The sequence below is a fragment of the Natranaeroarchaeum sulfidigenes genome, assembly GCF_017094485.1.
GTDB lineage: Archaea > Halobacteriota > Halobacteria > Halobacteriales > Natronoarchaeaceae > Natranaeroarchaeum > Natranaeroarchaeum sulfidigenes.
Genome location: NZ_CP064786.1, coordinates 1,393,227 through 1,508,569, shown reverse-complemented (window position 1 = coordinate 1,508,569; position 115,343 = coordinate 1,393,227). Strand labels below are relative to the sequence as shown.

Below are 115,343 nucleotides of genomic sequence, written 5' to 3'. Positions count from 1 at the left end.
AGCAAGACGATGGTGCTGTCGTCCACCCGTGGAATTCTCGTGAAGACGCCACTTTCTGCATCCTCGACGATGTCGTGATCTATCGCCGTTTCGCGTGCCGACTCGATGAAGTCGAACGTGTCGTTTTTGACATCTTCTCCCTGATTCGACGACTGAATCTTGTCTCGAATTTCGTCCCAGGGAACTTCAGTGATGATTCCGACATCGAGGAAGGTCTGGAGGATGTCGTCGAGATGAGCGTCGATGACGTGCCGTTCGTAGCCGGTCCTCGATTCGAGCCGGTCGATAATCTTCCCACGAGTCAGGCCATCAAACTTGAGTCGGTTCTTTGAGAACGACTGTCCGGAAGATCCGGCGTATAGATTGTAGAGTGCATGCCCAACAAGAAGTTCTTCGAGGTCGTCGGTGTCGTAGACGGATTCCGCTGTCACGAGTGCGCTGTCCAACAGATGACTGCAATTAGATAGCATCGCGTGGGCCTCGATATCATCGAGGAGTGACTGAAGGAAATTGAACGCCGTCCCGTCCTCGTTCATGTCGTTCTGAATGAGTGGGTCCCAGTATTCGTCACGGAGTCGGTCGGAAACGGATCTAAAGAGTTCAAAGTTGTCGGCCTGCCCTCCGTTTCGGACGAGTTCATCGACATACAACGTCTCGGCCATCAATCCATACTCCGTATCAATAATGCGATCACCGACGGACTCAGCAGTACTCCGAGAATCGGAGAAAACGAGAGTCTTCTTCGAGGGAGAGACACGGCATAACTCCGTCAGCATATACGACAACAACGACGAAGTGGGAACACCGATGTCAGTGAGTTGTGGTGACTGCCCGCATCCAGGGCATTTTCCTCCGTTGACTGACTCCGTCGAGGCATAAGCACCAACTGGAACGTACGACGACTCATCTTCCATTATTTCGCTGTCTGATTCGATTTCCACGTGTGGTTGGTGACATCTCCGACAGAACTGGAGTTCCGCCAAGTCAGCTTCACAGTGGTCACAGCGGCTATCTCGGGTAACCTCCTCGCAATCTCGGCACCAGAAGACCTTGTGAGGGGGTTTCAAAAAGTAGTGATACTTCTCAGTAACGACACCGGCTAACCGACCGAATGCCATGACTGTCTGCAAAACACCCTCAGGGTCGTCGACTCCTTCTGCAGCCATTTGCTCGACGAGTTCATCGTAGTGCTTGAACCCGACGACCCCTGTCGTGTCTTCCCCGAACCATTCCGCGAGACGCGCGACCTCCGGTACTGCTTCGATAACGAAATCGAACCATTTCGAGTGCATCCCACCGGTTTCAAGAACGCTCTCGACGATCCGTCGCTGTCCGCGGTCGCTAGTTACCACCGACTCGCGGTCGGTGAACGATGTCTCGACTCCGGGGTGTTTGGTATCCGTCAGAACTCTCTCAACAGTGTCGTCGATCGGGCTAGTGAGCCATTGACCGACCCTGTCGTTGATACGGATGTGATCCGTTCCCGTCACGAGACCAACCGATTTGAGTGTCTCCAGTGCGTTCCCCGCATTGAACTCCTCCTTGAGTGTCCGCTCGTCTACAGAGAGTACGTGGATGAGTGCCACGGCAGTGATGAGGTCGTCCGCCTCGCACGGTTCGAGCCGATCGAACGTTGGTGTTCCTTTGACTAGAAACTCTCGCGGTGTGAACTCGATTGTATTGATCCGATTTTCATCGTCTGTTCCCGTCAAGTCGGCGGCTAGTTCGGTTGGATTGTCGACCGTCGCGGAAACCATCGTGATTTGCGGATCTCGTTCGGCGAAATGTCCCTTTAGACGCTCGGACAATAGAGAAACCGCAGCTCCCTGAATACCACTCCAGATGTGAGCCTCGTCGAAGACGATGTGTTCGACTGGGGCTTCTCCGGGTTGTTCCCCGAGTATCGAGCGAGTTTCCTGGTTGTCGCTCACAAACATGTAATCGAGTGCTTCGGGACCTGTGAGGAGAATATCGACACCACGACGGATGCTCTCACGGGTCACGCGGAGCCACGGATACTGATTGTCATCGGTCCCTACACTGACGTCACCAAGGACTTTGAGCTTCTCCCCCTCGTTTCGGGGACACTCTAGCCCTCGTACGTACGACCCGACCTCGATTTCGTGATCACGAGTTCCCACTCGGCTAGGGGTATCCGAGTCCCAAATCCCAATCGTGATCCGTTCGTCGGGATCGCGTCGACGGTTGATCTGATCGAGGTACGAGATGAACCGATTGAGCTGGTCGACACCCAGCGTCTTCATCGGATAGAGAACGATTGATTTCAGCCCATCTTCATCGCTCGACAGACAGTGATCGAGGATGGGAAGGAAAAATGCCTCTGTCTTCCCAGAAGCGGTCGGCACCGCGAGAATGTTGTCGTCAGTGTTCGACTCGATTGCTGAAATCGTTTCAGCTTGGTGTTCGTAGAGTGAGCCGCCGGGGTCACCACCGAACAGTTCGGCGGTAATAGCCTGAATTATATGATCGTGATAGTCGAGTTCGCTTAAAAAGTCCGCTGCAGAGTCTTCATGGAACGCTGGAGCGTCCACAAATTCGACGTACGGGCCCTTCCGTTCGACGATCTCGTCACTGACAAACGACTGAGGATTCTGAACTCCCGCAACATCTGTCAGTTTTGTCATTTGTCGATTCCACCAAGTAACCTCCGCTGCCCTATCGACAGCCTGCTGCACTCGTTTCCTTGGTGTATCCATAGTAATTGACTATAGCCGTGGGCTTAGTAACCATCTTGTATTAATCATTTCTCTGTGCACGTGTGCCATGTTCTCCTTATGGTTGACGGATTCCAATTCTGATATCACGATAGGCTCACCACTGGTTTGACGTTCTACAAGCCACGTCTGAGTACATAAATGTGAAACTAGGGGTTTTGAGAATTAACCCAGGACGACTATTTTTGTAGATGACCGCTTGTCTTACTTCCAGCTTTTGTCTGCACCTATCAAGAGCCGGTAGTAAGTTTAATGCACCTGTGATCGCAACTGGTGTGTATGTCGTCACTATTGGTACAGGCCTGTTCTAAATCGAAAAATGAGCCGGGGGAGGCAATCCCTGCACTCGAACTCTACTCGGGATATTTCTTCAATATTATCAAAAAATCTATGAGAGAAGAGTTATTCGACGAGGAGATGGACATCTGTATACTATCCGCAGAACACGGACTTATCGAATCTGACACCAAGATTGAATGGTACGATAACCGAATGAATGCGGAAAGAGCCGTTGAGTTGGCCCCGAGAGTTCAAACTCAACTTCGTGAGACTGTCTCTGAAACGTATGACGAAGTCATAATCAACGTCGGTGGTACGTATCGACTGGCCCTTGAAGGTATATCCGACGCCGTAGATGCAAAAGTGTACTACATCGAGGGAGAAGGTATTGGTCACAAAGGACACATCCTCAAACGTGTCGTTCGAGGCGAACGAGAACCGCTAACCGAGGCACCCATTTGAGCATCCAAGCAATAATGTCGAGAACAATCACCGAGAACACTTTCAACTTCGAGGTCAATGCGACAGCAGGCGATGCTCGAACTGGGACACTTCACGTCAACGGAACCAGGCTCAAAACCCCAAACCTGTTCCCAGTCATGAATTTCTATGCCGGCGGAACAGAAAACAGCGTCTATGGTGGCGGCGTTCACCGGACAATGAAGGAGTTTATGATTGGCGCGGAAAGAGTGAGCGTCGACCCACTCACGAATTACTTCGATGCGACTATGATGTCTGTCTCTTCACTTACGGACTACAACCTCACTCGAAAAAGGTTTGAAGCCTACTTAGATACGCCAATCAAGGAAAGAGAACTCTTCGAACCGTTTGAGGGAACCGTCTTCGCTGACTCTGGCGGGTTCAAGTTCCTGAACAATGCTGAGATTGACGGAAGCGACTTTGAGGAAGATATGGATCAAAGAACGGTCTACCAGATCCAGAAACAACTCGGGAGCGATATCATTGTCAACCTCGATCATCCTATTGCCCCTGATGACTCCCACCAAGAACGTGTCAAGAAAGCTGAGCGGACAGCCGAGAATATTCACACTTTCCTCTCGCTGACGCGTGATTTCGATGGTGCTCAATATCTCACTCTTCACGGGTACAACTACTCAATGATGAACGAGTACCTGGATGTAATTACGGATAGCGTTCCGCAAGGCGTGCTTCACGAGGGGTTCGATGGAATTGCCCTCGGGAGCCTCGTGCCAAAAAAAGACGATCGTGGTGCCCTGATTCAGGCAGTCACGGACTGTCGAGAAGTGATGGCCGAGTGGGGAATGGAAGACTGGCCGCTCCACGTTTTGGGTATTTCAAGTAGAGCCATTCCGATTCTGGCTGCTCTCGGGGCTGATTCATTCGATTCGAGTACACACATACACAATGCAATCAACGGTAAGTACAGTCATTCGTTGATGGATCATAGTCCGATCAAAGAAGCCGACTTTTCGAAGTGCGACTGCCCGGTTTGTCAGTCGGATCACCTTGTCAATTGGATGCGAGGCAATACAGAATATAAAAAAGATATTCTTGGTCCTGTTGCGATGCACAACCTAATCGTTCAGAAACGAGAATTAGCAGACATCCGCAATCGTATTCAACAGGGTGGGGAGGACGCCCTCGTCGATTATTTCGAAGAGACATTTGGTCGAGACAGAACAATGCGGCAGTTTGCTCATCAGGTCGTCAATCAATCACTCGGAGGGTATTTTTAATGAAAAAATCACCAAAAGTCAACGAAGTCAACGAGTTTCTCGAAATTGCAAGCGACTTCGAGGATCCGCTTGAGGTCATCCGCGAATCGCTCTCGAACTCGTATGACGCAGGCGCATCGGAAGTCAAAATCAGCATTCGCAACCAGCCCGAGGGATCGGACATTATAATCGAAGACGATGGGCACGGGATGAACGAGCGGGACCTAGAATCGTTTTTCGACCTGGGTAATTCCCGAAAGACCGATTCGATTGGATACAAGGGTCACGGAACGAAAATCTTCTACAAGAGCGATCATATCGAGGTTACAACAGTCCGTGATGGAAAAAGCTACCGTGCAGTGATGGAGGAACCCTGGGAAAAACTCAATCGGAAGGAACTCCCGAAGTATGAACTGACGAAACACTCCGTTCGCAGCGGTAATTCCCAGACAAAGATCAAAATCACAAACTTCCGGTCCGGGAAAGGGTTCAACGCCGAGGAACTTACGTACAATAAGATCCATCACTACCTGAAATGGAAGACGATCGCCGGGTCACTTGCCCACAAGTTCGGTGAGTTTCAGCGGGAAATGGACATCATCGTCGAACTCGACGAAGACATCGATGATACGAGGGATAAACTCGTCACCACAAATCGGTTAGAACTCCCAGAGGAACAAGAAGAGCCCGGAGACGGAAGATTCCCAGCCGAGCGAATGTGCAAACACTATCCGGCAGAAGAAATCGATGTCGAGTACGATGGAGGAGAGACAACGGTCCAGATCGTCGGCATGGTCGGTGGGAAGAAGGCACGTAATGAACTGCCAACGTACGGAAAGCACTCTTCACAGTTCGGGGTCTGGTTAGCGAAGGACCACATCAAAGTAGAGCGACACAACGAGGCAATCTCTCACGACAACGAATATATCCACTTCTTCTTCGTTGCAAATTGCCAAGATATCGAATTATCAGCGAACAGGGAGACGATCCGGAACAAGTCTAGTTCAGTTTATCAAGCAGTCACGGAAGAGATTGAATACTACCTTTCCAAAGTGATGCAGGACCCCTGGTTCAAAGAGGAGTACCTTCAGACACGTAAAGAGGGTAAACACCGGCGTCGGATGGCCAACCAACAGTCGTCACTCAAAGAGCGACGGGAACGCATCGAAGCGGATGGGTTCAATCCAGCCAACAGCTCCGAAGTACTGCTCGGACTCGAGCGAGCGGTAAATGGAAACGCGTCGCTTACACTCTCTGTCGAAGACTTCCAGCCGGACGCTGATGTGCATGCCATCGTTAGACACGCCGGACGGCTCCGGAACGCTGCAGTCCATCCAACACTGACAGGTCTTCTCAACGAGGAAGTTCCTTTGGAGAACGTCGACCTTGCGGTATGTTGGACTCAAGGTGACCCGGCTGAACTCAAAGAGTATGAACGAAATGGATATATCGGCGGTGAACTCTCCGTACAACTCGAGAACGGAGCACTCGTCTATCGGGATGGAGAGAACCACTACACCGAAGTTATCGAGGTGAAACCGTTACTCGAATCCAAAGTCAGTGCCACTGCCGACGACTAATCGTCTAATCAAACAGTTGCTATCATACTTCGTCCATCTCACTTTCCATTTGACCGTTCAACATCCCAAGCAATTCTTGAATATTGTTGTTCCTGAAGAATTCCGTTAGCTGGAGTGCTTCCGGATCACGAGGGAGGACAACACCACGGCCGTAGGTATCGAAGGCATCCGAGATTACTTGCCGGTAGGTTTTACTGGTGACGTATCCGATAATTTCGTCAAATTGGTCACCGTACTTCTCAAGATATTGTTCAACACGGTCAGTGACGAGTTCAATCTGTTGTGTATCCTCTTTCGCAAGAACATAGTCATACTCCAGTACTGGCTGTTCACGTTCGTATTCCTCTGGTACCGGCCCGTACATACCAGAGACAGTTACCTTGTGAATCCTGTCCGCTTGGTGACCCAGCTTGTCGAATAGGACCGAATGCGTTCGAGATTTCGAATAGGGCTTTTGCTGACTACATGGGATAAGAAGGAGTACCTCTTTGTTGGCTGGTGGGTCATATGAACGAGATAGGATGTCGAAATCAGTCGGGCTATGTTTGAGCGAGATTCGACGGGTTTCGGTTGCTTCGTCGACTCCTGCACCCCACTGAGAGAGCTTTGATTGATCGCTCGTCAGAGTCGAACCTGGAAGCAGGTCGTATGCCTCCCGGGACTGAACATCTTTCCGAAGTTCTTTGTCGCGGAGTTGAGCTTCTTTGAGTCCGCGTTTGATGTCATTGTGTTCCCTAGCAAATCCGATGACGTAGTTGAGGAGTCGACCCTCACGAATCGCGTCGCGGACGCGCCCGAGTTCTTCATTGTATACCTCGAAATTATGCCGAGCTAAAAGCGCGTAGTAGTCGCTCTTTATGAACTCTCCGTTGGCCTTCCGCTCTTGCCGTTCGTCGTAGGTCAGATCCGTGTTCAGCTCCTCTACCAGTGTTTCATAATCGACACCATCCGAGCCGCAAAGGAGGCAGTTCGTAAGATCGCAGGGATAGCTACCATCCGGCTTGAGGTGGTTTTGAAGATCGTCGAGAGTGTGATTTGCCCACGTCTCTGGGTGGAGATACTTCTTATATCGCGCGGTTTGCATGTGTGTCGAACAGTCGAACGAGTCAACACCGAGAAGAGACAGTAGTCCCACTTGCTTCCCACCGACACCGAAAACGTGAAGTCCAATTTCATCTGCACGCGCTTCCGGAATCGCGTCCTTTGCTCCCTGAACGATGTCGACTAGGACGTCTATACTATCTCGCAGGGGTACAAGAGAGCCGATAGCGAATCCCTCAAACGAGCTGTCGATGTCCACCTCGTCAACACGGTCGAGAAAATTACCAACATACCAGTTAATCGTCTCGTAGTCGTGACCGTGCAGTGCGATATAGACGCTCGGTTCGTCGCCAGCTGCTTTCCGCTCTCGAAGCCTTTCCGCCGCACGACTGTTTATCTCGAAGTTTTCCTCGAGAAGGTCGGGATTGTCAATGATCCGGAGGCACTCGACGGCACTATCGATACTCCGGTTCATACGTTCGATTTTTTCCGACTCTTTGAGATTCGGTGGGATCGGATAATCGAGCGTCGCAACGATATCGGCACCAAAGTCTAGTTGGAGCCCCAAGATACTCTTTGGATCCGTGTAAAGCCCCCACTCATTCGGCACGCCGCCTTTCTCAGGTGCCTCACCGAAAGTGTCTGAATTCATCAGCTTGAAACCACCTGAGTCGATGAAGACGGGTGCGTTCAAGTCGTCAAACCGCTCGTGAAACGTCTCTTCTCTCCAAAAATCATTCAGATTGTTTGGGGATACCCCATAGTCAGTGAAACTCATCGCCTGAAACATGATTCCCTGAAGATGATCCTTATCGATGAGTTTCTCACGCATACGACGCCAGACGCCGCCGGACTTCTCCGTCGTACCCCCAATCATATTGACCACAGGGAACAGCACTGGCGTTTCTACGGGTCCATGCGTGACATCTAATTCGCCGAGACGCCCGTAACCATCATCGCCAACTGTCTTTACCCGAAACGACGCCATTGAATCACTGCCGAATACTATAGCGTACCAGATAGACCCTTCGTTATCTATACTGGCCCAATGACGGAGAGAGTATAATTAGCTAACACCCATCCCCAGGAGATTGTTGATACTGCTGAGCAGTCGCTGGGAAGAAAGGCGGCGAGCGCAAACTTGCGACAGTAGATGCCACCATATTGATGTGTCTCAAGAGGCAAGGCGACACAGTATCTTAGTGCATTTCAGCTCCGGCGAGGATTATATCGAACACTCTCTAGTAGGAGATTGTTGATACAGTCTCCTCGGGCGATTAGAACAGGAAGCGCAATCTGACTGCCTAATGGCGGACTTTATGTTCCCATACTCCAGTTCAGAATCGCAAGAAGGCTCTCCATAAATAATGTACCATATATGAGCACCGCGATTTTTATAATCTCTCATACCATTGAGAGTTCAAAGAAGCATCAAAACTATTCTTCTCCAGAAGAATTTAATTCCCACAACTTTGCGTTCCCAACCTTTTGAGAGGTGAGATCCTTACATTCCTCCAATTCAGTAAGTTTAGCGTGAGCAGTCCTATAGGCGCAACCAACTTCATCAGCAACTTCTTGGGTACCCGCTGAGCCTCCTAACGCTTTGAGAGCAGACAGAAAGTTCTCCGGAGTATATCGCTCAGTGTATTTCCCTGTCTGCTGATCTCGGTCTTTGGGCATTACTCTGTCCATTGCACCTACCTGTAGAAGGGATTTAATCTCTTTTGTCCAATGCATCCTAATGCAATGGTAAGGTATTTACCAATGCAGCCTAATGCATTGGATAGGGAGACCCGACCCAACGGGAGATCCAGTGTAAAGGATCCCCGCGTGGTGGAGCACGCGGGTGGGGCTTCCTGACAATCCGAGGTAAGCCCAATGGAACACTCAGTCACAGACCGACAAGAAAGCACGGATAGGAAGATCATTGAAGATATATATCAATTAAAGAAGATTTCGCTCGGGGAAGGGGCCGCGGCTTGCGAAGTCTGCGGCGCGAAACTCCGGGAAGGCGACGTGTGCGTTGCGTTCGCCTTCCGGCCGGCCGACCAACCGGCCTTCGAGATCGGGCACGTAAAATGCAGTGAGTGTCGACACGAACCCTCAGAATACTTCACACTCGGCGTGCGCGAGATCGTGCTTGACGGCCGGATCGGCACGTGCAGTGACCAGGCAACCCAATCCTCGTGGCCAGTACTGCTGGCGCCACGACCGCGCGCTGTGAGTCCGGCAGCGGCGACGACAGTCTACCCACTGCCAGGGGTCGCGTGGTTCCGGAGAGCGATCGCACAGAGCGACAGATACGTTGCCGCAGACTGCACACCGAACCGAAAACCATGGCAACGAGCGGTGGTGCGAGCTGACACCACGAACGAATGCGCGACCGATCGATCAGGGAAGGCGGGAAGCGACGACACAACCGGGCCACACCCACTTGATGGCCCGGGAGGTGCGCAGTAACAATGGCAGAGGACACGCAGACGTTCGACACGTCGCACCTCGATATCGATGTCGACATCCCACGAGACATCGATGAAATGTCGCTCCCGGACATCTACGTCGGGCTCGATATCGACCTGCTGGCGCCGGGCGACGGGATCGTCACGGACCGACATCACGCCTCAGCCGACCGCTACGAGGCGGACGACCCACAGAATCAGATCGCGGGCCAGATCTCGCCGTTCACCCTTTCGGGCTGGCTGCGCCATGGCTGTGAACGAGTCCTCCAGGAAGCGGGCGCGACGGCATGCCATCCGGGCAACGCAAGCGCGGACTACATGCTCAAAGACGTGTACGAACGCGATCTCGATGCGGGCTATCACGAGAAAGGCAGCTGTGTCGAAGACGACGATGCGGGCTGTGTCATTCATGACCTGTTCGGCGGGTTCAACGACCGCGCTGGCAGGGTGATCCGCCACCCGGTCCGCTTTTCGCCGATTCGACGCCAAGTGGACGTGACGAAGGGCGAAGCGGAAGCCCACTATAGACAACTGAACACCCAGGTGCGCTCGCGCAATGCCGAAGACGACGGCCAGCCGCTGCGGCAGGCAACGCGTGATGTGGTGGGGAATCTCGTCGGCACCTGGCGACTGACGCTGCGGGAGGTGAAACCTGAATATGTCGGCCTGCTCGTCGAGGCGATCGACTATCTGGATGCTCACAGCGATGAATTCGACATGCAACTTGGTGGCGCGCGCAACTTCGGCGCTGGCGTCGTTGATACCGAGATCGTAAACCCGCTGTACACGGACGCGGAACTCCGTCGTGTCTACAATCGTGCGCAGGCCGCGACGAGCGGGATGGACACCAAAGACGAGGTCTGGCGCGAGCAGTGCCGTGACGAGTTCGTCCGCGCGCTGCAAGCGCGAACGGCTGCTCGTGATGGTGACCTGCCGATGCCTGCTACACGTACCGGGGGTGAGTCGGCGTGACTGACGGGCACTCCGGGGCCAACGATGACGACACGACCGACGCTGATGAAGAGTTCGACGAGCTCGCCGAGCCTGTGGACACGATCATGCCGGTCGGGAACGGATCGAATGAAACGGCCGCCGCGGACGACGAGCAAGACGAAGGGGCCGACCCATCGACAGAGCAAGATGAATTAGATGAATTGGATGAATCGGATGAATTGAATGAATTAGATGAATTAGCCCCACCGGTCTCGGAGATCATGCCGGTCGGGAGCCGGGAGAAGGCGGCCGACGAATCGGAGCCGTCGGACACTGATGGAGGGACGGATGACTGACTCGACGGGGACTGGTCGTGCGTCGGCCGCAAGCAAGACTGAGACGGATGTGCCGCCGATGCTGGCGGTGTATCGCCACGATGTCCACAAACTGCGTGGCCGGTCGCATACGGCGGCTCGTGAGCAGTTCGCGGGCGTGCGAGTGAACGAACCGGTGCCGCTGGGGGCGGATCGAGCTGCCGCGCTGCTGAGCCGCCCGGATGAGGACCCCGAACAGACACTGGCTGCGTACGCGGCGCCGTGGCGGGTGTCGCTGCTAACTGGCGACGTGGTGTTGACGGGGTCGCTGGACGCGGATGGTCGTGGGGCGGCCATGCGAGAGTTAGTCCGGCAAGAGGATCCGGTGGCGATGCACGACGCGTGGCTGTCGTCGGCTGTGGCGGCGCTGTTCAACGAATCGCCGTATTACCCGTATACGTCGCTGAAATACCATACGCTGCTGACCGCAGCACTGCTCGATACCTACCGGGCAGGCGCCGACTTCCAGGAGCTGTTCCTGGCGGTCGAGGAGCCAACCGAGTCGGTGACGCCACACCGGACAGTGCTGTCAACACCCGATCTGCAGCTGTGCATTACGAGCGAGCCTGGGGACCGGCCGGCGGCGCGGCTTGGCAACACCCCGACACAGTGCTTTGCCGACGTGTGGAATCGCCTCCCGGAGCACCCGTTCGATGTGGATGGCGAGCGACGCTGGCGAATCCTGGATGCGCAACTGCGTCGGATCCGGTCGTGGTCCGTAGCGCTGCAGTATATCGAAGCGTACGGTGGCCGCTTCAACCCAGGCGGTGGGGGTCGTGGCGGTGGCGCTGGGGGTGGGAGGTGATGCCGGCGGGCTGGGGGTGGGCTGGGGGTTGGGTGGCTGTCGTGGTCGGGTCGTGGGACGCCGTGAGGTATCGTCGGTGGTCGTGGTGGGGCACCGGCGATGCCAGGCGGTGGCTGCTCGTGTGGCAGGTTGTGGTGGGCGTGCCATTGCGAGCGCCAGTCAGAGGAAACCGATGAGTAGTGGCCGAGGGCGATCGTCGGGATGTGTGGTGGCGTCCCGGCGGCCCTGGGCAGCCGATCGCTACGTGGTGGGGAGTGCGTGCGGGGGATCGCTGTGTCGTCGTGTTTGGCTCGATACTCTGGGGGTGCAGCGACCACTGGTAATCGGGCGTGTCCCTGGGCGAGAAACACGCGACATGTGGTGTGGTGGGTGCCAGTGGTGGGATAGCCGTGGCGGCTTTCGACGTGGTGGGCCGGGGCTGTGCAGAACGTGGAGTGGAAACAGAGGGGTAGCTGAATGACGCGTATCCAACAGCTGTTATTCGAACTGGACGGATCGTATCTTGGCCACCCGTATTTCGTGACGGGCAACGCGCTGTACAACGCAGTTGCACGACGCGTTGACGGGCGGACCCGACGGGCAGTGAACGTAAGTCACGGCGTGTTCGTCCCGGGTGAGTACGGGGAGTATCCGGGTGTGCATTCGCAGTCAGGGTATGCTGGCAAACTCGGCCAGTCGCTGCCCGCGGTCGAAACGTACGATGATCTGTTCGTGTTTCGAGATGCAGCTCACCGGTGGCTACTGGAGTCACGCCCGCGTGATGCGCACAACACGCTCGACATCGAGCGTCACGGTAACCGGCTGGCGTTCGCGCCGGCGTGTTACTTCGGGAAACCGCCGGAGCAGCGAAATTCGAAGCGGTCACTGCAGTGGTTTCTGCACTGCTATCTCCATACGGATCGCGCCAGGGACGATGTCTTGCCACTCGCGGCGGACGTGCTTGACGGGCTCCGGGTTGGCGGTGCACGCAACTACGGGTTCGGCGAGCTGTCGCTGGCTGACTCGCAGGTCATCGATCTCGATGCGCTCGATTACGGCCGGCTCATGGATACCGAGGCGGACGCGTATGTGCTTGAGCTTGTTTCCCCGTACGTCCTGTCGAGTGAGTGTCCCGATGCGGATTCCCAGTCGGTGCCGTGGTGGTGGGCAACGAGGTCGCCACCCGACGAGTCCGAATCAGGGGCGACGGCTGGGTGGTGTGCTGATGGGTTGCGCCGGCGAGAAACACGGCTCGTCGACGGTGACGAGAGATACCGCGTGGCGACGGTCGATCACGGGCAAGTGGTCGGGTATGCCGGTGATGACGTGCTGGCGACGGCGAAGAATGGCGTGACGCGTGTTGGGACGCACGCAAAATACGGCTTCGGTGAGCTCCGGGTTCGGCCGGCACGTGAGGATCGTGTGCCCGAGCGTGGCGAGATTGGTGGGGGTGATTCGTGATGGTGTTAGAGCAAGTGGCGTTTGATATCGAGACGACCGGGTTCGACGCGGATGATGAGTTGACGGTTGCGGGTTTTGCGCTCCCGTTGGGGGTTCGCGTGTTCCTCCGCACTGATGGTCGCACTGTCGATGGTGTTGAGGCCGCGGTTCAGGAGCAGGTCGAGTGTCATGTGCGCCTGTCGACGCACGCGTCTGAGCGAGCGTTATTAGAGGCCGTCGGGGAATTTTCGCGTGACCGGTTGGCTGATGATGACGTGTTGCTCGTGGCGTTTAATGGTGAGACGTGGCGATCAGGGTTTGATCTGCCGTTCCTACGGACGCGGCTCACGCACTACGACGTAACCTGGCCGTTTGGTGACGTTCCGTACGCGGATTTGCTTCCGGTCATCTCGAAGCGATTCAACACGACAGTTGGTGAGGAGGAGTGCCGTGATCTTGTCGGCGTGTATGATATGCTATGTGGTGGCGCGGATGGCGCGTTGGATCCGTTCGAGGAAAGCAGTGAAGCTGTCGCAGCGTTCGAGGCTGGGGAGTTCACCCCGCTCGTGTTGCACAACGTCGCGGATGTGCTGCGGACGCGAGCACTCGGTGGGCTCGCCGAACAGTACTGCTCGAAATCTGAGTTCAATGTAAAATCGTTGACTGCAACGACGCAGGAGTACGGGTGATCGGGACGGTGGCCGGGTGCGGTCGAAGCGGAGCGATGTGAGCGTAACGGGCGGTCAAGCGGACTGAAGCGATACTCCAGGGGTTTACGAAAGCGATCGAGTGCTGAGTGTTAACGCGGTTCGAGAACGACTATGCAAGCAACTAATTCACAATCTGACGACGACGAATCGACTTCGAATACAACTGCGGGCGAGGGAGAAAGCGACACTGAAGCTTCGGCGATGGCTAAGCCTCACGATGCTTACGAGACGGTGGATCCGGAGACACGAAAAGAGGTATTAGAAGAACATAATCACCGATGTCAGTCCTGTGGGCGGCGCGGACCTGGGAATGACGGAGTAGCGAGGCTACAAGTACATCACATTGACCGGGACCCCGACAGAATGGACGAGCATGCACTGGAGAATTTGTCGCTGTACTGTGTCCCATGCCATCGCTGGCTGCATCAACGTTCAACACCGGATGAGGCACCAGTGACGTTGACAGAGAGTGAAAGCCAGAATCTGCTGTCGAAAGATATTGAGATCCTCCGGTATCTCGCAGCACACGGGCCAGCGCGGACTGGAGACATTGCGGCAGGGCTACGGGTGGACGCGTCAGTGTCTACAGTGCGGCAACGACTGTGGAAATTAATGGGGCTCGATAAGACCAGTGAGGACCGCGACGAACAGCTCGTCGATAAGAATATCGAGACAGGGGAATGGGGCTTCCCCGAGCAGATTGAGCATTCAGCTCGCGGACACATCCCTGATAACACGCAGTTGTTGCTGCAACGCGTTGAAGATGAACAGGTCCGGGATGCGTTGGAACGAGGCTGTAAGCGACAGCACGTGCAGGAAGTCTTTGGGATTACACGACGGACGACATTCAATAAGGTCAAGCGAGCACAGGCGTTCGATTTCCCGCTAGATGTGGTTAGTAACCAATCTGGGCGGCCATCTAAAGGAACGGTGACAAAGCATGAATCAAACGCAAGTGAAAGCGAGTCAGACCACCAGCAACGACTTGGTGACGTCGACAATCGAGACCGTGATGATCGCGGGCCGACGGAACCGATGGGGGCGAGCGAAGCAACGACTGCGACCCAGTCCGTCGCTGGGGACGATCACCGTTCTGAAGATGTCAGTACCGAGTCGCACCAGCATTTACAGGATGCGATCAAGGCGTTGCAGGCGGTAGATGAAGAGTTATCGTTGTGACATCCTCCTTGCGGTGAACGACGGGAGTCTCTCGCTAGGACAAAATGGCTGGCAATCGTTGCTATTCTTTATTGGTACGGATCTTTGCTCCTCGCTGTTTGAGGTACTGTAACCCGCGAAAGTCTTCGGTCTCTCCATCTATGGTGGACTCGCCTAAATTTGCGTAGCTCAAATCCGCCCCTCGGGCATCCACCCCTCCGATTTCGGCGTGACGGAGGTCGGCGTGACGGAGGTTGGTATTAACCAGGATTGCGTTACTGAGGTCGACTTGACGGACCTCTGCTTTACTCAGGTCGGCATATCGGAGGTCGGCGTCACTGAGGTCAGCGCCAGGTTGGATGGCGTCTGGTGAGATATCATCGTTTGGAATTTGGTGATCAGTTATAGATCGTGATACTCTCCTGTAAAAATATGCATTCTTTGAATCTCTTCAGCCCTATTGAATCGACTATACAAACGCCGGCGTGTACTGCCAGAAGATCAACGCCAACACAGCGATCACACTTACAATGAGTGCATATTTTCCTATTCGTTGAATCTTAGCTTTCGTTGACATCGGCTGATCAGTGGGAGTAAACAATTGAGGCGCAACACCAGCTATTAAAATATTATATGGATATGAACCGGCTTTGTTCATTGAATAGCCGATCGACGCGACGGGAAATACAGAGTAATTAATGCGCTGTCGTTCAGTGCCTTGGTTTGGAGTTATTGTTGTTGTCTCAGTACTTATTGGTTGAGTATCAATCTCATCGGCTACCTCGTTAAGCTGCTTTGCCGCTGAAAATGAATCTATCTCGGTTCGCTCGACCGACTCATACGTTATTTCGCCCACTTCGGTCTGAACAACAGATCCTTCTGCATTACATCTGTAGCACTCTCGATAGCCTTTTCCAGAACATTTCTTGCATTCCTGTGATCCATCGCCATCACAGGCTCTACACTGAATAAGTCCGTCTTTTCCGCAGTTCGTGCAACTCACCCTTCCTCGTTGTCCACACCTGTTGCATGAAACTTCGTTCGTTCCATTACAAGTGGTACAACGGTACTGTTTCACTCCATTGCACGCGTGACACGAAACTTCACCGTGACCGTTACAGTTCGGGCAGACATCTAACTCCGAATGTTCTGGTGGGTTTCCTGAACCACGGCAATCGCTACATCGTTCCATTCCAGACCCGTTACAAGACTCACAGTTTGTTTTCCCATTGCTGCAATCCGGGCAGGATTTCTTTTTGCTACCGTTGCAGCTTGGGCAAGGGACAGTTGAGTTTCCATCGCAGACATCACAGGTCAAATCTCCCGAGCCAGAGCAATTCGGGCATTCAAACGACCCGCCCGTACAATTGTCACACGTATTCTTCCCCTCTCCATCGCAGTTTGAACACTCGATTGGTAAGTCACCTCGGCGGACTACCTCAACCACCGTTTCGGTATCGATGGGTGGGTGCGTATGTTCTGAAATCGGAATATCTGTCTCCTCTCGTTCCGCGTATTCCGATGCGGGAATCTTTCTTTCAGAGACTTGATTATCGACCTTCTGAACCATCATGTCACGTTTCACTACAATTTCGAATGTGGCATTTGTGTCTACAGGGTCCGCGACTCCATCAGCAATATCCGGTTTTGCAGCCAACTCTTTGAGATATTCTCGTTCGTCAAATTCGCCCCACTCATCAAACAAGCTCTCCACCTGTTCGCGTCCAACAGTTGCAGGTAACTGTTCAATAGTGGTAAGGTCCCAGTCACTCACCTTTGCGTCAATTTCTAACTCTGTGCCGGACGCTCTCTCCTGACCGTCTATCGATGTTTCCGTTGGCGTCTGTTCATCGTTTGATTCAGACGGTTCTGAAAGTCGGTCTTCTGGAACAGGAATATTGTCATCCATCCGAATCGTTGGTTGAGAGAACGGCCGATCACAGATCGTGTCGACAACACTAACCATTTCAGTTACTGCTTGTTCTGCGCGTTCAGTATCTACGGCGTCGACAGTTACTACAGTACCATTTTTGAACGTGATCGTCGTAGCATCATACTCACTTTCATAAACAAGAGCATCATATTGTTCTGGAGTATATTCTGTCGATGTCTGAAATTCTCGATGGACTTTGCTCAGAATACAAGGCCCTGTCACAGCATACACGACCGTACCACCAGATTTCAACGGTATATCAAGCGAACGAACTTCCTGAGAAAGTTGTTCTTGACTTATAAACTCACTCATTATAGATTGTCAATCTGACTCAATCTTATTATATCTTGCTCGTATTGCAAAACGAGTCGTGTTCCTCGTTAATTCGTATCGCTCATCCGTAGGAGACTGTTGATACAGCTCACCTCAGGAGAGCGGGAACAGCGAATGGCGGTCTAACTCCTCAACGAGCCGATTACTCCCACGTACTCCAAACCAGAACCGCAAGAAGGCTATACATCAGTAATGTGCTACACACGAGCGCATCAAATGCTAAAATCGCTAAATCATTTATAATATAATCTTCTATATCGTTAACGTAAATTGAATATGTAGCCGAGGACTGGCTGAAAGGTGAGTGTTCGTGTCAATTGCATCTTCTATTGCTTGAGCGAACTTCCTTTTATTAGGTTCTGCAATTTTTACTCATGTTGATCGGAAAAGTGTCTCGGTGGTCATCCTTGCTGCCGAATATAGTCCACTCTCTCTATAAACTCACTCTGGGCTAATTGCAACTCCACCGGGAACTTTCTACAAATTCCTTTGAGACCGTTTTGAACCGCGAATCTACTTGCAAACTCATCTGTTATTTTGTACCATGGTGGTTCGTCAATTCGTTCGCTCATCCTGATAGGGTAGGTTAACTTCTCGGCCGGTTCACAACCATCTACGATCACAATATCCTCGTGCTTCGGTTCTCCGGCCCCAATAAGGCGCTTGGTGTGCGCGTTCTCGGGGAATTCTCGAAGCCTATCATGATATCCACCATTATTCAAATCAGACAGATCATGAATATCATTCACAGTCATGTACCCATAGAGGTAGCGCTGAAGGTCAGAATCATCAGGACCACGCTTTATACCTGTATAAAATCCCAAAACATCGCCAGATTTTAACTTACTTTTGATTTGTGATCCTTTTCCACCATCACTTTTCTTATCAGCAAAAGTCAACGCCTCGAAATTCGGATCATGGTGTACAGGATATTCGGCGATGGTCTCTTGGTCCGTGATCCAATTTCCATCACCATATGGACAGATTTTCTTAACTCTATTTGTCGCAGTCCCGTCTTGATAGTCCAGCTCCCAATCACCGTAAGTGAGCGATGCTGTATCCTCTTCTGTGTCTGGAATTGGAATGTATTCAAAACGACCCTGCTGGTCTAATTGCAATTCTGGCATAACATGGTCACCATCAGCACCTACACCAACGAGAAGAACTGACATCACACCACACCCTTTAATTGAGAGAGTACGGTAGTTGTTTCTAAGTTCTTACCACGGCTGTAGGCTAGTTTATCCTGACCACCGCCATATATATCTGGGCTGTTACCAACGGTCCAGTAGAATTCTGGTTCTGACCAGCTAATCCAGTAACCAGGCGTCGATACAAATTTCAAACTTGATGGGTCATTGTCGTCGTGATACGTATGATCGTGGTCAGGATCAATCGTTTCGCTACATCCGCAGGACGAGGTACCCGAGGTTGAAACGTGGTCGTGATCTGGGAATGGTGATCCAACTTCTTCTACCTCATTATCACCGATAATAGCATGACAATCTCCGTGTTCGATGGCCCATTTATTACTTTTTTCACCCGACTGGGTCGAAATACGAGGGCGCCATATCTCTTCCCTGCGGTCCAGTAAAAATTCGCCATAATCATCCATTCCTCTAAATGCGTGTGTTACGAGCGCAACACTGGATAACCATCTTCTTTTAGTATCTGCCCATTTAGGTCTATCAGATCCCATTTTCCCTGCACACGTAAATATAAACAAAGGTTCAGTAGGTCGAAGCACACCAGCTTCTCGTTCCTCAAAATAGTCGAAAAAGTGTTCTTGGCGCATATCATGCTTACAGCAGGTGAGAGACCAAAGACCACCCCAGTAACTAGGAGAACTTCCCGTCTGTGTAAGCCCACTTTGCTCAGTGTAATCAATTGAATCGGCAGGATAAATCCGACCATGTACTGGCTCACTTTTGAAATTATCCCGGTTCTTTCCAAGCGATTTTATGAGTTTGTTTAGCTGCTTTCTAAGTTCTTGGACTTCTATAGAGTCCAGATTTGGATTATTACTCGGAATTTCGCGTCGGGACATGTGTCTAATGAGCTGTCAATGTATTATTAAAATTGTGGTGGGAGCGAATGACAGTGCTGAATCTCTATTTCACCAAATCGCTGAGTTTTACCGTTGTTGCTCCACTTTTTGTTCTTCTGATCGAGGATTGTAGTGTATCCACAGCACTTCCCCCGAGACATTCACACGACCCTCAATCCCCTTTATATACCCATCTTTCGAGAACACGTGTGAGATGTCGCCCCGGTGAATAACATGAGGGACACTCCGAATCGTTGTCGGCGTCAGCCGCTAAACACTCGTCAATTTCGCGCCTGCACGGGTCCTTCCTCGTCCGAACACGCGGGTGAATATATCGATAACAGTCGCCAAGAAGGGAGGTTGTATGAATGCGTCCTCTGGAGTTCTGATAAGTCGTTCGCGGTCGTGTTGCGTTCTACTGGGTCTCAGTGAGTTCCCGATCGAGTTCGAGTAAGTCGCCGTTCGGCCCGTGGAATTCGAATGGCGGGGTCCCGGGTGCAGGCTCCTCGTAAATCGCTTGTTCGGTGATACCGAGCCAGACGGCGATGATCGGCAGGGAAAGCGTGCTGTATGTGTGGACGATCTTCCCGAATCGTGGTGCTTGGTCCCAGTCAGACAGATCACCTCGGTTTTTGAGCCAGAGTGCGAACAGTTTGGTCAGCATTTTTTTGCTAGACCCACCGGAGTAGCGCGCTCCGTGATTGGCGTCGACGGCGTCAATCGACCACTCGTACTGAATCGCTGGGGTAGCGGTCACGGACATTGTGCGGACTACTGAGTCCAGCATCACTGTATTTATAAATAACGCTTTACTAGGTTCTATTCTGACTATTTCCCAGAAAAGAATCGTACAATCAGATGGGAAGAGTTGCCCGAACACAGCTTTGAGGCGCTGTTAAAATACGTAGTGAGATACAGGTTCAGTCGGTAGTTTGAGTAGATGCAGACTCTCTCAAAATATCAGTTACTCCGATTCGTGGGGAGACAGTTCAGTCAGAGCACAGAGTTGCCCGCTGCTATCTATGATTATAGCTTTTATTGAACTTTTCAGCTAGCAATAATGCAAGACTTTTTCTGTTTCTAATGAGACAGGTAGGCAGAGGAAATTCGCAATGGACAGACGGACGTTTTTTACAACTTCTATCGGTATGGGTATCGCTACCAGTAGCACAGTCGGCGCTATCTCTGGTTCTGTTATGGCTGAACCGAGTGGGTCGATTACGTTTGAGGACCAAACTTCCTCTGACGGGCAGACACTCGTCATCGCTGAAGTCGAAGCTGAAGAAGACGCTACTCTCGGCATTATAAATCAGCGGACTGACGAAGCCCTCTCTTGGTCTACCATCGAAGCAGGTACGTACAATGACTACGAGGTATCTGTTGCCCCGCCAATCATCGAGGAATCGGAAGTTTCTGTGAGTCTCTACCCAGAGGGGGGCGGATCCGGCTTTGCTCGTGATACAGCGATTGTAGACGTTCCTGAGGATCTTGAAGAACCCGAGGGGATTGAGCCGACGCTGATTGAGGCTGACCCAGCGGCCGGCTTCGAGTACCCGTTCTTTATTTATGCGCCAACGAGCGTCAGTACTGGCGACGACGACCCTAAACCAGTGCTGGTCGAACCGGTCAACTCCGGGCAGTCAACGGATGATATGGAAGTACATCTCGATGCGGGTAACCAGTTAGTTGAAAGTAGTCAAACCCGAGATATCGCGGACGGGTTGGGTGCGCCACTTGTTATTCCGGTGTTCCCCCGACCGCGAGAGGAGCCGGTTGATTGGACTCACTACATCCACGCCCTTGATGATACGTCGATGAGTATTGACGATGGTCCACTCGAACGTGTTGACCTCCAATTGTTGAATATGGTTGAGTGGGCACATGACTTTCTTGAAAGCGAAGGCTATCCCGTTCGGACAGACGGTATCCTGCTGAATGGTTTTTCAGCCTCTGGTAACTTCGTCGACCGATTTGCAGTCTTGCACCCTGACGAAGTGATTTCGGTTACAGCTGGTGGGTTGAACGGCATGCCGTTACTCCCACTCGATGAATTCGAGGGTCGGGAACTTCCGTACCACGTCGGAACTGCGGATGTCGAAGCCCTGACTGGTTCGGCAGTCGATCGTGAAGCACTCGATGAGATGAACCAGTTCCTCTACATGGGCAGTGAAGACGATAACGACACGATTGGGTACGGTGACGCCTGGACAGATGACTCGTTGGAGCAGTTGGCATTAGACGTGTACGGCGACCATATGATCGCCGAACGGTTCCCAACGGCTCAACACGCTTATGAGGAAGCCGGCGTATCAGCGCAGTTTCGCGTCTATTCTGATGCAGGCCACACACCTCGCCCGGCAGTTGATGACATCAAGGAGTTCCATCAGCGAAGCCTCGATGACGACGACGTGAGCATGTTCGGCGAGGATGTCGGAACCACTCTTCGAATCGATGTTTCACCAACTGATCCAGTTAGTGGCAGCGAAATAAACGTTGATGCAAGTGAGAGTACTGTTCCGGGCGATGCCGAGATTCTCTCATACCAGTGGGACTTCGGTGATGGTGAGGATGGCACTGGGGAGACAACCACCCACACGTACACCGAGGCAGGCGAGCTTTCGGTGACTCTGACGGTGACAACTGATCAAGGGACACAGCATGAGGAGACCATCGAAGTCGTTGTTGATGCCGATGACGAGACCACTGAGGACGCTGACTCTGATGAGACAGACAGTGAGGGTGGTGGCGAGACTGACTCCGGTGAGACAGACAGTGAGGGTGGTGACGAGACTGACTCCGGTGAGACAGACAGTGAGGATGATGGCGAGAGCGACCGCGATTCTGATGACGAAAGTGAAGCTACTGACGATGGCAGTCCCGGCTTCGGGGTTGGTAGCGCGCTCGCGGGTATCGGTAGCCTAGGATACATGCTAAAACGCCGCCTATCTGAGACTGAAAAAGAATCTAACTGAAGCTATCCGACGAACACTATCTACGCTTTTCGTGCTTCACAAATTCTCTGTATCTTCTGCGGGCATCCTACCAGTTGGCGAATAGACCGCAACTTGCCGCGTTGGTGCCAATAAGAGAGATCAGAATCACAGAGATCTTCCCGCGATATGGTCGTACTGTGAGTCCCCCTGAACTGCTCACGTCGGTGTGTCTTCGTCGGCCGTCCTACGTTCCGTTTGACGGGCGATGATCGCTTCCGACCGTAGAACCGCACACCATGCCCCTGCTCCAATTCACTACTCGCTCCAGAAGGCCTTGATCCGTTCGTCGAGATGGGTGTGTACAGTGGCGAGTACGTCACATCATTCGTCGGGATAGTGTGCGTCTTCTCCAGGGGTTGGTGGGTCTGGCGGCGGGTGGAAGTGTGCGCGCGTGTTATGATCAATCGGGGTACGGTCCCAACCGCACTCGCCGAACTACAGGGACTGGTAGACGCCGGAGGTGGCAGTGTCACCGATCGTGCTCCGAGCGCTCGTCAAACCTGACGCACTCAGTTCCGAGGACGCAGAAATCGCGTTCGAGGCGATCGTTACCGGGCGAGACTGGCTCGACGCGCCGATCTATCTTCCTGCAAGGAGAGAATCCCGCCCTTCAGGGCGGGAGTGAATCCGACAACTCCTACACAGACCACCGCCGATGGCAGGCCGGATATTCAACGCTAATCCACACCATTAAGTAAGTCTGTCTACATAGGCTATGTATGGCGATTGAGGTCACTCGCACCTATGTTGGTTCCATCCAGAACCACAGACAAGTCTGCGATGGCCTCGACTCGCTCGGAGACTCCGCCTCCAAAATCTGGAATGTCGCACGATGGACAGCCGACCGCATCTGGAATGAGACCGGTGAAATCCCAGACGAGGGTGTGCTGAAATCGTACATGAAGAACCAGTCATGCTGGAAAGACCTGAACGCACAATCCAGTCAGAAAGTCATCGAAGAACTTTCCGACGCTTTCCAGTCATGGTTCGACCTGCGACACAAGGATGAGGAGGCGAATCCGCCCGGCTACCGCAAACACGGCGACGAACGCCCCCGTAGCACGGTCACGTTCAAAGAAGACGGCTTCAAACACGATCCCGAGAACAACCGCGTCCGACTCAGCAAGGGGAAGAACCTCAAGGAGTATTGGTCAGACTTCCTGCTCTGCGAGTACCAGACACGACCCGACGTTGACCTCTCAAAAGTCAACAGCGTGCAGAACGTTCGGGCCGTCTGGAACGGCGACGAATGGGAACTACACTTCGTCTGCAACGTCAGCCTCGAAACGAACGACTCAGCAGGCGAAGGCGTGGCAGGTACCGACCTCGGTATCAAAAACATCGCCACAGTCGCATTCCCAGACGAATACGTACTCTACCCCGGTAACTCGCTAAAAGAAGACAAGCACTATTTCAAACGTGCTGAGTACGATACTGAGGGTGAAAACGGCCCCTCGGAGAGGTCGATGTGGGCACGTAGAAAACTCGCAGACCGCGAGACGCACTTCTACCACACGTTGACGGACACCATCATCACCGAGTGTGTCGAACGCGGTGTGGGTACACTCGCGGTGAGTTGGCCTGAAGACGTGCGAGAGTCTGATTGGGGGAAGACCGGCAACAAGAAGTTGCACTCGTGGGCGTTTGACCGTATCTACCAGTACCTCGAATACAAAGGCGAGATCCGTGGCGTTGAGGTGCTGAAAGAGAACGAGTGGAACACCTCGAAGACCTGTTCACGGTGTGGTGACGACACGAAGTCGAACCGTGTCGAACGTGGGTTGTACGTCTGCTCGTCGTGCGAGTTGGTCGGGAACGCAGATTGCAATGGGGCGGAGAATATGCGCCAGAAGATAACTCCGAGTCCTCATGGAGAGGATAGGAGTAACGGCTGTGTGGCACAGCCATCGACATACTTGTTCGACCGCGAGAGCGGGATGTTTCGCACGAGAGAGCAAGTCGTGTCGTAGACCGGCAAATATCCCACCTGCGGTACGGGAAGCCTCGCCGTTTACGGCGAGGAGGATGTCACCGGTATGTGGGCCGACTGTTGGACGATTCGTGAGAAGTGACGTTCCAAATGCGGTTTTTTGGCCGATGCAAGGGATGGTATTGTTCAGTTTCGCAAGTGAGAGAAACAGGGCCGTTGTCGGGTTTTCAGAAAGATATTACGAAGATTAAAGTATTACACGTTCCTAATCATTACGCATGAGTGATGCAGAAGACGGGACGACTGTTACCGTCACAAGCAAGGGGCAAGCGACGATCCCCAAAGAGTTTCGTGACAAACTCAACATCGACACGCCGGGCCGAGTCCGATTTGTCGAGAACGAAGCGGGAGAGATTGTGGTTCAACCAATCAAACGGCCATCCGAACTTCGAGGCGCACTCGCAACTGAAGAAACGGACCATGGGAAGTCGGCCACGGAGCGGCTTCGTGAAGAGCGACAGCGTGACAAGACGAGGACTGACGAGAAACACGGTGTTTCGGAGCAGGAGGAATGACTGTCGTCTTTGATGCCGAACCACTGCTTGCCTTTTCGTTCGACGAGCAGGGTGCAGGCGAGGTCGAACGCTGGCTTGATCAAGTGTACGACGGGGAACTCGATGGGTACGTCTCCACTATCAATCTCGCTGAATTTCGATACATCGCCGCCCGAGAAGCATCTGGAGAGCAGGCCGACGCTCATATCAACGACCTCCGAGAGATGGGCGTGTCCGAGTACAACATCGATGGTCTCTGGGAATCTGCAGCAGATTTGAAAGCCACGTACAGCCCATCTATCGGAGACGCATACGCCGTCGCTGCCGCCAAGGACCTCGACAACAACGATCAGCAGCGGAACGTAACCCTCCTTGTTGGCGCTGACGACGACTACGACGTGTTTGAGGCCACTGAGGGCTTCAATCATCTCATCGAACGCTTCCGCGACCAGTCTGCCTGAGCACGCCCGGATTATTGGCACTCGGTGCACTCCCGGGCGAGTGTGAGTAAGTCACCATCAGGGCCACGGAACTCGAATGGTGGGGTCCCGGGTGCGGGCTCCTCGTAAATCGTTTGTTCGGTGACACCGAGCCAGACAGCGATGATTGGTAGGGAAAGGGTGCTGTATGTGTGGACGATTTTGCCGAACCGGGGTGCCTGCTCCCAGTCAGAGATGTCTCCTTGATCTTTGAGCCAGAGTGCGAACAGAGAGGTCAGCATTTCCTTGCTCGAACCACCGGAGTAGCGCGCTCCATGATTGGCGTCGACAGCGTCAATCGACCACTCGTACTGGATCGTTGGGGTAGCGGTCACGGGCATTGTGCGGACTACTGACTCCAGCATCACTGTATTTAGAGGTGGCGGTTTAACAGGTTCTATTCAACACCTTTACGACGAATAGATGGGGGATCTCATACAATTGAACGGTCGTGGATGAGTGTAGGGAGAGGTAAGAAAATACGAGGTCAGGTAGCGATCTGATGCTGTTGATTGGGTGGGTTGCCTCAGTAAAAGTGTTCACTGCCGGTCTCACGGTCGAGATATGTTGGGGCGATGCCGGATGGCCCCTTGGTTAGTGCTATTCAATATGTCCAAGACTCGTAGTTTCTCGCTTCAACTGCCTTGTTCTGTCGAGTCGTTCCGATTTTGTCTAGTGATTTAGCAGCGCCAAATTTTGCAATAGTCCTTATCCTCACATGACAATCTATAAGTAAGATGCACCGTGACCTTTCGGCAGGTTCATTAGTAATGGCAGTTGGAACTTCACGAAAACTAACAAAGTGTCGTATTACTATACTCGCTCTATTCGTTGTCATGGCGATGGTGGGTGGTGCAATAATCGCCTCACCTGCAGCGGCAGAGAGTGACTCAACAGAACATGTGCTGAGCGGCACCGTGGTCGACGAAAGCGATGACCCCATTGAGGATGCAGACGTTTTTATTCAAGATGATGATACCGATGAGCTTGTTGCTGAGGTACCCACCGACGCAGATGGGGAATACGAGATCGAACTAGAAGAAGGTGATTACGTCATGGCCGCCGAAGCAGACGGATTCTTGTCCCCGAGCCCAGTTACGGTGACTCTCAACGAGGACAGGACCCAAAACTTAGAGTTGGAGACCGCAGCGACGATCGAGGGTACGGTGAAAGATGAAGACGATACCGAGATAGAGGATGTCAGTGTTTCGGCCGAACAGGACGGTTCATCCTACAGCACTTCGACCGATGAGGAAGGGATGTATTCGATTGATGTGCCCGAGGGCGACTATACAGTCACCGTTTCTGACTACAGATTTGAGGGCGGCAGTGTCGATGTATTCTTAGAGAAGGGAGAGACCAAAGAAGAAGATCTCGAAGCAACGAAGCTGAGTACTGGAACGCTCGAAGGGGAAGTCACCGATCGAGATGGTGAATCACTTGAAGAGGCATTCGTTGATATCCAGCAGGATGGGGAGCAAGTTGACTTTGTCAGGACTGATGCAGATGGACAGTACGACATTGAACTGGCTGACGGTGAGTACACCGTATTCGCAGCTAAAGACGGATTCCAGTTTGAACAGAGGACTGTCACTATTGACGGGGACGCCACAACGATAGAAGAATTCGAGTTGGAAGAATTGGTGACTCTTGATGGGGAAGTGACCGATACAGATGACAATGCTCTCGATGGGGTTGACATCAGTCTCGTCGAAGATGGCGAAACCGTAGAGGAAACTGAGACCGACACGGATGGGGAATACGAAGTCGAAGTCCCTACTGGAGAGTACACTGTTGAGATCTCTGATAGTGTTCATGAAGACCTCGACGAAGTGGTGACACTTGATGAGTCAGAGACGAAGAATTTCGAGCTCGAACCGCTGGCCACAGGTACGCTCGAAGGGGAAGTTACTGATGAAGACGGTGAGCCACTTGAGGGGGCGACTATTGATGTCCAGCATGATCAGGAGAGCGTTGATTTCACTCAGACTGATGCAGATGGACAGTACGACATTGAACTAGAGGAAGGTGAGTACACTACAACCGTATTCAAAGACGGATTCGAGGTTGAAGAGCGGACTGTCAACATCGAGGAGGACGCCACATCGATAGAAAACGTCGAGCTTGAAGAATCACTTACTCTTGAGGGAGAAGTCACCGATGAAGAAGGCGAGCCAATTGAAGATGCTCGTGTCAGTATTACTCAAGACGGTGATTTCGTTGATAGTGTCCAAACTGACGAGGAAGCCAATTATGAAGTAGAGCTTGAAGAAGGCGAGTACAACGTCCGGGCTGACGCGGATGGGTTCTTATCTGACTTTACGACGGTGAATCTCGATGAGGACAGGACCCAAGATTTTGAACTCGAAATAGCAGGCGTAGTCGAGGGAACGGTGACAGATGAAGATGGTGATGCAGTAGAAGGCGTTAGAGTCACTGCGGGACAAGACGGATTTACTGGGACTCGGACTGATGAGAATGGGGACTACTCGATTGATGTTCCAGAAGGAGAGAATACAGTTAGCATTACCGACTCTGAGTTTGAGGACGTTAGCAAGAAATTCTCAGTAGAAAAAGGAGAAACTGTAACCCAAGATCTGGAAGCGACGCCACTGAGTATTGGGACGCTTGAAGGGGCAGTCACAGACAAAGACAACGAAGATGATCCGATCGGAAATGTTGAGGTTGGTATCTTTCAGGATGGCGACTTCATTGAGTCTGTCGAGACTGACGATGATGGTACCTACGAAGTAGAACTAGGTGAGGGCGAGTACTCACTGTCCATTGATGAAGATGGGTTTGCGAGCAAAGAGAGAGACACCAGCATTGAGGAAGAGACGACGACGACAGAGGACTTCGAACTTGAACCTCTTGAGACAGGTGTGCTTGAAGGAGAGGTAACTGATGAAGAAGGTGAGCCGATTGAAGCTGCCCGTGTCAGTATTTTTCAGGATGCTGAATCTGTTGGCTCTGTTCAGACTGACGAAGAGGGTAACTACGCAGTTGAAGTTGAAGAAGGGGATTATGACGTGTCTATCTCGGCAGACGGGTTCGCAGGGGAGGAACACAGGGTTAGTATTTCGGAAGACGATACGACAACCGTAGACGCTGAGTTGGAAATAGCAGCGGAGATTGCAGGGAAAGTGACTGATGCAGACGATAACGCAGTAGAAGGTATCTTTGTTGGTATTAAACAAGACGGAGTTGTGGTGTCTATTACTGCTACGGATGAAGATGGGCACTACTCACAGGACATAGCTGAGGGTGAGTACACGGTCAGCATTACTGATGCGACGCACGACGGAGATAGTGAAGAAGTCTCGTTGGTCAGCGGCGAAACGACAACTCAAGATCTTGAAGCAACCCCGGTGAGTACGGGAACGCTTGAGGGAGAGGTCACTGACCAAGATAGAAACACAATGGGAGGTGCTCTTATTAGTATATACCAAGACGGCGTGTTCACGGAGTCTGTTGACAGTGCTGAAGATGGAACATACGACGTTGACCTCGGTGAAGGCGAGTACACTGCCGTCGTCGATGCAGAAGACGGTAACACACTTATAGCATCGATCACAGTCGAAGCTGGTGAAACAACGACAGAAGACATCGTTCTGGAAGAGACAGGAACAGTCAAAGGAACGGTTCTTGAGGATAGTAACGGTGAACTATCGGATAGCACCGTGAAAGTTGAACAGGATGGTGAAATCCTCTACTCCTTCATGACGAGAGCTGATGGGTACTACGAAGCCCCTCTTCCACCGGGAGAGTACACCTTGACAGGTAACGCAAACGGTTACGAAGAAGCGAGTCATGAAGTCACAGTCACTGAAAACGAAACAGTAACACAAGACTTCGAGTTGGAACTAGCGACAGGAACGGTTGAAGGTGAAGCCATTGATGAGGACAGAGATCCGATCGAAGACGCTCAGATTAGCATCACCCAAGACGACGAAGAGGTCGAATCCATCTCAACTGACGCAGACGGCTCCTACGAAGCAGAGTTACCACTCGGCGAATACACCGTAACAATCGATGAAGACGAATACGAAGCACAAGACCACGAAGTCACAGTTACTGAAGACGAAACAGTGACACAGGACTTCGAGTTGGAACTAGCAACAGGAACGGTTGAAGGTGAAGTCCTTGATGAAGACGAAGATGTGATTGAAGCGGTTGAGGTTAGCATCACCCAAGATGACGAAGAGGTCGAGTCCGTCTCAACTGACGAAGACGGCTCCTACGAAGCAGAACTGGTCCTTGGCCAGTACACCGTGTCCGTCGATGAAGACGGATACGAAGCACAAGACCACGAAGTCACAATCACTGAGGATGAAACCGTAACGCAGGAGTTCGAGTTGGAGCTGGCGACAGGCTCGCTTGAAGGTGAAGTCATTGGCGAGGATGGAGATCCGATCGAAGACGCTCAGATTAGCATCCTCCAAGATGACGAAGAGGTTGAGTCCGTCTCAACTGACGACGACGGATTCTACGAAACGGAGTTGGTGCTCGGCGAATACACTGTGTCAGTCGATGAAGACGAGTATGAAGCACAAGACTCTGAGGTTACACTTGTTGAGGGAGAGATCTCAATTCAGGACTTCACACTCGTTGCAGAGGAGGATGACGAAACCGATGCCGGCGGTGGCGGTGCTCCGTCCCTCGGTCCGGCTGAGTTCGAGGTGAGTATCCGTGAAGCTCCAGATAGTGTGGCTGCTGGTGAAACGGTCTCTGTAGAGGTTGCTGTGGAGAATGTCGGCGGGACAACCGGTGAGCAAACGATCACGCTTGAGCATGATGGTGACCAGATTGCTGATGACACCCTGGAACTCTCTCGTGATCAACAGCGGTTCATCACCCTCACTGGCGAAGTAGATGAGGGTGCTGATGGTGAACAAACATTTATTCTCAGCTCAGATGACGATGCTGTCGAGACATCTCTGGCCGTAGAGGCTGAGACTGAAGAAGAGACTGATGAGAGCGATGAAACGGAGGAAGCAGATGAGGACGACGCAGATGAAGCTGACACTGAGGAGACTGAAGACGACTCCGAAGAAGCGTCTGATGACTCCGCAGAAGCAGAAGAGACAGATGATGAACCAGCGGAAGATGAAATTGTAGAAGATGATGACCAGCCTGGCTTTGGCGTGACCGTCGCTGTGATTGCCCTGCTTGGGCTACTGGTCGGTACGCGATTGTCCCGGAACGAATAATCCATCGTTCACTCTTTTTTATTCTTGCTGAGTACGCTACAGTCGTGTTCAGATGGCGAATCTGATTGAGTTAGCGGAGTGAGCAGCCCCGGGAAATCTTCCCGCGATATGGTCGTACTGTGAGTCGCCTTAGACTGCTCATGTCGGTGTGTCTTCGTCGGCCCTCCTGCGTTTCGTTTGAGGGGCGATGATCGCTTCCGACTGCAGAACCGCACACCATGTCGCCGCTCTAATTCACTACTCGTTCCAGAATGCTTCGATTCGGTCGTCGAGACGAGTGAGTACGGTGGCGAGTACGGCCCGCCATTCGTCGGGATAGTCATTGTCCTCGCCTGGTGTCGGTGCGTCTGGAGGTGGATGTAAATGGTTACGAGTGTTGTGATCGTTTGGGTGGCGATCCCAGCGGCACTCCCACGATTCACCCGCCCGGTATTGCTCGGAGTAATGGATGCTGAAGTCATCGGTTTCGAACCACCGGATCCGGAGAGACGCACGCGTAATTCCGCCGGGGAAGTACCCGAGATCATAGTCGGCGACGACAGCATTCGGCGCATACGGAGGGCGTGCGTGGACATCGTCGAAGCGAGAGCTTCGAGTGAGGTGCGCAGCAATACGGTCGAGAATTTCAGCATCGATGGGGCCGGTACTGGGCGGGTCAGTTGGAGTTTCAGGCATCGATGTGACCGGTGGTGCTACCGGATGCAGGATGGTCACGTCGCGCCGCGTCGAGGAGGGCCGCTCTGCGTTCGAGCGTTTTCCACTCGGAGAGTGCTTCCCATGCGTCCTCAGTAGATATGTCTCGGCTGGCTTCTAGGAGGGAGACACCGTTGGGATCGTTTGCGTCGAACTGTTCTCTGTAGTCTTCGATCTGTTCAAGAGTGTCTGAAAGCGTCTCGACGATTTCTTGGGTGGAGTAGTCCTCGCGGATGCGGTCGATCCGTCGCCACTGGAAGTACGCGTCGTTGCGCTCGTACCGGACGGGACGGCCGTCATGGCGGTGAACCATGCCCATCTCGTCGAACCATTCTAGGTAGTCGCGGGCAGTCTCGGTATCGCAGTCAGCAAGGTCAGCGATATCTGAAACCTTGGTTGGGGTTCGAAGTCCGGTGACGACGTTGAGAACTCGTTCGCGGATTGGTCCACTTTTGAGCAGCGATTCGGGTGACTCTAGTTCATCGATGTCGGGCGGTGATTCCTCGCCAGCGTACGCGTCATCGGGAATATCAGTGATGTCCATTCGTGACGCCTCCGTACTGTGACCTACTGCATGGAACGATATATATCTACTGTGCACTGAATTATTTCTGCTTCGTCTGGGGCTGTCAAGCCCCACATGCTTACTGGGACTCGGTGCGCTCCCGGATGAGTGTGAGTAAGTCACCGTCAGTCAGACATATTCTGAGGTTCTGGAGTGCGATAACTCTCGTTTCGGGGGTGTCCTCAATTTTCTTCACGGATATCTGCGAACGAAATTGGTTGGTGTTTTGAGAACACCCTTGGTGTTAAAATGGGTGGGGTCCCCACACGGATGTATATGTGCGATCACATGGTCTGCGGGCAGGTGAGTCGGGATGCCTGAGTGTGACAACTGTGGCGCGCACCTCACCCCGGAGTATGTTCGTGTGTTCGGTGATTCGAGCGGCTCAGTCCCAATCTGTATTCATTGCGCACCGAACACTGAGGCGAGGGATGCCATAGCTGATAATGAGTGACGGCAGCTCGAAAATAAGGCTCTGTTGCGGGTGTCACAGAACGATTCACAAGATGTTGCTTGCATTCGAAATCCGGTGAATTGCCCGTTTGAAGGAACTGCAAATCGGTCACTTGTCGACGGGCAAGTCCAACTTGGGAAGCATCACCCGTTTATAATAGACAATGAATATGCCTGTGATGAAAAGATACAGTCCACCAATCAACAATGGTGACCAGTCTATAACAAATATCAAAAGCCCGGCACAGAAGCCGCCGAATACAACCCCTCCCAACAACATGACATGTAGTCCCTCCGTAGACTGGACCTGTAGATCGCTACCAGTCGTCAGTCGAATTCCGATCATTCCAACAGTGAGGGACGCCCATGTGAGGAGCGGAAGCCCGATTGCCGTGCCAACGGTTGCTGGCAACTGTTCCGATAAGCTAATCAGTATTGCCCAGCCGAAGAAACCGAACGCTGCCCACCCGATACTCCGCAGGAGTTCCTCACGGAGGATCAAGCGGACCCGTGAATGCTGTAGAAATTCCTTGAGGGAATTCGCTTTTTCTTCCGACTCTTCGTTCAGTGCTCGTTTTCCCTCTGGTGAGACAGGCCACTCTGATTCCGGATGGTCGATATAATACAGGGTCAACGAGTCGGCAAACGTTTCTGTTGCAACAATTCCGTGTTCTTCTAGGTCGTCCAAACGATTGCGGACGGTAACCTTCGAGACATCTGGTTTGATTCGCTGTTGAATCTGTTGTAGTGAATAGAATGGACGGTCGGATTGATACATCGTCTCGATGACGTGCTGTTGCGTCAGCTTCGTATTCACCCTCCTGTCTTCGGGCAGTTGCTCAGATATCCACGGAGGAAGTGACATTTATTGTTCACGACCCATCAGAGAAACATGGCTGTTTCGGCTTGTATTTCTTTGCTTTCATCGGTCGCACGTGAAGGCTGATCGTCGTCCTGTTGTCACCCGATCTACCGGTGATCTCCTCGTGAAGGTACTACGTTGTCATTGTGGTCTCAACTACCTCCTCCCCCGTGATCCAGTACCAGACAATAGTGACACCTGTCACTGCGACGTACGCAGTAATCACCGGCAGCGCGGAATACCCACCAGCTGTGACAAGATACACAGCGCCAACACCACCGATCATGATTCCAAGATAGAGACTCATCGACAGCCCAACCGGCGTCTGAACCTGCAACTCTGTCGATGTCAAAACGCGAATCCCAATCGTTCCTGCGGTCAACAATGCCCACGTGAGTACGGGGAGCCCGAAAACCGTCAGAACTGTCGCGTCTAACCATGCTGTCTCTGAAATGACGAGCGGCCATCCAACAATTCCGAGGGCAATCCACGCGATACTTCGCAACAATTCCTCTCGTATGATGCGTCGGTGTTGTGACTTCATATCCACAGGTCAACCAAAGATAGCTACTAATAAAGCAACGGTGAGAATTTTGCGTCCAGAAGAGTGGATTTTCCGGGCAGAAAAGACACTTTGCGTCCACAAAGGTGGGGTGAAACCCTTCCACTATTGGGCTCTCCTGTCTATATTGGCCGATCGGAGTCGGTCCGAGATCGAGAACGCCTGGTGGTGAATATGCGCCTTCTATTCAGCAGCTCCTGCAACAGATCTTCGAGATCTGCCAGTAGCAACGTGCGAGACATAGAGGATGGGTTCAGCATCGGGAATTCGTTTATTTCAGGTTGGAATCATCGAATCATCCATTCAGTAGGTTTGCGAACTGACCGTTGAGATGTCTGCCAATATCCCTATTTTCCCTAACGGGCTTGCAAGATGTAACGCGTGAGCCATGCCTCAGAAGCTGGCCTACTCGAAACATCGTGGCCAATACAGAAACGCACCGACCGCCGCTCAGGACTCTGTCTCGTGACGAAGTAGTTCAGCCGTAGACAACGATGGTATTCCCCCAGCGATCCCCGAGACGCTGATCATACCGCGAGTCTGCAATTAGGATGACCCCTACGAGAATGAGTACTAACGAGAACGCCCCAACAACCTTGGTTACGTTTCGTACGACTGCCGAATACGTCGAAATCGATTCACCCCCGGTAGTGACAACTTTGATTCCCAACAGCAGCTTTCCTATTGTTCTCCCCCATTTTGCCTCTAAAATGACGTGATATCCAATAAACACGGCCAAAAACAGTATGCTAGGAGGAACGGTGATGAAAATACGCACAATAAGTTCAGCTACGGCGGCAGTGAGAAAAACCAATACGATATCGACCGCCCATGCGAAGCCCCGTTCGGTTACCGATGCGTACTGCACCCGTTCACGGTAGGGCTTCGAAAGTTCCGAGAAATCACCCATGTAGATAATCAATTTCCCGGATTTGATAAGCTTTCTCAACCAATATTGTGGTGATTGTATCTATAAAACAATCTGATTGATTTCCGTCTTTGATCACCTTTTGCAACTCTTGTCCGTCAGTCGTTTGATACAGTATAAAATCAATAGTCACTGGTGACAAGTACATCTTCTATATGGAACGATTCCCGGGGGAGCAATACAGGTATGCCATCCGTTCTATGACTTCCTAATCTGTTCCCTGTGGTGGCCTGGTCTGCCCCTTCTCGCGCATGGCTTCAACGGTGTCGATGGTGTCCTCACGCATCTCGCCGAACGGTTCCGCGTTGATCTAGGCCACACTGGGGTGTGAGTGGTCGAGTGGGTTCCAGTACCCGTCAATTATCGGTTTTGGTCGATCTAGGCCTTGAATTTCTGGTAATCGTTCGCGCCGGCCTGATCTGCGATGTCTTTGAGCGTGCCCTCGCTAATCTCGTCGTGGAGCGGGACTGGGACGGTGCGCGCTTCGGCGTCGTGGTCCTCGGGCGGCTCCCAGCGGAGGATCGCATGGTCGCCGCGCGTGCGCTTCCACTCGTAGATTCCGCTGTTGACCATTACCGTCACAACGTCTCTTCGTAACAGGAGAGGTTACTCGAAAATCCCTGAGTCATCGAGAGAGTCGGAGGTGTTGTGCTCGGGGTCAATCCCCATCTCGCGGAGATCCTCGTCGCTAGGAGGGTCGCCATCTCCGTGATAGCCTTGAAGTGCTTCATCGAGGTTTTCAAGGGCCTCCTGACGGCTCTTACCCTGACTGGCGACGCCGGTTTCTTCATCCTTTGCGACCCACCAGTTGGTTTCACGGGTAAGCGTGATCGTGGTGCCCGTCGGCGGGTCATGGTTGCTGCTGGAGTCAGTGCTCATGCTTCAGCCTCCGGAGTTAGACTCCACGCGAGAGAGTTCCCGATCATCTTACTCTCCACCTTGCCGTCGGTTTCGAATTGGCGAAGTCGGTAGTCCGCGCTGGGGCGCTTAATTCCCAACTCCTCGGCAACATCCGTCGTACCTGCAGGCCCGTGTTTTCGCACGGTGTCGAGGACCTCGTCGTCACTGTGTTTCGCGGAGAAACGCCCACGCTCATCACGTTCGCTCCCACTCATACCTTGCTGTACGGATGCGTAGGATAAAACCCATCTACTCTGTAGTAGATGGTTATCCGGGTTGCGGCTCGTTTTAAGCCCAAACGATTAGCTCATGAGAAACAAACGGCAACACCATAGAATGAACGACAGAATGATTGTACTCCCATTGTAAGATTTCAATATGGGAACAGGTGGTCTGACCGTTTACCGAGAGTGTACACCAGTTGTCGATGCCAATTACCGATCCGACAATGACCGGTCCCCTGCGGAAGTTATCGTCGAGGCAGTGGCGGAGGCAGCCGAAACCGATCCGATAGAGCTCCCACCACTATACGAATTTATTGATGCCGATGCGCTTGACGCGCTGTTCGACCGACACGACGGAGCCGAAGAAACTGAAGCTCTCCTCAGTTTCAATGTTGATACCTGGAACGTGTTCATCCGGAGGGACGGTCGTATCCGCGTCTGTGACGCTACTCGGCCCACAGACCCAGAACCAGTCTTCGACTCCAGTCCGGCCTAACGCGGCATTATATTCTACCGGCTCTGTTGAAATCCTCTTATTCGGACACAAATCGAATGAAATAGCCGGTCGCTGGAGACTCATACCTACCGCTTTGATCTCCAAATCGGTTCTTGATGAGTAGTTTGGCAGGGCCAGTTTCCGTAGTGGGAGAGTCTGAAGGGCTAACTGCCAACCAAATATAATACAAAAAAGTTCTCTTATACTATTTGTATAACTTATGAATTAGTTGCAGAACATACTTAAAAACCCATCACCTATTATATTATGTGATTTCTACCATTCTCTTGGTCGGACTCGTCGCAGCCGTTTTTGTCGGATTCAATATCGGTGGGTCCTCGACAGGTATCGCATGGGGGCCTGCTGTCGGTGCAGGGTTGTTGAGAAAGACCACCGCAGCGGCCTTGATGACGTTTTTTGTCTTCTTTGGTGGCTGGACAGTCGGTCGGAATGTTATGGATACACTGAGTGGAGATATTATTACGATGGAAGGTGGGATTCCACTGGCTGCGGGCGTCGCAGTCCTGTTTTTCATTGGGTTCGGCATCCTCATCGCAAACATCTTCGGCGTTCCTGTTCCAACCTCCATGACGACTGTTGGGGCGATCGCAGGACTGGGCCTTGCGACTGAAACACTTGATTTCGCGGTGATCGGTTGGATCGTCTCGTGGTGGTTGGTAACGCCAGTTATCGCCTTCTGGATTGGAGCAGTTATCGGTCGTTATCTGTATCCCGAACTCAATAAACGGGTCGAGATCACCTCCTCTGAGGGGCCGTTGCTCGTTCTCGATCGATCCAAAACTGTCCCAAAACTATCGTTCGGGCCAAACACGACAACTGGAGAACTCGCTGGAACGGTTGTTGTTCTCGTCATCGGTTGTTACATGGCTTTCAGTGCCGGGGCGAGCAACGTTCCGAATGCGGTCGCACCGCTGGTTAGTAGCGGCGCACTGGGTGATACGAATGCGATTATTATCGCAACCATCGCAATCGGAGTCGGTGGGTTCACGATCGCTCGGCGAACAATGGAGTCCGTCGGCGGTGAACTCAGTGAGATCCCGTTGCTCGCAGCGTTGATTGTGATGACTACTGCCGCGACAATCACGACCGCGCTCTCGTGGGCTGGCATCCCAATCAGTCTCGTGATGGCAATGGTAATGACGATTGTCGGACTCGGTTGGGGGCGGGCGACTCGTCCGCTCACAGCCCGCGACGCCGTGCGAGGTGATACTGATGCGGATATTGCAATGGGTGCGTTGAAAGAAGAGCCTCGTTCAGATGTGACAAAGATCGGTGAAGAAGAACCAAATGAGGTACAGGACGCCGGTGCTCTGTTCAACCCGCGAGCGATTGCAAAGTACATTTCAATGTGGATTATCGGCCCGTCTGTCTCTACTGGTCTCGCATATGCATTCTTTACGGCCTTACCCATCGTCTAAAGATCGTGGGTTTATTCATACGTCCCACGTAGCTGCCGTATGGTTTCAGACGTACTCGTCCCGATGGACGACTCTGAGATGGCAGAGAAAGCACTCCGCTACGCTTTCGATGAGTTTCCAGAGGCGGAAATCACCGTGTTGAATGTCGTCGGAGGACCATCATGGATGATGGGTGAAGCAACGGGGCTTGCTCTTGCGGACGATATTGAGGAAGCCGCCGCCGAACGTGCCGAGGCTGTCTTTGAATGTGCCCACGAGATAGCAACCGAGCGTAATCGAAAGATCAGCACACTCGTGGGCATCGGCCACCCTGCCCGAAATATCATTGATCGTAGCGAAGACTATGATACGATCATACTCGGTGCGCACGGCGCGGATCGAAGCCGCGTGTCACGCCGGTTTCTCGTCGGAAACGTAGCCGAGACTGTGTCAAAACGTGCACCGATTCCCGTAATCATCGTTCGCTGATCACCACGCCTCAGCGACTGTGGTATCGAAATCACGGTGTTACTGCTACTTGCGGACGCACTCTATTGTGCACGAGTCAGGCAAGACTATTTTTCGGTCTCTCTCGAAGTTATTCGGGCCTGTTGAAATCCTATCCATTGGTGCTGTGGAAACCCTCCTGCCGTCTTGTGATTCACTGAGAAGCTAGTTTCGTGTCTGATCTGCGAAACTCCGTAGAAAGGTAGCTGCACCCAATGTCAAATTTGAAGGGTTTCAACAGAGCCTCTTTTTTTATTCTTGCTGAGCACGCTACCGTCGTGTTCAGATAAGCTGGTTCTGTTCAATACCATCATCAAGGCGTGCGTTTTCGGGCATGCATCACTTTGAAACGTCCCCTCTCACCGTTCCATCCTTATTTGAATACCGTCATGAAGACAGGGCAGACCCTTTTAAATCAGGACAGGTTATTCTCTCTATGTCGATTGGACCTCCGTTCAAACCAGATCCTCTCTGTGAGTGGGATAACTGGCGCGAACAAACAACTCGGCTCCAATATCCCGATAGAGATATCCGTATCATCTTCCCGAAGCAGGAGGGTGGCACCGTTCACGAGCCAAAGAGTCAACCTGCAGAGTTTGGCGATTTTGATCCGAATAATCACGACCCGGATCCTGAAGTATGGCCACTGGAGGATTTGGATCCAGGATACCCTGCAGATGTTGATGAATTGTATGTTATTCAAAATCCGTTTCCTGCTCCTCACGTCGCGTGGGTAACAGAAGAATATCTAGAAGCGCGGTACGGCTACAACCCAGTACGGCAAGAGGTTGATGTTGATGAACTGCCAGTGTGGGTCCAGCCAAATAAAACAGAAGACAACGATACTGTAGAGATTGATGCAACGAATGACGCTGAATTACCGCTGAGTCTGACAGACGATCGTCGAGAAGCACTCACTCGGTTAGCGCATTTGTGGAATGGAGAAACCGTTCGTGGCCACCATCTGTTATTGGATAAGTGTCCTGGCTGGGGAGAGATTTTTGACGACCTCAATCAAGAGGAATTACAACGTCTGGTTGTTGATCCTGATGCGGACCCGAGGCTTGCCGAGGCGTTTAATTGCTATGATTGGTTCGAGCAAGAGCAATCCATATACCTGAAGCCAAAGCGAATTCTGCGAAAGAAGGTTTGGTACGCCCCGACCCAGCGCGGACGTACCTTAATCAACGCACACACTGATCTCCCATCGCTGCGTGGAGACCCAAATGAGGGGCTTGTTCACCGAGTTACTGTGGGTCTGGCAGCACTTCGTGAGAAGTGGAACGCCAAAGAGATTGGGACATATTATAACCTCGATGTCAACGGGTACAATGTAGATCTACTCAGTCGAGATGCGAGCGGTCAGCTGTACGCTGGAGAAGTGATGACCGGTCACAATAACTGGGCGCTTCATCGACGAACCTACGAAAAGCTCAGTGATCTCCGTGCACGGGACATGATTCCGCATGTTGTATTCGATTCACGGAAAACAGCTTATAAGGTATTTAACCATTGGCATAGAAAGGGACTTGCTCAATTACCGCGAGGACCATTCGATTCCGAATTTGGAATTGAAGACGGTCGGAAACGAATTGAAGAAGCATACAAAGATGAGCAATTGAGCTGGGACGTTGCAGACTGGACAACTACTGCAGCTCTGTGGCGAAATACTCTCGGCCGGGATGGCCCTGGAATCGACCGCAATCTAGTAACATCAATGGATTGGTAGATCCCTTTTCGCACCCCCACCCATACATCCCCTAAATGGGGTACAGTATACTAGTATTACTGGTCTATTTTTGATCGGCTATACTGTAGATTTCAGACGTTAAACCCCGTTCCGGAGTTGGTTTTACCGCTGGAGAAAATTGCCCGGATTCAAAAGTGATTGACGATTTATAAATTGGTATTTTAAATGCTTTATCAATAATCACCCGCCGGAGATACAATCCCGAGTAATTGGATTTTTAAACGGTATAGCAAAAACTCGGGGACGGAGAAGGCAAAAAAGACATTATCTTGACTGGTACGATAATCATGAAGCCTTGAGGGGTCAAGACCTGTTTCTATCACCGTTGATGTCCCGGCTTTCGTGGTCAGTTGTCTATCTCAATAGCCCGTTCAGATAGTCTGTCTCGTTAGTTATCCAAAGCAGTATAACTAGTTAGTATAACTACACAGACTAACTAATTAGTCTATTTAGTTTTATAAGTGACTGGCTCTTATGATTGTGTATGCTCGCCTATACAACGTACTCTGAGTCAGGGGGGGTCGGTAAGACTACCCTGACAGCAAACCTCGCTGACGCTCACAGCCAACAAGGACGAGACGTGCTCGTCTTGGATTTAGATCCTCAGCAGGGATCGCTGTCGTACCTGCTTGATATCCCAACATCTCGTGACGATGATGTAGCTGATAATATTGCTCGACATTTAATTGATGAGCCAAAGGGTGAGTTCAGTGAACTGATCCAAGAGACCCCATATGGATTTGACGTTGTCCCATCCCATGGTATGCTGGAAAACCTGCCACAGTTATTAATGAAAGCTCAAAATCTGGCTGAAGACCTCGGTGAAGAATTTAGCCCAAACGACCGACTGCGACAAGTTTTAATTGATGCTGACATCCGACGCGAGTATGATACGATTATCATCGATCCACCAGCATCGCCCGGTCCTCATCTGTACAACGCTGTCTCTGCAACCCGATCACTACTCCTACCAGTGAAGCCGACTGGCAAAGGGATGCAGTCCATCGCAGGGATCGAAGATATTTTAACAAATCTCGAAGCCAACCTAGATCTCGATCTGGGAGTACTTGCAATCGTACCGAATGGGATCGGCAGCACATCAGATCAGGAGCAGTACCTCGAAGAGATTCAGCAACTGGGTTACGATGCCCCCGTCACTATCCGGGATCGGTCTGCACTATTCGAGGGGTCGTGGGACCAACGTTGTACTGCATTCTACTACTTTGGCCATCATCGATCCCACAAACGTGACTACGAAGCCGAAACCCTGGATAAACTACGAGACCTTGCAGCACATATCGAGGAGGTAGGAGACCAATGACAAACGGAATGAAATCAGGAGCTGGCAGCGATCCATTCTCTGATACATCCACCGATGAGGAGTCACCAGAAGAATCTGAAGCACAGACCAAAGAACGGGAGGAAACATCTGAGTCTGCCTCGACTTCGGATGCTGGTGCTAACTCGACAGCAAATAAGCAATCACAGGCCACCGGCTCAGGACAGAACCGTGATACACTGCCATACATTTTTGCGAGACACAGCGTCAAGGACAGTCGAAAAATGATTCAGTACTTTTTGCGCGAGGCTACACAAGAGACTGAGAAGGATGCCCGACATGCTATCGAGGATGAACTCGGGACTGATGTCCCCCTTACTGATGTTCGAGAAGCCTTGGTTCGTGTGGGTGCAAATCATCCCGATGAAGTCGCCGATGAACTCCGCGACTGGGGATATCGACTTCGGGAAGACTGAGTACGCAGACAAGGGGTAGCGGCTCTGTTGAAATCCTCAAATGGAGATCGGTTTCGGTCGTCGCGCAAGATGAAATGCGCGAGTCTTGTACGAGTATTCCACTGGAAAGCCAGTTATTCCGATCGGTCAATATAGGCAAATTACGTATCGTCAGGAGGAATAATAAAAACATACACGAAGGCCATACTACGTATTGTGTATGTCTGACCATGAGAGTTCGAACCTCTTCGCTCATTTACGTGCGATTCGCACTGCTATCATTGGATTAGCACTTGCAGTTATTACTACAGGACTTATCATCCAAGGCGACTCGTTGGAGTTTCCATTCCTTGTGATAACGATCTTTGTGTGCTTCTATGCATTTGTTCCTCCTCTTGTCCGTTTGTGAGAGTAGTCACTACATGCTGCATCACAGAGCAACTCGCGGATTGGACCTCTTATTGGTCAACCGTTTATAGGATGTCTTGTGCACGGAAAGCTGGCAGTTGAATCGGTGTTTGCCACGGTGAAAACGAAAGTAAAACAGTGAGTCGACCGCGTCGACCGACATACAACAAGATACCTCGAAGCCCAACACGGGGTACGAGTACCGGCTTCGTAGCGGAGCCAATGCAGTCGATCACAAAGCTTAGATTCCCAAGCTTCAGGATTGACCTGCCCGACCAACACCGGGTGGGAAGCCCACAAGTTTAGTCGTGGGACCACGTCACGTACAGCCTGTTAGTTCTCGTACTTCTCCAAAGCGTTGTTAATTGTCTCTAACGCCTCTTCTTCGGTTTCTCTCAGTGTTTCAGTTAGGACTCGAACACCTATGGCATCCTTCGAGTCCGGATCGGGATACGTTTCAGCCACGTAACCACCGTCAACTAGCCCGCTCTCTCTGATCGCACTGACGATGCGCTGTGCTTCGTTCTTCCCTCCGTTAATCTTCACATAAAACTGGTCGTCCCAGTCTTCCACGTCCTCAACAGTTTCCTCCTCCTCAGCGAGTAGCTCAAGAACGGAACGAATGTGGTCATGCTCATTTTCGCTCGACATACGTTACTATTTATTATAAATAATAAAAAGCGCTTGTATATTACTTCACAAACGGTTACTCAGATTCTATTCGCTAATACCGACGAACAGTCGAGAGAGAAAGCGACAATTGGACAGTACAGAGTGCTCACACAATAACCCTATCCGTGAGCTCAGGTGGTCACTGATGCAGTAACTGCTATGTGAGCACTGGCCTGTTTCGCGGACTTATTTATGCGAGGTATCACAAGCAGTGACATGGCCGTTGACGAGCTCCGTCGGGTATTGGCCGAGTTCGACGCTCTCTATTCGAATATCGAACAGGTAAGTGCGCCGCCGAAGACCACGCTCGAAATACTTGAGAAGCACTACGATGAGGATCACTGGAATCGACTCCTGCGATATTTCCTCGATTCGAAAGAACCGCACGGCTTCGATGAGGCTGTACTCCTGCAGTTCCTTGAGTTGGTTGAGGAGCGCTGCGATGGGTTTCATTTTGATCGGTACGCCGTCGACGAGGTCGATGTCCAGCGGGAAGTGGTGACTCCGAACGACAATCGTGCGGATATCATCATCACGTACGAACAGGAGTGGTTCATCTGGATTGAGATGAAAGTTCGGTCACGAGAGGGAACAAATCAGACGAACCGATATGTCGAAGATGACTACATTGGGGAGACGCTAAAAAGTACGTTCGACGAAGCGAATAGGTTCTACGTTTATTTAGCACCGGACAGAAGCACAGCGGATGCAGACGCGTTCGTGAATCTCGACTGGACCACACTCATTGCTGCGTTCCAGCCACTGACGCAAACAGGGGTCAGAGAGCAACCGCTTCAGAGTTATGCACAGTTCACCGATTTTCTAAACACCGTTCGAAGTGAGACCAGTATGACACAGCACGAAGCAAACCAACAGGAGAAAGTCGAATTGGCGATTGAGTATCACGATTCGATCAGCGACGTGAGGGAAGCGTTCGAATCTGTAGTGGAGAGTCATCAAGAGAATTGGCCCCAACGATTCGAACCGTATGCGCCAGCGGGGTGGGACGACAATTGGCACTATCACACCGGTGGTAAGAAACTCTCCTTCTATAAGCAAACGTGGCCCATCGCTGATGTCGAACCGGGAGAAGACGTGAGTAGTAGCCACTCGCTGCGTCCGTACTTCCAGCACGTGATCAGTTTGGACCAAATCGCCAGCAACCAGCTCAAATTCAAGACACAGTTGACGGGTGCCAACGAGGACTTACGAACGAAATTTCAGGATTACCTCTACAGTGACGGGGTCCGCACACGGCTCGAAGAGATGGCTGCAGACATTGAGCAACGCAAAGGAACTACGATTCGACTACCAGAGCGGGACGATCGCAAGTACACACGGTTCACGATCACGACATACCCGTTCGACTGGGAGGGCGGCGAGGGCTATTACCGAACGCTGGCGCAAGCGCTTACAGACCATCAAGAGGTCGGGGAGATATTTAACGAAGCATTACAGGAGATAGCGTATGAGCGAACCTAATCCTCGAAAGTCGTAGTTAAAACACACCGTCTAATTCAGGAGGTTTGAGTAACGAGATAGTTGCCGCGAATATTGTTCTTACGAGGTTGTAGTAGTAGACCCGAGTCACGGTATATGTCATGGGAACCCGCTGCGGTCACTGAATAATTGAAAAATCGTTACTGGACTTCTCCGAGGAAAGCGTTGTTTCGACATTTTCAGCTTCGTTTGACATGCACTTCCCCGAAGAATGGTATCTGGTAGTAGAGGTGCTAGAACCGTACTTCAGAGCCGTGTTGAGGTGAGGCACAAACTCTGATTTTCCCTACAAGCCAGAGTTTTATTTTAAATAGGGTCATATGCCTGTTCAGTCAAAATGAGTAGTCGGGGGAGATCAGAAGACCAAATCTTAGTAGACGAGCAGTTTAAGCCGCTCAACAGTCGGCAGCAGGATATCTACTCTGCGGTGTTGAGTCGGTTTAAGCAGTATCTGGAGACAGAGGGCAAGAATCCGAAGAAAGGGCTCGGATACAGCAAAGTCAACGAACGTATCTCCAGATTCCATCGCGTCATGAAGTGGGTCTGGAACAATGAGACAATCACGACCGAATTCACAACCGAGGACGCAGACATCGTCAACGAGGCTCTCGCTGAGGACTCGTTTCGTCGCATGGATGGAGGGCGATACGCGGAGGGGAGCAAGCGGAAGATCAACGATGTCATAGTCAACTGGTTCGAGTTCCAGGGCATCGACTGGGACCCAGAGACGAGATTCCATGACGAACCGGCAACGGAGAACGCAGATCCATTCCGAAAGTCCGAACTCCAACAGCTTTGGCAGACTTCTCTCACCTACAAGAGTGTGCCGAGCTACAACAACCTCAGCCCAGAGGACCGAGATCGCTGGAAAGCACACATCGCTCAAGAGCTCGGCAAGCCCAAAGTCGAAGTCACGCCATCCGACTGGGACACGCTCAACAAGGACTGGAAAGTCCCATCACTCGTCCGCACTACGAGAGGTGCTGGATGGAGGCCGGACTTGATTGGCCGTATGAGTGTCGAGTGGTATGACCCGGAGGCCCAGAGAATATATATTCCCGAAGGAGAAGCGCCAAAAAATGACGATTCCTGGGAGCAAGAACTCTCGCAGGAAGGTGCACACGCTCTTGATAACTGGCTTGACCAACGAGCAAATCAGGAGATGTACGATGGGCGTGACGAGATTTGGCTCACGCGCGAGGGGAATCCATACACTTCAGCATCACTGAACGATCTACTCGATAATCTCGTCGATGAGGCAGGCATCGATGAAGGTAATCGTAAAATAGTGTGGTATTCGTTCCGACACAGTATCGGAACCTACGTTTACGATAAATATAAAGACAGGCGGGTCGTCGCTGAAACCCTCAGGCAGAACAGCACTGCCGCTGCCGATCGTTACATCCACCCGCTCCCAGAACTGAAACAGGAAGTGGCGGACTTGATGTAGGTTGAGCGTTTGAGGGTGTCATGGAACACTTCATGAAGTGTTGAGTTCATAGTTTTAACAGTGAATTGCCTGCTACACTGCTCCTGCGAACTGTTCACTCCAGTCGGGTCAGTAGAAGACATTTATGCAACGACGGTTCTAGTTTTATTATGAACAGAAGGCAGTTGCTTGCTGGCGTTGGACTCTCCATCTCTATTGGCGCGTCTGGGTGTATTGGGAACCTCAACAGGGCTGCAGAAATTACTAATGTCGAATTTGAAACCGGCGTTGGCGTTGATAAGAGACCCGATGACGATCCAAGAGTACGTTTCAGTGATAATGCAGTATATGCGAGTGGTGTGTATTCAACTGGAGACATGTGCTATGATGCACATCTTGAAGAACCAGTCTATGATGTAGAGGATGATAAGCTACATATCGAACTTACTAGACAGCATGATGGAAGAGACGAATGTGAAGAAGTTGATGAAGCGGTATCGTATCGTGTGATAGTCCATTTCGAGGAGGAACTTCCAGCTATCGTCAGAGTAGCCGAAGAACCACCCGTTGGGAGTGAAATCGTGAAAGAACGAGATACTGGTCTGTTACCGTAGTAGACATTCATGAGTGATATGTACACACCCTATATTTAACGATGGTCGAGAGAGCAATACAGGGATGCCAACCGTTCTATGACACCCTGCTCATTCGGTTAGAAAAGATTACCCCATACGATCTAACGCGTCCCGTCTATCTTCAACTGGGGTCTGGTCGTACTTCATCGTCGTCTCTGGAGACTTATGTCGAAGTTGTGCCTGGGCCGCCGCAAGATCCTCTTCTCGGGTCATATAGGTGCCGACTGAATGCCGGATGGCGTACCAACTCATCTGCCGATTTGCCGTCTCAATATCAGCTATCTCGCAGAGCCTGTGCAGCAGGCCACGAAGCGACGAAACGGACCAGGGGTTCTGCTCTCGTGTTAACCAAATCGCATCCGTATCATCGTACTCGGGGTACGCCACCCTCTCTTCACACCAGTTCTGCAGTATCTCAGCGGTCCGGTCCCGGAGGCCAACTCTCCAGTTGTCCGTATTTTTCGCACTGTCCTCCTTTGGGATCCGGAGGACGCTGTTGTCTGTATCTACCCAATCCATCGTTGAGCGTTCGACTTCGGTTGGCCGCAAGCCGGTATCCAGAGAAACCCACACGAGTGACGGGATCTTCCAGCCGTTAGCACGATCCCAATCCGCAGGAGTGACCTCGGACTTTGGCTTCTCGAATCGCTGGGCGAGATGTTGTTTCCACCGATCGCGTTCGGTGGGGGTCAAATTGTTGTAGCTCGGAATCGATCCGCATTCAAGAGCGGCATCACGGATGGCGCTCCGCTCTTCTTTGGTCAAGAAGTCACGGGGGTTTGAGCTGTTATCTGCTGAAAAAGTGATCTCGGGATTCCATTTACCAAGGTTTCGCTCGTGGTGCAGCCATTTGTAAAGCATCTTGAGTGACTTCTGGCAGTTGACCTTGTGTGTGGCACTCACGTCACGGTGAGCGAGGTGGTCCATCCACGCATCAGCGTGATCATGTGCAAGGTTCACTGTGTATCCCTCTTCACGCTCCCAGACGAACCTGTAGAACCTATCAATACGATACGATCGAGGTTTGACCGTGCCTTTTGCATAGCCCTTTGCTTTCTTGGGCTCTTTCCCGTATGCCAGAAGCCACCGAAGACACTCCTCCCGTTCGGAGCGGTAATCCAAGAGTTGTCGTTGGTTCAAAAATGCCTCAGATGGCTCGGTGACAACCGGGTAATCGTCAAGGTTCATTGGCTGTCCCCTCTACGAATATCGGATCGGTGGTTCTGTAGCTCTGAGATCGCTGACCAAATTCTCGTATCGCATGACTGAGACGGGGTCAGTACCGAGTCCTGCGAGTCGAATAGGTATGGCAAAACGGATAATCGCAAGACAGCGTGGTTGTGTGTGAATCCTTCGAGCTTGCTTGGTCTGCGCGTTGAGTCGAACATGGGTATGTGGCGCAGGACAAAACCACCAGACGGCGAAAGGAAAAGGATGCTCCGACTGGGATTCGAACCCAGGTCATTGCCGTGAGAGGGCAATATGATTGGCCGGACTACACCATCGGAGCGGGTGTACTAACCGGTAGTTGGGAGATGTGTTTAATAGTTCCGTTTTCACGCCGCCGTGGGGGTATCTGCCGTGGCTTTAGCTGTAAATCGACAGAATCGTCAGATCGGCTCGAACCGGAAGCCGTCCCACTCTTGACTGTCCGGTTCGCGGATCCCTGCGCCCGGTTCACGAAGTTCGTCAGCATAGACCGGTTCGACGGTGTCTCCGATCTCGATGTCCGCGCCGTCGACGATCTGTCCGAGCGCCCGCACCGACTCGCCGTCCACGTCGAACTCGACAATTGCGAGCGTGTTCGGTTCGCGAAGGCCGGGTGGTGTCGCCGTACTGGTCGTCCACGTAATGACTTCCGCAGTCCGATCAGTCAGGTCGACGGTCTCCGTCGGCTCGGCCCCGCTCAACCCGCGCGGGTGTCCGGGGTACGAAACGGTGCCGTCCTCGTAGCGCTGTGCTGTCAGCTCTGGCTCGTTGTCGCTCATCGTCCTGCCTCCATGATCGTGGTGATGACGCAGTTGCCGAAGCCTCCGACGTTGCAGGCGAGGCCGACGTCAGCATCGACCTGTCGCGGCCCGGCGTCGCCGATGACCTGTTTGTAGATCTCGTAGCCCTGTGCGACGCCGCTCGCGCCGAGCGGGTGGCCCTTGGATTTGAGCCCACCGGAGGTGTTGACCGGTAAGTTGCCGTCCTTCTCGGTTCGGCCGTCCTCAATGGCCCTCCACGCTTCGCCCTGTTCAGCGATCCCCAGCCCCTCCATCTGAAGGAACTCCAGAATCGTGAACATGTCATGGAGTTCGGCGACATCCAGATCATCCGGCCCGATACCAGCCATCTCGTACGCGTCCGCCCCACTGTCGACGACGCCACCCATTACAGTGGGGTCCTCGCGCTCGTGGACGACGTGCGTGTCGGTCGCCCCGCCGATACCCGAGATAACCGCGTAGTTGTCGGTGTATTCCGCGGCGACGGACTCGGGACAGAGCATGAGCGCGGCGCTGCCATCGGTGATCGGGCAGAAGTCATAGAGCCGGAGCGGGTCGGCGATGATCGGCGAGTCCATCACGGTCTCCAGATCGACTTCCTTCTGGAACTGTGCGTGGGGATTATCGACGCCGTTTTTGTGATTCTTGACGGCGACTTTCGCCAGGCTCTCTCGCGGTGCGTCGTACTCGTGGAGATAGCGTCTGGCGGTCAGTCCCGCAAAGCTGGGCAGCGTGACACCGTGTTTGTACTCCGCGGGGTGGGTCAGGGAGGCGATCACATCAGTGGCTTCGGCGGTGGTGCGGTGGGTCATCTTCTCCCCACCGACGAGCAGCGTCATGTCGCTTGCTCCGCTGGCGACGGACTGCCAGGCGGCGTAGATCCCTGCACCGCCGCTAGAACTGGTCTGGTCGACCCGCTGGGTGTAGGCAGGGACGGCTCCGAGGTCGTGAGCGAGGGCGTTCGGAACGCCCGTCTGGCCCTCGAATTCACCGCTGGCCATGTTCGATACGTACAGATGTTCGACGTCGTCGGGTGTGACACCGGCGTCCGCGAGACAGGCTTCACCCGCCTCTGCGAGGAGTTCGCGGATCCAGGCGTCACGTTGCCCGAACTGTGTCATCGACGCGCCGATGACTGCAACGCGATCCATGTACGATTCCTCTCACGACGGGATAATATAAGCCGCGGGTTCCGTGCCAGCGTGCACCGTTCCGATCCGATCCAGCGACAGACCGGTGGTCTTTTGCTCGCCGCGGGCACGTTCACTCGTATGACTGACGAGGAGCGACTCACCTACTCGGACGCGGGGGTAGACATCGACGAGAGCGATGCGGCGACTGCAGCACTGCTCGACGCGGTTGGTAACGTCGTCGACAGCGAGTACGCCGGACTGCTCGACATCGGCGATCAGTATCTTGGCCTCGCCACCGATGGCGTCGGGACCAAGCTGCTCGTCGCGGAGGCACTCGAAGATTACTCGACGGTCGGTATCGACTGTATCGCGATGAACGCCAACGATCTCGTCGCGGCGGGCGTCGATCCGGTCGCGTTCGTCGACTACCTCGCCGTCGAGGAGCCAAGCGAGGAGTTCTCCGAACAGGTCGGTGACGGGCTCGCAGCGGGTGCGGAGGCCGCCGGGCTCTCACTGCTCGGCGGCGAGACGGCGGTGATGCCCGACGTGATCCGTGGGCTGGACCTTGCGGGTACCTGCGCCGGACTCGTCGACAAGGAGCAGACGTTCGACGGGGAGGCACAGCCGGGCGACGTTCTCGTCGGTTTTCCCTCCAGCGGCATCCACTCGAACGGGTTGACGCTCGCCCGGACCGCAGTGACCCGCGAGTACGAGTACACTGATCCGTTCCCACCGAACCCGGACCGGTCGATCGGCGAGGAACTGCTCGAACCGACCCGGATCTATACGTATCTGCTCGAACCGCTTCGTGAACACGACGCCCGCGCGGCGGCCCACGTGACCGGGGGCGGCTGGACGAACCTCACCCGGATGGGCGAGCACCGCTACGACATCACCGACCCGTGTCCCGCCCACGACATCTTCGAGTTCGTGCAGGAGCTGGGTAACGTCGCGGACGAGGAGATGCATCGAACGTTCAACATGGGAACCGGCTTCGTCGCCGCCGTGCCCGAGAAGCAGGCAGACGCGCTCGCCGACGCGACCGATGGGCAAGTCATCGGGACGGTCAAAGAAGGTGAGAGCGTCGAAGTTCGTGGGCTCTCGCTGTAGCGGTCTGTGGGCATCGACGACAGGAGGATCGCACGAACCGATACGTTCTTTCTGCACCCGCGCCAACACGTAGCCATGCGCGTACGCGACTGGCAGGATATCGTCGAGGACATCGTCGACAGCGGCGTCGACCCGGAGGGATGGCGTGCCGTCGCGGGCGACCGTAGCGGCGGCGTCGGCGAGGATCTGTATCTCGGCCATCCAGTCGGCGGCGTTTACCAGATCAAGACGTTCGCGAAGAACCCCTACGAGGTGCGCGGCGTCGGCACGCAGGTCGCACGGAAGATCGACGACGAGATCGGCTTGTATCTTCCCGAACAGCACGACTCCGGACGATTTGCCGTCCAGCGCCCCCCAGAAGACGAGAGTGACGCCGAGCAGAAGGCCAGCAACCTCGAAGAAGTACTGAAGGCCCACTCGGATGCCCCGACGACGCCGGGAGACCTGTTCGACGACGTGATGGAGGTTCTGGACAGTCCAGCGTTCGGCCCGATGGAGTACGACCAGTACGACCGGCCCGACGAGCTCGATGAGCTCGCGTCGACGTTCGAGGAAGCCGAGGAGCTACTCGACGCGGAACTCGACGAGCTCGTCGACGAAGGAGACGTTGATCGAGGGTTCTACTGACTCGTCACAGTTTCCGGGACTGCTTCGGGGGCTTCAAGTTCACATCGGACGTTACATAGGCTATGAGCGCCGAAACGACGGTTCGTGAGTATTACGAGGCAGTGCGGAACGGCGACCCCCTGGGTCCGTACTTTGCTGATCACCTCGCTACGGTCAAGTTCGGGATCAGTGAACAGCTCCGTGGCTCCGAGGAGATTACTGAAGCCCTGGCGGAGCAAACGCGCACGACCGAGGAGTGGCGCATCGAGTCGACCGATCTATCAGTCACCGAGCGGGGAGACTGTGCCTGGTTCGCCGATCTGGTCGATATGGCGTGGACTGACACCGGCACTGGCGAGCGATTCTCCTTCGACTCCCGCTGGTCCGGGACGATAGACGCGGGAGACGGGGACTGGAAGTTCGTGAGTATGCACGTCAGTGCGCCACGGGAGCTATAATGGTTGGACCAACCAGAGCGGAGATCGAGGAAGCCAACGACTACAGCCAGATAAAGTGGGGCTTCGTGGTCCTTATCGCGCTTTCGGGTGGCCTGACGGCTGTCTATGCCGATGCCTCGCTCACCGCAATCGCCGTAGCCACCCTCGTCGGAGCGCTCGTCGGCACGGCGTTGATGCAGTACCTCTTCTGGATGCTCAGAGGCTGACGATCTGCATACTTACAAATTAAGGCGTCGCAGCCACGCGTCCGGGTCATCGATTTCGTCGTTCGTCGGGAGGTTTTCCGGTCGGTCCCAGACGACGCTCGCGGTCTCGACATCTCGTTGCTCGGCGACCTGCTCGAAGAAAGCCTTTCCACGTTCGTACTGGCGGCGTTTCATCCCGAGGCCGAGCGTCCGGCGAACGAATCTCGCGAGCGGCCCGCGACCCTGTCGTCGGGCGTCGAGCTTTGCCCGGAGGTCGGCGTATTCGCCGTCGAAGGCGTGATCCATCAGTAACTCGGCGTATCCCTCGACGACGGTCATCGTGGTGTCGAGTTCCTCGAAGGCTTCACGATCGAGCGTGCCCCGGGAGAGCGCTTCGATTCCGTCGTCCATCGTCGCTTCGAGATGGTCGGTGAGCCACGGTGCGGCCCCGAACTCGGCGGCGTGGGTCACCTCGTGGAACGCGATCCAGCGACGGAATCGGTCGTACTCGACATCGAGTTTGTCGGCGACATCGACGATGTTCGGGCGAACGAAATAAAGCGCGTGATCGTTCGAGTCTGCGAGCAAGAGCGGATCGTACTGGCCGAGCACATTTCGGCCGAGGAAGGCGAGCATAAAGCTCATCGTCCCGGTGTTGACAACCCGTGAAACGCCCGGGATCGCAACGGTAGTGTGTGATTCGACCGGTTGCATCACGCGCCGAAACGTGTCGGCGTTCGCGTCGATCCAGTGGTGACGGTTCTGGATCTCGATCCGGTCCGGAACGTCGAAGGTCAGGTCCCCGATCGATCGGATTCGGGTTCGGGCGTCCCGGACATCAGTTGCGTATGCCTCGCGTTCGGCTGCAGAGACGTCGAGGGGGCCGGGGTCGGTGCTGGCGCGGGCCGCCTCGACAACGGCGTCCCAGTCGACTGCGCCGTCGCCGGAGGCCCCGGTCACTGCGCGGACGCTACGGAACAGGTTCACGCTTACAGATAGGGGATGGGCGGGCAAAACTGTTCGCCCCTATCCACAGCCCCCGGTTCCGTTTTATTCGTCGAACAGCTAGATTCGGTATGCGCGAACTCGTCTTCACGCTCGATTATCGCCCCGGCTGTAACGCGGTGGCGGACACACTGGCCGAGTATCCAGACGCCGAGATTCGGTCACTCTCCTTGCACGCCACCGAGTCGAGCCTCTGGCGCGTCGACCACGCGAGCGGCTCGCCTGACGCCCTCGATGCTATCGAGGATGCCTTTCTCACCGCGGATTACTACGCTGACTGTCTCGCGACCGACCACTGCGGTGCGACCCAGACGATGCACGTCCTCGAACACACAGACGACACGCTCGTGCTCTACTCCTACTGGAAGCGAACCCCGGACTGCGCGTCGGTTCCCCACACTGCCCTCGATAATCTGGGAGAGGGTGCGCTCTTCGAGACCCGCCATAGCGAGCGAGAATACACCTGGCGGATCATCCACTCGGGCCCCGCGGACGTCCGTTCGTTCATCGACAAGCTTGGACGGATCGTCGGCGACTGCGCCGACCTGGAGATCAAGCGCGTCACGGAGGCACCCTCTCCATCCGTGCGGACTGACGAGGGACTCGCGCCCGAGCAAGAGGCCGCACTAGAGGCTGCGGTCGAGCACGGCTACTACGAGACGCCCAGACAGATCAACGTCGGCGAACTCGCGGAACGCCTCGACGTTCCGCGGTCGACGCTGACCTATCGGCTCCGGCGGGCAGAGGCTCACCTGGCGAAAGAACGCGTTTCCCGGCGCTTTTCGCCCGGTAGCAGTTCCGCACTACTCTGAGGTAGGCGATACAACCCACTCCGGATTGGAATATTCTAACCAAAGAGTTGGAACATTCCAAGAAACTCGTATCCCGACCTGCTCCCTAGCCACCGGTGATGACTGATAGTCGTGCGGAGACTGAAGAGGTCGCAGACGAGTACGTCACTCTTCGCCTCTCCGTCCCCGAAATGGACTGTCCCTCCTGTGCGGGCAAAGTCGAGAACGCACTGACCGATATCGACGGCGTGCAAACGATGGATCTGCGGCCGACCTCCGGGATTGCGACCGTCACCTACACTGCGGACCGTGCGAGCGAACAGGAGATCGTGACCGCCGTCGAGAGCGCTGGCTACAAGGTCGCCGAGCGCTCGGACGGGACCGATACCGGCGGAACGGGAGTCGCTGAACCCGCGGCCGTCTGGACGAGTTCCCGGGCCATCAAAACGTGGATCGGCGCGGTCTTTCTCGTTGTCGGACTCGCGCTGACGTTCGTGCTGACTGGACTGAACACCACGCTGGTCCAGACATCGATCGGCGCGCTCACATTGGCTAACGCCACGTTGCTCGTCGCGACCGTGGCGGCCGGTGTTCCGGTCGTCCGGTCCGGCTACTACTCCGCGCGAAACCGGAGCCTCGACATCGATCTCCTGATGGGGACGGCGATCGTCGCCGCGACGGGGATCGGACTCTACATCGAGGCGGCGACGCTCGCGGTCCTGTTCAGTATCGCGGAGCTACTCGAACGCTACGCGATGGATCAGACCCGCGACGAGTTGCGCGAACTGATGGAACTGTCGCCCGAGGAAGCGACCGTTCTCCGGGAAGTAGAGGACGGCGAGCCCCAGGAGGTGACCGTCCCCGCCGAGGAAGTTCGTGTCGGCGAGCGCGTCGTCGTCCGACCGGGAGAAAAGATCCCGATCGACGGGATCGTCGTCGAGGGGACGAGCTCGGTGGACCAGTCGCCGATCACCGGCGAGAGCGTCCCGGTCGACAAATCTGGCGGCGACGAGGTCTTCGCGGGGACGCTCAACGAGGCGGGCTATCTGGAGATCGAGACGACGAGCGAGGCTGGCGAGACGACGCTCGCACGGATCATCGACCTCGTCGGCGACGCGCAGGCCAAACAGACCGAAAAAGAGCAGTTCGTCGACCGCTTCGCGAGCTACTACACGCCTGTCGTGGTCGTGCTGGCACTGCTTACTGCCTTCCTGCCACCACTGCTCATCGACGGCACGGCGACGGTCGGACTCGCGGGTGTCGAGCACACGTTCGGCGACGACTCGCTGACGTGGTTCGTCCGCGGGCTGACGCTGCTGGTGATCGCCTGCCCATGCGCGTTCGTCATCTCGACGCCGGTCAGCGTCGCCTCCGGCGTGACCAGCGCGGCCCGGAACGGCGTCCTGATCAAGGGCGGTAACCATCTCGAAGCGATGGGCGAAGTGGATGCCGTCGCCTTCGACAAGACGGGGACGCTCACCGCTGGCGAACTCACCGTAACGGATGTCCTCGCGCTCGGCGACGTGAAGGAGGACGACGTCCTCTCTAGCGCCGCTGCACTCGAAGGTCGCAGCGAGCACCCGATCGCCGAGGCCGTTCTGGAGCGTGCGAGCGCGGCGGGGATCGACCCCCGGGGGGTCACGGCCTTCGAGAGCATCACCGGCAAGGGAGTCCGCGGGGATGTCGACGGGAGGACCTACTACGCCGGAAAGCCGGGACTGTTCGAGGAACTCGGATTCGACCTCGATCAGTCGACTCGTGGGCCGGGTCGTACCGACGGCGGCGTGTCGACGGTTAGCGAGGACGTCCTGCCGGATGATGAGGAGTGGATCGCCACGGGCGCTGCCTCGCTCCCCGACCGGATCGATGCGTTACAGGCCGAGGGCAAGACGGTGATCCTCGTCGGGACCGAAAAGCGGCTCCTCGGGGCGATCGCCATCGCCGACGAGATCCGACCCGAGGCCCGACTCGCCGTGGACGCGCTCGCCCGTCTCGGCGTCGGCCCGCTGGTGATGCTCACCGGCGACAACGAGGGCACAGCCCAGGCCGTCGCCACGGATCTGGGGATCGACGAGTACCGCGCCGGGCTACTGCCCGAGGAAAAAGTCGACGCCGTCGAGGAACTGCAGGCCGAGTACGGCTCGGTTGCAATGGTCGGCGACGGGATCAACGATGCACCCGCGCTGGCGACCGCCGACGTCGGCATCGCAATGGGTGCAGCGGGCACGGACACCGCCATCGAGACTGCCGACATCGCGCTGATGGGCGACAACGTCGCAAAACTGCCCTACCTGTACGCGCTCGCCCACAGGGCCAACAGCGTGATCCGCCAGAACATCTGGTCCAGCCTCGGCGTCAAGGCCCTCCTCGCCGTCGGCGTCCCCTTCGGCTACGTCAGCGTCGCGGTGGCGGTCATCGTCGGCGACATGGGGATGAGTCTCGGCGTTACGGGGAACGCGATGCGGCTCTCGCGGGTGACGCCGGACCGATTCCTCGACGAGTAGTCATTCGGTCGTCGAAGTGAACCGGCTGATCGTACCTTCCGATTCCTCGTCCGGCTCTAATTCTTCCTCGTCGTCGCCACCGAGGAGCGTCTTCACTGCGACGCCGATGACGGCGAGGATGACCAGCGGGATCAGCACCGCAGCGATGCCGAGGCCGCTGTCGTCTACTTCCGCCGTCTCTACGTCCTCCGCTCCGTCGTCGTCGGTTCGATCGATATCGGCCGAGAACAGTCCCTCGTCGTCAGGACCGCTGGGCCCGATCTGGATGCGTCCACGCGGGTTGAACTCGAACAGCGTTATCTTTGCCATACCTGCTAGTTGGACGAGACGGAACTTAGGAATGAGGGTGTCACGACGTATCACGTCTCCTGACAGCCTTGCCGTGACGACAGGCTTGAAACATCGGGACGACAAGTTCGGCTATGGACGACTCACAGCGGGAGTTTCTTGATGAACTGCTCACGACGCCGAGTCCGACCGGCTACGAAACGGCAGGACAGCGCGTCTGGATCGATTACGTCTCCGAATTTGCCGACGACATACAGACCGACGAGTACGGTAATGCAGTCGCAACAGTGGAGGGAGGAGAACCGGAGATCGCGATCGCGGGTCACGCCGACGAGATCGGGTTTCTGGTGCGCCGGATCGACGACGATGGCTTCATCCAGATGGCCCGTCTCGGCGGCTCCGATCGGACGGTAACGCGCGGCCAGCACGTTACGATCCACGGCGAGGAGCCGGTCAGCGGCGTCGTCGGCCAGAACGCGATCCACCTGCGGGATGCGGGCAAGGAGGAGTACGACGAGATCCGCGAGCAACGGATCGATATCGGGGCCGAGGACGGCGAGGCCGCCCGCGAACTCGTGGAGGTCGGCGATCCGATCACGTTCTCCTCGACCATCGAGGAACTACAGGGGAGTCTGGTCGCCGCACGCGGGATGGACAACCGCGTCGGGACGTTCGTGGCCGCGGAGACGCTACGGGCGGCGGCCGAGGCCGGCGTTGACGCGACGATCCACGCAGTAAGCACGGTCCAGGAGGAGGTCGGACTCAAGGGGGCACAGATGGTCGGTTTCGATCTCGACCCGGACGCCGCCATTGCGGTGGATGTCACACACGCTACCGACTATCCCAACGCACCCTCCGATCGGGCGGCAGACGTCGAACTCGGTGGCGGGCCCGTCGTGTCGCGAGGAACGACAAACCACCCGGTCGTCGTCGAGGCGGTTCGTGAAGCGTCCGATGACGCCGACGTCGACGTCCAGCTAGAGGCAGCCGGGATCCGTACCGGGACGGACGCCGACGCCTTTTTCGTCCAGCGCGGCGGTATCCCCTCGCTGAACGTCGGTCTGCCCAACCGGTACATGCACACCCCGGTCGAGGTCGTCGACACCGAGGACCTGACCGCGAGCGTCGAGCTGCTCGCCGCCTTCGCCGAGCGTACCAGCGAGTACGAGGCGTTCGCTGTCGACATCTAGCCAGCGCCCCCCTCGCCGTCATGCAGTTTTGGACCCACTCTCGCCGTCGCCCAGCCTTGCGTCCGTGATATCTCGCACAAGTAATATACTGTTACGATGTAACACCTGAAACGATATCTCCGACGATTCGGATCGACGAGAGCGGGAACAGCGAGCGACTGGCTGGTGGCGATGGGAACGACGACCAGCCACAGGGTGGGCCACCGGGTCAGCAGTGATCGGCGAGCAGTCGGCGAGTTCGTCGTCGGATCCCACTGGAACCCGGTACGTTTATGCCCGTCACGCGAGGGTATGAGCGTATGAGTGGACGACCCCTCGACGTACTCGAAGCGTCTCTCGGCGAAGACGTACAGGTCCAGCTGAAGGGCGGCGAGATCTACGAAGGTCGCCTGACAGGCTACGATCAGCATATGAACCTCGTGCTCGAAGACGCCATGAAAGTCCCCGCGCCCGAGGATCCGACGGGTGATTCGGAGGCGCCAGTCGAAGACACAACCATTATACGCGGCGATAACGTCGTTTCGATCATCCCATGACTGGTGCAGGAACCCCAAGCCAGGGTAAAAAGAACAAGACCACCCACGTCAAGTGTCGACGCTGTGGTGAGAAGTCCTATCACATCAAAAAGAAGAAGTGCTCGTCGTGTGGCTTCGGTAAGTCCAAGAGCAAGCGGAGCTACGCCTGGCAGTCGAAAGCTGGCGATAACTGATACTGTTTGGTCCCGTCATTTACCGGTGATCGCCCGACCCCTTACGGGCAATCGTCGGTAACCAGTGAGAACAAACAGTCTGAGCTCCACGACAGTTCTCTTTGCTTCCAATTGACGAGCGATAGCTGTGTCTGTCGACTCCACGGTAATATGCATGTTTGTGCACATACTGGACTTTGATACGGCCAAGTAGAACACGATTGGGAGGATTTATCCCCGATGACTCGCTACACATGTCTATGTCAGACGGGCGGGTCGACAGGCGTTCCCGGAACGGGATGACCGAAAAGTGCGGCGTGGTTGGCGTCTCACTCGAAGACCGTGACGCTGCACGACCGCTATACTACTCACTGTACGCGCTCCAGCACCGCGGACAGGAATCGGCAGGGATCGTCACGCACGACGGCTTCCAGCAGCACAGCCACGTCGAGATGGGACTGGTCGGCGACGCGTTCGGCGAGGGCGACGTCGAGAGCCTGAACGGCCCGGTTGGGATCGGACACGTCCGGTACCCCACTGCCGGAAGCGTCAACTCCTGTTGTGCTCAGCCGTTCTCGGTTTCGTTCAAAAGCGGCTCACTCGGCCTCTCGCACAACGGCAACCTCGTCAACGCCGAAGAGATTCGGGACGAGCTTGCGGGACTCGGCCACGCCTTTACTTCGGACGGCGATACCGAGGTCATCGCCCACGACCTCGCCCGGAACCTGCTCGAAGAGGATCTCGTCCGGGCAGTCAAGCGTACGATGGAGCGAATCCATGGCTCGTACTCGCTGACGATCATGCACGACGACACCGTTCTCGGGGTGCGCGATCCGCAGGGCAATCGGCCGCTCTGTATCGGTGAACTCGACGACGGGTATATCCTCGCGAGCGAGAGCGCAGCCATCGACACGCTCGATGGCGAACTCGTCCGGGACGTCGAGCCCGGCGAGTTGATTGTTCTACGAAGCGACGGAACTGGCTTTGACTCCTATCAACTGTTCGATGAGGACAACACGGCACACTGCTTCTTCGAGCACGTCTACTTCGCCCGCCCCGACAGCGTCATCGACGAGGAACTTGTCTACGAGGTACGTCGTGAACTCGGCCGGGAACTCTGGGCCGAAAGCGGCGTCGAAAGCGACGTCGTGATGCCGGTTCCCGACTCGGGGCGATCCTTTGCGAGCGGCTACGCCGAAGCTGCGACCGACGACGGCTCGGACGTCGAGTTCGCCGAAGGGCTGATGAAAAACCGCTACGTCGGCCGGACGTTCATCATGCCGACACAGGACGAGCGTGAACGCGCCGTGCGTCTGAAGCTCAACCCGATCAAGAGCACGGTCGAGGGTAAATCCGTGACGATCATCGACGACAGTATCGTCCGCGGAACGACCTCGAACCAGCTCGTTCAGCTGCTGAAGGACGTCGGCGCGGAAGAGGTCCACGTCCGGATCGGCGCACCGCCGATCATCGCCCCGTGTTACATGGGAATCGACATGGCCTCGCGCGACGAGCTGATCGCGGCCGGGAAATCGACCGACGAGATCCGCGAGAAGATCAACGCCGATAGCCTCTCGTATCTCTCGATCGACGCCGTCGCGAGCGCGCTTCAGTCCTCCCGCAGCGATCTCTGTCTCGGCTGTGTCACTGGGGAGTACCCCTACGACATCGAGGGAGAGGCAACCGACCGTGAGGTGACCCGCCCAGAGATTTCGACCGAATCGACGATCGCTGACGATTAATCCGCCAGCTCGTCGAACCGGTCCTCGGCCTCTTCTCGTCGGCGCTCTGTCTCCGGTTTGTCGTAGCGCACTCGGTCAACATCATCACCGTCCATCACTAACTCCAGCACTGTCCCTTCCTCTTTTGCAGGGCCCGGTAGCTCGTCGACCGGGAGCGTCGTCTGGTCGACCAGTTCCCCGTCATCCTCCAGCAGGACGACTGCGAGATCGTCGACGATCCGATCGACGACGCCGGTCAGGATCTCGCCGTTCTCCTCGCGGAACGGAAGTCCAGCGACGGACGCGGTTCCGAACAGTGCAGCCAGTTTCTCCAGTACATCGCGCCGTTGGTGCAACGACATACACCGCTCTGGCCGCGGATTCGTATATGAACCTGTGGACGCTCAGGACAGGTTACACGTTCAAAAGAGGACGTACAGCATGAGATAGATCACGATCCCACCGGCAAAGGAGATGGTCCAGAGCGTCGCCGCGATCCGCCCGACGCGTGCGTGATTAGTCTTCGGGAGTTCGTGGATCGATCGTGTGGCCGCAAGCAGGAGAGCGTAGTAGACGAACGGAAGCGAGAGGACGGCAAGCAGGATATGGACGGCGAGGATCGGCAGGTAGACGTAGAGTTCGATGGTCTCCGGGCCGGGAAACGACGAGGGTCCGAGCAGCGCGACGCGATAGAGGTACATCACGAGGAACCCGGCGAACAGCACGAAGGAGGCGACCATCAGGCGGCGATGACGTTCGATCTCCCCACCGCGGATCGCTCGGACCCCAGCGAGAATCGTAACGATAGCAACCGCGCTGACAGCGGCGTTCAGGTGTGGGATCGCATCGAGCACCCACTGGGGCGCGGTCGGGATCGACTCCTGTGGGAACGCCTGTAGCGCCGCGCCGAACACGAGTATCAACGAAACGATGGTCAGCACGGCCGTGACAGCGGGGACGTGCTCTCTGACCTGTGCTTGCATACCCGGCGATTAGGAAAGAAGGGCCTTATATTCGTCTTTCTCAACGGGAGCGGGTGTTCAGAGGTACGCTGCATCCCATCGAGTCGGTTTCCGCGTGTTCCCACACGCCGAGCACTCGATACGCTCCATCGCATCCATCGCCGCGGCGACCCGTTCACAGTTCGTACAGTAGTACGCCCAGCGTTCGTCGCGATTCGGGTCGGCGTAGATCGTGTTGAATGGTGCAATCGACCCTCGCTCTGTCTCGTCGTCAGCCACGTAGACGATTTCGTCGTCGACGGCGAGTGTCGTCAGACCCGTCGGCTCGTCGTCCTGAAAGACGTTCTCGACGTATCGGGTTCCATCGATCTCGATGTGTCGTTCTCCGATCTTCTCGAACCCGAAGTGTCGATAAAAGGAGTTACCCTCGCTGTTGTCCGCGAGGACGAGTCCGCGTAGGTGTGAAGCCCCTGCTTCGACGAGACGCGCTCTGGTTTCTTCGATAAGTTCCCTCGAGATACCCCGTCCACGGTGGTCCGGATGGACGTGAAGCCAGAGCAGATCGCCCGGCTGCTCCGGACCGTGCAAGATCGCGTCGGTGAATCCGGTCAGCGTGTCGTCATCTTCAGCCACCAGAAGGATTCGTTCGTCATCAGCCAGCAGCGTGTCGAGGGTGTCATCGCCGTACCACGACGATACGGCGCTGTCAATGGTATCCGGGCTCATCGAGTAGGAACTCCGCATCGAGTCGGTGGCAATGTTCCTGATGGCGTCCCGGTCGGCTGAAGTTGCGTGACGAATGTCCATGGTACATGATACCAAATAACAATACTTAAATCATACTGGCGGAAACCGGGGAGTTGAGATCGACTTCTCGGCCACAGGTGGCCGTTCGTGGAATCGATGCTGTCACTCCTCGAGTCGACTTGACCACCGGATACCGGCGTATCGATAGCACAGTTCCCCTGCGAGGAACAGGCCGACGCCGACAGTGACCAGTACGAGGAGAGCAGTACTGGTAAGCGGCGTGATGACGAGAGCGACAACGAGCACCGGTACGAGTACGATTGCGACGGCGGCTGTAAAGACCACGAACAGTACAGTGTCGAAGAGGAACTCGTTCGGATCGAAGCCAGCCAGTGCTGCCGTCAGGCCGAACAGGTACTGGTGGTACCCGATGAGCAAGACGAGTCCAGTGAGGGCGTCAACGGGGCCCGTTCCTACCAGGACCACCGCGAGCAGGTAGTAACCCGCCGCAGTCGGCAGTCCGACAAGTACCAGCGCAGCCCGCTTGGCGGCGAACAGATCAGGGATCTCGAGCGGATACCGCAGGTATGAGGCCGGATCATCGTATTGTGTGATCCAGTTATACGTCGTATAGGCCGAGAGGCCGAGCAGCGGGCCGAACGTGACGCCGACGGACGGTTCGACGCCGGTAATCCGCTCGGCGAGTTCGACCAACCCCACGCAGACGGCGAAAATGATGCCACCGGAGAAGACGACTTTCCAGAGGCCGCCACTACTTCGCGCGACATCAAGCAGCGTTTTGGTCGTCAGCCCGGTGTCGTCCCGGAGGCGTCGTCGCCACGTCGTGAACGCTGGCGCGCGTGTACGGGTCGGTGTGGAATCCACGGGGTCGTACGCCAGAACGCCGACAACGGCGATACCCGCGAGCAGTACGAGCGTCCCGATGGCGGCCAGTAGTGACGGCTCGGCGTACAGCGCGTACGGCGTCGCGGCGAAGAGATCGACGTTTGAGTACCAGAGTACACCGCTGCCCACGCCGAACACGCCGACGGTCAGCCAGCCAGCGATCCCCCGCGTGGCGAGGCCGACCACCGCTAGCGTCACGACCAGACCGAGCAGGAACGTCGCGGTCGTCGAGAGCCAGAGTCGACCGAGATCGACGAGCTCGAGGCCGGTTCGACCGACTGCGACGCCGAAGGCACCCACGACCGGGACCAGAAAGAGGGTCGAGTAGTAGAGCGCGTCCTTGGCCAGGAAATGTCCGAGCAGGCGCTCTCGGGAGATCGGTAGCGTCCGTGCTGAAAAGACCAGCAGCGTCACGTCGCCGAGGACGTCGTCAATAGCGTCCCTGCCCACCAGACCGATCGTCCCCGTGTGGAGCCCGAACGCGAACACGAGTGCGTGCAGTCCAGCGATCACGGCATCGAGGCTCGTTCCCGTCTCCACGAGCGCAACGACTCCCCCCGCCGTCAGTACGGCGACGAGCAGGGGAAACGCCGCAAAGCGGCGACCGCCAAAGAGCGACGAATGCAGTCGCCACTCCTCGCGGAGCATCCAGACGAAGACGATACGGTCCGTGCGGTCTATCCCCGGCATCGTCATCGGGATGCAATCGTCGGCTGTTCGGCCGGTCCCTCACGCTCGAAGGCGTCAAGGAGCGACTCGTTGGGGTTCATCTCGGCAGGTCGACGCTCCGCAACGAGTCGGCCGTCACCCACGACGCCAACTCGATCGCAGAGCTCGCGGGCGACCTCGATACCGTGGGTCGAAAGCAGCAAGGCGTTGTCCTGTGACCGGTATCGCTCAAAAAACTCCTTGACTCGCTCCTGCATGATCGGATCGAGGTTCGCGAGCGGTTCGTCGATGAAGACGGCATCGGGGTCGTGGAGAAACGCTTGCGTGATCATCACCTTCTGTTGTTGCCCACGAGAGAGATCCGTCGCCATCGCGTCGAGTTTGTCCGCAAAGGAGAGCCGATCGGCCCACTCGTCAACGCGCTCTGTCAGCCGGTCCTCTGAGATTCCGCGTACCTGCCCGACGAAGTCGAAGTACTCGCGAGGAGTCAGAAAGCTCGGCGGCGACTCCTTCTCGGGGACGATCCCGACCTGCCGTCTGGTCTCGATCGGTTCGGTCGCTGGATCCGTCCCCAGCACCGAGAGCGACCCTTCGTCGGGCGTTAACTGCCCAGTCAGCAGGCCGATTGCGGTCGTCTTTCCGGCCCCGTTCGGGCCGAGCAGCCCGAACAGCTCGCCACGCTCGACGGCCAGGGAGAGTCCGTCAAGCGCCTGAAAGTCACCGTAGCGCTTGCCGACGTTGACCATCTCGATTGCACTCATCTCGACTACGACTCTCACTGAACAATCAATAAACTCCCGGACGCGGCAGTCCCGCCACCGCCGAATGGGAGCAGTCCGGTCGAGCCCGACCGAGCGATTGCTCGCGGATACCGAATCCGTTAACAGGCTGACTGACCAGTCAGTCAATAGAGTGAGCTCCGAGCGTCGAGTCGTCTACGCGGTGATCGCCTGCACGTTCTTCGTCGGTTTCGGCGGCGGCGTTATCTTCCCGATCCTGCCGAATCTCGGGGTAGTGCTGGGTATCTCACCGTTTCTCGTCGGTGTCATCCTGAGTGCCAACCGGTTCTCCCGGCTGTTTGCAAACGCTCCTGCTGGGGCACTCGTCGACCGGATTGGCACGCGGACGCCCTTTGTCGCGGGGCTGTTTATCGAAGGGATCGCAACGCTTGGCTATGTGGTCGCCGTCATCGCTCCAGCTCCGGAGATCTGGTTCCTGCTCGCCCGAATCCTCTGGGGCGTCGGGAGCGCGCTCGTCTTCGCGACGGCGTACACGATTACAGCAGACGTCAGCGAGTCGGAATCACGCGGGACGAGCATGGGCATCGTCCGTGCCGGGATCACCTTTGGTTTCCCCGCCGGACTGGTGCTCGGCGGGCTAGTCAGCGATCTGTACAGCGTCGAAGCAGCGTTCGTCCTTGCGTCAGCCTTTGCACTCTTTGCGGGAGTCCTCGCGTACTGGATCGTGCCCGAAACTCACAGCGAGGCGATCGAACGTCGCAAGGGCGGAGTCAAACCGTGGGAGATCGATACGTCGACGCCCGCACTGACGGTCGGACTCGTTAACTTCGGCGTCTTCTTCGCGTATATCGGTGCCCTGTTCGCCACGCTGGTCGTCTTCCTCGGCGAGCTAGAAATCGGGATCTTCGGCCTGGATGCACAGGGTACCTCGGGGCTGTTGATGGCGGTAACCGTTCTCTCCGGCTCCGTCTGTATGCTCGGCGGCGGCAAACTGAGCGATCTGTACGGCTATCGTGTCCCGATCATCCTCGTTTCGCTGGTCGTCTCCGGCGTGGGGTTCGTGTTGCTGGCGGGAGCTAGTTCTGTCTCCCAACTGATCCTCGCCTGTCTCCTGATCGGTGGTGGACAGGGCGGGACCGGGGGGCCAATGATGGCACTACTCGCGGATCTCACCCCTGACCAGCGGATGGGACGAGCGATGGGGACGAACAACGTGCTCGGTGATATCGGCGGCGGGCTCGGACCGCTCGTCACGCTCCCCCTGGGCGAGAGTATCGGATTCGCGCCGATCTACGTCGCCTGTGCGCTGATCCCGCTCGTTGCCGGAGTCGTGTTGCTGGTCGGGATCCGTGCCGAAACCGGGAGGTTGAACCCGTCGCTGGAACTACAGGCGGGCGACTGAGAAAAGGCAAGTCAGGGCCAGAGCCCACGAACGTCGTGGGCGTCGGCGATACGGGACAGTGCCACCGCATAGGCTGCATCGCGCCAGGTCGGCGCACCTGTCTCCTTTTCCGTGCGGACGGCATCCCATGCGGCAAGCATCTCGCTTTCGAGTTCCTCGTGGACGCGTTCGAGCGACCACGACTGGCGGTTGATATCCTGAAGCCACTCGAAGTAGCTCACAGTGACGCCGCCAGCATTGGCAAGGATGTCCGGTACTACTGCGACGCCTCGGTCTGTGAGGATTTCCTGTCCCCGACTCGTCGTGGGGCCGTTGGCCCCCTCGACGATCAGCTCCGCACTGATATTGCCTGCGTTGGCTTCGGTAAGTACGTTCCCGACCGCCGCAGGGATCAGGACGTCGACGTCGAGTTCGAGCAACTCGTCGTTGGTAACCGTACGTGGAGCGCCGTGGTCCAGCACCGCTTCTGGCTCCTCGTCGTGAGAGGGGACCGAGTGTGTCTCGATCCCAGCTGGGTCGTAGATACCGCCGGTGACATCGCTGATCGCGACGACGTTTGCGCCCCAGCGGTCGAGGAGGCGCGCCGCATTCGCCCCCACACTGCCGTAGCCCTGAACGGCAATATCGGTCCGTTCGATATCCCGTCCGTAGTACTCGATCGCCTCGCGAGTAATGATCGCGACACTCCGGCCAGGGGCCTTCTCACGTCCTTCGCTCCCCCCGATGACCGGTGGTTTGCCCGTGACGACGCCCGGTATCGTCTCGTCTTCTTGCATCGAGTATGCGTCCATCACCCACGCCATGGTCTGTGGGTCCGTCCCCATGTCCGGAGCAGGGATGTCCTTCGTCGGACCAATTACGGAGCGGATTTCCTGTGTGAATCGGCGCGTCAGTCGCTCCTTTTCACCAGCACTCAGCGCCTTCGAGTCGACAGCGATACCTCCTTTTGCGCCACCGAAGGGGAGGTCCATGACCGCACACTTCCAGGTCATCCACATCGCGAGACCCACGCACTCATCCCGGGTTACCTCGGGGTGATATCGGAGTCCTCCTTTGAACGGACCCTTGACGCTATCGTGCTGGGCTCGATAGCCTGTAAACACCTCAACTGAGCCGTCGTCCCGTTCGATCGGCACCGTCACCTCGTGTACTGCCGTTGGATGGCTGAGCTGTTCGACGATCGCAGGGTCGATCTCCAGTCTTGCTGCTGCCTGATTCAACTGTCGTCGGGCCGTCTCGAGTGCTGATTCCTCCGCAGGGGTGGGCTCAACAGCTGCCCGGTCAGTACGCCTCTTCGACTCGGAGGCCATCGTTACTCGATCGGCATTCCCCGGTTTCGAAGTTCACCACTACATTCCGGGCAGTTCCCTGCCGTGGTCGGATCAACGATGATATTTCCACACTCGAAGCACTCATACGTCATTTCCGTTCCGGCGTCCTGGGTGACATCTCTCATAGGTAGTCCCAGCACACGAGTCTCATGTGCTGTATACATCCATTACGCTGGGATGATGGAATAGATGCTTGTTAATATGAAAACCCAGAAATCAATCATGCTATTAATATATTAACCATCTCCGGCAAAGCGGACGACAGCCGTGCGTAGATGGGCTCCACAAACATATTCGCGAACTACACCTCCTCGAACAGTGCCGAAAATAGCTTTCGTTCGACTGTCCGGATGTGTGTAGAAAATGCCGGCGGGGAGATTCCAAGCATTTCGGCCACTTCGGCCCCGGTATGTTCCCGTGGTGACTCGAAAAATCCGCTGTAGTAAGCCGTCTGGGTCACTTCTAGCTGTCGGTCGGTCAATTCGTCGAAGACGCGCGAACGAACCGGTCCCGTTGAGGATCGATCGATGTCCTGTTTCGATCGGATCTCCACGCCGGTAAACAACTCGTGGATGAGCTGGCTAATATGGCGTGGCGTGACACTCTCGGGGACCTCGACCACCAGTGTCGTCGAGTCCGGCGTCGCCCGTGCGCTTCGGAACACGGCCCCGTGATCGGCGAGTTCGGTGGCGAGGAACGCCTCTGCAAGTCTGAGACCGAGCACACCACCTGACTCGTCCCCACTGATCTGTCGAACCTCGTCGACACCGATCAGGCTCTCTGCAACCTGTTCGACCCGATCGATCGCGGCCCCATCGACGGTCACGATCACGTAGCTTCCGTCGGCAGTCTGCTGAATCCCACCCTGATAGGACAGTTCACACTCGCTCTCTTGAGCGATTTTCGAGAGAACAAAGCCCGGATCGTCTATTTCGAACTCGATACTGGTCACCGAACGTGTGACCAGAGCGTTCTTTCGCTCGATCGCACTCGTTGCGGACGCAATTGTCTCACCGAGCTCGCGTAATACAGCACGGACCGTTCCGTCGAATGCAGCCTGCGTCTCGGCGTAGACGTTCAATACCCCGTATGAGAGATCATTGTACTCCAGTGGAATGCTGATCACCGACAGGAAATCACGTGGGAGGGCTTCCGTCCGCCAGTCTTCCTCCCGGAGGCGGCCCGCAACGTTCGGAATGTTGGTAATCTCGCGCGTGGCAGCTGTTCTTCCCGCGGGCTCGACTGCCGTTTCATCCACAGTAAACGTCACACTGTCCAGGTATCCCTGTTCTACCCCCGCCCAGGCACGCGGTTCTACGACTCCTGTTGCTGGATTCTCTTCGCCGATCCAGGCGAACGTAAACCGATCATCGGCTGTTAGTAGATCACATACCGCATGGTCTATCTCTTCGCTGGCCTCTGCCTGTACGACCGCCTGATCGATCTCACGAATCGTCTCATTGATACGGTTCAGACGGGTGAGCTGCTCGTTCTGTTGCTGTAATTCCCTGTCCTGTCTCCGGAGTTGACTCTCTCGGGTAACCCGGTCGAGCGCTGCCTCCGCCGTCGCAGCCAGTAGATCCGCCAGCTCTCGCAACACGTCGTCGAACTCACTGACGGATGACGATCCGACGACGAACACCCCATGATCTCCGAGGGGGATGTGTGCCGTACTCCGGAGTCCAGTTACCCGATCCTGAAGGCGTGCTGACTCGTGGACGTCATCGAAGAACATCGCCTCGTTCTGGACGAAACTGTGGCTAACCAGACCCTCACCGTTGGCCCGTGTAGTGGGAAGCGGTCCGTCCAGTCGCTCCATAGTGGACGACTGTGCTGCAGGGTGTAGCTCGTTTGTTTCCGCGTCGAACAGGTACACTGCGCTCGCGTCAAGATCCAGTACGCCAGCAGTGTCGTCCACAACCTGTTGTGCGATCTCCTGTTGGGTCTCCGCGTACAGGAACTCCCTCGCCGTCTCCTGTAGCGTTGCGAGCGCCTCCTCTCGTTGCTTTCGCTTCGTCACGTCTCGACAGCTGTACAGGAGCGTCCCGTCCTGAATCGACACTTCACGGACGTTGACGAGCAGCGTGTGCTCGCGGCCTGCCTTGTCGGTCGCGGTGACTTCGATGTTTTTTAATACACCTTCCTCGGCCAGCTCCTCGCGGTCGAACAGGTCCTCGCCGAGCAGAGCCTCGATTGAACCCAGCTCGCGGATCTCCGCTGCAGTGTAGCCGAAAATGAAGTTTACGTTCGGACAGACGTAGGTGTACTCCCCCTCCTCGTCCGTTATCAATACCGTATCCGTCATGTTGTTGAGCGTGACCCGGTGGAGTTCTTCGGATCGGCGAAGATCACGTTCGAGCGCAACTCGCTCAGAGATATCGACTGCCTCGACGACGATCGATCGGACCTGCCCTCGATCGTCGTGGACCGGTCTGGCCGAGAGGTCGACGACTTGCACGTCCGGATCGAACGTCCGGGTTACGACTGCGTTGCCGAACCGCCCTTCGATAGCCGTTTCGACGATCCGGCGGACGTCCGCCTGTACTCCTTGGTCGGCAGACCACGACGGGAGTCGCCAGAACTCTTCACCGAGAACCGATTCGACATCCTCATCGATCATTTCACCTCCTGTTTTGTTCGCTCGCCGTAGCGCCCCGTCCGGGTCCAGCACCCACGTCGCAGTACGAGGGTCCTGAAAGATGGCATCGAACTGTCTCGCCCGGTCTCGCTGTCGTTCTTCACGACGTGCTCTCCCGACGCTTTGTGTAATACGCTGAATAAGCGACTCGATTTCGGCGTCACCGAACGTATCGACTGGGAGGTACCCGGAGGCGTTAGCCGCGATCGCCTCGCTAGCGACGGACTCGTCGCCGAAACTCGTACAGAGTATGACAGGAATCGTGTCCGAGGCGTCTCGAACCGTTCGAAGCAGATCGATCCCGGTCGAGTCCTCCAGTTCCTTCGACGTCACGAGACAGTCTATCCTCCCGGCACGCGCGGCTTCTACTGCTGCTGACGCAGCCGACGCGCACTGGACTGTGGCACCGGTCCGTGTTTCCAGTGCCGTTTCGAACTCCCCGATCCACGATTCGGTTCCTGCAAGTAGCAGTCGGGTCGACGCCAGCGGCTCCGAGTCGGTCGCCATTGTGTTGTCGTAACCAGTGTGGCGTGTTGAACGTACCGGCGCGCCAGGGCACGGATCCGAACAGTTCTTCGTCCGAGAGAGCGTAACGTATCGGGAGGGATATGGGGCGGGACCGACAAGCACGGGTATGAACGAGGACGTTGCGTCCGCCGGCTGGTTCGCCGATGTAGATCAGATGGAGGCGGAGGCTGCCGCAGCACGGATCCGGACCGGCGAGGCAGAGACGCCGGAGGCGTGGCCAGTACTCGCAGTCGAGTCGGGAGCAGTACCGGACGAGCAAGCGTACTACGACACACTCAGAGCGGCGACGCTTCGGGCCGCCCGGGATACAGTCACCGAGCGAGAGCGGGCAGACGACCGTCAGTTGATCCACGCCGTTCGCTCGATGGATGACTGTGACCGGGTCGCCAACGAACTCGCTGAACGACTCACCGAGTGGGCTGGGAGTCTGGACGACGAGGCTGGTTCTGGCGTCGAGTATGCCCGCGAGATTGCGGGCTCTGACGACCACGAGCCACGGCTCGTCTCGCTCGCCGAACGCATCGTCGGCCTGACTGACGAGGCCGAAGAGCTACGCACGTTCATCGAGCGCCGTGCGCCGGACGTCGCACCGAACCTCGCGGCGCTCGCCGGACCCGTCCTTGCCGCACGACTGATCTCGCTTGCTGGCGATCTGGAGTCGCTGGCAAAGAAGCCAAGCGGGACCGTTCAGGTTCTCGGCGCGGAAGACGCGCTGTTTGCCCACCTCCGGGGGCACGGGACCTCGCCGAAACACGGCGTCATCTTCACGCACGAGTACGTCCGCGCGACGGAACCGGACGAACGCGGCTCCGCTGCGCGCGCCCTCGCCGGGAAGCTCTCGATCGCCGCCCGGATCGATTATTACTCCGGCGAGTACAACGCCGAGCTGGAAGCCGAACTCGATCGGCGTATCGAGCGGATCCGCACGCGGGGTGAGTCGGAATGAGTTTGCCAGAAAGCGTCACGCGCCGGGAGTTCGACGGCGAGGAGCGACTCGCTACCCGCGGCCAGCCGGTCTACGGCGAGCCGACCGACGGCGACTGGCGACTCTGGGACGCCCGCCGATCGAAACTCGGCGCGATGTTCGAACTGGAGATGGAGACGGGCCTCGAAGACGACGATCACGTTCTCTATCTGGGTGCTGCAAGTGGGACTACGGTGAGCCATGTCGCCGACTTCGCCGGGCCGACGTACGCAGTCGAGTTTGCCACGCGACCCGCCAGAGACCTGCTCGACGTCGCCGAGAGCCGCAAGCGGCTGTTCCCGCTGGTGAAAGACGCCCGGATGCCGGAGCGGTACGCCCACGTCGTCGAAAGCGAGCTCGACGCGATCGTGCAGGACGTCGCAACGAGCGGGCAGGCTCGCGTCGCGCTCGAAAATAGGCGGTTTCTCGCCCACGACGGACGGCTCGTCGCCGCATTCAAGGCACGAAGCGAGGACGTCACGGCCGATCCCAACGACGTCTTCGAGGGGGTTCTGGCGACCCTGGAGAACGGGTACGAGATTCTCGAAACCGCGCGGATGGAGCCGTTCCACGACGACCATCTGGCGGTCGTGGCGACGCCGAAGTAGATCGTTCCTAGCGGAAACAGTATCGTCTATCGAGGCGTCTCGGTTCCCCACTCGTCCAGCGCCACGGCGAGTTCCGGGACCGTTTCTGCGCGGCGCTCCAGTGACTCGCCATCGACGTGGGCCTCGACCGCTTCCCGGAGCGCGCGTGCGCCCGCCTCTGTTCCGTCGGGATGGCCGTGGATTCCCCCGCCAGCCTGTACGCAGACGTTGGTTCCGACGGCGTCGAGCAACTGATCGACGATGCCAGGGTGGAGTCCACCGGATGCGACCGGGAGAACATCGTTCAGTCCGTGGAGGTCGCTCCGGAGCCATTCGTTGATACCGACTGTATCTTCGTTTGCGAGCTTCCCGAGCCCCGCCGTCCCGGTGTGGATGTGGTCGACGCCCGCAAGCCGCGCGAACTGCGCGAGACAGCGCATCGAGACGCCGTGATGATCGAGCCGGTCGAAGGCGGCGTGCATGGCGCGGTGGGCGTGGATCGCCAGCCCAAGCTCCTCACAGGCCTCACGGACGGTCTGGACTGCGGCCCAGCCCGTCGTGATGATGTCGACCATCACGAATCGACCGCCGTGGTCGGCGACGAACTCGGCCCGCCGGACCATCTCGTCGGTTTCTGCGGTGATGTTGATCAGATATCCCTTTCGCTCGCCCGTTTCGTCTTCGAGTTCGTCGCGCGCAGCCAGGCTCCGTCTGGCGCGCTCCTCGAAGGGATTAAAGGCCTGATCGGTCAGGTTCTCGTCGTCTTTGAGCAAGTCGACACCGCCACGCCAGGCCTCCCGACCGATCTCGACGTGCCGGTCGGTCGATAGCCCGACTTTCGGCTTCGGGACGGTTGCCGTGATCGGCCGGCCGTCGGCGTCGAGTAACTCCGACCGGACCTCCGAGCCGAACTGGGGGCCACGAAACCCCTCAACGAGCGAGGCGGGCCACTCACAGTCCATCAGCCGGATCGAGTCGACCGCTTTCATCCCCAGAATGTTCCCGGCGATACACGAGAGGATCTGCGGGAGGCTCCCGGCCTCGAACAGCGCGGCCGGGTATGCGACCAGCGCACGATCGGCGTCAATATCGAAGGCGACGGCACTGAGATCGGTGACGTCCTCGCCGGCCTGCAGGGGGGCCCACGTTCCGTTTGAGCTTTCGGACGCAACGCGGCTCGCCGCCTCGTCCATACTCATTCCTGCAGCCGGATCGAGACGGAACTCGCAGATGAGGTCAGTTTCGACCGGTTCGTACGCCGAGTCAAGAAAGTCGTCGTACTCGATGCCCGTCATGCTAGATCATATCGTTCACGGGCTGGCAGTATAGCCTTTTGCACGACCGGGAAATGTGGACGGAGGCCGTTCACTCCGAGTCGAAGCTCGTCACCGTGATCCGCTCGGCTTCGACGTCTTCCATGGTCGCGCCCCAACCACCGACCGAAATAACCTCGTCACCGGTGTCGACGCTGACCGCGGCGACGCCCGCAAACTCGGCGACCGATGGGGGCGACGTTTGCTCCCGGTCGATCTGGTCGAACTCGTTGGTCGTACTGATGTCAACGAGTTCCCCCCGAACCGTCCGTGAACGTCCTGTCAACGTGTCGACGCCAACGATTTCGAGACTGATTTCTGCCCCGTTGTCGAACATCGGTTTGACGTCGCGCACGAAGTATCGAAGATTGACGTAACTGTCCGGTCGATCCTCGTCGTAAGCCGTGTATAGCGGCTCCCAGACGTCCCACAGAGATGTGAGGAAGAACCAGTGAAACACGTAGGTGTGGCTTCGATCGTCAACGAGGACACCGTACTGATTGATCGAGTCGCTGTGTGGCGCGAAACATGTCTGTTTTCTATCGACGATCACGACGAACGGCGAGGGGAGTGGACGGTGTCGGGCTTCCGTACATGCACCGGACACCGTGTTCAAGTCGACCTCGTCACGGCCAGCAGAGTGGAGCGAGAGTTTGACCAGCACGCCCCTGTCTATTGCGTCGACGAGCGCCGGACGTAGCGCCTCGAACTGTGTGGGCGTGACGGCAAGCTGAACCTGATTATCCGCGTCTCCGATATATCGCTTTGCACTGTCGATAACGGTCTCGAAGCGCGAGACAATGCTCACTTTGCTCTGGCCTACCTCCGGCTGGCTCCAGCGCTCTTCGATCTCGCTGGCGGCACTCTCGAATTTCGATGCGCGCGAGCGAAGATCGGCAAGCACTTCGTCGGGATCGTGGGCGCGGGCGTGGAGACTGTCCTGCTCGTAAGTCTCGATGAATCCTTTCGACTCCAGATCGCGGAGCACGTCGTAGATTCGTGGGTCCGGAACCTGACTAAGATCAGCGAGATCCGTTGCGGACGCTGAACCGAGTTCAAGTAGCGTCACGTACGCCTCGGCCTGATACGGCGAGAGCCCAGCGTCCTGAAGGACGGTCGTCAACTCGTCTTGTTCCATTGTTAGTACCTATTGGTTGTGAGAGAATCCGTTACTTTCGGTTTCCTGTTCCGGACTGGCTGCCTGTCCATATCGGATACCAGCCGTACTCTTCCGCCTGTCACGTTCGTCATACATATGAGTACAACATCAGTTATAAAAGAGTAGGGACTGCGGCAGATCCGTCCTCCGCCGTGTCCCTCAACGTCCGACATCGGGAGGCCGCTCCCGTCCAACGTGGATTTCGTGCGCCTCGATATCCTCGAAGGCGGCGACCAGCCCACCGATGGCAAGCCGTTCGTCGCCGGTATCGACGGTGAGTCCCGCTACCTGCTCCGACGGGTCGAATTCCACATCGATAATTTTGCCGCTTACACTGCGTTTGCGTCCGGTTTCGACGTCCCGGCCTTCGATCGTTGCATGGAACTCTCCGCCGTCGTTGTGGAGGTCCTTGACACATCGCCGGATCGAAGCGTAGCGGCGGGGAAACGACCGGCCCGCACCGTTTTCCGCGAGCGTCCTCGAAGCGGTCGTCCAGAGTACGGTCCCGAAAAAGCCCGACACGAGAAAGCCGAGCGCGGAGCGGTTGAAGATCACGCCGTAACGGTCCCGTTCGTTGTTTCGGATGGCGTCCTGTGTGGCGTAGACAGAGTACTCCCAGTCCGCAACGGCAATGATCGGTGTAGTGATACCGTTTCTGGCCCGGACGGTGGTCGCAACGTCGAGATACCCATACTCGGCCGGGTCCGGGACCTCCGCTGCTGGGGTGAGCAATAGATCGATAGTCACTCCACTTGCACACTGTCTTCTCAGTTGCTCCTCGAACCGCTCTAGAAGTTCGGGGGTCAGTGATAACGCGAGTTCGTACTCGGCCGACTCGATGGCATCCTCGACGTATTTGAGAATCGTCGATCGGGATTTGACAAGCGATACCGCCTCGGTGTCACGTGCCGGTGCTGTGTAGCGCGCGTCGAGTTCGGCGATCATCTCGTCAATGGACTCTGTGACCTCCCCGAAGGCCATAGATGGATCGACGGCCGTGATCTTCATCGGTCGAGACTCTCGGAGCTCTACCAGCCCCCGGTCGCTGAGACTCCGAACCGTATCGTACACACGTGGCTGTGGGATCTCCGTACGTTCCGCTATTTCACTTGCGGTCAGTGTTCCCTGTTCCAGCACTGCCAGATAGGCATCGATCTCGTACTCACCGAGATCGAACCGATCCCCGACACGTTCCAGTTGTCCACGCAGATCCTCGGTGCTCATACTATCCCCGCTGTCCTCTAGCGATAAATTATTTATTATGTTCCGAGTAGCACTATATTATATAATCGGGTGGCTACTGCGATCACCCATCACCCTCGGCTGCAGGAATGGTGATGACTACTGTTGTCCCCGAATTACATCGGATCTCGACTGCTCCACCCGACTGTGAAACGATCCAGTCAACGAGCCAGAGACCGAGCCCACCGCTATGGTGGAGATGCGAGATCCGTTGCTCGCCGCTGACCACTAGCCGTTCGTCCGGGGGTATCCCGTCTCCATCATCACTGATAGCCAACGAAATCGTCCCGTCGTGCTGGCTGATCGTGATGTCAACAGCCGGCTCCGATCCTGCGTGTTCTCCGGCGTTCGTCAGGACTTCGTCGACTGCGGTTGGAAAGTCGGGACCGACAGCGACGGGGGCAGACTCTGGGTGATCGAGCGTCACGCTGGCATCCGGGTACCGTTCCTGAAAGGCCGCCACCTGCCGTTCGGCGATTTCGATGAGATCGGCGGTCTTGTCGTGATCAGTGGCACCCCTCATGAGCAGTTTTTCGGTCATTCGCGCCCGGTCGCTCAGGGTTAGAAGCTGGTCACACGCCTCGGCAATCTCGGCTGTTCCACTGTCGTCGTCCGTTTCGAGTTGCTCTGCCTGACCCATCACAACGTTGAGTGTGTTCCGCAGGTTGTGGCGCAACAGGCGATTTAGTACGAGCAACATCTGTTCACGTCGGGCGAGCGTTGCGGTAAGTCGATCGACCGCGTCGCTGATCTCGACCCATTCCGGGCTCCCGGTAAGTGGTATCTTCTGGTCGTACTGCCGGCGTTCGAGTCGCTCCAGACGCATCTGAAGCCGTTCTGTCTGTCGAATATGGTTTCGATATATCCATCCCCCGAACCCACCTACTGCGGCGAGCAAGACGAGTGCCAAGACTGATTGTACGAGCGCCAGCTGATGGACCTGTTCGGTCACCGCCGACTCACGTTGGTCGACCGTGACGACCCAGCCGGTGCTGGGGACGATAGCGGAGCCACTGATCGTCGTGTCGAACCGATCCTGTCGCTCGAATAGTGTCTCTCCGCCAAACTGTACTGATACTGTCGTCTCCGCTGTGTCCTGACGGCTGACTGCCGATTCGAAGAACGTCCCGTCCAGATACAGCGCGGCGTTGAGCGTCCCAACGACCTCGTCGTCATCGTAGATAGGGACGCTCAGTACGACGATTCTGTTCCCCGTATCAGCTAGAATCGGCTCGCTGACATGCTCGTCACCTGCAAGTGCTCTGCTTACGTACTCGCGGTCGCGATAATCCTGTCCAATCACCTCATCGGGCGACTCGCCCTCGGCTGTGAGTAAATTAACCATCTCGCCGTCGGCGTCAACCACCGAGACACCGCCGATCCCGTTGAGTCCCCATACGCCCTCCATCGCTGCTCGCTGCTCCTCCGAGCCGTGTTCGAGTAGCCGTGGATCATCCGCAGCCACCCGGAGTGTTCGATGATTCTCCTGAAGTTGCCGGTCCAGCACCGATGCTGTCTGGTCTGCACTGTCGTTGACATCCGCCTGTGCATCGGCTATCGCGGCCGATCGCTGTGATTCGAAGGTTACGAACATCACTCCGCTGATGACCAGGCCGAGGAGGGCCAGACTCAACAGGAACTTCCGGCGGAGTTCCATTGGACTCTACTGGTAGTCAGGCGACACCCAACCCTATTGAGAGTTGTGGTACTGGCTAGCAAGCAACGATCGAAGTTCTCGGGACGGAGTCGGCAGTTCACGCCAGGTTCGCGAGGATCTCGTCGGCGTGACCCTTGGGATCAACTCCCTCGTAGACGGCGACGATCTCACCGTCCTCGACGACGTACGTGTTCCTGAACACGCCGTCGAAGGTGTTGCCGAACATCGACTTTTCGCCGTAGGAGTCGTACGCGCTCGCGACAGTACCGTCTTCGTCCGACAACAGCATGATCGGCAGGTTGTACTCCCCCGCGAAGTCGGCGAGATCGTCGATCGGATCGTCGCTGATTCCCACCACATCGATTCCGCGCTGTTCGAACTCCTCCCATCGGTCCCGGAACCTACACGCTTCCGTAGTACAGCCAGGGGTATCAGCTCGGGGATAGAAGTAGACGACTACCAGCCCCTCGAACTCTTCGAGCGAAACCGCCTCACCGTGCTGGTCCTGTAGTTCGAACGCTGGCGCAGTATCTCCGGTATCGAGCATACAGACAGTCAGCCAGTGAGAGACAAGCGAGTTTCGGTACGGGAAGCCAGTGATCAATCGATCCGCTGTGCAGCGTCCTGTTCGACCAGCGGTTCGGCGTTGACCGTGGGGAGCGTTACGACGTCCTCTGCATCCAGTTCGTACTCCCTGTCGTCGACGCCGAATATCTCGCCGATCTCCTCGGTGATCCGGACCGTCGTTCGGTCAGTATCGTCGGTTGCTGGCGATGCTTCTGCGCCGTTCGTTGGTGTACCTCCTTCCGGCGGTATCTCCGGTGCTCTCCCGGCGTCATCTCCTGGGGGATCCCCACCTGGGGCCGGATCCTCCTGGCGCGTGGTCCCGTCGCGCGATGCTTTCACGGGTGGGTCAGAGCCGTCGCTTGCCTCACCGCCCATGAGATCGGCGGCGTCGATATCGGTATTGTTGACGGTTTCGACGTCTTCGGGCGGAACCTCGGGGGGTCGGTCCGGCGGTGCCGGTGGAGCGTCATCAGCCGATTCGGCCCGGTCCGGTGTCGGCTCGCCGGAGGGCTGGTCCGCACCGTGATCCTGAGGCCGACCACCGGTTGCTTCAGTATCCTCGCCTTCATCCGATACCGGGTTCGTCTCCCCGGCGAGGATGTCGAGCACGTGATCTTTGTTCCTCTCGATGCGGTCGACGAGGTCGCCGAATAACTCGGACTCCTCGCTCGTCAGGCCCTCTTCGTCGGCGGGCATTCCCGCCGCGGCGAGGCTCGCGCGCTTGACGATTTTGCCCATTCGGCGTTCGTAGACCGCCTCGACGACCTCTTCGGCAGTCTCGATCTCATCAGTTAGCTGGCTGACCTCCGTCGAAGAAAAGGGGTCGTCCGCTCGCTCGGCGGCCCGTTCACGTTCGTTTTTGAGGTTGGCAATGTAGTTACCGACATCCTCGTAAAACGAGTCGCGCAGGTGCTGCAAGCTGTCTTTCTGACGCTCTTTGCTTTGTACGGAGCGCAAATCGTCGAGGTTCATTCTTTTTCCTTTTCAGCGTGACCGCGGGCCATCAGATAGACGCCCACGAACTCGGGTACTGTCTGTGCACCCTCCGTAATTGTAAAGCTATCGCCGCCAAGTCGGATCTCGCCGCGGTCGGTTCCGGTCCCCGGCAGGGCGTCGAGATCGGGCACGTCGATCCGGATCTCCTGGCCGACAAACGGGTCGGGAATGGCATCGTCGAGCGGCCTGAACGTGTCGAGCGCGTCGCGCTCGATCCGGGAGACGACAAGACCGGACCCGCCGTGCAGGCTCCCCGGTAGGCGGATCAAGCGATTCGTATCCGTGGTTACCGGCTCGTCGATCGGGGCGCTTTCCGTTTCGATCACGTCCTCGGTTAGCAGTCGTGCGACCTGATAGAAGGCTGGATGCACGTCGATGTTGCCTGCCACGATCTCATCGTAGTTGTTCCGCGCCGCGGTGAGCGCAGCGGTTGATTTCCCCTCGCCGATCCGTTCGAACTCCTGAAGCCGGTCGATCGCGTCGTCCTCGGGGAGCGCGAGCAGTTCGTCGACGAGGTCAACCAGCCGTCTGTGGACACGGCCGCTCCAGCCCCCATCGGTGATCAGCGACCGCTTGTGTGCCGGACTGGAGCGTCCGGCGGTGCCACCAACTGCCTCGTGCTCGACGAGGTTCTCGAACTCGACGTCGATCCCGCGGACGTAATCGACGATCTCGCGGCGGTCGTCCCGGTCGAGCCGTCTAATCCCCTCGTCGCGCACGTGAACGTGATAACCACGTCCACCAGAGAAGACGATGGTCATGTCTTCAAACGCGAAATCGGACTCCAGAAAATCCAGTAGCCTGAAAAGAGCCTCTTTGCAGGTCGCCAGCATGTCCTCGTAGCTATCCTCTTCCGGAGAGACGCCGGGGAGATGGTCGGCGTCGAGATCGAAGACGAGATCCGAACTCCGCCAGCCCTTCTGTTGCATCTTTCCAGCACCCGGATCGTCGTACCGCCCCGCTGAAAAGTAGACGTGACGCGGGCGCTTTCGTGCGAGGAAGTCGTCGACTGCTCCGATATCAAGCAGTGAACGGTGGCGCACCATCGTGGTGCCGGAGCCGCTTGTCCACGGGATAAATCCCCACTCGCGCAGGTTCGCGTCCGGCGGCGGCGAGACCGCTGTCCGCCGATAGTAGTCTCGGAACCGACCGCGGAGGTACGCTCGGGTGCGCTCTTCCATCGGTTACAGTCGTATGAAAGCGGGGATAGTTAAGGTACCGTTTGCGCTTTGGCGTCGTATCGGTCGTATCCGGGTTGTGTGGCGACTGGACTGTAAGCCCGACTTACTCCTGTTTGAACCCGTATAACTAATCAGGAACGCTCCGTGCGATTCCGCGATGTCCAATGGAGAAGCCGCCTCGCCGGGACCGAACAGAAGGCAACTGCTCGGGCTCCTCGGGGCTGGCAGTCTCACTGCGCTCTCCGCGGCAATAGTCGCGACGAGTAGCGCACTCGACGACGATGAACTGGAGGACGACGAAGAGGACGGGGACGACCCACCTGACGACGGGGATGAGGCGGAGGGTGAGGAATCGATGGACCTATTCTCAATCGACTGGGACACTAGGTACGGTAACGATCGTGCCGGGACGTTCACGGCTGTGAACCGCGAAGATGGGGGTCTTGAACTCGGCGGCGTCCAGTTGGACGAGGACGACGCGGGGGTCGGCTGGCTCGTCGACGGTGCCGACCCTGAAAGCGAAACAACTGCCCATACTTACGTCTCTGAACTGAATCTATCGAGACAAGATGTCGACGAAGGATACGCCGTCCACGATTCGATCGAACTCGTCCTCCCGGTCGACGACGGTAGATTGCTCGTTGGCTGGACGCACGACATCTCTCCCGATAGCAAGACAGCGTGGGTCAGACGAGTCGACGGGGACGGAGCCGAGGAATGGGACGCCGAATACACCCGACCGGAGGTTAACTCCTTTCGGGATGTCTTTCTTGACGGCGTGGCCACCGATGACGACGGTGCTGTTCTCGCTGGCGTCACACTCGGCTCCGAGTTCGTCGATACACGGCATGGCGACGGCTGGCTGGCGAAAATCGCTGCGGACGGCGAACGAGAGTGGGAGCAAACGTACAATACGGCCGATACCACGCACACGGACTGGACTGAGGACGATCGGCACGACCGGTTGACGACGATCACACGGGTTGAGGAGGGTTACCTGCTGGCTGGCACGACGACACTCGGTGAGGATTCGTCGGTGGCTCCCTCGGAACCGTGGATCCTCGCCGTCGATGAGGAAGGCGAGAAACGGTGGGAGGTGTACGACGATCGAGAGCTAGACGAGGATAGTGACCGGCAAAACCGGGTAATCGAGGATCTCGCGCTGAACGGAGCGGACGTCCTTGCGGCCGGAACTGTCGGGAGCTACGAGTACGCCCGGCCGTTCCGGACGAACGTTCTTACTGGAGACGGCTGGCTCGGGTACCTGCAGGACGGGTCGTTTGACTGGCAACAGCGAATCGAGGGGGCATCGATACGGACGGTTGATCACATCGGGGAGGGATACTACGTCCTTGGCGGTCAGCGCGACGACAGTGCGTGGCTGGGTATCATCGATTCCGACGGTGAACTTATCGACCAGAAACGACTCCACGACGCAGACGGTGTGGTGCTCGCGACGACCTATGAAGAGGACGAACTGGTGGTAGCTGGACGTCGATCCGACGGCACGATCCCTGTGGGCTTTGCGACGGGTGTGTCCATCGAAGTCCCGGATGCCTGAGGACCGTCCCGCCCGGAGAAACTTTATCACAATTGATTGTGTATCATGCAGTGTGCATGAGTCTCACTGATCGGTTTATACGGGGTGCTGTATGACTGACACACAGTTCAGCATCGACGGGTCGACTGCGATCGTCACTGGGTCCTCCAGCGGTATCGGCAAGGCTATTGCCGAGCGGTTCGCCGCGGACGGACTCGACGTCGTGATCTGTTCGCGCGAGCAGGACAACGTCGATGCCGTAGCCGAGTCGATCACAGAGAGCGATCGCCCCGGATCCGCGCTGGCGGTCGAGTGCGATGTCACCGACAGAGATGCGGTCGAGGCACTGGTCGAAACGACGGTCGAGGAGTTCGGCGGCCTCGACGTGCTGGTCAACAACGCCGGTGCCTCGTTCATGGCGAACTTCGACGGTATCAGCCCGAATGGCTGGGCGACGATCGTCGATATCAATCTCACCGGGACCTATCACTGCACGCAGGCCGCAGGCGAGTACCTGAAAGACGGCGGTGGCAGTGTCATCAACCTCTCCAGCGAGGCGGGACAGGACGGCGCTCCGTATATGAGCCATTACGCCGCCGCGAAGGCCGCGGTGATCAACCTCACGACGACGCTCGGACACGAGTGGGCGAGCGACGACGTCCGCGTCAACTGTATCGCACCCGGCTACGTGGCGACGCCCGGCGTCGAATCACAGATGGGCGTCACTGCCGACGAAATCGATCGTGACACGGTCGACCGAACGATCGGGCTGAGCGAGGAGATCGCGGATATCGCACAGTTTCTGGCGAGTCCGGCTGCATCCTACATCGTCGGCGAGACGATTCGTGCGGCTGGCGCACCCGACCTCATGAAATCACCGAACCAATGACAGACCGAGAGATCCACCTTCCAGTAGCCGCACAGAGCAGTATCGATGGCATCGCCGAGATCACCCAGCACGCCGAATCGGAGGGCTACGTCCGCGCGTGGATGCCCGAAACCTGGGGTCGTGATGGTGTCACGACGCTGACGACGCTCGCCGAGCGCACCGATCGGATCGAACTCGGAACCAGCATCGCGAACGTCTTTTCGCGCTCGCCCGCGCTGCTCGGCCAGACCGCGGCGACGCTTCAGGAGGTGTCCAACGGCCGTTTCCGTCTGGGGATCGGTCCGAGCGGCCCCGCCGTGATCGAAGGATGGCACGGCGAATCGTTCGATCGTCCCCTGCGACGTACCCGCGAATACGTCGAGATCATCGAGCGTGTCGTCGCGGGCGAAGGGCTGGAGTACGACGGTGACATCTACTCACTTTCGGGGTTCCGACTCCGATTTGATCCACCGGAGACGCCGCCACCGATCGATGTCGCTGGGATGGGCCCGAAATCCGTCGAACTCGCGGGCCGGTTCGCCGACGGATGGCACGCCACAACCTTCACACCCGATGGGCTCCGCGAGCGACTCGGCGACCTTCGAAGAGGCGCGGAACTGGGTGACAGGTCACCCGACGATATCCGGGTCTCACTCTCGCTACCCTGCTGCGTGCTCGAAGATGGGGACCGTGCTCGCGAACTGGCGGCACAGCATCTCGCGTTTTACGTGGGGGCGATGGGAACGTACTATCGCAAATCGCTTGCCAGACAGGGCTACGAAACGGAAGCAAACGAGATTGCCGCACGCTGGGCCAGCGGTGATCAGGCGGCCGCAATAGCATTGATCGAAGACGAACTGCTTGATGAACTCGCCGTTGCGGGCACGCCCGAACGGGCCCGCGAGCAGCTCCAGACGTTCACCGAAATCAAGGGACTCGACGCTGTGGCACTTGCATTCCCACGGGGAGCATCACCCGCTGATATCGACGCCACCGTCACGGCAATGGCGACAGATAACTGAACGGATCTCGACCTTGCACGAATATTTTCCACCATCTGTCTGGCTGTTTGCCACAGTACCGTGGCATGAGTAAGTTTAAATATGGATACCGACTAGCGACGTGATGAACGATTTCCGCCAACATTCAGGCGGGGACCCTGATCTTTCACCATGACCATGCGCATTGCGATCGACGAATACAAGCGAGAGCATCACGACGACGGTACCCATCCCGGCGAGCGATCGTCGGTCAATGGGCTGTTCAGCGGTGATGAGGGACGACTCGTCTACGTTGACCGGAGCGGATCGATCCGCGATTACTCCGGTGCCACATTGAACAAACACGGTATCGAACGTTCCCGTCTGGGGATCGGCTCGGACGACGGGGTACACTGGTTCGACGAGATGGAGACGACCCGGCAGACCTACGAGGGCGAGACGACCATGATCGTCACGGAACACGACGCCGGAGAGTTCTCCGTTCACCAGTACGATTACACCCTGGAGCGGGCACACCTCACCCACGTCGAAGTGCGTGGTGACATGCCAGAGCGCCCACGACTCGTCGCCGCGATGGCGTTTTCACCCGATGGTCAGTCAAGCAGTGTCGGCCATCTCATGCATGAGGGCGTCCTCGAAGTCTTCCACGACGTCGAACACGATTACGTTACTGCATCGACCGGCATCCAGAACGTCAGCAGTCAACGCCGCGAGGGGCTGGATGCACTCCTGTCGGACGATCCAGCCGGGCTGGGGATCGATTCACACACCGACGACGACCTCTCGGATACGATGGTCGTCGAGACGAAACTCGACGACGAGGGCGGACATGCACAGTCCACGCTTGTCACGCTGGTCGCCGACCACGAGGAGACCAACAGGGACGATGCGCTGGCACACGTCCGTGCGTTCGCGGACCATTACCAGACTGACCGGGCAATTCGCAAGCGTGCGAACCTGCACAACTCGATCGACGTTCCGGACATCCCATCGCGGGACTCGGTCGTCGATGATCTGCGTGCACTCTCCCTGCTCACCGCACCGACAGGTGCACGGATCAAGGGGCCGGAGTACGACCCGTATCACGTCTATTCCGGCGGGTACGGCTATACGTGGTTCCGTGACGACGCTGAGATCGCCCGACACTTGCTCTCGGTTGACGATCAGTTTGGCGTCGAACTCGAAGAGCGCCACGCCGACTCGGCCAGATTCTACGCCGAAACGCAACTCTCCGACGGGACGTGGCCACAGCGCGTGTGGGCGCACAACGGCGCGCTGGCCCCCGGCTGGGGCAACTCACGTGTCAGCCGTGACGGCACCGAGTACGCCGCCGACGGAACCGCAAGCGTGCTGGCGTATCTCGCGACCTACCTGCGACAGGGCTCTCCGGAGACTGATCTGTTTGCCCGGGTAGAGGGAACGATCCGGGCAGGGTTCGAGGGACTGACCGACCTCCTCGACAAGGACGGGCTCCCCGAGCCGTGTCTGGACATCTGGGAGGGCGAGACAGGTCGGTTCACTCACACTGCCGCGATGGAACTGCTCGCCTTTTCGGCCATCGCACGCGCACCGATCGACCAGGAGTTGACCGAAGCGGCATCGGCACGGGCCAAAGCGATCTACGAGGGCCTCGATGATCGGTTCGCAGAGGAGGGCATCTTCGAGCGAAAACCCGGAGACACGACCGCCGATGCGAGTACGCTTGCGCTCGTCGAAGCACACCGCGAGTATGCTAAGGGGGTCGACGACGTCGACGATACCCGGCTCGATCAGCTCGCCTCACACGTCGACATGACCATCGAGCGGCTCACACGGACTGACGATGCCGGGGAGCTCTTCGGCCTCTGCCGGTTCGAGGGCGACGAGTTCCGCAAGCGCGGACAGGACGGGGAGAAAGTATGGCCGCTCGCGACGGTCTGGGGGGCCGAGGCTCTCGCTGCGCTAGGCGACCTCGTCGAGGACGAGGAGTGGGAAGAGCAAATGTTCGAATGGTCCAGAGAGCTTCTCTCCGCCGTCGAAGCGGACGGACACCTGGTCGGCGATTCCGGGTATCTCCCCGAGCAGGTGTTCGACGACGGACAGGCCGACAGTGCGACGCCACTGGCATGGGCACACGCAAAACGATCGGGGACTATCGCAACCCTGCAGAACGTCGGTGGGCTCAGCACGACCTCACAGACTACTCAGCCGGTCGGTCCGGCAGTGGCATCCACGTGGACCACTGGGGAAAAGTACGGGATCGGGACGGCTGCAGACCACGGCACCGAGTCACCCTCGCGGGTCTGGTTCACGCTGACCGAGGGCGCGCTCACCGAGCCACGATTCCCGCGTGCGGACCTGATGAACTTCCGGACACTCGATTTCCTCGTCGTCGACGCCGACGAGGAGTCAAGCTATACGGCACGGACGCACAACGAGGACCGTACCGACGACTCTCTGGAAACGATCGAGCGCGAAACCGAAATGGTTGGCTCTGACTCGCTGGTCTACCGACAGACCATTACCGAGACCGGGTCGAACGGTCACGGCTGGGAGATCGTCGTCGAGTACATTACGGACCCGGAGACCGAGACCATCCTGATGGACTTCGGCTTTACGGCGACCGATAGTAATCAGTACGACATCTACGTCGTCGGCGATGCTGCGCTGTCGGGATACATGCAGGGAACCGAAAGCGAGCTCGTAGAGGACGCCGACGGCTACGCGCTGACCGCATGGGACGTCGAAGCTGCTGATGATCCCGCGTTCGTCGATCCGAACGGAGAGCCGTATCAGGTCGCCGCTGCGATCGCATCACACCGGTCGTTCGACTGGGCGACCGTCGGACTGGCCGGGCAGGAACACCTCGCACGGTTGTTCGCTGACGGAGAACCGACCGACTCCGTCGATCACGCCGATCCCGGCCACGGCGTGCTGGTCGGACGGGTCGGAGAGCGAACCGGGTCGATCGCGGATACGATCGCACTCGGATTCGCCGAGAACGCGGACACCGATCGCGCACTCACGGAAGCCCAGCGGGCACTCTCACGTGGCTACGTCGGCGTCAGAAGCGAGTACGTCGATAGCTGGCAATCCTACACCGAGTCCATCGAGCTTCCGGAGTCGGTCCAGTCGAGCCCGGCGCTTGCAAACCAGTACCGTGCTGCCGCGATGGTGCTCAAGGCGGTCGAGGACAAGACGTTCGTCGGCGCGGGCATCGCCAGCCCCTCCGTCCCGTGGGGAGTCAACGTCGATGCAGAGAACCCGATGGACTTCGGTTACAACTTCACCTGGGCGCGTGACCTCTATCAGGTGTTCACCGCGCTCGAAGCGATCGGTGATCTCGATAGCGCCATCGAGGCAACCGAGTACATCTACGACTACCAGCAGCGCCCGAACGGGTTCATCTCGCAGAACACCTACCTCGACGGGCGGATCCGCTGGGGCGGCGAACAACTCGACAACGTCGCGTTCCCCTCGGTGATGGCGTATCAGCTCTACGCTGACCACGGCATCGAGTTCGACGACGTAGTCTACGACTACGACCACGTCCGTCGCTCTGTCGAGTATATGCTCCGGTCCGGTCCACGAAGCGGTCAGGAGCGCTGGGAGGAGGAAGCCGGCTACTCGCCGTCGACGATCGCGGCCGAGATCGCCGGGATCGCCTGTGCGGCGCCGCTCGCGGACGCCGAAGGAGAGCGTGCCGACGCGCTGGCATATCTCGGCTTCGCCGACTACTGGCGTACCGGCGTCGATCGCTGGTGTGCAACATACGAGGGGACCGAGCGCCACGACGAAGCGCCGTACTATATCCGTGTCTCACGAAACGGCGCCCCCGACAGTGGCGTCAAACGTGAGCTGGCAAACAACGGACCGACACTGGACGAACGAGATATTATCGACGGCGGTTTCCTCGAACTCGTCAGGCTTGGCATCCGCTCGCCAGACTACGAACTGATCGAGAACTCGATCGAGGTCGCCGACGACACGATCCGTGTCGAGACGCCCAACGGCCCCGGCTGGTATCGCTACAACGGCGACTGTTACGGCGAGATGAGTGAGGTCGAACCGGATGAGGGAGGGCCCTGGGCACTGGACCGGCAGGGAGCCGGCCGGCTCTGGCCCATCTTCACCGGCGAACGCGCCGAGTACGAACTGCTCGCCGGTACCGAGAGCGGTGAGGAGGATCCCCAGCGGCTACTCGAAACGATGCAACAGTTCGCGAACTCCGCCCGGATGATTCCCGAACAGGTCTGGGACCGCGAATATCCAACCGAATACGGTTGGGAGTTCGGTGAGGGGACCGGTGCTGCGACGCCACTCGCGTGGAGTATGGCGCAGTACATCCGCCTTGCCGACGGAATCGACGCTGGAGAACCCGTCGAAACACCGGCTTTCGTCCAGGAGCGCTATACGGTCCACGATCCGGACGGCCCGCCGATGGCTGTCGACGAGATTACCGTCGAGGACGAAACTGCAACCGTCACAGGGACGACCCGTGGCGACAGTATCGTTCTCTGGACACACGACGATACGCAGTTGTACTCGGCAGACGGTGGAGAGTTCGAGGGCACCGTCGAAGTCGGCCCCGGCACCGAGTCAATAACGGTTATCGCGGCAACTGACGCCGACGAGCTCGAGCAGGTCGGGACGACGCTCACGACCGTCGAACTGTAACTGGTATGTGAACCCCTTGCAGCCACGAGACGGTTGCACCACGTTTACTATACTTGCCTCTGAAACTAATTCTATGAGCCGGTTTCCACGTCAAAGCGGGGTGTTCGCTCATCCAACCTCGTTGCCCAGTTCCCACGGTATCGGATCGATCGGACAGCCATCCCGCGAGTTCGTCGACACGCTCGCCGAGGCCGATCAGTCACTCTGGCAACTGTGCCCACTCGGACCGATCTCCAGTATCCACGGCAACTCGCCGTACCAGGCGTACTCCGCGTTCGCCATCGAACCGCTTCTGATCGACCTCGACGTGCTGGTCGAACAAGAACTACTCACACCACAGGAAGTGACGCCCACCGAGCCGTTCCCGAATGAGTACGTCGACTACGATGCTGTCCGGGAGTTCAAATATCCGCTTCTCCGGACGGCATTCGACCGGTTCGACGATGATCGTCCCGATGAGCTGTGGGGCGCGTTCGAGCGCTTCCGCGAGGAGACCGACTGGCTGCATAACTACGCGCTGTTTCGCGCCTTGAAACGCGAGTTCGACGGTGAGAGCTGGACTAACTGGCCCGAGCCAGTCGCGCTGCGCGAGCCAGATGCCCTCGACGAGTACCGCGAGGAACTGGCTGACGAGATCCGCTATCGGGCGTTCCTGCAGTTTGTAGCTGCCCGGCAGTGGGACCGGCTCAGAACTCACGCCGAGCAACGCGGTGTCCAGATCGTCGGCGATCTTCCCATCTACGTCGCACAGGATAGCGCCGACGTCTGGGCCAACCCCGAGCTGTTCGAACTCGACGAGGACGGCACGCCGAAGGACGTCTCCGGTGTCCCAGCCGACGAGGTCAACCCCGCTCAGAAGTGGGGGCCGCCGGTCTACGACTGGGCCGAACACGAGGCCTCTGGCTACGAGTGGTGGATCGCCCGACTCGAACGGCAACTCGAACTCGCCGATATCGTTCGGCTCGACCACTTCCGTGGCTTCGAGGAGTACTACGCCATCCCTGCCGATGGCGATGGAGACGAGGGAGAGTGGCGAGACGGACCCGGGATCGACTTTTTCGATCGGATCGAAGACGAACTCGGCGAGCTTCCCTTTATCGCCGAGGACATCGGCTTCATCACCGAGGAGATCACCCAGCTTCGCCGCGATATCGACGCGCCCGGCATGAAGGTGATGCAGTATGCCGACTGGTGTTCCGAGGACCACATCTACCTTCCACATACCTACGAAGAGGATACAGTTGCGTATCCCGGCACCCACGACACGAACACGGTTCGAGGGTGGTACGAAGCGCTGGAGGACGAGCAGGTCGACTGTCTCCATTACTATCTCGGGAGCGACGGGAGCGAGATACACTGGGACATGATCGAACGCGCCTGGCACACTGCCTCCTCGCTGGCCGTCGTCCCACTACAGGACCTGTACGGTCTCGGTGCCGAAGCGCGGTTCAACACCCCTGGAACCGAAAGCGGCAACTGGGACTGGCGCTGTACCGACGAGTTGCTTGAGTCGTTCCCGACTGATCGCCTGCGGACGATCACCGACGAAGCGGACCGGTAATTTTCGGGGCGATTGTACAGATCCGTCTCCTACTGAAAGAGTCCGGTAGATGCCGTCTCAATGTGTCTATTAAACTACTGATATGTGGCGTGTGTTTATGTCTGCTGATAGCTTGGTCTGTTTCACTCCGAGCATATTTTCTTTAATATTACCGAGTATATTACACACGCTGGCCACATGGGACATGATCGTCAGAGGCAGATAGGGATTCGTGTGTGTCGGGGCGTCAGACTTAACACGATACAGGAACTATTATAATACAGTCACATGTACGACCTGACCGGATTCCAGCGCGACCTGTTGTACGTCATTGCCGGACTCGATGACCCCCATGGGCTTGCGATTAAAGACGAACTCGAAGAGTACTACGAGAGCGAGATACACCACGGACGACTCTACCCAAACCTTGACACGCTAGTCGAGAAAGGACTCGCTGAAAAAGGGGAACTCGACCGTCGGACGAACTTTTACTCACTGACAGCCCGCGGCAGCCGTGAGATCGAAGCGCGTCGCGAGTGGGAGTCCGAGTACGTCGACGAGTCGGTGTCGGCTACGGCGAACTGATCACTGCGTCACCGCTTCAGTCGCCCCGCCCGACTTGAGATCCCTCCCCGTCGTACACTCGACACAGCCGCTGACGTTCTCCTGATTGTCACCGAACACACGAGCGAAGTCTCGGGTCACGAACGCCCCACAGTTGTTGCACGTTGGCATACACCCAGTCGTTTGCCGTGTAACCCGCTTAGTTACTAACCGGGTATGAACAAACGGTCCTGAACGGTTTACGCACTCGCTATCGTGACAGCCAGTACGACCACATTTCAGTGCGGTACGATCGGATTTTCGTTCGAATCGTCGGAGCCACAGTCTATGTTCGGCTGCGGTCGAGTACCCCCGACTGCAGAGGATAGCCCTTTCACTACCGCAGGTAACCCTGACTTACCCCGAACGGGGATGGTAATAACGAATCGGAGTGACTGGTATTGATGATCTCTGGTATCAGTTCATACCAGAACAGCCGATGGCTCACTCAGACACACCATCATATGGAGGGTCAATCGTATCCCCGATCGATCCTAACATCGGGCTGATCCGGAGGCAACGATATGGACTCCTTCGGGGGGTACGAATGAATAAGGAACGAACGATCGAACGGGGGGAGACAGTACAGCACGACTCGGAGTATGCCTGTCCGCTCTGTGCCCAGACAGTCACACGCTCGGAATTGGTCGAGGTATCGATCGGCGACACGACAGATCAGCTCTGTGCGTTCTGTGCCTCATCATTGTTTGAGGACGTCGAGGCGCCGGCTCCCGGAGAAGAACCCGTCGCACGCGATGTCGGCTCTAGGCCGGCGGACCGGCCGGTCGCACCAGCGTCAACAGACAGTGATCCGTCCACAGTATCGTGGACGCCGACAAAACCTGATCGTGGGGGAGTGCTCGGGACGATCCTCACCTATCATTACCTCTCGTTGTCCCTGCTCTGGGCGATCCACCGGACGAACGTCCGGCTCATCGAGCGGGTCATCGAAGAAGTCGATGTCCAGTTGATCGCTGTATTGACACTCGTGCTGTCGACGATCGGCATCCTCGTCCCAGTACTGGTTTCCGCTTGAACGTCGACCAGGGATTTGACAAAGTTGTTCCTCAGTTCCGTCATTGGAAACTACGTTTCCTGGCCCTCGCTCACAGAGTTCGCGAGCACCTCACAAAATGCGTCGGCCGGGAGTTTGCTGAGCGGAGCGAAGCAAACATTGATCGACTCTGTCGATCAGGAGTGAGCAAACGCGGTTTGTTTGCGAACTACGGGCGACGCACGACCGCAGGGAGTTTGCTGAGCAAAGCGAAGCAAACGTCGACAGACGAAGTCTGTCGGAAGTGCGTCGGCCGGGATTTGAACCGGAACCAGACGTGCTCGCTCGCTTCGCTCGCTGTGCGCGACTGGTAGGATTCAAATCCCTCTGACGATTTTGTTCGTCACGTCCGTTCCTCACAAAATGCGTCGGCCGGGATTTGAACCCGGGCCATGAGCTTGGAAGGCTCAGGTCCTGCCACTAGACCACCGACGCGCACATGGTGAAACGCATCGGGAGTCAAGACCCGATGCGCTGTACCGGTGGGCCATAGGCCCACACCAGCGTGCATACTATCGTAATCCGCGGTGCATTAAGGGCGTTTCCCTTTCGGTCCGACGACCGCATAGCAATTACCACTGGAGAGGAAGACATCGAGTGGATCGAGCGCACTCCGGTCGAGATCAGCGCGGAACTCCCCAGGATCGTAGATGTGGTAGAACCGGTCGACTGTCTCGCCACCGGGAAGCGTCCAGTCGACCGTCGTATCGAACCCCTCGTCGGCGTCAAACGTGTCGTGTGTTGTGCTCCACGCCGAGACGAGCGCCCTGCCGGCGGGAGCGAGCACCCGCGACAGTTCGTCGAGACTGGCGACCCGATCCGTCCGGGTGGGCAAGTGGTGGAGCGTCGCGACGTAGACGGCGAGGTCGACTGTGCCGGTCGTGAGGGGGAGTCGCGATGCGTCACCCTGTACGAGTTCGACATCGAACCCCCGCTCGCGGCGACGATAACGCGCGGTTTCGAGCAGCCCACGGCTCACGTCGACGCCGAGCACGTGGTCGGTATGCTCGGCGAGCGTCTGCGCGTGACGGCCGTTCCCACAGCCCAGATCGAGCCCGACGGCACCCGTGCGGTCGGAAAGAAACTCCTCGACTTCCGGCCATGCGTACTCGCGCGTCTCAGCGAAGTGGCGCGCGATCTCGTCGTAGGTGTCGCGAACATCGGCCGTCGAGCGGTCCATACCCGATGAAGGATGGGTATCGACAAAACAGCGGCGACTCAGAGGAAGAGAAAGACGAGGTAGGCAATCGAGAGCAACACGGCGGCGTGTTTCGCGCCGTCTTTGATCGACCCGCCGCTCATCTGTCCGGCGATCAACCCCGAGAAGACGGCCTGGATCGCGGTCGTGTGGAAGAATACGAGCGTGTAGGCAGCCTCGTTGACCGAGCCGAGTTCGTCGAGGACGCCGCCGAAGCCGACCTGTCCGGCGGCACCGGTCGATTCCGGCAGGACGCTGTCATCCGGGAGGCTTGGGATGAGTACCAGATCCAGCGCGGCGATGATGACGAGGAAGACGCCGAAGGCGACGTAGACGACAACGACGTAGGTGAGCATCTCCTGGGTCCGGGCCCGCTGAAGACGGCGGTCGGCTTTCGCCTGTCCGGCAGCGATCCGGAGGACGCGAGCGAGGTCACCGCTTGCGTTCATCGCGTGCACGATGAGCGTCACGGTTCGAGAAACAGTCTTCGTCCGGACGCGCGTCTCGAACCGTCGGAGCGCCGTGGTGACGTTTGCGCCCCACTGGATGTCCGCCCAGACACGGTCGAGTTCATTGTTGAGCGCACCCAGATCGCTCCCGCGAACGCGGCCAAGACTCTCGATAACCGTCATTCCGGCGTCGTTGACGCTCGCCAGCCGATCCATCAGATCGGGGATAACGGCCTCGATCGCCGCGATCCGGCGGCGGTGGATCTCGTACACGATGGCGAAGGTCCCGATGACGAACAGCGCCGACTGGATGAGGATGTCGTCAAGCACCACCACCAGCGGAATGCCGAGTGAGACTGTCCAGTAGAGCCGGAGGACGCCGACGACAACCACGAACGGAACGGTTACCCAGAGGACGGTCACTGGCCGATCGATCGCCGTTCGTACCGGTTGTCCGAGCACGTCGCGAAGCCAGCGGAGCTGCCGGTACAACTGTACCTTTCGGAGATTTTCTACGCGTTGGTCGTTCCGGGAAAGGGTGCGTCCTCCGTCCGTACGGGCAGTTTCAGCAGCGCTCTGTCGGATCCCGGAAAGGTGTTCGACCGACGAGGCAATCCCGCTGACGGCATCCCCGGCCGACTGTTCGCCCATCACTGTCGTCAGGTAGAGCATGAATCCGAGATTCGCAAGCGGCAGGAGGACGTAGACGAACAGCCGGAGGAAATCGAGCGTGTCGGTGACGGCGATGCCGATTACGACGAGGATCGTGATCAAAAAGAGCGGTCCGGCAACAAGCACCGTGACGTAAGCCTCTGCGAGCGTGGCCAGTTCGTTGAGCAGCTGTTCTTGCTGGGCCTCGGCTTCCTCCTGAAACGACTCGTGTTCGCCTTCGAGGAACTCCGCGAGACTCTGTCCGCTCTGGAGGACGCTTGCGAGGTTCTCACAGAACTCCTTGAACTGCGGGCTGGGCGTCTGCTCGCCCATCGTCTGGATCGCCGTCACGACGTCCTTGCCGAACAGGTCCATGTGGCGCACGCCGACAGAAAATTCCTCGGCGGCGGCATCGTAGACGTGCTCGGTCTCGGCGAGAATGCGCATAACCTGTGGGAGCTCCATCCCGCTCCGCGAGAGGGCGTACATGAACGCGACCGCCTGTGGCAGATTGGCCTCAATGCGTGCTTTACGTGTCTTCGCCACGTTGGCCGGGTACCACCAGCGCAACCAGTGGACACCACCCCCGAACAGCGCGCCGATCAGTAGACAGCTGCTCACGAGCAGTGCCACCCACTGTACTGTCTGTAACTCGGCACTACCGCCGACCCCCGCCAGGAAGTGGAGTGCGGCAGGGAGCTCGGCCAGGAGGGCCTCCGGACTGGTCGTCAGTAGACGTCTGAGTCCCCGTGCGACGTGAACGCCAAGGATCACGCCGACCAGACCAGCAAGAACCGCATACAGCACTGTCTTGCCGGCGTAGATCCGATACGTGGTCGGAAACTGTGCCTGCCTGAGCCGGTGCTCGTTGCGGAGGCGTCTTCTGCCATCCATGTCGAGATGGTCCGCGAACGTGACGATCGCGATCCGTGTCACGACCCGGTTTGCGCGTTCGCTGAGGGCGGCGAGGAGTGGCGGTGCGGTCAACAGCGCCACGAGCGCGACCGAGAGATAGACCCACATGCTGTCACTCGGCGGGAGCTGTCGGCCGGTCCATCTCGTCGTTCTCTATGCGCTCGATTACGGCGTCAGGGTCGGCGTAGTAGTCGTTGACCAGCGCGGTGAAACGCCGGTAGCCGCTGATATCGTTCTCCCAGAGGTACTCCAGAAACGTCCGCCGGTTTCGTAGCTCCGATAACAACTGTGCCTGTGACCACGCACGATCCTCACGGATCTCCTCCAGTACGATACTGCTCCCGCTTTCGGTAAACGTGTCGTCGCTCGCGTCCCATCTGTAGCTGGTCGAGTAGTCCAGCTCGCCGGTTCGCTGGTCGATCCCCTCGATTTCGGCAATCGTCTTGTTCCGTCGGACCCGTTCGTCGTCGAACCGGGTCAGCGTCTGCACACAGAGGACGTCGAGCGACTGGACCATCGACCGGGGGACGTTGATCGGGTCGTTCTCCAGTCTGTTGATCACCGTCTGTACCGAGTCGGCGTGCATCGTCGAGTAGGTCGTGTGGCCGGTGTTCATCGCCTGGAAGAGCGTGATCGCCTCGTCGCCACGCACCTCCCCGACGATGATGTATTCGGGGCGATGCCGGAGCGCGGAGCGCAACAGGTCGTACATCGTGATGTCGTTGCCCTCGTGTATTCGCTCGCGTGTGACACTGGAGAGCCAGTTGTCGTGATACAGCGTCAGCTCACGGGTATCCTCGATCGAGAGCACTTTCGAGCGCGGCGGGATGAACATCGAGATGGCGTTCATCGAGGTCGTCTTCCCGGATGCAGTCCCGCCTGCGAAGATCAGCGACTTGTTGTGCTCGATCGCAAACCAGAGAAAGGCCATCTGGTCGACGCTGAAGGTGCCGTACTCCAGTAGATCGATCGGCGTGAACGGCTCCTCGGAGTACTTGCGGATGGTGAAGGCCGAGCCGCGGGGGGTCACCTCCTCGCCGAGTGCGAGTTCCGCACGACTCCCGTCGGGCAGCGTGCTCTCGACCATCGGCTCTCCGACGCTGATGTGACGGCCTGACTGCTGGGCGAGCCGGATCACGAAGTTATCGAGCGCCCCTTTCCCGAAGGAGACGTTCGTCTCGATGTCGGTGTAGTCGTCGTGGTAGACGAAGATCGGCAGTTCGTAGCCGTCACAGGAGATGTCCTCGATATGTGGGTCGTGGATGATCGGATCGATCTTGCCGTAGCCACGGAACGAGCGATAGAGGTAGTAAAACAACCTGTAGAAGCCGACAGTGTCTATCTCGACGCCGTATCGTTCGAGGTGGTTGCGAAGCTCCTCGACCAGCACCGCCTCGACGTTTTCGGTGTTGACATCCCCCCGATAAACAAGCGGATCGCGGATATCGTCGAACAGCGTTTCGAGGAGCTCGTACTCGTCGTCGTCCAGTTCGGGTTCGACGACGTGGTAGCGCTTGCGATTGCGCTCCCGGTCGTGGTTGATCGAGACGAAGGCGAATGGGGCATTCACCCAGTATCGGTCGATCTCGTCGTACCCGTCGAGCCCGGTAAAGGACAGTAACGGGCCGTGCTCTCCCGGGCGATATCGATCGACATCGATCGTCGATCCTTTCAGGAGATCGAGGGCTCGTCGCAGTCGCTGCCCGAGTGACTCCCGGCTTGCGCTTCCGTCCGCGGTAGCGTCCGCTGTCGGTACGTCGTCCATTCCGAGCGGGATCGAGCCTGGGTCAGTGTCTTCTGTCATGCATCAAGCTCTCGCTACCGCCTCCGATCGACACGGCATTGTCTGTCGCGGTACAATGTAGTCGACTCCCTTAAATTGGGCGGGCGAACTCAGGCAAGGTCGACGGTCAACAGTATCCACGAGAGCGCCCCGAGTACGACCAGACCGATCGGAATCGGGAGTCCACCGCCGAACTCGCCGTGTGTGATGATAGCAACTGTCGACGCCGACAGCGCGATCGTCGCTCCGGCAAGCAACGCCCCCATGACCCGGACCGGACTTCGCGGGAGCCGTTCTGTAACCCACTCCTCGCGGAGATACATGACGACACTGAGCCCGACCGCAGCGAGAATACACAGCGCGCCGACGATCCAGAGGTCATACACGATCACAGGAGTCCCCTCTACCAGACTCCGGGCAGCCATCGGGTGATCGATCGATAGTCCCTCACTGCCGGGTAACTCGATACCCAGCACGTATCGCAACTGGACGAACGGAAACCGGATCGAGAGCACAGTGGCCTCTCCCTCGAAAATAGTTGCATAGGTGACATTCCACGGCAGCAGTGCCGCGAGCCACGCGGAGACAACAGCCAACTCGCCAGCATACTCGGAGCGAACCCAGGCCATGGAGGATGACGCCCCGGAACCCATATAAACTCCACCATCACGGATCCGTTCGGACTGGGTACGATGGCCCCTCGTGGTATTCCCCGCAGGCGTTACGTTCATTGCCAGCGAGGACATACCGCTCGACAGGGAATGAGGCGCGATTACTTTACACTGGAGGCCGAGAACATCGACTGGATCGACGACGACGGCGAGCCCGCCCAGCCGCAGGTAACGATCGATTTCGACGGGCCGGGAACGACACTCCGAGAGCGCCTCACAAACGCAGATGGTGATCTGCTCACGGCCGAAGAGACTGATGTCGCCTATCGACTGCAGTCACCGCCGGACGCGGAGGACGCCACCGGCGTCGTCAGCGTAACGAACAGAACGACCGGCGACTTCGTCCTTGAACTCAACGAGGCCGCCGCTGACGTCCTGCAGTTCATTCGGGCTGCACGTCGATACGGCGAGCACGACCCGGACACTGACGGCCGATACGGTGTCCAACTACGGATCGACGGCGAGGAGCTGCTGTCGTACGATAAAGAGACGTTCCTCGTCTACAACGAGGAGGGGAACTTGCTGCGAAAGCACAGTCTCATCCCGAGCGGCGTCGAGCTGTAGGACGACTGTTCCACGCTTACCGGCCCCGCCGCCCCTTCGTCTGCCGATAATCGCTTGCCATTAGCTCGGCAAAGGCCTCGACGAACGCCTGCGTCTGCTGGTCGGTCTGCTCGGTGGGGTCGATCATCGGCATCAACTCGAACCCTCTGCCGCGGATCCGACTGGCGTGATCCGCGACGATATCGAGCTCTTCGACCGGCGTTGTCGTATATTCGGTGCCGATCTCTTCGAGGGCTCGCTCGCCGACTGGAACGATGATCTCGGGGTTGATCATTCTGATCTCGGCGTTGAGATACGGTTCGCAGTTCCCGAGTTCCTCGTCGGTCGGCGCACGGCCGGGGTGGCGACAGCGTGCCGTGTAGGTGAGAAACGTGTTTCCGAGTCTGGGCTCCTCGCTGTCCGGTTCCGAGCCACAGAGGCCGAGCCGTCGGAGAATCGAGAGGAGGGCCCGGCCAGTCTCGTCGCCGGTAAACGGAACGCCGGTGCGGTCGGGGCCAGCTCCCGGCACCTCCCCGACGAACAGGAAATCAGCGCCGACGTCGCCGTACCCATGCACTACCTGCTTGCGCGTCTCACAGAGCGCCGGGCAGTTCCGGCAGTCCTCGTCCATTCCGAAGGGGTTCGAGAGCTCCTCTTGGTTTGCGTCCACACGTCCGGGATGGTGGGGCGGCGACAAAAACGTCTCGCTGCGCCCTAGTTTTCGCCCCACTCCAGCCCCGACGGTTCAGCCGGGGGCGAAAGCGGACTCGTCGGATGGCCCGCCGAGGGCTCGGGATCGTTGTACGCCCGCGGAGCTACGTCGTTCGGTGCGTCGGGATAGAACAGCGATGCGATGGCGTGGATATGCTGGCGGCCGACACCAAGCTCGAACTGACCGCCGCCGTACAGCTCGATCCCGCGATCCAGACAGTATTCGATACTCGTGAGCAGTGACTCGACGGAGCCAAAGCGCGAGGGCTTGATATTGAGCCAGTCGGGCTCCCGGTCGAGGTCGCGGATGCTCTCGACGCCGGTGATCGGGTAGTCCCACGTGACCCGATCCCAGTGCCCGTCGAGTACCGCTCGCGTCTCCGGCGTCAACTCGGGGTCTTCGATCAGGGCGTCGGTGAAGCCGTTTGCGACCCGCTCGTAGAGGTCGGGATCGGCCGGCTGGTCGACCTCGGTGCCTTTGTACTGGCCCTTGAGATCGAGGACGCGAACGACCTCACGCTCTGCGAGTGCGTCGACGAGCTCGACAGGCCACTCGCTGGTCGGGTCGAGCTTGAACTCCAGATCCGGGTATAGCTCCAGCCAGCGTTCGACGCGGTCGATCGACGGTGGATCGCCCAGTCGCGTGCTGACGACAAATCGTACCGGGTCGTACTCCCGGCCGAGCGCCTCGGCCAGCGTCTCGCCGCGCTGCTTGAGTCCGAGGTCGAGCGCCGCGCTCTCGAAGGCCCACCGGCGGTAGTTGTGCGAGGCCGTCTGTACGGGCGGCTCCGGAAACAGCTCGACATCGGCGAGCAGCCCGGAGAACTCCGCGTGAGTGTACTCGCCCGCAAGGGTGGGCGGGCCAGCCTCGTGCAGCGCGTCGTGATCCGGCGTCTCGTAGGTGACGTCCTCGCCACGGCCCACGACACCGCCGCCGTGGAGTTCGACAGTCGTGCTTACGCGGGTAAAGCCGCTGGAGGTTTCGCGCTCATGTCGATGGAGGGTGCACTCGTCGATGTCGACGGGGAGCGTCCTCAGTGAATCGTACAGGTCCATACACGCTGTTCGGCCCGTCAACTAAAACCAGTACCGCCGATCACATCGTCCAATCCAGTGTCGGCAGCGTATGGGCGCTCGCTATCTTCCTCAATTGCTGGCCTCCCCGCTGCCTGCGATGTTACAATGTTAGATTATATACAACGTGATATTATGCACGTCCTCACGGCTCCCGCCCACCCTGGGCCTTGATCTGCATGATCGTCTCGACGTTCCGGTAGATCTCGATGGGATCGGTCTGCTCGTCCTCGTCGTAGAGATCGCTCACCCGGTAGAGAATCGCCGCGAGTTGGCGGCTCTCGGAGGAGTCGCCGCGGACGTCATCCGCAATCTCGCGCAGCGTCTCCACACGCTCGGGGTCGTCGTCGAAGCGCTCGGCTGGGTTCTCAGCCATCGCTCACTGCTGGGTACGGCGGCGAACGATCCCCGCGTTGTTCGACGCTTCCCGTGCGATGTGTCTGAACGCCTCGCCAGTGTCGCTGTCCTGATCGAGGACGATCGGCTTGCCCGCATCGCCGCCGCTCCGGACTGCGGGGTCGAGCGGAATCGATCCCAAAAGCGGCATGTCGTGAACGTCGGCGAAGCGTTTCCCGCCGTCGGCCCCGAAGATGTCGTGCTCGCCGCCACAGTCTGGACATTTGAACGTCGCCATGTTCTCGGCGATGCCAAGGACCGGCGTGTCGTGTTTGCCGAACATCTCCAGACCCTTCCGCGCGTCGTCGAGCGCGACGTCCTGGGGCGTCGTGACGATGACTGCGCCGGTTACTGGAACGGTCTGGAGCAGAGTGAGCTGGGTATCCCCCGTCCCTGGCGGCAGGTCGATCACCATGTAATCGAGCTGTCCCCACTCGACGTCCTCCCAGAGCTGGGTGAGCACCTTGTGGACCATCGGCCCACGCCAGATGACCGGATCGTCCTCGCCGACGAGGAAGGCCATGCTCATCAGCTTCATCCCGTATTTTTCCGGCGGGACGAGCGTCTCGTCCTCGGTCGCCTGTGGGGGCTCGTCGGCGTCGACCATCCGCGGGATGTTCGGCCCGTAGATATCGGCGTCGAACAGACCGACGCGAGCGCCCATATCCGCGAGTCCGGCCGCGAGGTTCACCGCGACGGTACTCTTGCCGACGCCGCCCTTGCCGGAGGCGACCGCAATGACGTTCTCGACGCCGGGGAACACCTGCTCGTCGGCACTGATCCCCTCGTCGACGTGGGCGGAGAGCTCTACCTCGAGTCCCGCATTACCGAGTACCTGCCGTACCTCGTCGGCAATCGCCGTCTCCACCGGTGAGTACGGCGCGCCCAGCGCGAGCGAGACGTGTACAGATTCGCCATCGAGTTCGATCCCGTTGACGAGATTCAACGAGACGATATCGTCGCCCAGATCGGGGTCCTCGACCTCACGGAGCAGGTCTCGGACAGCGTCTTCGTCCATACAACCACGTAGGTGCGTGTCGGGCGAAAAGCGTTGTGAAGCATTTGCGAGCCGTTCGCACGCGGTCTCGCAGGACGGGAACGCACCTTTTATTACGCCAAGCGGTCTAAGCCGGGATACGACTATGCCAAACTCCAAAGGACCCCGACAAGGAACCCGGAACAAGCTGTCGAACAGTCCGCGTGACCGCGGCGCGTCGCCGCCACAGCGATCGATCCAGGAATTCGACGAGGGACAGAAGGTCCACCTCGCGATCGATCCCAGCACCCCGAAAGGTCAGTTCCACCCGCGCTTCAACGGCCACACCGGCACCGTCGTCGGCAAGCAGGGCCGTTCGTTCAAGGTCGAGATCAGCGACAAGGGCAAATCGAAGACCCTGCTCGCGAACCCAGCACACCTGTCGGCACAGGAGTAAGCGATGACGATCTTCAAAGAGAAGATCAGCGAGGAGTATCTCACCGTCTCCGAGACCAAGGAACTGCTCTCCGAGGTCGAAGAAGAGCGCGCGGAGGATCCGGACCGGGAGATGCGCTACGAGCTAGCGCGTGCGATCGAGCATGCCAACAGATTCGCCGTGCTCGACCCCGAGGAGTCACGCGAACTCGTCGATGAACTCCAGGAGCTCGACAAGGTTGACGAGTCGACCGCCTACAAGATCACGAACCTGCTTCCTCAGGACCGCGACGAACTCCGCACCGTCTACGCACAGGAGCGTTACACGCTGTCGGGCGACGAGCTGGACGCTATTCTCGACGTCGTCGCGAAGTACGCCTGATAGGGTCTGCTGATAACTGTTTCTGCGCGCGACCGTACGGCAGGCGCTGTAGAATTATCGTACGGCAATCCGTATGGTAGGCCACTCTTTAAGTGACAGGTCGCCTTACACCTACGTACGATGAGCGACGCCACTGACGACGAGTCGACGCTGCGTCACGCGGTCGTACTCGATCACCTGCCCCACGGATTGCCGGGTGACGACCGACCACAGTACGAGACCCCCTCGGCAGCCTACGCCATCGGCGAGCGAGACTTCTATCTCTACGAACTCCTCTTCGAGGACGAGGCCGACGTGAGTATCGGCGATCGGATCGTCGTCTCCCCCGCCGAGGAACGGAGATCCATTCAACAGCTCCGGACCGTGGAGTACGAGGATCTTTCCAGCGGTGCGACGTCCGAACTCGACTACGTCGTCGAAGAGATCGTCGAGGCAAACGAAAGCCGGTTCGTCGACTTCTATAACGACGCACAGCCGATCACGCTCCGACTCCACCAGCTGAACTTGCTGCCGGGGATCGGGAAGAAGCTCCGGAACACGATCCTCGACGAGCGAAAGCGAAAACCGTTCGAGAGCTTCGAGGAGGTCGAGGAGCGCGTCAGCGGACTCCACGATCCAAAGGGTGTGATCGTCGAGCGTATTATCGAGGAGCTCCGCGAGGACGACCTGAAATATCGAAGGTTCGTTGGCAGCGGCGACTGATAGTGTTTACTCTCACTGGTTACCGGTGGTCGTCCACACCCGGTCCGACGATCGCCGGTAAATGACGAGAGTAACCAGTATGATCGGCCACAACGCTTTTTTCGACGGAGTCGCTCGACCGATCGCAAGCCAATGCGTTTACACGGACGGGTGCCATACCGGTCGAACCAATGAGAGATCCTGATGGGTTGCTCGCGCGGGCTGGCGTCCGGGGGAACCCCGACCGCGATCAGCACTTTCTCGTCGATGATCGCGTGCTCGATCGCGTGCCCGAGCATCTCGATCCCGACACCGACCGCAGTCACATTCTAGAAATCGGTGCCGGAACCGGTGCGCTTACCGACCGACTGCTTGCGGTTGCCGATCACGTCACCGCGATCGAGCGGGACGGAAATCTCGCTGACTTTCTCCGCCGGGAGTTCGCCGACGAGATCGATGCGGGCCGACTCACGCTGATCGAAGGGGATGCGCTGGCAGTCGATCTGCCCGAGTACACGGCATCAGTCTCGAACCTTCCGTACGGCGCATCTAGCGAGTTCGCATTTCGGCTACTACCCAGAGGAAAGCCGACCGTCCTCATGTTTCAACAGGAGTTCGCCGAGCGGATGGCCGCTTCGGCAGGCTCCGACGAGTACGGACGCCTCTCGGTGAGCGCCCAGCACTATGCGGACGTCGAGGTCGTCGAAACAGTGCCCCGCGAGGCGTTCTCGCCGCCACCGGAGGTCGAGAGTGCGATCGTCCGAACGACGCCTCGTGAGCCGGAGTACGAGGTTACCGACGAGGAGTTCTTCCTCGGGTTCGTCAAGGCCGTCTTTACCCAGCGACGTAAAACGTTGCGCAACGCGATCCGCAACACAGTTCACATCTCGGGGATCGACGACGCCGCGGCAGTGATCGAGCAACTCGACGAGGACCTGCTCCGTCGACGACCCGGCAAACTACCGCCGACCACGTTTGCGGAAGTCGCGACTGTTGCACTCGAGTACGGGTTCGGCTCCGAACCGGACGGGGATGAGTGAGTATGCTCGCTGAAAGTATCGGTCTCTCGTCGCTGATCTCGGTCATGGGCGTGACAGGGCTCGCCGAAGAGGTCGCATCGACGGAAGGAAAGATCCTCGTGACGCTTCTCGCAATCTCCGGTGCCGTCCTCGCTGCGTGGTTCGCCCGGCAGGCCCAGTCCCAGTTGAAGCGGTTCGTCTCCCCGACTGTCTCCGATCTGATCGCATCGGTCGTCGTGATCGGCGTGTTTGCGACGGCAGTCGCTCTGATCGTCGAGCTATGGGGCCTGAGCAACGACGTGCTGGCGGAGGTCGAAGGGTTCGAGCTCTCCGCGGTGATCCCACAGCTCATCGTCACTGTGCTGGTACTCGTAGGCGCACAGGTGTTTACGGGTGTGATCCGCCGACTCCTCGACGATCTGATGGGATCGAGCGATGCCGTGACACGCCATCAGCGACAGGTCACCTATCGGCTCTCCCAGTTGCTCGTCTGGACGTTTGCACTCTTCGTCGTGCTGGGCGTCTGGCAGGTCAACGTCAGTGGCCTCCTCGTCGGTGCCGGCTTCCTCGGAATCGTGGTTGGTATGGCCGCCAGACAGACCCTCGGATCGCTGCTCGCCGGGTTCGTACTGATGTTCTCCCGACCGTTCGAGATCGGCGACTGGGTACAGGTCGGTCGAGACGAACAGGAGGGGATCGTCACTGACATCACGATGATGAACACGCGAATCGAGACCGTTGATGGAGAGTACGTGATGGTGCCAAACGACGTCATCTCCAGCCAGGCGATCGTCAACCGGAGCCGCAAGGGACGTCTTCGGATCGACCTGGATGTCGGCGTCGACTACGATACCGATCTCGAACGGGCAAAGGAGCTCGCGCTCGATGCGATCGAAGACGTCGAGGACGCCGAAGAGGCCCCGACGCCACAGGTCGTCTCGAAGCGCTTTGGAGACTCCGCGATCCTGCTTGGGGTTCGGTTCTGGATCGACAGACCGAGCGCGCGCCGGTACAACGGCGCACGCACGCAGGCGATCGGCGCGATCAAGGAGCGATACGACGAGGCGGGAATCACGATCCCGTACCCACAGCGCACCGTCGGTCGTCGCAGTGGTGCGAGCGAGGAACCGGCCGCCGCCGCCCCGGAGGCGTCGCCGGGAGGTGAGGAGTGACTGATCTCGCGGACCGACGTGGCATCGAGACCGACGTGTATCAGCCTGCAGAGGATTCACACCTCCTTGCGACGGTTGCTGCCGAGCAGGTGGACGAGGACAACCTCGTGCTTGAAGTCGGTACCGGCTCAGGCTACGTGGCCGAGCGCGTGGCCGGGGAAACGGGAGCACGTGTCGTTGCCAGCGATCTGAATCCCCACGCCTGCCGGGCGGCGCGCGACCGCGGCGTCGAAGTGGTTCGGGCCGACCTCCTCGACCCGATTCGTACGGATACCTGCGATGTCGTCCTCTTCAACCCGCCGTATCTCCCTACCGAGGAAGGCGAGGAGTGGGACGACTGGATGGAGGTGGCGCTCTCGGGCGGCGAGACCGGCCGAGCAGTGATCGATCCGTTTCTGGGGAACGTTGGTCGCGTGCTGGCTCCGGACGGCTACGTGCTCTTGCTGGTGAGTAGTCTGACCGGCGTGGAGGCGGTCGTGGAAACTGCCGCCGAGTCCGGTTTTAGCGCGGTTGCGCTCCGGGACGAGTCATATCCGTTCGAGTCGCTGACGGTGTTGAAACTGCACCGGTGAATAACCCACAAGCATATATCGAAAGAGGAAATATTAAAGCCCGTCATTACGTTTTAACCAACGATGACAGAACTCGTAGCCACGTCCCCCGGTCTGTATCCGCTCCCGGACTGGGCAAAGGACGAGCTCGGAGATTTGAAAGGCCACCAGAAACACGATCTCATCAGCGGTGACGAGGGTGAGGAGATCGTTGACGTCTATGAGCGCGCCCGTTCCGAAGTCGTCGACGTACAGGAGTCGGCGGGACTCGACCGCGTCGTCGAGGGGCAGTTGCGCTGGGACGACATGCTCGCACATCCACTGGCGGTCCACGACAACGTCGACACGCAGGGGATCGTCCGGTACTACGACAACAACAACTTCTATCGCGATCCCGTCGTCCAGGGCGAGCTGGACTTCGACGGCGATGTCGCTGCCGAACTCGACGCGACCGCCGAACTGACCGACGCGCCGCTGCAGGCCGTCCTGCCGGGGCCGTACTCGCTTGCGGATCTCGCGACCGACGAACACTACGGCGACGACGCCGAGTTCCTCGGCGCTATCGCGGAGTTCCTCGCAGGTGAGGCAGACGCCTTCCCCGACGTCGAGACGCTGTTCCTGCTCGAACCGTCGCTGACCGAGAACGCGCCCGACGACGGCGAGGACGAACGTGCCAGCGAGGCCATCGACGCCGTCGCGAACGCGGTCGACGCCGAGGTTGTCGTCAACACGTACTGGGGTGCCCTGGAGGAGAAGGTCCACGCCCATCTGCTCGACGCCGACATCGATGCTGTGGGCTACGACTTCGTCGCCAACAAAGAGGAGAACCTCTACAACATCAACGAGTACGGTACGAAAGACGAGATCGCGCTCGGCCTCGTCGACGGCCAGAATACACTCGTCGAGGAGCCCGAGACGATCCGCGAACGCGTCCAGTGGGTCGACGACCAGACCCCCAGTGCCGAGTTCGAGAAAGCGTATCTCACGACGAACACGGAGCTGTTCTATTTGCCCGTGAACAAGTTCGAGGCCAAACTCGAAGCGCTTGCGGCCGCCGCAGCCACGGAGGTGGAAGCATGACAAACGAGAACAGAGACCAGTTCAAACCGGAGGACCACCCGAACGATCACTTCATCATGACATCCGTCGTCGGGAGCTACCCGAAGCCCAAGTGGCTCAACCGGATGAACGACCTCTACGAGCAGGAGGACGGCCCCGTCGACGAGGAGGACCTGCAGGAGGCCGAAGACGACGCCGCGCGCCTGATCACGAACGAACACGAACGCGCCGGACTCGACACCGTCGTCGACGGCGAGATGCGGCGCAACGAGATGGTCGAGTTCTTCGCCGACCGGATCGAGGGCTACGAGTTCAACGGCCCCGTCAAGGTCTGGGGACACAACACCTTCGACAAGCCAAGCGTCGCCAGCGAGGTTGAGTACGACGAGTCCTGGCTGGTCGACGAGTACAAATTCACCGCCAGCGTCACCGACAGGCCCGTCAAGGTACCGATCACCGGTCCCTACACCCTCGCATCGTGGTCCTTCAACGAGGCCTACGAGGACGAGGAAGCACTCGCCTACGACCTCGCCGAACTCGTCAACGAGGAGATAGAGAAGCTCGTCGACGCCGGCGCACGCTACATCCAGATCGACGAACCCGCTCTCGCGACGACGCCTGATGACCACCAGATCGTCGGCGACTGTCTCGAACGCATCGTCGCCGACATCCCCGAAGACGTCCGGATCGGCCTGCACGTCTGTTACGGCGATTACTTCCGGATCTACCCCGACATCCTCGAGTTCCCCGTCGACGAGTTCGACCTGGAACTCGCCAACGGCGACTACGAACAGCTCGACGTCTTCAAGGATCCCGAGTTCACGAAGGATCTCGCGCTGGGTGTCACCGACGTTCACGTCGCCGAAGTCGAGAGCGTCGAGGAGATCAAGGAGAACATCAAGAAAGGGCTCGAGGTCGTCCCGCCGGAACGGCTCGTCGTCAGCCCGGACTGCGGTGTCAAGCTCCTCCCGCGTGAGGTCGCCTACGGCAAGATGGAGAACATGGTCACCGCGGCCCGCGAAGTCGAGGCAGAACTCGACGCTGGCGAGATCGACATCGACGCACCCACGCCCGCCGACGACTGAGCATCACGCGATTTCAGTCTCGCCCGTTTCCGCATCCACGTTTGCCCGCGGAACTCTGATCCGAACGGTTGTTCCGTCCCCCGTATCGATTGACACCGACCCGCCTGAGGCTGTTACTGACCAGTTGACGAGCCAGAGGCCGAGGCCGCTCCCATGTTCTAGCGGCGTCTCCCGTCCCCGGTCGAGGACATCGCGCTCCGTTGCCGGAAGTCCGGACCCATCATCGGAGATGTTGATCGTCACCCAGTCGTCCTCGACCTCGGTACTCACTGTGACGGACGGCTCGTCGCTGTCGTTGTGTCTGATCGCGTTGTCGATGATCTCGTACAGCGCGTCCTCGATCGAGGTATGACAGTGGATGGGTTCGCTGGGCGGAACTTCGAAGTCGATCTCTGCTTCGGGGTGTGTCCGTGTCGCGTCCTCGACGATTGAATCGACTGTCGACTCGACATCGAATACCCGCTTCTCGTCAGCGTCCGGGCCGAGCGTGCGATCGATCGACCGGGCCTTCGTACTCCACTCGATCAGGCTGTTTGCCGCACGGTTGATCGCATTAGCATGCTCGCTCTCTCCGTCCATATCGACCTCCTCTTCGAGGAACTCCGTGTAGCCGAGTATCTTGTTCGTCTCCTGTCGCACGTTGTGCCGAAGTACCCGCTGGAGGACGTCGAGTCGCTGCTCGCGAAGGCGCTGATCGGTGATGTCGTCGATAGTGAGCAATGTCCCGATTTGCCGATCCGTACGGCGACGGATCGGCGTCGATGTCACTTTGAGATAGCGACGCGGGTCCGTCGATAGCGACAGCTCGTCAGTCACCGTCTCGCCATCTCGCTTCGATAATCGCTTTGCGGCCGACGGAATAACCTCCTCAAGACGCTTGCCGTTGGGATCGGTCGGGAGCTCTAGCAACTCCGTCGCCGCGTCGTTGTGGTCGACCACGTACCCGCCTGCATCGAGAATCAGAACGCCGTTGTCGGTCTGCTCGAAAACGATCGTGTGAGCGACCTTCGGCGCGACTGGCGGAACGTCGAACAGTTCGTGATCGAAGAGCGCCCACCCGAACACCAGTCCCGAAACGGCGAAGGCATACGGTGCCGGATCGACCGGCAGCGAAAGTACGCCGAGCAGATAGAGGAGGTTTGAGAGTAGCGGCGCACCGATGGCAATCAGAACGGCCACAATGCGGGCCCGGTAGCGCTTTGGAGCCGTAAGCAAGAGATGGACGAGCATCGCGGAGCCAACCAGAATGAACAGGTACGACCACGTGACCATTGCGTAAAACAGTGGCCCGTACGGCATACCTGCAATAGAAGCCGATGCGACAGTCTCGGTGGTCGCTGGGTCGTAAAACAACCGGTGGAGATCGTTCGTCCAGAGAGCCACCAACGTGCCGACTGGCAACACCGAGAGCAGGGCAATCGTCGAGGGCGTGATCCACCGGTCTCGCGAGGTATAATCCAGTGCAAACACGAGCCACGCCGGAGGGATTAACACGATGCCGAAATACTGGAACAGGGACCAGAACAGCTCAGTTGTCGGTCCCGGAGTCGTCCGAATACCGAGCACCGCCATCGCCCAGACTCCCCCACCCCACATGAACGCGCTGAACGATGACGCCCCCGGAACCGGCCGTTTTCGCCAGCCGTAGATGGCCATGGCAAGGCAGATACCGATAGCCGGGATCAACGTCAGTGTCAGTGTTGTGTGTGAGAGAGTCACGCGAGACTGATCGATGGACTCGATCTGTCGTAGGATTCTCGTGGAAGTTTATAAAACGCTTCTGGCAGATACGGTGCTCAGTTACCGTTTCCATCACCGCTCTCGACGCCCATCGCGTCGAACAGTTTGGTCTTCACCGCTTCCTCGGTCAACTTGAGCAGCGTGTCTCGATTATCCTCGTTGGTCTCGATACCGGTGAAGATGCCCAGTGGGATCTCCGCACTGGCCTGAGTCGAGTGGCCAGCGGCTTCCCCAATCTCGCCATAGGCGTCCTGCAGCACTTTCCCGATGTTCATCCGGATATCCTTCGAACGGGCGGCGAGGTAGATCCTGTCGTCCGCCAGTCCGAACACGCCGGTCGTCGTGATCCCCTCCAGATTGAGGAGATGCTGGGCCGCCTGTGCGAGCGCCTCACGATCCCGAATAAACCCGGCGTTCGAGACGAGATGGCTCCCCTGTACCTCTCGGTTCGTGATCGCTTCCGCGAGGACGTCAAGCGTTTCGGGCGACATCGATGGCGACTCGACCTGTTCGAGGGTATCGTGGTTGGCGAAAGGGTACAGGTACGCTGCCGCGGTGAGATCGGCGGGGTTCGTGTCGCGTTTGAAGTCAAGCGTCTCGGCACGGATGCCATATAGCAACGCCGTCGCGACCGCCTCCCCGACGTTCATGTCGAACTCCTGAATGTACTTCGTCAGGATCGTCGAGGTAGAGGACATGTTCGGCCGGATGTCGGCGAACGCCGGTTCGTACTCGGCGTCGGACTCGTGGTGGTCGATGATGACGTCCGGATCCCACGACGCATCGGACTCGGCCGCTCTGGCGTGGTCCACCAGGGCGATCGTATCGTACTCGACGTCGTGGTCGCGCTCGTGCCAGTCGTTTAGCTCGATCCCGAGCAGGTTGACAAAGGCACGGTTCTCCTGGTGGCCGATGTCCCCGAGATAGAAGATGTCAGCATCCACGCCGTGATGTTCGGCGACCGCCTGCAGCGCCGTAGCGCTGGCGATGGAGTCCGGATCAGGGTTGTCGTGCGTGAGAACCGCCATCCGATCGCTGGTCTCGGAGATGACTTCGGCCAGCTGGCGAGCTTTGTACTCCAGCTCGCCGGATTCGAGCGAACGAAGCGCGAAGTCGGCGATCACCGCGGACGGGTTGATCACCACGTCGGCCCCCAGTTCGTCCAGTTCGTCGGCCGAGACAGGATCGCTTGCCCGGACGATGGTGAACTGATCGCCGTTCTGGCTGCGGATGTTCTCGACTGCCGCCTTGTTCGCCGCGACATCGGAGGACAGGATCATCACTACTTCGCGATCCGCGATGGTGTCGGTAACCTCTACGTCCCGAATATCGGCGGTCTGTGCGTTCAGATCCTGATCGCGCAGCGCCTCAACGCGCCCCTCGTCACGGTCGATAATCAGGACATCCTTGTCCTGTTCGACCAGCTCCTCCGCGACGACATGACCGACACTCCCACAGCCAAGTATAGCGTAGTTCGCCATCGACGATATCGTGACCCCGGCGCTCATGTGAGCAAAGCGTTGCGTGGGACGACACTTAAGCATCCCGAAGGTAGCAAGCAGCTATTGACAAGGGATTGCTACCTGACGGACGCTATCGGGCTCACACTGTGAACAGGTGCCCCTCGGTCGGCACTTCGAACAGCCCCACTCTCGCGCCCGCGTCGAGCCACGCATGCCCGTACGAAAACGCTGCGAGCGCGTTCACCAGGTCGTCATCAGCCCGGAAGTGCCGGCCGTCCTCCAGATAGGATTCGGCCATCTCCAGACACTCCGCAGCGGCATCGCCCATTGGCGTATCGGCGGGTGGCGCAACGTCGGCGGCGTCAAGCGCCTCCGCGAGCAGTCCCTCGTAGCGGTCTGTCTTCTCGGCGAGATCGGCGGCCATTATCGGGTGATCGGCCGAGCGGCGTGTAACTCTGTCGGAGCCTGCCGCTTGCGCTTCCTCCGTGCAGTGCGGCACTCGGTACTGCTATGTGTGTGAATGTAAGCGAACGTGCGGAACCACTGCCCGACAGCGCAAGCTAAATAGCGATTCGGACGCGTATTTGTAGGCATGAGCGACCAGCCGAGCGCCGAGGACGAGTTCGTCGAGCATCGGAAGCTGATTATCGCCGGAACCGGGATCGCGGGCCTGACGGCGGCGATCTACGCCGGGCGGTCGAACAACGATCCGCTCGTGATCGAAGGCGACGAACCAGGCGGCCAGCTCACTCTCACTACGGATGTCGCAAACTACCCCGGCTTCCCCGAGGGGATCAGCGGCCCGGACCTGATCAACCGCATGAAAGAGCAGGCCCGGCAGTTCGGCGCGGAGACGAAAAACGGCATCGTCGAATCGGTCGACGACACCCAGCGGCCCTTCCGCGTCGAGATGCGCAACGGCGATGTCTACACCGCCGACGCCATCATCGCTGCCAGCGGTGCGAGCGCCCGGACGCTGGGGATCCCCGGTGAGGACGAGTTGATGGGCTATGGCCTCTCGACGTGTGCGACCTGTGACGGCGCGTTCTTCCGCGACGAGGACATGATCGTCGTCGGTGGCGGCGACGCCGCGATGGAGGAAGCCAACTTCCTGACGAAGTTCGCCGATACGGTCTACATCGTCCACCGCCGCGAGGAGTTCCGCGCGGAGGACTACTGGATCGATCGGGTTCAGGAGAAAGCCGAGGCAGGCGAGATCGAGATCGTCCGGAACACCGAGCTGACCGAACTCCACGGAACGCCCGAGGACGGCGTCGAATCGGCGACGCTCGTGACACACCCGGAGGGCCATCCCACCGCGAAACTCGACGATCCCGACACCGAGGAGTACGAACAGGAGATCGGCGCGGTCTTTTACGCCATCGGCCACACGCCGAACACCGAATATCTCGCCGACACGGATGTCGTCACCGACGAGGAGGGCTATATCAGTACTGCTGGCGGCTTCGACGGCGGCCAGACTGCCACGGATGTCCCCGGCATCTTCGGCGCGGGCGACGTCGTCGACTATCACTACCAGCAGGCGATCACCGCGGGCGGGATGGGCTGTAAGGCCGCCATCGACGCCGACGAGTACCTCGAAGACCACGCCACCGAGGAACCAGCTGCGGAAGCCGTTGCAGACGACTGAGCGACCTCGTGTCCGCTCCTCTATTGAAAAAGAACTCTTGAGATACTCTTCGACTATAATACTACTTTCGAAGTATTAAACTACAAAGATCGAAGTACAGACTACAATCTTCGAAGTGAAGAAATCGGCACCGGAAAGCCGCGCTTATCCGTCCACACGACAAACGATGGCTATGGCAAACGAAACGGTCGCAGTGACGGTCGAGGCGGACGACGAATCAACCGACGAACTCGAAGTGCCCACAGCGCTGCTGGACCTACTGTCCGAAGGCGAGGAACCGGCGGCAACGGTCGTTTCCGATATGGCGATGATCAGTCTGGCACAGCGGATCCACGGAGCGGTTCACCACGCACACGGAGAGCCGGACGACGAGCTACAGGCCATCGAGGAGGAGACGATGGAGCTGTTCGAGGAGCGCTTTGGGGCGACGTTCGCGGAACTGACCGGCCACGACCACTGAGGTGCTCTGACCTCCCTGAGCGGTACGTATCCGTATTCTTTTATAGCGAAAACGAGGCAACATAGACAAGAGAACTCGATGCCAGAGGACGCCTTCGGTGCGGATGTCGGACTGCTCGGCGCGCTGACGATCGGCGTCGGGACGATGATCGGGGCAGGGATCTTCGTCCTGCCGTCGGTCGCCGCGGAGGCAGCCGGTGGGCAGCTCGTGCTCGTGTTCGCGCTCGGCGGCGCAATCGCGCTGTTGAACGCGCTGGTCGTGAGTGAACTCGGTTCGGGAATCCCGGCCTCGGGCGGCGCGTACTACTGGATCGACCGGACCCTCGGTCCGCTCGCCGGGACGATCGCCGGGATCAGCGACTGGATCGGTCTGGTCGCGGCATCGTCCTTTTATGTGCTCGGCTTCGGGACCTACTTCGGCTATGTCGTGGCGCTCCCCGAAGTCGGCTTGCTGGTTGTGACACTCTCGCCCGAGCAGTTCGGTGCAATACTGGCAACGGGCGTGGTCATCCTGTTGCACTATCTCGGCGCGCGTGAGCTTGGCGGCGTCCAGACCGCAGTCGTCGGCGGACTGGTCGCCGTACTCACGCTGTTCGTGTTCGCGGGTCTGTTCAGCTCGGGTGCACAGTCGCCGACCGAGACGCCGACGACGCCCGCGGAGGGCAGTGCGTTGCTCGGTGCGACCGCACTGATCTTCGTCTCCTATCTGGGATATGCGAAGGTCGCCACAGTTGGCGCGGAGCTTCGATCGCCCGAGCGGACGCTCCCCCGCGCTGTGATCGGGAGCGTCGTCCTCGTGACGGCGCTGTACGTCGGCGTCGCGTCGGTCGTCTCGGGTGTCCTGCCTGTCGAGGAGACGACCACCGACCCAGCGATGATCACCGCCGCGGACGGGCTGCTCGGGACGACCGGTGTCCTCATCGTTGCGGTCACGGGCCTCGTCGCTACCGCGACCAGTGCGAATCTGTCGATCCTTTCGACGGTGCGGATCAGCTTTACGATGGGGCGCGATCGACTGGTTGCTGATTGGCTCAACGACTTGCACAGCCGCTTTGCGACCCCGTACCGCTCCCTGCAGGTAACTGGGATCTTGCTTATCGCCGCTGTGCTTTTCGCCGATCTCGTTACGCTCGCACTGGTTGCCGTGGGGTTGCATCTGGTCGTCTACGGACTGACGACCGTCTCACTGTTCGTACTCCGTATCACCGATCCTGACGAGTACGATCCCCCATTTACTGTACCGCTGTACCCCGTCGTTCCGGTCGCGGCGCTGGCACTGACCGCCGCGCTGTTCCTGGCTCTGCCGTTGATGGTGCAGCTGTTTTCGGCGCTCGTCGTATTCGGGGCCGGTCTGTGGTACGCCATCTACGGTCGGCGTCAGGTCGACCGCGAGGGAATTCTCAGCGAGTACCTGCTGGGTCGGGCCGCAGAACTTCCCGATACCGCTGTCGCTGCGGCCCGAGTTGCCCGTCCTGAGCAAGCCGAGTATCGCGTGATGGTCCCGCTCTCGAATCCGAACACCGCAGAGCAGTTGGTCACGGTCGCAGCCGGAATCGCAGCCGAACGAAACGGCACAGTGGTCGCGACACACGTCATCGAGGTCCCCGATCAGCTACCGCTCAATCGCGCTCCAGAATACCTGCGTATGTCCGATCCGGAGCCGATCACTGACGAGCTGGTCGAAACGGCCCGCGACACGGCTGCGGCGTTCGACGTCCCGGTCGAATCGCGGGTCGTCTACTCACACAAAGCACTAGAAGAAGTATTCAACGCTGCTCGGCGCTGGAACGTCGATGCAGTCGTGATGGGATGGTGGGGACGCGAGCCTGCAGTGGGGGGTCGCACGGAAGGTAGCCTCGACGAACTCGCTCACAACCTGCCATGTGACGTTTTCGTGCTCCGTGACCGGGATTTCGATCCCGCCCGGATCGTCATTCCAACCGCCGGCACCCCCAACGACGACCTCTGTGCAACGATCGCGGGACGCTTCGCCGAGACCTTCGACAGCGAAATCACGCTCTTGCACGTCGTCGACGGAGAGAGCGCCCGTGGCGGTGGCGAACGATTTCTCGAAAACTGGGCCGAGCGGATGGAACTCGACGACGCGGAGCGTCAGGTTGTCGTTTCGAAGGATCTCGAAGACGCAATCAGGACGGCCGCAGATGAGCATACGTTGCTACTGATCGGTGCGTCAGAGCGCGGACTGCTGTCCCGACTCGTCCGCCGATCATTGATCTACGACGTCATCGAGCGGGTCGACAGCTCTGTTTTGCTGGCCGAGACGAAACAGGAACGCTCCCTACTCGACAGACTCCTCGGAGGGTGAGGTCCCGGCAGTGTGCTCGACGTCCTCGTATACGACCGTCACCTCGAGCTGTTCACCGGTTTCGGCCTCGATCCGTTCACGTATTTCTTCGGCCAGCCCGCGTTGTTCGGTGTCGACGTGCACTGTGACGCCGGTCTGGGATTGTGTTAGCAGCTCCGCACGATAATCGAACTCGACGTCCAGCACGGCCCCATCAACGGCAGCGTCAATCTCGTTCTCGACTGTCTCCTCGAACGCCATGTTGTCCCGCGCATCGAACGAACTGGTCGCCAGAAACGAAGTCAGCAGGAGAATAACGACGAGGAAGGCGGCGAACCGTTCCAGCGTGGCGCGTCTCGCCTGACGTTCGTCGAACCAGTGTGTCGGCCGATACCGCTTGGCCCAGATCGTTACGATCCCGGCGGCGTTAATCGAGAGCAGATTGACAAGCACGAGGATGCCAGCACCGCCCGCGATCACGGGTTCGGCGTACGCGATCCCGAGGCCGACGCTTGCCGCAGGTGGCATCAGCGCCACGGCGATCATCACACCGACCAGCGCCTCGTCGGCTCCCGATGTCAGGGAGAGCGCCCCAGCAACTCCCGCGCCGAGCGCAACTGCCAGCGCGAGGAGACCGGGGTGAACCCGTTCTGCGACCTGCTGGATCAGTAGCAAGTCGATCTCGGGCGCGAGCAACAGGCGATAGGCAAGAGCAAAGAGCGTCGCGCTGATGACAGCAACGCCGATCCCGAGCGCCTGTGACCTGATCCCCTCCCAGAACAGGTCGTCGTCGTTGATGACCGTCCCGACACACGAGGCCATCGCCGGACCGATCAGTGGTGCGATAACCATTGACCCGACGACGACTGCGGCGCTGTCTTCAAGCAGTCCAGCGGTGGCGACGATCGCGCTGACGATGGTGAAGATAATATAGTTCGTCGTCGACCGTGAGAGGTTGTGCGCTTTCGTCGATAGCTCTTCCCGCGAGATCCGTTCTTCGTCGGTGATTTCGTCTTTCTCGCTTTGCTCTTCGAAGCGCTCGGAGACGATA

The 115,343-nt window shown here is 57.7% G+C and carries 108 protein-coding genes and 2 tRNA genes (2 of these 110 cut by a window edge); 58 read left to right on the top strand and 52 right to left on the bottom strand.

Annotated features, from left to right (window positions below; all coding sequences use genetic code 11):
• A protein-coding gene (locus tag AArcS_RS07955) for a DEAD/DEAH box helicase (protein ID WP_238479950.1) crosses the window boundary here: on the bottom strand, positions 1–2,645 show its 5' portion. Its footprint begins 2,062 nt before the window's first position; the window shows 2,645 of its 4,707 coding nt (coding positions 1–2,645); its start codon is at positions 2,643–2,645; its stop codon lies off the left edge, out of view.
• Positions 2,646–3,014: 369 nt separating this feature from the next.
• Here AArcS_RS07955 and AArcS_RS07950 point away from each other — a divergent pair, with 369 nt between their 5' ends.
• The 3 genes from AArcS_RS07950 to AArcS_RS07940 are packed head-to-tail and all read left to right on the top strand — an operon-like array spanning position 3,015 to position 6,291.
• Positions 3,015–3,476, top strand: a complete 462-nt coding sequence (locus AArcS_RS07950; protein ID WP_238479949.1) for a DUF6884 domain-containing protein — start codon at positions 3,015–3,017, stop codon at positions 3,474–3,476.
• A 14-nt stretch (positions 3,477–3,490) separates the two neighbouring features.
• Positions 3,491–4,732: a tRNA-guanine transglycosylase gene (locus AArcS_RS07945; RefSeq protein WP_238479948.1), complete on the top strand. Its 1,242-nt coding sequence runs from the start codon at positions 3,491–3,493 to the stop codon at positions 4,730–4,732.
• Positions 4,732–6,291, top strand: a complete 1,560-nt coding sequence (locus AArcS_RS07940; RefSeq protein WP_238479947.1) for an ATP-binding protein — start codon at positions 4,732–4,734, stop codon at positions 6,289–6,291. Before AArcS_RS07945 ends, AArcS_RS07940 begins: the two co-directional genes overlap by 1 nt.
• 22 nt (positions 6,292–6,313) lie before the next feature.
• Here the strand turns inward: AArcS_RS07940 and AArcS_RS07935 are convergent, their stop codons facing one another.
• Entirely contained in the window at positions 6,314–8,320 is a 2,007-nt protein-coding gene (locus tag AArcS_RS07935) for a DUF5591 domain-containing protein (protein ID WP_238479946.1), read from the bottom strand.
• 890 nt (positions 8,321–9,210) lie between these two features.
• Between AArcS_RS07935 and AArcS_RS16050 the strand changes: the two genes are divergently transcribed.
• The 7 genes from AArcS_RS16050 (at position 9,211) to AArcS_RS07900 (ending at position 15,211) form a co-directional block, all read left to right on the top strand.
• On the top strand, positions 9,211–9,792 hold the full coding sequence (locus AArcS_RS16050; protein WP_510627376.1) for a DUF8112 family protein: 582 nt from the start codon (positions 9,211–9,213) through the stop codon (positions 9,790–9,792).
• Between the two features lie 2 nt (positions 9,793–9,794).
• Positions 9,795–10,763, top strand: coding sequence for a hypothetical protein (locus AArcS_RS07925; protein ID WP_238479944.1), 969 nt, complete (start codon positions 9,795–9,797; stop codon positions 10,761–10,763).
• Positions 10,760–11,080 (top strand): hypothetical protein, encoded by a 321-nt coding sequence (locus AArcS_RS07920; RefSeq protein WP_238479943.1) that lies wholly within the window; start codon positions 10,760–10,762, stop codon positions 11,078–11,080. The genes AArcS_RS07925 and AArcS_RS07920 overlap by 4 nt, the downstream gene beginning before the upstream one ends.
• Positions 11,061–11,903 carry a DUF8168 family protein gene (locus AArcS_RS07915; protein ID WP_238479942.1) on the top strand — a complete coding sequence of 281 codons (843 nt, stop codon included), beginning with the start codon at positions 11,061–11,063 and terminating at the stop codon, positions 11,901–11,903. The genes AArcS_RS07920 and AArcS_RS07915 overlap by 20 nt, the downstream gene beginning before the upstream one ends.
• A gap of 456 nt (positions 11,904–12,359) precedes the next feature.
• Positions 12,360–13,343: a hypothetical protein gene (locus tag AArcS_RS07910; protein ID WP_238479941.1), complete on the top strand. Its 984-nt coding sequence runs from the start codon at positions 12,360–12,362 to the stop codon at positions 13,341–13,343.
• Positions 13,343–14,011 carry a 3'-5' exonuclease family protein gene (locus AArcS_RS07905; protein WP_238479940.1) on the top strand — a complete coding sequence of 223 codons (669 nt, stop codon included), beginning with the start codon at positions 13,343–13,345 and terminating at the stop codon, positions 14,009–14,011. Before AArcS_RS07910 ends, AArcS_RS07905 begins: the two co-directional genes overlap by 1 nt.
• A gap of 132 nt (positions 14,012–14,143) precedes the next feature.
• The gene (locus AArcS_RS07900; protein WP_310736990.1) at positions 14,144–15,211 is read left to right on the top strand and encodes an HNH endonuclease; all 1,068 of its coding nucleotides are present in this window, start codon (positions 14,144–14,146) and stop codon (positions 15,209–15,211) included.
• Between the two features lie 61 nt (positions 15,212–15,272).
• On the opposite strand, the gene AArcS_RS15935 is transcribed toward AArcS_RS07900, so the two are convergent.
• The 5 genes from AArcS_RS15935 to AArcS_RS07880 form a co-directional block, all read right to left on the bottom strand.
• On the bottom strand, positions 15,273–15,551 hold the full coding sequence (locus AArcS_RS15935) for a pentapeptide repeat-containing protein (protein WP_375139653.1): 279 nt from the start codon (positions 15,549–15,551) through the stop codon (positions 15,273–15,275).
• A 108-nt stretch (positions 15,552–15,659) separates the two neighbouring features.
• Positions 15,660–17,435 carry a hypothetical protein gene (locus AArcS_RS07895; protein WP_238479939.1) on the bottom strand — a complete coding sequence of 592 codons (1,776 nt, stop codon included), beginning with the start codon at positions 17,433–17,435 and terminating at the stop codon, positions 15,660–15,662.
• Positions 17,436–17,857: 422 nt separating this feature from the next.
• Positions 17,858–18,628, bottom strand: a complete 771-nt coding sequence (locus tag AArcS_RS07890; RefSeq protein WP_238479938.1) for an Nmad3 family putative nucleotide modification protein — start codon at positions 18,626–18,628, stop codon at positions 17,858–17,860.
• Positions 18,628–19,503 (bottom strand): hypothetical protein, encoded by an 876-nt coding sequence (locus AArcS_RS07885; protein ID WP_238479937.1) that lies wholly within the window; start codon positions 19,501–19,503, stop codon positions 18,628–18,630. The genes AArcS_RS07890 and AArcS_RS07885 overlap by 1 nt, the downstream gene beginning before the upstream one ends.
• 415 nt (positions 19,504–19,918) lie before the next feature.
• Positions 19,919–20,260 (bottom strand): hypothetical protein, encoded by a 342-nt coding sequence (locus AArcS_RS07880; RefSeq protein ID WP_238479936.1) that lies wholly within the window; start codon positions 20,258–20,260, stop codon positions 19,919–19,921.
• Between the two features lie 439 nt (positions 20,261–20,699).
• Between AArcS_RS07880 and AArcS_RS07875 the strand changes: the two genes are divergently transcribed.
• The 5 genes from AArcS_RS07875 to AArcS_RS07855 all read left to right on the top strand — a co-directional run bounded on the left by AArcS_RS07875 (position 20,700) and on the right by AArcS_RS07855 (position 25,441).
• Positions 20,700–22,475: a PKD domain-containing protein gene (locus AArcS_RS07875; protein WP_238479935.1), complete on the top strand. Its 1,776-nt coding sequence runs from the start codon at positions 20,700–20,702 to the stop codon at positions 22,473–22,475.
• 487 nt (positions 22,476–22,962) lie between these two features.
• A complete protein-coding gene (locus tag AArcS_RS07870; RefSeq protein WP_238479934.1) occupies positions 22,963–23,121 on the top strand; it encodes a hypothetical protein in 159 nt (52 codons plus the stop codon).
• A 94-nt stretch (positions 23,122–23,215) separates the two neighbouring features.
• Complete coding sequence (locus AArcS_RS07865; protein ID WP_238479933.1) at positions 23,216–24,466, top strand: RNA-guided endonuclease InsQ/TnpB family protein; 1,251 nt, start codon at positions 23,216–23,218, stop codon at positions 24,464–24,466.
• A 238-nt stretch (positions 24,467–24,704) separates the two neighbouring features.
• Complete coding sequence (locus AArcS_RS07860) at positions 24,705–25,001, top strand: AbrB/MazE/SpoVT family DNA-binding domain-containing protein (protein ID WP_238479932.1); 297 nt, start codon at positions 24,705–24,707, stop codon at positions 24,999–25,001.
• Positions 24,998–25,441 (top strand): PIN domain-containing protein, encoded by a 444-nt coding sequence (locus AArcS_RS07855; RefSeq protein WP_238479931.1) that lies wholly within the window; start codon positions 24,998–25,000, stop codon positions 25,439–25,441. Before AArcS_RS07860 ends, AArcS_RS07855 begins: the two co-directional genes overlap by 4 nt.
• An 11-nt stretch (positions 25,442–25,452) precedes the next feature.
• On the opposite strand, the gene AArcS_RS07850 is transcribed toward AArcS_RS07855, so the two are convergent.
• Positions 25,453–25,794 (bottom strand): hypothetical protein, encoded by a 342-nt coding sequence (locus AArcS_RS07850; RefSeq protein WP_238479930.1) that lies wholly within the window; start codon positions 25,792–25,794, stop codon positions 25,453–25,455.
• A 435-nt stretch (positions 25,795–26,229) separates the two neighbouring features.
• Here AArcS_RS07850 and AArcS_RS07845 point away from each other — a divergent pair, with 435 nt between their 5' ends.
• Complete coding sequence (locus AArcS_RS07845) at positions 26,230–30,669, top strand: carboxypeptidase regulatory-like domain-containing protein (RefSeq protein WP_238479929.1); 4,440 nt, start codon at positions 26,230–26,232, stop codon at positions 30,667–30,669.
• A gap of 237 nt (positions 30,670–30,906) precedes the next feature.
• Here the strand turns inward: AArcS_RS07845 and AArcS_RS07840 are convergent, their stop codons facing one another.
• Entirely contained in the window at positions 30,907–31,344 is a 438-nt protein-coding gene (locus tag AArcS_RS07840) for a toxin-antitoxin system TumE family protein (protein WP_238479928.1), read from the bottom strand.
• Entirely contained in the window at positions 31,337–31,906 is a 570-nt protein-coding gene (locus AArcS_RS07835; protein ID WP_238479927.1) for a DUF7342 family protein, read from the bottom strand. The genes AArcS_RS07840 and AArcS_RS07835 overlap by 8 nt, the downstream gene beginning before the upstream one ends.
• 334 nt (positions 31,907–32,240) lie before the next feature.
• On the opposite strand from AArcS_RS07835, the gene AArcS_RS15995 reads away from it, so the two are divergent.
• A complete protein-coding gene (locus tag AArcS_RS15995; RefSeq protein WP_445668774.1) occupies positions 32,241–32,381 on the top strand; it encodes a DUF7563 family protein in 141 nt (46 codons plus the stop codon).
• 108 nt (positions 32,382–32,489) lie between these two features.
• Here the strand turns inward: AArcS_RS15995 and AArcS_RS07830 are convergent, their stop codons facing one another.
• The 6 genes from AArcS_RS07830 to AArcS_RS07805 form a co-directional block, all read right to left on the bottom strand.
• Complete coding sequence (locus tag AArcS_RS07830; RefSeq protein ID WP_238479926.1) at positions 32,490–33,245, bottom strand: helix-turn-helix domain-containing protein; 756 nt, start codon at positions 33,243–33,245, stop codon at positions 32,490–32,492.
• Positions 33,246–33,375: 130 nt separating this feature from the next.
• The gene (locus tag AArcS_RS07825) at positions 33,376–33,786 is read right to left on the bottom strand and encodes a hypothetical protein (RefSeq protein ID WP_238479925.1); all 411 of its coding nucleotides are present in this window, start codon (positions 33,784–33,786) and stop codon (positions 33,376–33,378) included.
• Positions 33,787–34,282: 496 nt separating this feature from the next.
• Positions 34,283–34,714 (bottom strand): RDD family protein, encoded by a 432-nt coding sequence (locus AArcS_RS07820; protein ID WP_238479924.1) that lies wholly within the window; start codon positions 34,712–34,714, stop codon positions 34,283–34,285.
• Positions 34,715–35,110: 396 nt separating this feature from the next.
• The gene (locus tag AArcS_RS07815; RefSeq protein ID WP_310736989.1) at positions 35,111–35,314 is read right to left on the bottom strand and encodes a type II toxin-antitoxin system HicA family toxin; all 204 of its coding nucleotides are present in this window, start codon (positions 35,312–35,314) and stop codon (positions 35,111–35,113) included.
• 24 nt (positions 35,315–35,338) lie between these two features.
• A complete protein-coding gene (locus tag AArcS_RS07810; RefSeq protein WP_238479922.1) occupies positions 35,339–35,611 on the bottom strand; it encodes a type II toxin-antitoxin system HicB family antitoxin in 273 nt (90 codons plus the stop codon).
• On the bottom strand, positions 35,608–35,847 hold the full coding sequence (locus AArcS_RS07805; RefSeq protein ID WP_238479921.1) for a helix-turn-helix domain-containing protein: 240 nt from the start codon (positions 35,845–35,847) through the stop codon (positions 35,608–35,610). Before AArcS_RS07805 ends, AArcS_RS07810 begins: the two co-directional genes overlap by 4 nt.
• Before the next feature lie 163 nt (positions 35,848–36,010).
• Between AArcS_RS07805 and AArcS_RS07800 the strand changes: the two genes are divergently transcribed.
• From AArcS_RS07800 to AArcS_RS07775, 6 genes are all read left to right on the top strand, one after another.
• Complete coding sequence (locus tag AArcS_RS07800; RefSeq protein WP_238479920.1) at positions 36,011–36,352, top strand: HalOD1 output domain-containing protein; 342 nt, start codon at positions 36,011–36,013, stop codon at positions 36,350–36,352.
• Positions 36,353–36,621: 269 nt separating this feature from the next.
• Complete coding sequence (locus AArcS_RS07795; protein ID WP_238479919.1) at positions 36,622–37,791, top strand: inorganic phosphate transporter; 1,170 nt, start codon at positions 36,622–36,624, stop codon at positions 37,789–37,791.
• Between the two features lie 39 nt (positions 37,792–37,830).
• Positions 37,831–38,259, top strand: a complete 429-nt coding sequence (locus AArcS_RS07790; protein WP_238479918.1) for a universal stress protein — start codon at positions 37,831–37,833, stop codon at positions 38,257–38,259.
• A gap of 454 nt (positions 38,260–38,713) precedes the next feature.
• Complete coding sequence (locus AArcS_RS07785; protein WP_238479917.1) at positions 38,714–40,006, top strand: hypothetical protein; 1,293 nt, start codon at positions 38,714–38,716, stop codon at positions 40,004–40,006.
• A 505-nt stretch (positions 40,007–40,511) separates the two neighbouring features.
• Positions 40,512–41,348: a ParA family protein gene (locus AArcS_RS07780; RefSeq protein WP_238479916.1), complete on the top strand. Its 837-nt coding sequence runs from the start codon at positions 40,512–40,514 to the stop codon at positions 41,346–41,348.
• Positions 41,345–41,782, top strand: coding sequence for a DUF7970 domain-containing protein (locus AArcS_RS07775; RefSeq protein ID WP_238479915.1), 438 nt, complete (start codon positions 41,345–41,347; stop codon positions 41,780–41,782). Before AArcS_RS07780 ends, AArcS_RS07775 begins: the two co-directional genes overlap by 4 nt.
• Before the next feature lie 720 nt (positions 41,783–42,502).
• Here the strand turns inward: AArcS_RS07775 and AArcS_RS07770 are convergent.
• Complete coding sequence (locus AArcS_RS07770; RefSeq protein ID WP_238479914.1) at positions 42,503–42,820, bottom strand: hypothetical protein; 318 nt, start codon at positions 42,818–42,820, stop codon at positions 42,503–42,505.
• 237 nt (positions 42,821–43,057) lie between these two features.
• Between AArcS_RS07770 and AArcS_RS07765 the strand changes: the two genes are divergently transcribed.
• The 3 genes from AArcS_RS07765 to AArcS_RS07755 all read left to right on the top strand — a co-directional run bounded on the left by AArcS_RS07765 (position 43,058) and on the right by AArcS_RS07755 (position 46,384).
• Positions 43,058–44,323, top strand: a complete 1,266-nt coding sequence (locus tag AArcS_RS07765; RefSeq protein ID WP_238479913.1) for a PD-(D/E)XK nuclease family protein — start codon at positions 43,058–43,060, stop codon at positions 44,321–44,323.
• Positions 44,324–44,678: 355 nt separating this feature from the next.
• On the top strand, positions 44,679–45,791 hold the full coding sequence (locus AArcS_RS07760; RefSeq protein WP_238479912.1) for a tyrosine-type recombinase/integrase: 1,113 nt from the start codon (positions 44,679–44,681) through the stop codon (positions 45,789–45,791).
• A 149-nt stretch (positions 45,792–45,940) separates the two neighbouring features.
• Positions 45,941–46,384 (top strand): hypothetical protein, encoded by a 444-nt coding sequence (locus AArcS_RS07755; RefSeq protein ID WP_238479911.1) that lies wholly within the window; start codon positions 45,941–45,943, stop codon positions 46,382–46,384.
• Between the two features lie 108 nt (positions 46,385–46,492).
• Here AArcS_RS07755 and AArcS_RS07750 read toward each other — a convergent pair whose 3' ends face one another.
• The 4 genes from AArcS_RS07750 to AArcS_RS07735 all read right to left on the bottom strand — a co-directional run bounded on the left by AArcS_RS07750 (position 46,493) and on the right by AArcS_RS07735 (position 49,544).
• On the bottom strand, positions 46,493–47,593 hold the full coding sequence (locus AArcS_RS07750) for a tyrosine-type recombinase/integrase (RefSeq protein WP_238479910.1): 1,101 nt from the start codon (positions 47,591–47,593) through the stop codon (positions 46,493–46,495).
• A gap of 247 nt (positions 47,594–47,840) precedes the next feature.
• Positions 47,841–47,915: transfer RNA gene (locus tag AArcS_RS07745), tRNA-Glu, on the bottom strand.
• Positions 47,916–48,015: 100 nt separating this feature from the next.
• Positions 48,016–48,393: a Zn-ribbon domain-containing OB-fold protein gene (locus AArcS_RS07740; protein WP_238479909.1), complete on the bottom strand. Its 378-nt coding sequence runs from the start codon at positions 48,391–48,393 to the stop codon at positions 48,016–48,018.
• Positions 48,390–49,544 carry a thiolase family protein gene (locus tag AArcS_RS07735; protein ID WP_238479908.1) on the bottom strand — a complete coding sequence of 385 codons (1,155 nt, stop codon included), beginning with the start codon at positions 49,542–49,544 and terminating at the stop codon, positions 48,390–48,392. Before AArcS_RS07735 ends, AArcS_RS07740 begins: the two co-directional genes overlap by 4 nt.
• A gap of 120 nt (positions 49,545–49,664) precedes the next feature.
• Here AArcS_RS07735 and purM point away from each other — a divergent pair, with 120 nt between their 5' ends.
• The 4 genes from purM to AArcS_RS07715 all read left to right on the top strand — a co-directional run bounded on the left by purM (position 49,665) and on the right by AArcS_RS07715 (position 51,906).
• Positions 49,665–50,636, top strand: coding sequence for a phosphoribosylformylglycinamidine cyclo-ligase (gene purM, locus AArcS_RS07730; protein ID WP_238479907.1), 972 nt, complete (start codon positions 49,665–49,667; stop codon positions 50,634–50,636).
• A 75-nt stretch (positions 50,637–50,711) separates the two neighbouring features.
• Positions 50,712–51,263, top strand: coding sequence for a hypothetical protein (locus AArcS_RS07725; RefSeq protein WP_238479906.1), 552 nt, complete (start codon positions 50,712–50,714; stop codon positions 51,261–51,263).
• A gap of 62 nt (positions 51,264–51,325) precedes the next feature.
• Positions 51,326–51,700, top strand: a complete 375-nt coding sequence (locus AArcS_RS07720) for a nuclear transport factor 2 family protein (RefSeq protein ID WP_238479905.1) — start codon at positions 51,326–51,328, stop codon at positions 51,698–51,700.
• On the top strand, positions 51,700–51,906 hold the full coding sequence (locus AArcS_RS07715; protein ID WP_238479904.1) for a DUF8527 family protein: 207 nt from the start codon (positions 51,700–51,702) through the stop codon (positions 51,904–51,906). The genes AArcS_RS07720 and AArcS_RS07715 overlap by 1 nt, the downstream gene beginning before the upstream one ends.
• A 12-nt stretch (positions 51,907–51,918) precedes the next feature.
• Here the strand turns inward: AArcS_RS07715 and AArcS_RS07710 are convergent, their stop codons facing one another.
• Positions 51,919–52,872, bottom strand: a complete 954-nt coding sequence (locus AArcS_RS07710; RefSeq protein ID WP_238479903.1) for an Rv3626c family coenzyme F420 biosynthesis-associated protein — start codon at positions 52,870–52,872, stop codon at positions 51,919–51,921.
• 89 nt (positions 52,873–52,961) lie between these two features.
• On the opposite strand from AArcS_RS07710, the gene AArcS_RS07705 reads away from it, so the two are divergent.
• Together AArcS_RS07705 and AArcS_RS07700 are read left to right on the top strand one after the other, a co-directional pair.
• The gene (locus AArcS_RS07705) at positions 52,962–53,702 is read left to right on the top strand and encodes a helix-turn-helix domain-containing protein (RefSeq protein WP_238479902.1); all 741 of its coding nucleotides are present in this window, start codon (positions 52,962–52,964) and stop codon (positions 53,700–53,702) included.
• A 98-nt stretch (positions 53,703–53,800) separates the two neighbouring features.
• Positions 53,801–56,185, top strand: a complete 2,385-nt coding sequence (locus AArcS_RS07700) for a heavy metal translocating P-type ATPase (RefSeq protein WP_238479901.1) — start codon at positions 53,801–53,803, stop codon at positions 56,183–56,185.
• Here AArcS_RS07700 and AArcS_RS07695 read toward each other — a convergent pair whose 3' ends face one another.
• On the bottom strand, positions 56,186–56,494 hold the full coding sequence (locus AArcS_RS07695; protein ID WP_238479900.1) for a hypothetical protein: 309 nt from the start codon (positions 56,492–56,494) through the stop codon (positions 56,186–56,188).
• 113 nt (positions 56,495–56,607) lie between these two features.
• Here AArcS_RS07695 and AArcS_RS07690 point away from each other — a divergent pair, with 113 nt between their 5' ends.
• The 4 genes from AArcS_RS07690 (at position 56,608) to purF (ending at position 60,093) form a co-directional block, all read left to right on the top strand.
• A complete protein-coding gene (locus AArcS_RS07690; protein ID WP_238479899.1) occupies positions 56,608–57,663 on the top strand; it encodes a M20/M25/M40 family metallo-hydrolase in 1,056 nt (351 codons plus the stop codon).
• A gap of 299 nt (positions 57,664–57,962) precedes the next feature.
• A complete protein-coding gene (locus tag AArcS_RS07685; RefSeq protein WP_238479898.1) occupies positions 57,963–58,199 on the top strand; it encodes an LSM domain-containing protein in 237 nt (78 codons plus the stop codon).
• Positions 58,196–58,372 carry a 50S ribosomal protein L37e gene (locus tag AArcS_RS07680; RefSeq protein ID WP_238479897.1) on the top strand — a complete coding sequence of 59 codons (177 nt, stop codon included), beginning with the start codon at positions 58,196–58,198 and terminating at the stop codon, positions 58,370–58,372. Before AArcS_RS07685 ends, AArcS_RS07680 begins: the two co-directional genes overlap by 4 nt.
• Before the next feature lie 278 nt (positions 58,373–58,650).
• Positions 58,651–60,093: an amidophosphoribosyltransferase gene (gene purF, locus AArcS_RS07675; protein ID WP_238479989.1), complete on the top strand. Its 1,443-nt coding sequence runs from the start codon at positions 58,651–58,653 to the stop codon at positions 60,091–60,093.
• Here purF and AArcS_RS07670 read toward each other — a convergent pair.
• From AArcS_RS07670 to AArcS_RS07650, 5 genes are all read right to left on the bottom strand, one after another.
• Positions 60,090–60,434, bottom strand: coding sequence for a DUF3006 family protein (locus AArcS_RS07670; RefSeq protein ID WP_238479896.1), 345 nt, complete (start codon positions 60,432–60,434; stop codon positions 60,090–60,092). The genes purF and AArcS_RS07670 overlap by 4 nt on opposite strands.
• A 60-nt stretch (positions 60,435–60,494) precedes the next feature.
• Positions 60,495–61,055: a DUF420 domain-containing protein gene (locus AArcS_RS07665; RefSeq protein WP_238479895.1), complete on the bottom strand. Its 561-nt coding sequence runs from the start codon at positions 61,053–61,055 to the stop codon at positions 60,495–60,497.
• 57 nt (positions 61,056–61,112) lie between these two features.
• Positions 61,113–61,841 carry a GNAT family N-acetyltransferase gene (locus AArcS_RS07660; RefSeq protein WP_238479894.1) on the bottom strand — a complete coding sequence of 243 codons (729 nt, stop codon included), beginning with the start codon at positions 61,839–61,841 and terminating at the stop codon, positions 61,113–61,115.
• A gap of 102 nt (positions 61,842–61,943) precedes the next feature.
• Positions 61,944–63,377, bottom strand: coding sequence for a hypothetical protein (locus AArcS_RS07655; protein WP_238479893.1), 1,434 nt, complete (start codon positions 63,375–63,377; stop codon positions 61,944–61,946).
• A gap of 2 nt (positions 63,378–63,379) precedes the next feature.
• Complete coding sequence (locus AArcS_RS07650) at positions 63,380–64,117, bottom strand: ABC transporter ATP-binding protein (protein ID WP_238479892.1); 738 nt, start codon at positions 64,115–64,117, stop codon at positions 63,380–63,382.
• A 151-nt stretch (positions 64,118–64,268) separates the two neighbouring features.
• Between AArcS_RS07650 and AArcS_RS07645 the strand changes: the two genes are divergently transcribed.
• Positions 64,269–65,498: an MFS transporter gene (locus tag AArcS_RS07645; RefSeq protein ID WP_238479891.1), complete on the top strand. Its 1,230-nt coding sequence runs from the start codon at positions 64,269–64,271 to the stop codon at positions 65,496–65,498.
• Between the two features lie 11 nt (positions 65,499–65,509).
• Here AArcS_RS07645 and gdhB read toward each other — a convergent pair whose 3' ends face one another.
• The 3 genes from gdhB to AArcS_RS07630 form a co-directional block, all read right to left on the bottom strand.
• Positions 65,510–66,808, bottom strand: a complete 1,299-nt coding sequence (gene gdhB, locus AArcS_RS07640; RefSeq protein WP_238479890.1) for a glutamate dehydrogenase GdhB — start codon at positions 66,806–66,808, stop codon at positions 65,510–65,512.
• Between the two features lie 2 nt (positions 66,809–66,810).
• Entirely contained in the window at positions 66,811–66,921 is a 111-nt protein-coding gene (locus AArcS_RS07635; RefSeq protein WP_310736993.1) for a rubrerythrin-like domain-containing protein, read from the bottom strand.
• A gap of 209 nt (positions 66,922–67,130) precedes the next feature.
• Positions 67,131–69,974 (bottom strand): bacterio-opsin activator domain-containing protein, encoded by a 2,844-nt coding sequence (locus AArcS_RS07630; protein ID WP_238479888.1) that lies wholly within the window; start codon positions 69,972–69,974, stop codon positions 67,131–67,133.
• 127 nt (positions 69,975–70,101) lie between these two features.
• On the opposite strand from AArcS_RS07630, the gene AArcS_RS07625 reads away from it, so the two are divergent.
• Complete coding sequence (locus AArcS_RS07625) at positions 70,102–70,941, top strand: NOP5/NOP56 family protein (protein WP_238479887.1); 840 nt, start codon at positions 70,102–70,104, stop codon at positions 70,939–70,941.
• A complete protein-coding gene (locus AArcS_RS07620) occupies positions 70,938–71,567 on the top strand; it encodes a fibrillarin-like rRNA/tRNA 2'-O-methyltransferase (protein WP_238479886.1) in 630 nt (209 codons plus the stop codon). Before AArcS_RS07625 ends, AArcS_RS07620 begins: the two co-directional genes overlap by 4 nt.
• A gap of 26 nt (positions 71,568–71,593) precedes the next feature.
• Here the strand turns inward: AArcS_RS07620 and rbcL are convergent, their stop codons facing one another.
• From rbcL to priS, 7 genes are all read right to left on the bottom strand, one after another.
• Positions 71,594–72,841, bottom strand: a complete 1,248-nt coding sequence (rbcL, locus tag AArcS_RS07615) for a type III ribulose-bisphosphate carboxylase (protein WP_238479885.1) — start codon at positions 72,839–72,841, stop codon at positions 71,594–71,596.
• A 70-nt stretch (positions 72,842–72,911) separates the two neighbouring features.
• A complete protein-coding gene (locus AArcS_RS07610) occupies positions 72,912–73,997 on the bottom strand; it encodes a TrmB family transcriptional regulator (RefSeq protein ID WP_238479884.1) in 1,086 nt (361 codons plus the stop codon).
• 180 nt (positions 73,998–74,177) lie between these two features.
• On the bottom strand, positions 74,178–75,242 hold the full coding sequence (gene trmB / locus AArcS_RS07605) for an HTH-type sugar sensing transcriptional regulator TrmB (protein WP_238479883.1): 1,065 nt from the start codon (positions 75,240–75,242) through the stop codon (positions 74,178–74,180).
• 82 nt (positions 75,243–75,324) lie between these two features.
• Positions 75,325–76,917 carry a sensor histidine kinase gene (locus AArcS_RS07600; protein WP_238479882.1) on the bottom strand — a complete coding sequence of 531 codons (1,593 nt, stop codon included), beginning with the start codon at positions 76,915–76,917 and terminating at the stop codon, positions 75,325–75,327.
• Positions 76,918–77,014: 97 nt separating this feature from the next.
• The gene (gene bcp / locus AArcS_RS07595) at positions 77,015–77,464 is read right to left on the bottom strand and encodes a thioredoxin-dependent thiol peroxidase (protein WP_238479881.1); all 450 of its coding nucleotides are present in this window, start codon (positions 77,462–77,464) and stop codon (positions 77,015–77,017) included.
• A 53-nt stretch (positions 77,465–77,517) separates the two neighbouring features.
• Positions 77,518–78,456 (bottom strand): DNA replication complex subunit Gins51, encoded by a 939-nt coding sequence (locus AArcS_RS07590; RefSeq protein WP_238479880.1) that lies wholly within the window; start codon positions 78,454–78,456, stop codon positions 77,518–77,520.
• Complete coding sequence (gene priS, locus AArcS_RS07585; RefSeq protein ID WP_238479879.1) at positions 78,453–79,661, bottom strand: DNA primase small subunit PriS; 1,209 nt, start codon at positions 79,659–79,661, stop codon at positions 78,453–78,455. The genes AArcS_RS07590 and priS overlap by 4 nt, the downstream gene beginning before the upstream one ends.
• A gap of 157 nt (positions 79,662–79,818) precedes the next feature.
• Between priS and AArcS_RS07580 the strand changes: the two genes are divergently transcribed.
• The 6 genes from AArcS_RS07580 (at position 79,819) to AArcS_RS07555 (ending at position 89,851) form a co-directional block, all read left to right on the top strand.
• Complete coding sequence (locus tag AArcS_RS07580) at positions 79,819–81,222, top strand: hypothetical protein (protein WP_238479878.1); 1,404 nt, start codon at positions 79,819–79,821, stop codon at positions 81,220–81,222.
• 91 nt (positions 81,223–81,313) lie between these two features.
• The gene (locus tag AArcS_RS07575) at positions 81,314–82,090 is read left to right on the top strand and encodes an SDR family NAD(P)-dependent oxidoreductase (protein WP_238479877.1); all 777 of its coding nucleotides are present in this window, start codon (positions 81,314–81,316) and stop codon (positions 82,088–82,090) included.
• The gene (locus AArcS_RS07570; RefSeq protein ID WP_238479876.1) at positions 82,087–83,091 is read left to right on the top strand and encodes a TIGR04024 family LLM class F420-dependent oxidoreductase; all 1,005 of its coding nucleotides are present in this window, start codon (positions 82,087–82,089) and stop codon (positions 83,089–83,091) included. Before AArcS_RS07575 ends, AArcS_RS07570 begins: the two co-directional genes overlap by 4 nt.
• 150 nt (positions 83,092–83,241) lie before the next feature.
• Positions 83,242–87,726: a DUF7997 domain-containing protein gene (locus AArcS_RS07565; protein ID WP_375139641.1), complete on the top strand. Its 4,485-nt coding sequence runs from the start codon at positions 83,242–83,244 to the stop codon at positions 87,724–87,726.
• Positions 87,727–87,799: 73 nt separating this feature from the next.
• Positions 87,800–89,287, top strand: coding sequence for a 4-alpha-glucanotransferase (gene malQ / locus AArcS_RS07560; protein WP_238479874.1), 1,488 nt, complete (start codon positions 87,800–87,802; stop codon positions 89,285–89,287).
• Between the two features lie 267 nt (positions 89,288–89,554).
• Positions 89,555–89,851, top strand: a complete 297-nt coding sequence (locus tag AArcS_RS07555; protein WP_238479873.1) for a PadR family transcriptional regulator — start codon at positions 89,555–89,557, stop codon at positions 89,849–89,851.
• On the opposite strand, the gene AArcS_RS07550 is transcribed toward AArcS_RS07555, so the two are convergent.
• The gene (locus AArcS_RS07550) at positions 89,852–90,001 is read right to left on the bottom strand and encodes a DUF7563 family protein (RefSeq protein WP_238479872.1); all 150 of its coding nucleotides are present in this window, start codon (positions 89,999–90,001) and stop codon (positions 89,852–89,854) included.
• A 415-nt stretch (positions 90,002–90,416) separates the two neighbouring features.
• Between AArcS_RS07550 and AArcS_RS07545 the strand changes: the two genes are divergently transcribed.
• Positions 90,417–90,905, top strand: a complete 489-nt coding sequence (locus tag AArcS_RS07545; protein ID WP_238479871.1) for a hypothetical protein — start codon at positions 90,417–90,419, stop codon at positions 90,903–90,905.
• A gap of 382 nt (positions 90,906–91,287) precedes the next feature.
• On the opposite strand, the gene AArcS_RS07540 is transcribed toward AArcS_RS07545, so the two are convergent.
• The 5 genes from AArcS_RS07540 to AArcS_RS07520 form a co-directional block, all read right to left on the bottom strand.
• Positions 91,288–91,358, bottom strand: a tRNA-Gly gene (locus tag AArcS_RS07540).
• 97 nt (positions 91,359–91,455) lie between these two features.
• Positions 91,456–92,103 (bottom strand): class I SAM-dependent methyltransferase, encoded by a 648-nt coding sequence (locus AArcS_RS07535; RefSeq protein ID WP_238479870.1) that lies wholly within the window; start codon positions 92,101–92,103, stop codon positions 91,456–91,458.
• Between the two features lie 38 nt (positions 92,104–92,141).
• Positions 92,142–94,244, bottom strand: a complete 2,103-nt coding sequence (locus AArcS_RS07530) for a type II secretion system F family protein (RefSeq protein WP_238479869.1) — start codon at positions 94,242–94,244, stop codon at positions 92,142–92,144.
• A gap of 4 nt (positions 94,245–94,248) precedes the next feature.
• Positions 94,249–95,940: a type II/IV secretion system ATPase subunit gene (locus AArcS_RS07525; RefSeq protein ID WP_238479868.1), complete on the bottom strand. Its 1,692-nt coding sequence runs from the start codon at positions 95,938–95,940 to the stop codon at positions 94,249–94,251.
• 89 nt (positions 95,941–96,029) lie between these two features.
• Positions 96,030–96,548 (bottom strand): DUF7549 family protein, encoded by a 519-nt coding sequence (locus tag AArcS_RS07520; RefSeq protein WP_238479867.1) that lies wholly within the window; start codon positions 96,546–96,548, stop codon positions 96,030–96,032.
• Between the two features lie 132 nt (positions 96,549–96,680).
• On the opposite strand from AArcS_RS07520, the gene AArcS_RS07515 reads away from it, so the two are divergent.
• Positions 96,681–97,154 (top strand): DUF5793 family protein, encoded by a 474-nt coding sequence (locus AArcS_RS07515; protein WP_238479866.1) that lies wholly within the window; start codon positions 96,681–96,683, stop codon positions 97,152–97,154.
• Between the two features lie 16 nt (positions 97,155–97,170).
• Here the strand turns inward: AArcS_RS07515 and AArcS_RS07510 are convergent, their stop codons facing one another.
• The 4 genes from AArcS_RS07510 to AArcS_RS07495 form a co-directional block, all read right to left on the bottom strand.
• Complete coding sequence (locus tag AArcS_RS07510) at positions 97,171–97,803, bottom strand: uracil-DNA glycosylase (RefSeq protein WP_238479865.1); 633 nt, start codon at positions 97,801–97,803, stop codon at positions 97,171–97,173.
• Positions 97,804–97,847: 44 nt separating this feature from the next.
• Positions 97,848–98,900: an enolase-like domain-containing protein gene (locus tag AArcS_RS07505; protein ID WP_238479864.1), complete on the bottom strand. Its 1,053-nt coding sequence runs from the start codon at positions 98,898–98,900 to the stop codon at positions 97,848–97,850.
• Positions 98,901–99,063: 163 nt separating this feature from the next.
• Positions 99,064–99,294 carry a DUF7976 family protein gene (locus AArcS_RS07500; RefSeq protein WP_238479863.1) on the bottom strand — a complete coding sequence of 77 codons (231 nt, stop codon included), beginning with the start codon at positions 99,292–99,294 and terminating at the stop codon, positions 99,064–99,066.
• Between the two features lie 3 nt (positions 99,295–99,297).
• Positions 99,298–100,332 (bottom strand): Mrp/NBP35 family ATP-binding protein, encoded by a 1,035-nt coding sequence (locus AArcS_RS07495; RefSeq protein WP_238479862.1) that lies wholly within the window; start codon positions 100,330–100,332, stop codon positions 99,298–99,300.
• A gap of 124 nt (positions 100,333–100,456) precedes the next feature.
• On the opposite strand from AArcS_RS07495, the gene AArcS_RS07490 reads away from it, so the two are divergent.
• The 8 genes from AArcS_RS07490 (at position 100,457) to AArcS_RS07455 (ending at position 106,674) form a co-directional block, all read left to right on the top strand.
• A complete protein-coding gene (locus AArcS_RS07490; RefSeq protein ID WP_238479861.1) occupies positions 100,457–100,747 on the top strand; it encodes a 50S ribosomal protein L21e in 291 nt (96 codons plus the stop codon).
• Between the two features lie 3 nt (positions 100,748–100,750).
• Positions 100,751–101,107 (top strand): RNA polymerase Rpb4 family protein, encoded by a 357-nt coding sequence (locus AArcS_RS07485; protein ID WP_238479860.1) that lies wholly within the window; start codon positions 100,751–100,753, stop codon positions 101,105–101,107.
• Between the two features lie 120 nt (positions 101,108–101,227).
• Positions 101,228–101,809, top strand: a complete 582-nt coding sequence (locus AArcS_RS07480; RefSeq protein WP_238479859.1) for a DUF655 domain-containing protein — start codon at positions 101,228–101,230, stop codon at positions 101,807–101,809.
• Between the two features lie 170 nt (positions 101,810–101,979).
• Positions 101,980–102,828, top strand: coding sequence for a 16S ribosomal RNA methyltransferase A (locus AArcS_RS07475; RefSeq protein WP_238479858.1), 849 nt, complete (start codon positions 101,980–101,982; stop codon positions 102,826–102,828).
• A 2-nt stretch (positions 102,829–102,830) separates the two neighbouring features.
• Entirely contained in the window at positions 102,831–103,979 is a 1,149-nt protein-coding gene (locus AArcS_RS07470) for a mechanosensitive ion channel family protein (protein ID WP_238479857.1), read from the top strand.
• On the top strand, positions 103,976–104,551 hold the full coding sequence (locus AArcS_RS07465) for a HemK2/MTQ2 family protein methyltransferase (protein WP_238479856.1): 576 nt from the start codon (positions 103,976–103,978) through the stop codon (positions 104,549–104,551). The genes AArcS_RS07470 and AArcS_RS07465 overlap by 4 nt, the downstream gene beginning before the upstream one ends.
• A gap of 63 nt (positions 104,552–104,614) precedes the next feature.
• On the top strand, positions 104,615–105,610 hold the full coding sequence (locus tag AArcS_RS07460) for a 5-methyltetrahydropteroyltriglutamate--homocysteine methyltransferase (RefSeq protein WP_238479855.1): 996 nt from the start codon (positions 104,615–104,617) through the stop codon (positions 105,608–105,610).
• A complete protein-coding gene (locus tag AArcS_RS07455) occupies positions 105,607–106,674 on the top strand; it encodes a methionine synthase (protein WP_238479854.1) in 1,068 nt (355 codons plus the stop codon). Before AArcS_RS07460 ends, AArcS_RS07455 begins: the two co-directional genes overlap by 4 nt.
• 3 nt (positions 106,675–106,677) lie before the next feature.
• On the opposite strand, the gene AArcS_RS07450 is transcribed toward AArcS_RS07455, so the two are convergent.
• The 3 genes from AArcS_RS07450 to AArcS_RS07440 form a co-directional block, all read right to left on the bottom strand.
• Positions 106,678–108,393 carry a sensor histidine kinase gene (locus tag AArcS_RS07450; RefSeq protein ID WP_259372680.1) on the bottom strand — a complete coding sequence of 572 codons (1,716 nt, stop codon included), beginning with the start codon at positions 108,391–108,393 and terminating at the stop codon, positions 106,678–106,680.
• A 77-nt stretch (positions 108,394–108,470) separates the two neighbouring features.
• Positions 108,471–109,922 (bottom strand): DHH family phosphoesterase, encoded by a 1,452-nt coding sequence (locus tag AArcS_RS07445; RefSeq protein ID WP_238479852.1) that lies wholly within the window; start codon positions 109,920–109,922, stop codon positions 108,471–108,473.
• Between the two features lie 94 nt (positions 109,923–110,016).
• Positions 110,017–110,301 (bottom strand): DUF357 domain-containing protein, encoded by a 285-nt coding sequence (locus AArcS_RS07440; protein ID WP_238479851.1) that lies wholly within the window; start codon positions 110,299–110,301, stop codon positions 110,017–110,019.
• Positions 110,302–110,469: 168 nt separating this feature from the next.
• On the opposite strand from AArcS_RS07440, the gene AArcS_RS07435 reads away from it, so the two are divergent.
• The 3 genes from AArcS_RS07435 to AArcS_RS07425 all read left to right on the top strand — a co-directional run bounded on the left by AArcS_RS07435 (position 110,470) and on the right by AArcS_RS07425 (position 114,313).
• Positions 110,470–111,528 (top strand): NAD(P)/FAD-dependent oxidoreductase, encoded by a 1,059-nt coding sequence (locus tag AArcS_RS07435; protein WP_238479850.1) that lies wholly within the window; start codon positions 110,470–110,472, stop codon positions 111,526–111,528.
• A gap of 172 nt (positions 111,529–111,700) precedes the next feature.
• Positions 111,701–111,988, top strand: coding sequence for a DUF7545 family protein (locus AArcS_RS07430; RefSeq protein ID WP_238479849.1), 288 nt, complete (start codon positions 111,701–111,703; stop codon positions 111,986–111,988).
• A 78-nt stretch (positions 111,989–112,066) separates the two neighbouring features.
• The gene (locus tag AArcS_RS07425) at positions 112,067–114,313 is read left to right on the top strand and encodes an amino acid permease (protein WP_238479848.1); all 2,247 of its coding nucleotides are present in this window, start codon (positions 112,067–112,069) and stop codon (positions 114,311–114,313) included.
• Here AArcS_RS07425 and AArcS_RS07420 read toward each other — a convergent pair.
• A protein-coding gene (locus tag AArcS_RS07420; RefSeq protein ID WP_238479847.1) for a TIGR00341 family protein crosses the window boundary here: on the bottom strand, positions 114,287–115,343 show its 3' portion. It continues 227 nt past the right edge of the window; 1,057 of the gene's 1,284 nt are visible here — the last part of the coding sequence; its start codon lies beyond the right edge, outside the window — the gene reads right to left on this strand; its stop codon occupies positions 114,287–114,289. The two genes, AArcS_RS07425 and AArcS_RS07420, sit on opposite strands and share 27 nt — an antisense overlap.

Excerpts from the sequence above, each read along its gene's own strand:
- AArcS_RS07790 (WP_238479918.1), top strand. The coding sequence starts at position 37,831 with ATGGTTTCAGACGTACTCGTCCCGATGGACGACTCTGAGATGGCAGAG.
- AArcS_RS07925 (WP_238479944.1), top strand. The coding sequence starts at position 9,795 with ATGGCAGAGGACACGCAGACGTTCGACACGTCGCACCTCGATATCGAT.
- AArcS_RS07570 (WP_238479876.1), top strand. The coding sequence starts at position 82,087 with ATGACAGACCGAGAGATCCACCTTCCAGTAGCCGCACAGAGCAGTATC.
- AArcS_RS07610 (WP_238479884.1), bottom strand. The coding sequence starts at position 73,997 with ATGGAACAAGACGAGTTGACGACCGTCCTTCAGGACGCTGGGCTCTCG.
- AArcS_RS07435 (WP_238479850.1), top strand. The coding sequence starts at position 110,470 with ATGAGCGACCAGCCGAGCGCCGAGGACGAGTTCGTCGAGCATCGGAAG.
- AArcS_RS07915 (WP_238479942.1), top strand. The coding sequence starts at position 11,061 with ATGGAGGGACGGATGACTGACTCGACGGGGACTGGTCGTGCGTCGGCC.
- AArcS_RS07620 (WP_238479886.1), top strand. The coding sequence starts at position 70,938 with ATGAGTTTGCCAGAAAGCGTCACGCGCCGGGAGTTCGACGGCGAGGAG.
- AArcS_RS07485 (WP_238479860.1), top strand. The coding sequence starts at position 100,751 with ATGACGATCTTCAAAGAGAAGATCAGCGAGGAGTATCTCACCGTCTCC.
- priS (WP_238479879.1), bottom strand. The coding sequence starts at position 79,661 with ATGGAAGAGCGCACCCGAGCGTACCTCCGCGGTCGGTTCCGAGACTAC.
- AArcS_RS07720 (WP_238479905.1), top strand. The coding sequence starts at position 51,326 with ATGAGCGCCGAAACGACGGTTCGTGAGTATTACGAGGCAGTGCGGAAC.
- AArcS_RS07760 (WP_238479912.1), top strand. The coding sequence starts at position 44,679 with ATGAGTAGTCGGGGGAGATCAGAAGACCAAATCTTAGTAGACGAGCAG.
- AArcS_RS07715 (WP_238479904.1), top strand. The coding sequence starts at position 51,700 with ATGGTTGGACCAACCAGAGCGGAGATCGAGGAAGCCAACGACTACAGC.
- AArcS_RS07545 (WP_238479871.1), top strand. The coding sequence starts at position 90,417 with ATGAATAAGGAACGAACGATCGAACGGGGGGAGACAGTACAGCACGAC.
- rbcL (WP_238479885.1), bottom strand. The coding sequence starts at position 72,841 with ATGACGGGCATCGAGTACGACGACTTTCTTGACTCGGCGTACGAACCG.
- AArcS_RS07630 (WP_238479888.1), bottom strand. The coding sequence starts at position 69,974 with ATGGCGACCGACTCGGAGCCGCTGGCGTCGACCCGACTGCTACTTGCA.
- AArcS_RS07635 (WP_310736993.1), bottom strand. The coding sequence starts at position 66,921 with ATGACGTATGAGTGCTTCGAGTGTGGAAATATCATCGTTGATCCGACC.
- AArcS_RS07445 (WP_238479852.1), bottom strand. The coding sequence starts at position 109,922 with ATGAGCGCCGGGGTCACGATATCGTCGATGGCGAACTACGCTATACTT.
- AArcS_RS07495 (WP_238479862.1), bottom strand. The coding sequence starts at position 100,332 with ATGGACGAAGACGCTGTCCGAGACCTGCTCCGTGAGGTCGAGGACCCC.
- AArcS_RS07910 (WP_238479941.1), top strand. The coding sequence starts at position 12,360 with ATGACGCGTATCCAACAGCTGTTATTCGAACTGGACGGATCGTATCTT.
- AArcS_RS07655 (WP_238479893.1), bottom strand. The coding sequence starts at position 63,377 with ATGCCGGGGATAGACCGCACGGACCGTATCGTCTTCGTCTGGATGCTC.
- AArcS_RS07535 (WP_238479870.1), bottom strand. The coding sequence starts at position 92,103 with ATGGACCGCTCGACGGCCGATGTTCGCGACACCTACGACGAGATCGCG.
- AArcS_RS07825 (WP_238479925.1), bottom strand. The coding sequence starts at position 33,786 with ATGAAGTCACAACACCGACGCATCATACGAGAGGAATTGTTGCGAAGT.
- AArcS_RS07785 (WP_238479917.1), top strand. The coding sequence starts at position 38,714 with ATGTCGATTGGACCTCCGTTCAAACCAGATCCTCTCTGTGAGTGGGAT.
- AArcS_RS07765 (WP_238479913.1), top strand. The coding sequence starts at position 43,058 with ATGGCCGTTGACGAGCTCCGTCGGGTATTGGCCGAGTTCGACGCTCTC.
- AArcS_RS07775 (WP_238479915.1), top strand. The coding sequence starts at position 41,345 with ATGACAAACGGAATGAAATCAGGAGCTGGCAGCGATCCATTCTCTGAT.
- AArcS_RS07945 (WP_238479948.1), top strand. The coding sequence starts at position 3,491 with ATGTCGAGAACAATCACCGAGAACACTTTCAACTTCGAGGTCAATGCG.
- AArcS_RS07865 (WP_238479933.1), top strand. The coding sequence starts at position 23,216 with ATGGCGATTGAGGTCACTCGCACCTATGTTGGTTCCATCCAGAACCAC.
- AArcS_RS07475 (WP_238479858.1), top strand. The coding sequence starts at position 101,980 with ATGAGAGATCCTGATGGGTTGCTCGCGCGGGCTGGCGTCCGGGGGAAC.
- AArcS_RS07690 (WP_238479899.1), top strand. The coding sequence starts at position 56,608 with ATGGACGACTCACAGCGGGAGTTTCTTGATGAACTGCTCACGACGCCG.
- AArcS_RS07780 (WP_238479916.1), top strand. The coding sequence starts at position 40,512 with ATGCTCGCCTATACAACGTACTCTGAGTCAGGGGGGGTCGGTAAGACT.
- AArcS_RS07820 (WP_238479924.1), bottom strand. The coding sequence starts at position 34,714 with ATGGGTGATTTCTCGGAACTTTCGAAGCCCTACCGTGAACGGGTGCAG.
- AArcS_RS07740 (WP_238479909.1), bottom strand. The coding sequence starts at position 48,393 with ATGAGCGACAACGAGCCAGAGCTGACAGCACAGCGCTACGAGGACGGC.
- AArcS_RS07935 (WP_238479946.1), bottom strand. The coding sequence starts at position 8,320 with ATGGCGTCGTTTCGGGTAAAGACAGTTGGCGATGATGGTTACGGGCGT.
- AArcS_RS07950 (WP_238479949.1), top strand. The coding sequence starts at position 3,015 with ATGTCGTCACTATTGGTACAGGCCTGTTCTAAATCGAAAAATGAGCCG.
- AArcS_RS07550 (WP_238479872.1), bottom strand. The coding sequence starts at position 90,001 with ATGCCAACGTGCAACAACTGTGGGGCGTTCGTGACCCGAGACTTCGCT.
- AArcS_RS07515 (WP_238479866.1), top strand. The coding sequence starts at position 96,681 with ATGAGGCGCGATTACTTTACACTGGAGGCCGAGAACATCGACTGGATC.
- AArcS_RS07590 (WP_238479880.1), bottom strand. The coding sequence starts at position 78,456 with ATGAACCTCGACGATTTGCGCTCCGTACAAAGCAAAGAGCGTCAGAAA.
- AArcS_RS07845 (WP_238479929.1), top strand. The coding sequence starts at position 26,230 with ATGGCAGTTGGAACTTCACGAAAACTAACAAAGTGTCGTATTACTATA.
- AArcS_RS07695 (WP_238479900.1), bottom strand. The coding sequence starts at position 56,494 with ATGGCAAAGATAACGCTGTTCGAGTTCAACCCGCGTGGACGCATCCAG.
- AArcS_RS07525 (WP_238479868.1), bottom strand. The coding sequence starts at position 95,940 with ATGACAGAAGACACTGACCCAGGCTCGATCCCGCTCGGAATGGACGAC.
- AArcS_RS07470 (WP_238479857.1), top strand. The coding sequence starts at position 102,831 with ATGCTCGCTGAAAGTATCGGTCTCTCGTCGCTGATCTCGGTCATGGGC.
- AArcS_RS07460 (WP_238479855.1), top strand. The coding sequence starts at position 104,615 with ATGACAGAACTCGTAGCCACGTCCCCCGGTCTGTATCCGCTCCCGGAC.
- AArcS_RS07890 (WP_238479938.1), bottom strand. The coding sequence starts at position 18,628 with ATGTCAGTTCTTCTCGTTGGTGTAGGTGCTGATGGTGACCATGTTATG.
- AArcS_RS07770 (WP_238479914.1), bottom strand. The coding sequence starts at position 42,820 with ATGTCGAGCGAAAATGAGCATGACCACATTCGTTCCGTTCTTGAGCTA.
- AArcS_RS07725 (WP_238479906.1), top strand. The coding sequence starts at position 50,712 with ATGCGCGTACGCGACTGGCAGGATATCGTCGAGGACATCGTCGACAGC.
- AArcS_RS07840 (WP_238479928.1), bottom strand. The coding sequence starts at position 31,344 with ATGCCTGAAACTCCAACTGACCCGCCCAGTACCGGCCCCATCGATGCT.
- AArcS_RS07520 (WP_238479867.1), bottom strand. The coding sequence starts at position 96,548 with ATGGCCTGGGTTCGCTCCGAGTATGCTGGCGAGTTGGCTGTTGTCTCC.
- AArcS_RS07900 (WP_310736990.1), top strand. The coding sequence starts at position 14,144 with ATGCAAGCAACTAATTCACAATCTGACGACGACGAATCGACTTCGAAT.
- AArcS_RS07680 (WP_238479897.1), top strand. The coding sequence starts at position 58,196 with ATGACTGGTGCAGGAACCCCAAGCCAGGGTAAAAAGAACAAGACCACC.
- AArcS_RS15995 (WP_445668774.1), top strand. The coding sequence starts at position 32,241 with ATGCCTGAGTGTGACAACTGTGGCGCGCACCTCACCCCGGAGTATGTT.
- AArcS_RS07440 (WP_238479851.1), bottom strand. The coding sequence starts at position 110,301 with ATGGCCGCCGATCTCGCCGAGAAGACAGACCGCTACGAGGGACTGCTC.
- purM (WP_238479907.1), top strand. The coding sequence starts at position 49,665 with ATGACTGACGAGGAGCGACTCACCTACTCGGACGCGGGGGTAGACATC.
- purF (WP_238479989.1), top strand. The coding sequence starts at position 58,651 with ATGACCGAAAAGTGCGGCGTGGTTGGCGTCTCACTCGAAGACCGTGAC.
- AArcS_RS07705 (WP_238479902.1), top strand. The coding sequence starts at position 52,962 with ATGCGCGAACTCGTCTTCACGCTCGATTATCGCCCCGGCTGTAACGCG.
- AArcS_RS07885 (WP_238479937.1), bottom strand. The coding sequence starts at position 19,503 with ATGTCCCGACGCGAAATTCCGAGTAATAATCCAAATCTGGACTCTATA.
- AArcS_RS07875 (WP_238479935.1), top strand. The coding sequence starts at position 20,700 with ATGGCTGAACCGAGTGGGTCGATTACGTTTGAGGACCAAACTTCCTCT.
- gdhB (WP_238479890.1), bottom strand. The coding sequence starts at position 66,808 with ATGGCCTCCGAGTCGAAGAGGCGTACTGACCGGGCAGCTGTTGAGCCC.
- AArcS_RS07455 (WP_238479854.1), top strand. The coding sequence starts at position 105,607 with ATGACAAACGAGAACAGAGACCAGTTCAAACCGGAGGACCACCCGAAC.
- AArcS_RS07600 (WP_238479882.1), bottom strand. The coding sequence starts at position 76,917 with ATGGAACTCCGCCGGAAGTTCCTGTTGAGTCTGGCCCTCCTCGGCCTG.
- AArcS_RS07565 (WP_375139641.1), top strand. The coding sequence starts at position 83,242 with ATGACCATGCGCATTGCGATCGACGAATACAAGCGAGAGCATCACGAC.
- AArcS_RS07905 (WP_238479940.1), top strand. The coding sequence starts at position 13,343 with ATGGTGTTAGAGCAAGTGGCGTTTGATATCGAGACGACCGGGTTCGAC.
- AArcS_RS07660 (WP_238479894.1), bottom strand. The coding sequence starts at position 61,841 with ATGGACATTCGTCACGCAACTTCAGCCGACCGGGACGCCATCAGGAAC.
- trmB (WP_238479883.1), bottom strand. The coding sequence starts at position 75,242 with ATGAGCACCGAGGATCTGCGTGGACAACTGGAACGTGTCGGGGATCGG.
- AArcS_RS07860 (WP_238479932.1), top strand. The coding sequence starts at position 24,705 with ATGAGTGATGCAGAAGACGGGACGACTGTTACCGTCACAAGCAAGGGG.
- AArcS_RS07505 (WP_238479864.1), bottom strand. The coding sequence starts at position 98,900 with ATGGACCTGTACGATTCACTGAGGACGCTCCCCGTCGACATCGACGAG.
- AArcS_RS07425 (WP_238479848.1), top strand. The coding sequence starts at position 112,067 with ATGCCAGAGGACGCCTTCGGTGCGGATGTCGGACTGCTCGGCGCGCTG.
- AArcS_RS07650 (WP_238479892.1), bottom strand. The coding sequence starts at position 64,117 with ATGAGTGCAATCGAGATGGTCAACGTCGGCAAGCGCTACGGTGACTTT.
- AArcS_RS07750 (WP_238479910.1), bottom strand. The coding sequence starts at position 47,593 with ATGAACCTTGACGATTACCCGGTTGTCACCGAGCCATCTGAGGCATTT.
- AArcS_RS07625 (WP_238479887.1), top strand. The coding sequence starts at position 70,102 with ATGAACGAGGACGTTGCGTCCGCCGGCTGGTTCGCCGATGTAGATCAG.
- AArcS_RS07805 (WP_238479921.1), bottom strand. The coding sequence starts at position 35,847 with ATGAGTGGGAGCGAACGTGATGAGCGTGGGCGTTTCTCCGCGAAACAC.
- AArcS_RS07940 (WP_238479947.1), top strand. The coding sequence starts at position 4,732 with ATGAAAAAATCACCAAAAGTCAACGAAGTCAACGAGTTTCTCGAAATT.
- AArcS_RS07530 (WP_238479869.1), bottom strand. The coding sequence starts at position 94,244 with ATGTGGGTCTATCTCTCGGTCGCGCTCGTGGCGCTGTTGACCGCACCG.
- AArcS_RS07500 (WP_238479863.1), bottom strand. The coding sequence starts at position 99,294 with ATGGCTGAGAACCCAGCCGAGCGCTTCGACGACGACCCCGAGCGTGTG.
- AArcS_RS07810 (WP_238479922.1), bottom strand. The coding sequence starts at position 35,611 with ATGAGCACTGACTCCAGCAGCAACCATGACCCGCCGACGGGCACCACG.
- AArcS_RS07835 (WP_238479927.1), bottom strand. The coding sequence starts at position 31,906 with ATGGACATCACTGATATTCCCGATGACGCGTACGCTGGCGAGGAATCA.
- AArcS_RS07480 (WP_238479859.1), top strand. The coding sequence starts at position 101,228 with ATGAGCGACGCCACTGACGACGAGTCGACGCTGCGTCACGCGGTCGTA.
- AArcS_RS07580 (WP_238479878.1), top strand. The coding sequence starts at position 79,819 with ATGTCCAATGGAGAAGCCGCCTCGCCGGGACCGAACAGAAGGCAACTG.
- AArcS_RS07800 (WP_238479920.1), top strand. The coding sequence starts at position 36,011 with ATGGGAACAGGTGGTCTGACCGTTTACCGAGAGTGTACACCAGTTGTC.
- bcp (WP_238479881.1), bottom strand. The coding sequence starts at position 77,464 with ATGCTCGATACCGGAGATACTGCGCCAGCGTTCGAACTACAGGACCAG.
- AArcS_RS07755 (WP_238479911.1), top strand. The coding sequence starts at position 45,941 with ATGAACAGAAGGCAGTTGCTTGCTGGCGTTGGACTCTCCATCTCTATT.
- AArcS_RS07735 (WP_238479908.1), bottom strand. The coding sequence starts at position 49,544 with ATGGATCGCGTTGCAGTCATCGGCGCGTCGATGACACAGTTCGGGCAA.
- AArcS_RS07895 (WP_238479939.1), bottom strand. The coding sequence starts at position 17,435 with ATGAGTGAGTTTATAAGTCAAGAACAACTTTCTCAGGAAGTTCGTTCG.
- AArcS_RS07685 (WP_238479898.1), top strand. The coding sequence starts at position 57,963 with ATGAGTGGACGACCCCTCGACGTACTCGAAGCGTCTCTCGGCGAAGAC.
- AArcS_RS07670 (WP_238479896.1), bottom strand. The coding sequence starts at position 60,434 with ATGTCGTTGCACCAACGGCGCGATGTACTGGAGAAACTGGCTGCACTG.
- AArcS_RS07830 (WP_238479926.1), bottom strand. The coding sequence starts at position 33,245 with ATGTCACTTCCTCCGTGGATATCTGAGCAACTGCCCGAAGACAGGAGG.
- AArcS_RS07430 (WP_238479849.1), top strand. The coding sequence starts at position 111,701 with ATGGCAAACGAAACGGTCGCAGTGACGGTCGAGGCGGACGACGAATCA.
- AArcS_RS07855 (WP_238479931.1), top strand. The coding sequence starts at position 24,998 with ATGACTGTCGTCTTTGATGCCGAACCACTGCTTGCCTTTTCGTTCGAC.
- AArcS_RS07665 (WP_238479895.1), bottom strand. The coding sequence starts at position 61,055 with ATGCAAGCACAGGTCAGAGAGCACGTCCCCGCTGTCACGGCCGTGCTG.
- malQ (WP_238479874.1), top strand. The coding sequence starts at position 87,800 with ATGAGCCGGTTTCCACGTCAAAGCGGGGTGTTCGCTCATCCAACCTCG.
- AArcS_RS07490 (WP_238479861.1), top strand. The coding sequence starts at position 100,457 with ATGCCAAACTCCAAAGGACCCCGACAAGGAACCCGGAACAAGCTGTCG.
- AArcS_RS07700 (WP_238479901.1), top strand. The coding sequence starts at position 53,801 with ATGACTGATAGTCGTGCGGAGACTGAAGAGGTCGCAGACGAGTACGTC.
- AArcS_RS07555 (WP_238479873.1), top strand. The coding sequence starts at position 89,555 with ATGTACGACCTGACCGGATTCCAGCGCGACCTGTTGTACGTCATTGCC.
- AArcS_RS16050 (WP_510627376.1), top strand. The coding sequence starts at position 9,211 with ATGGAACACTCAGTCACAGACCGACAAGAAAGCACGGATAGGAAGATC.
- AArcS_RS07575 (WP_238479877.1), top strand. The coding sequence starts at position 81,314 with ATGACTGACACACAGTTCAGCATCGACGGGTCGACTGCGATCGTCACT.